This window comes from Arthrobacter sp. JZ12, from assembly GCF_035189165.1.
Lineage (GTDB): Bacteria > Actinomycetota > Actinomycetes > Actinomycetales > Micrococcaceae > Arthrobacter_D.
In genome coordinates this window covers 113,067-225,688 of the sequence record NZ_CP045246.1, presented here as the reverse complement: position 1 = coordinate 225,688, position 112,622 = coordinate 113,067, and the positions used below count along the sequence as shown (strand labels likewise).

Sequence of the window (112,622 nt, the reverse complement as noted above, 5' to 3'; positions counted from 1 at the left end):
CAGCGGCCTCCATCCCGGACTTCTGGCTCGCCATCGTCGGCATCTGGATCTTCGCGATCTCCCTCGGCTGGCTGCCGACCTCCGGCGTCGTCGGAGCCGAGGCATGGATACTGCCCATAGCCACCCTGGTGATGCGGCCCTTCGGGGCGCTGGTCCAGGTGGTGCGCGGGGCAATGGTGTCCGCACTGTCCGAGCCCTACATCAAGCTCGCCCGCAGCAAGGGCGCGTCGCAGAAGCGGGTTGTCACCCGGCACGCGCTACGCAACGCGGCAGCTCCGGCCCTCACCGTTGCCGGTGACCTCATGGTGGGGCTCGTCAACGGCGCGGTCGTCGTCGAGACCATCTTCGGTTGGCCGGGAATCGGAAAGCTGATGATCGACTCCATCCTGCAGCGCGACTTCGCGGTTCTCCAGGCCGCCGTACTGCTGACCGCAATCGCCATCTTCGTGCTGAACATCCTGATCGACCTTGCCTACGCATTGCTTGACCCGCGGGTTCGGCCGGCAAGCGCCTCAGCCCGACGGAAGAAGGCACCCGCCCGGCCGGCTGCTCCCGCCGACCCCACGCCTACCGCGACAGCCCAGGCATAGGAGAAGACGATGACTCGAACCTCTAGCACCGCAGCCGGGGCCCACGGAAGTTCCAGGAGCAAGGGCACCGCCGCCAAGAACAACCACCCGAGCATGCTGCGCATGCTGCTCCGCGACAAGTTCGCCTCAGCGGGAGCGATCATCCTGCTCATTGTGCTGGCAACCGCTGTTTTCGGGCCGATGCTGATGGGGGAACTGGCAACGCGCCAGAACCTGCTGTTCGCAAACAAGGCCCCGTTCGACCCAGCCAACGGCTGGGAGTATCTCCTCGGTTCGGATTCACTGGGCCGGTCGGTTCTGGCGCGGCTCGTTGTCGCCACCCAAACCACGCTCCTGGTTGCCATCCCCGCTGTGGCGATTGCCCTTCTGATCGGTTCCCTGTGGGGAATCTGGGCCGGCTACCACCGCGGCTGGCGCGAGAACGTCTCGATGCGCATCGCCGACGTGATCATGAGCTTCCCCTCCCTGCTGCTCGCCGTCGTCGTGCTGTATGTCTTCAACCCCTCGATCGCGAACATCGTGCTCATTCTCGCCCTGACCCGTATCCCGATCTACCTCAGGACGGCACGGGCCGAGTCAGCCGAGCTGCAAAGCCGCACCTTCGTGGACGCGGCCCGCACCTTCGGCGCCAAGCCCAACGCGATCATCCGTCGCCACGTGGTCCCGGTGGTTACGCCCACCCTGCTCACGCTGGCCACCCTCGAGTTCTGCTATGTGATGCTCGCCGAGTCCTCGCTGTCCTTCCTCGGGATCGGTATCCAGCCGCCGGATGTCTCCTGGGGCCTCATGGTGGCCCAGGGACGGCAGTACCTGCAGACCGCCTGGTGGCTGTCCATCTTCCCGGGCCTCGCCATCGTGATCACGGCGATCGCAGCGAACATGCTCGCCGCCTGGCTGCGCATCGCGACCGATCCCGGACAGCGCTGGCGCCTCGCCCTCCCGGGCCGCAAAAAATTTGTGACCCGCCTTGCTGCCAAGGAGTCAAAGTGACCATGACGGAAACAACTGCACCCACCCGCCACTCCGAGGGCACCCATCCCGTGGTCCTCAAGGTCGACGGACTCAACGTGGACATCCGCACTCCGTTCGGAACGGTACGGGCGGTCAGCTCGGCAGGCTTCGAGGCCCGCGCAGGCGAAACACTCGCCCTTCTGGGTGAATCCGGCTGCGGCAAGTCCATGACGGCCAAGGCGATCGCCGGAGTCCTGGACCCGGTAGCCCACGTCGCTGGCGGCTCCATGGAGCTCGAGGGCAAGGACCTCGCCCCCATGAACGCTAAACAGCGGCGGAAGATCGCCGGCTCTGAGCTGGGAATCGTGTTCCAGGACGCGCTGACCGCGCTGAACCCCGTCTACCCCGTAGGCGTGCAGATCGGCGAAGCGTTCCGGATCCACCGCGGCCTTTCCGCCTCCGAAGCCCGGCAGGAGGCCATCAAGCTGATGGCTCGCGTGGGTATCCCCCAGCCTGAGTCGCGCGTGGATTCCTATCCGCACCAGTTCTCCGGAGGCATGCGCCAGCGCATCCTCATCGCAATAGCGGTGGCCCTCAGCCCGCGGCTGCTCATCGCCGATGAGCCGACCACCGCGCTGGACGTTACCGTGCAGGCACAGATCATGGATCTGCTGCGCCGCCTACGCGAAGAAGAGGACATGGCGGTTGTGCTCATCACGCACGACCTCGCCGTCGTCGCCGAAGAGGCCGACACCGTGTGCGTGATGTATGCCGGGAACGTCGTCGAATCGGGCCCGGTTGACGAGGTCTTTGCCGACCCCAAGCACCCGTACACCAAGGGACTGCTTGAGTCGGTGCCGACGGACGCCGAGCGCGGCTCAACGCTCTCGTCGATTCCCGGCAGCCCACCGGAGCTGAAGAACATCCCGCCCGGCTGCGTCTACCAGGACCGCTGCCCGCTGGTGCAGGAACTGTGCCGCGCAAAACGCCCGGCCCTGCGGGAAACCGCTCCTGGGCGCTCCGCCGCCTGCCATTTTTCCGAACTTCTCAATCCCGAGACGTCACTGAAGGAAGTCCGAGCATGACCGCTCAGCTAGAGCGTGACCAGAAGGCCGAAACTGCCGCCCTCGAGGTCCGCGACGTCACCAAGATCTTCCACGTTGCCCGCAGCGGCTCCGGCAGCAACGAGCTGCGTGCGCTGGACGGCATCAACCTGTCCGTGGGCCGCGGGGAGACCCTCGGCCTGGTGGGCGAGTCCGGCTGTGGAAAGTCCACTCTTGCCCGCACCCTGATGCTGCTGGAAAAGCCCGACGCCGGCACGGTCACCTTCGACGGCGCCGACCCCTTCAGTCTGCGGGGCAAGGAGCTGCTTGCCTGGCGGCGCAGGGTACAGATGGTGTTCCAGGACCCGTTTGCGTCACTGAACGCCCGCATGACCGCCGGTGAAATCATCTCCGAGCCGTGGGCCACGCACCGCGACCTGTTCCGCTCGTCTTCCGAACGCCAGGCCCGCCTCCACGAGTTGCTGGAACTGGTGGGCCTGAGGGCATCCGATGCCAAGAAGTCGCCGCAGGAATTCTCCGGCGGCCAGCGCCAGCGCATCGGTATCGCGCGGGCGCTTGCGCTCAATCCCGAGCTGATCATCCTGGACGAGCCCGTGTCCGCACTGGACCTGTCCGTACAGGCCCAGGTGCTGAACCTGCTGAACGAGCTGCAGCAGAAACTGGGAGTGAGCTACATCTTCATCTCGCACGATCTGTCCGTGGTCCGCCACGTCACTGACCGCGTGGCTGTGATGTACCTTGGCCGGATCATCGAAACCGGCATCACCGAGGACGTGTTCGAGCGCCCGCTGCACCCCTACACCGCAGCGCTCATGTCGGCCTCGCCCAAGCTGAACGCTGCAGATCGCCCGACCGAGCGGATTGTGCTGCGCGGCGAGCTGCCCTCTCCCCTGGATCCGCCGTCGGGGTGCAGGTTCCGGACCCGATGCTGGAAGGCGCAGGACATCTGCGCACGTGTTGCACCGCCCGCGCAGACCGCCGAGCAGGCGGGAAGGGTGCACCTGGGCGTTCCTTCCATCCGGACCGGACAGGTTCCTTCGATTCACGCAGCCGAATGCCACTTCCCACTCGCGGATGCCGCAGAGGCCGGGCTCGCGCCTGTCCCTGCCGGTTCGTGAGCCCGGGAGAACTAACCATCCTGGCGGTGGCGGTCTGTGCCGCCACCGCCCTTCAGGGTTCCATCGGCTTCGGGGCCGGACTGGTTGCCGCACCCGTGATCGCCCTCATCGCGCCTGAACTGTTACCCGCACTGGTAGTGATGCTTGCGTGCCTGGTGACCATGCTTGTGACCTTCCGCGAGCGCGCACACCTGGACCTTCGCGGCGCTGCATGGGCGCTGGCGGGCAGGATTCCGGGCAGCGTGGTCGGTGCCTGGCTGGCGGTGGCTATGTCTTCCGCCGCGCTCTCCTGGCTGGTCGCGGTCAGCGTGCTGGTCGGAGTCGGTTCCGCGTTCCTCGGATGGCGCCCCGCTCCTACCCGACCCGCACTGATTGCTGCGGGCGGGCTGTCGGGCATTATGGGAACGGCAACCTCAATCGGAGGCGCCCCGATGGCGATCGTCTGGCAAGGCCAACCGCCGGCACGGCTTCGCGGCACGATGAGTGCTTTCTTCCTCGTCGGTTCGCTTGTCTCGGTCGGCCTGCTGGCCCTTGCCGGCACCGTCACCGCGGAGATCCTCAGCGCGTTCCTCTGGTTGGCTCCCGTGGTACTTCTCGGTTTCGGCATCTCGCGCTGGCTCAACAGGTTCCTCGACGCCGGGCGGCTGCGGTTGGTTGCCCTGCTTGCTGCAGGAGGTGGAGCGGGGCTGCTGATCATCCGGCTGCTCGCCGGCGGCTAGCAACCCCGCTGCATCCTCACCTCACCCGGTTGATCAGTTGCCCACCGGCGGCCAGTCGGTTCACGTTCTCTGCGATGTCCCGGGCCCGCTGTTCGAAGGTCGACCGGGCATGGCCCGAATAGTGTGGTGTCAGCACCACGTTGGGCAGCTCACCGAACGCGAAATCGGCGGGCGGTGTCCGTCCCGCGGCCGGTGCACCCCACCAGACGTCTATGGCTGCACCTCCGATCCGACGTTCCAGCAGCGCCCCATACAGAGCGGCCTGGTCAACCACAGGCCCACGGGCAACATTGACCAGCAGGGCGTCCGGCCGCATGGCCGCGAATTCCGGCACTCCGATCATTCCCTCGGTCGCTGCGGTCAGCGGAACAGTGACAACGACGACGTCGGACTCCGCCAGCAGGCGGGGCAGCTCACCGATGCCGCCCACCCAGCGGGGGCGGGCGCCGTCGTCGGGCAGGGGCGCCTCCGGGCGGCTACGGACGGCCACTATGTCCATCCCGAGCGCGGCGGCGAGGCGGGCTGTCTCACTGCCGATACCGCCGTAGCCCACAACCCCAAGCGTCATCGTGTCCAGGGTGCGGTGCAGCGGGACGTCGGGGTCGGTGGCGATCGTACGCCACACTCCGGCGCGCAGCTCCTCATCGGCTACGGGCAGCCTCCTGCTGAGCATCAAGATGGACATCAGCACATGCTCGGCGATGGAGCGTTCATGGTGGAAGGTGTTGGCTACGGCCACGGTCTCCGGAAGCGAGGCCACGGCAACCCGGTCCAAACCTGCTCCCGTCACCTGCACCAGGCGAGCGGTACAAGCTGCGGCCTCTTCGGCTTCCATGCGGGAACAGACAACGACGTCGGCGCCTGCCAGGATGGCTGTCCGCTCGGCCTTCGCCGTGCCATCCGTAAAGATCCACTCGTGATCGGGGGCGCCCGCCGTCAGGTGGTCGGCGAAGCGGGTGATGATCGGGTCAGTAACCGCTACTTTCAGCGTGCTTGTCTCCGCGGGCGCAGGTTCTGCTGCGGAGCTGGGGGCGCTCACCACCGCGGGCTCTTGAGCTCATAGTTCGGCTGCACACGCTGCATGTAGCCGGTGTCATCGCGTTCCGTGATGCCGCTGGCAACGTACTGGCGGTGCAGGCGCTCGAGCGCCTCCGGGTCGAGTTCAACGCCGAGACCCGGCGATGTGGGAACCGCAACGCTACCGTCCTTGAAGGTCAGGGCTCCCGGAAGGACAACGTCCTCGTCTTCCCGCTTCCAGGGCCAGTGGGTGTCACAGGCGTAGTCGAGGTTGGGCGTGGCCGCTGCCAGGTGCACCATGGCGGCCAGGCTGATGCCCAGGTGGGAGTTGGAGTGCATGGACAGCCCCAGTGCAAAGGTCTCTGCGATGCCGGCCAGCGTCTGGGACCGGCGTAGCCCTCCCCAGAAATGGTGGTCCGAGAGAACGACGTCCACCGAACCTGCCGACACGGCCGGCGGCACGTCGGCGAAGCTCACCACGCACATGTTCGTAGCCAGCGGCATCGGCACGTTCCGGCGGACTTCGGCCATGCCTTCGATGCCGGGCGTGGGGTCCTCGAGGTACTCAAGCACTCCCTCCAGGCGGCGCCCGATCGAGATTGAGGTATCCACGGTCCAGGCGGCGTTGGGATCGATCCGCAGGGCAAGTTCGGGGAACTCTGCACGCAGCGCCTCAATAGCCGCGGCCTCCTGGTCCGGTGCAAACACGCCGCCCTTGAGCTTGAGCGCAGAAAAGCCGTAGCCCGAGACCATGCGCTGAGCCTGCGCCACGATTCCTTCGGGATCGAGCGCCGCCCCCCAGCTGTCGTCGTCCTGTCCGGGGTGCCCCGCCCACTTGTAGAAGAGGTAACCGCTGAAGGGAACCGCATCCCGGACCGCGCCCCCGAGCAAAGTGCTGACAGGCACCCCAAGCAGCTTTCCCTGGATATCGAAGGCGGCGACGTCAAACGGTGACAGCACGCGGTCCGCCGTGGAGGATCCCGTAACCATGCCGCTCATGCCATGGCCGCCCTTGCTGGTGTCCGCAGCAAGCGCCCGGGTGATCCTGGCTCGGAGGTCGTTGACATTGAAGGGGTCGGCGCCGGCGAGGGCGTGGGCGGCAAGCTGCAGGCGCGCCAGATGGCCCGTATCGCCGTAGGTCTCGCCAAGTCCGGTCACTCCGGCATCGGTATGGATCTGCAGGATTGCCCGCAATGCGAACGGCTCGTGGACCCCGACCGTATTGAGCAGGGGCGGGTCTACGAACGCTACCGGGGTAATGGTGACCCCGGTGATGGCGGCCTGGCCATAGTGCGGGGAGCTTTCCTCAGTGCGGGCTCCTGCAGAAGTCAGCATCGGCTTCCTCTCTCGTAAAGTGTGATCCCGTTCACGCTAAACGCCGCTAATTCATGCTGTCCAAGCTAAAATCAGCACGAAATCATGCAAGGAGTGGATTCATGTTCTCCCTCATTCAGCTGGAGTCCTTCGTCGCCGTCGCCGAGGAACTGCATTTCGGAGCCGCAGCAGCGCGCCTCAATATGACACAGCCCCCGCTCAGCCGGCAGATCCAACTACTTGAGCGGGAACTGGACGCACAGCTCTTTGAACGCAACAGCCGGAAGGTTGAACTGACGGCGGCGGGCAAGGTGCTGCTGCCGGCCGCGCGCAGGGTACTGGACCTTTGCAGCAAGACCTCCCTCGACGTGCGGCGCGTGGCAACCGGCGAGGCAGGGTCCATAGTCATCGGATACACAGCAATCGCCGGGCAGGTTGCGCTGCCCGCGATCCTCCGTAAGGCAGGTGCCCAGATGCCGGGCGTCTCGCTGGTCCTGCGTGAAGCCGTATCCGTGGATCAATTGGACGCCCTGTCCCGCGGTTCGATCGACATCGGCCTCCTGCGCCCGATCGTTGCACGGCCGGGCGTTATCACCCGCCCCTTCATGGAGGACCGCCTCGTTGCGGCACTACCCGAGGGACACGAACTGGCAAGCGGGAACGGCGTATCCCTCCGGCAGTTGGATGGGCTGCCGCTCATGATGTACTCGACGGCCGAGGCCCGCTACTTCTACGACCTGGTCATGCGGCTCTACGAAAGTGCCGGCGTCCATCCGAGGATCACCCAGTTCGCCAGTCAGGCGCCCGCCCTGCTGGCGTTCGTAGCCGCCGGGCTCGGGGTCACCCTGGTTCCGGCATCGTCCAGGGATTTCGCTCCTCCGGGAGTGTGCTTCGAGGAACTGGTGGGCCAACCGGGGCTCGCCGACCTCAATCGCGCCGACCTGGACGTTGCATGGAGCGAATCAACAACCAACCCGGCAGTCATACGGCTGCTGGACATCATTCTCGAGGAAGGGTCCGGCCTAGCCGACGCAGGGCCTTCCCACTCCTTTTAGGCTCTTCCGCCAGAGACCGCATCGTGATACTGCGAGTGCATCACTCCATGCATATGTGGGCTTGGACACGCATCATTACCTCTTCGTAGAGTTTTCATCGGGCCATCGTGAGTGCCATCACATCAAGCGGTCCGAGAAGTAGAACAACGCCGTTCCTTACCGAGGAGTAACCAAGTCGTGAAAGAATCATTCACCCGCCGCACCATGCTGGCGACCACCGCAGCTGCCGGCGTACTGGCGCTGTCCGCCTGTGGAGGAAACGTCGGTGGGGGCGGCGACGCCGCCGAAGCTGAATTCCCCAGCGGCCCCGTCACCATCACCGTAGGACAGGATGCCGGCGGTTCGACCGACCGCATCGCCCGCCAGGTAGCCGAAGGCATGGCTGAAGACCTCGGCGTCGCAGTACCCGTGGTCAACAAGGCCGGCGCCAACGGAGCACTCGCCACCAAGGAAGTAGCGGCAATGGAGCCCAACGGGGAAAACCTCGTTCTCCTCAACGCCACCCTGATCACCATCACCTCCCTCACCGTTCCTGAGGGCGAGGCGGTCAGCCTTGACGATCTCGACGTCATCGCCGGCCTGTCGCAGGACGATTACGTCCTGGTTGCCAGCAAGGAATCCGGCATCGAGAACCTCGAGGATGTCAAGGCTGCAAGCGGCGACCTCAACTTCGGCACCACCGGTGTCGGCACCGGTTCCCAGCTGGCGCAGGCAGTCCTGTTCGCCCAGGCCGAGATTGAAGGCACCGCCGTTCCCTTCGACTCCGGCTCCCCCGCCCTGACCGCCGTCATGGGCGACCAGGTGGACGTAGCCACGATCCAGCTCGGTGAAGCCCTTCCGCAGATCGAGGCAGGCACCGTAACGCCGATCGTCACCTTCGCAGAAGAGCGCAGCGAGTTCCTCCAGGACGTACCCACCGCAGTCGAAGAGGGCTTCGACGTTCCTGTTTCCCAGTACCGTGCACTCGCAGCTCCCAAGGGCCTGCCTGAAGACGTGAAGGCACGCCTCGTCGAGTCCGTCGAAGCCACCCAGGCCACCGACGCCTACAAGGAGTTCAACGAGTCCAACATCCTCGCTCCGTGGGAAGTCTCCGGCGAAGAAGTAGTCGAGGAATGGAACGCCCTGGCAGAGCAGTACAAGGCTCTGATCGAGGAATACGACATCTCGCTCACCGAGTAGTCCCTCGCCCTGGTCCCAGCCGAACCATCAGCTGAAATGAGCATTGCCATGGAGCCCAAGCGCACCAACGACGCGGAAAACAGGATGACCGACGAGGTCACCGAAGTAACCGAAGCGGTAGACGCAAACACCGCGGACCGAACCGGTGGATCCCACCGGATCGGGGGTACTGAAGACAACCGCCAGTACACCGACTTCGAAGGCCCGGCGCCGATCCTCACTCCCGAGGAACTCGCTGCCGAATGGGCAGCGGAATCACCGCCGCCGTCCGGCCCGATCGCCAACCTCGCCGCGTCGTTGGTTGCCGTTGCCGTGGGCGTTGGAGGCATGGTTCTAGCTGTTGGACTCGGCCTCGGGAGCCCGGCACAGCCGGGCTCCGGGACCTGGCCGTTCATCATCTGCCTCATCATCACCGTCCTTGCCCTCGCGCAGCTGGTTGTCGGCCGGCGCGGGGGCCTGGACGGGGAGAAGTTCTCTCCCCTGTCGCGGATGGCCCTGTTCGGCTTCCTAAGCCTGCTGGGTCTGGTGTGGCTGATGCCGGTAATAGGCTTCGAGGTCCCCGCCCTGCTGCTGTGCTTCATCTGGATGAAGTTCCTCGGTGGTGAGACGTGGCGCGCCGCGACGCTGTATTCAGTGCTGATCGTCGCTGCCTTCTACGCAATCTTCATCCTGGGTCTGGGGACCAACATCCCCCACCTGCTCTAAAGACCCGAAGACCTAAGGACCTGCCATGGAATTCCTGAACCCGGTCATTAACGGCTTCGGCGTCGTTCTTGACCCCCAAAACCTGTTGTACTGCCTGCTGGGCGTCGTCATCGGCATGCTCATCGGCGTACTCCCGGGCCTCGGCCCGGCGGCGACCATCGCCATCCTCCTGCCCCTGACCTACGGCATCGAGCCGGTCACCGCAATCATCATGCTCGCCGGCATTTTCTACGGCGCGCAGTACGGCGGCACCATCACGTCCGTCCTACTGCGGCTGCCCGGCGAGGCAAGCTCGGTCGTCACGGTCTTCGATGGCTACGTCCTCGCCCGCCAGGGCAAGGCGGGAACCGCGCTCGGCATCGCAGCCATCGGTTCATTCATCGGCGGCACGGTCGCCATCATCGGCCTGACCCTGCTCGCTCCACTCGTGGCCAGCTTCGCCCTGGACTTCGGCCCGCCCGAATACACCGCACTGGCGCTGCTCGGCATCCTCCTGGTCGCCACCATCAGCGGCGGCAGCAAGATCAAGGCCCTGATCGCCGCAGCGGTCGGCCTGCTGCTGGCCACCGTGGGCCGGGACTTCATCACCGGCGCCGAGCGCTACACCTTCGGCAACCTCAACCTTGCTGACGGCCTGGACTTCGTTCCGATCGCCATGGGCCTCTTCGGAGTTGGTGAGATCCTCTACAACCTGGAGGAACGGCACCGTGCCGCCAGCGCTCCCGCCAAGGTCGCCAACGTCTGGCCCTCCCGCGCGGACCTCCGCAAGTCCTCGGGCGCAATCGGCCGCGGCTCCGTGCTCGGCTTCTTCCTGGGCATCCTTCCCGGTGGCGGCGCGACGATCTCCTCGATGGCTGCCTACGCCGTCGAAAAGAAGCGCTCCAAGAACCCCGAGCGGTTCGGCAAGGGCGCCGTCGAAGGCGTCGCCGGTCCGGAAACCGCCAACAATGCCGCGGCAACCAGCTCCTTCATCCCGCTGCTGACCCTCGGCATCCCCGCGAACGCCACGATGGCCATCATCTTCGGTGCCCTCCTGATCCAGGGCGTCACCCCCGGTCCCCAGCTGGTATCCGAGGACCCGGAACTGTTCTGGGGCGTCGTCAACTCGATGTACATCGGCAACATCCTGCTGCTGATCATGTCCATCCCTCTGGTTGGCCTCTTCGTCCGTATCCTGCGGGTGCGCGGCGCCATCCTGGCCCCGATCACCGCGCTGATCACCATTCTCGGCGCCTACACCATCCGCAACTCGATGTTCGACGTCCTGCTCGTGGTCCTCTTCGGCGCGCTGGGTTACCTCATGAAGAAGTTCGGCTTCGAACCCGGCCCACTCGTGCTGGCCTTCGTGCTGGGCGAACTGCTCGAGTCCAACCTCCGCCGTTCGCTGCTGATCCTCGATGGTGACGTCACCGGCTTCGCCACCCGACCGATCACCGCGGTGCTTCTGGTCATCTTCGTCTTCGTGGCACTCAGCCCGATGGTCCAGTCCGCTCTGAACAAGCGCAAGCACCGCGCCACAGCCCGCGTTACCGCAGATTCCTAGGAGATAAACATGAGCATCATGGTTGGCTACGTACCCACCCCGGTCGGCGAGGCCGCGGTCGCCTCGGCGATCTCCGAAGCCAAGCTTCGCGACCAGGAACTCCTGATCGTGAACTCGGTCCGCGAAGGCTCGCGCGTCGACAAGTCGGTTGCGAGCGACGAGGACCTGCAGCGCCTGAAGGATGCGGCAGACAGTGCCGGTGTCTCAGCGCGCGTCCTGCGGCCGTCACACCGCGACGACCTTGCCGACGAGATCCTGGAATTGGCGAGCGAGCACGATGTCTCCCTGATCGTCATCGGACTGCGCCAGCGCTCCCAGGTTGGGAAGTTCATCATGGGCTCGCACGCACAGCGGATCCTCCTTCAGGCCGACCGTCCGGTACTCGCGGTGAAGCCGTCCGAGAACCACTGAGGCGCCTGTTAGCAAGATGGCCCGGCGATAGCGGTATTCCGCTATCACCGGGCCTTTCTGCTATCCGGAAGGGTCTCAGCGCTGTCGGGCTGCCTGTCTGCCCGCGGTCAGGACGCTCCGGACTCCACGTCCAGTCGCTCCCGGGAGTTAGCGAGGTGCAGCCGCATGGCTGCAGCGGCGGTGAGCGGGTCACCTGCGGCGATGGCGCTGCGCACGGCCGCGTGCTCGGCGGCGACGCGCTGCAGCCTGGCCGACTGTCCGCCGTCGTCTGCAGGATCCAGCCGCTGGGGAGGCATGGCGATCATCGCGGGACCCAGCGCCTCAAGAGCGTCGACGAAGTAGAAGTTGCCGCTGGCCTCGGCAACAGCGCGGTGAAAAGCGAAGTCGCAGGACACAGCCGTGGCCGCGTGGTTGCCGGCAGCGCGGAACGCGGCCAGGGCGGCGTCGAGCGCCTCCAGATGCTCCGGCCTGCGGAGGGATGCGGCCAGCGCCGCCGCCTCGCTCTCGACGCCCGCGCGGAATGCCAGGAGCGACCGACGCTCGGTGAGGGTCCGGGGGCGGCGCATTCCGCCGCCCCCGGACTCCTCTTCAGATGCCGGCGGTGTCAGGGCGAAGCTGCCGCTCCCCCGCCGAGTGTGCACCAGCCCTTCGGCCTGCAGCCGGGAGATCGCCTCGCGGACAACGGTGCGGCTCACGCCGAACTCGGCGATCAGCGCGCTCTCGCTCGGCAGCTTCTCTCCGGAGGGGATTGTGCCGTCGATGATGCGGCGGCGCAGGCTGTCCACCAGCGATACGGCCAGCGTTTGTTTCATGCCGTTAATGCTGGCACGTCCGGAACCGTGCACGGGTTCGACGCCGGTGCAGGCTCAGCGTGTGCCAAACTCCACCGTGTCGGTGGTCCAGGCGCGCGCCTGGTCGCTGAAGGTGACGCCGAGGCCCGGACGCTGCGGGACGAGCATGCGGCCTTCCTTGGTTTCCAACCGCTCGTTGAAGAGCGGGTTGAGCCAGTCGAAGTGCTCCACCCAGGGCTCGCGCGGGTAGGCAGCAGCGAGGTGCAGGTGGATCTCCATGGCGAAGTGCGGGGCAAGGTCCAGCCCTGCCTGGTCTGCGAGGGCCGCAAGCCGCATGAACTGGGTGATGCCGCCGACACGCGGGGCGTCCGGCTGGATGATGTCACACGCGCGGGTGGCGATGAGCCGCTCGTGCTCAGCCACCGAGGCCAGCATCTCGCCGGTGGCGATCGGGGTATCAAGTGCGGCTGCGAGCGCGGCGTGGCCTTCGGCGTCGTAGGCGTCGAGGGGTTCTTCGATCCAGACCAGGTCGAACTGCTCCATCCTGCGACCCATCCGCAGTGCGGTGGCGCGGTCCCACTGCTGGTTGGCATCGACCATGAGCGGCACGTCGGGGCCGATGTGTTCACGCACTGCGGTCAGGCGGCGCAGGTCTTCGGCGTTGTCGGGCAGGCCGACCTTGATCTTGATGCCGCCGATGCCCTCCTCGATCGACTGGGTGGCGCGTGCCTTCACCTCGTCGATGGAGGCGTTGAGGAATCCGCCCGAGGTGTTGTAGGTGCGGACCGAGTCGCGGTAGGCGCCGAGGAGCTTGGCCAGGGGAAGACCGGCCCGCTTTGCCTTGAGGTCGTAGAGCGCGATGTCCAGCGCCGCGAGGGCCTGCGTGGCTACACCCGAACGTCCAACGGAGGCACCGGCCCAGAGCAGCTTGTTGTACAGCTTGGCGATGTCATTGGGGTCCTCGCCGATCATGGCGTCCGCCACCTCACGCGCATGGGCGTACTGCGCCGGCCCGCCCGCGCGCTTGGAGTAGGAGAAGCCGAGGCCGGATGCGCCCTGTTCGGTCTCGATCTCGGCGAAGAGGAACACAACCTCCGTCATCGGCTTCTGCCGGCCGGTGAACACCTTGGCATCGGAGATGGGGGTGCTCAGCGGGAGGGTTGCGGTCGATAGCTTGACGTAGCGGATGGCATCAGGCGTGTAGGACATGACAGGGCCTTCGGGAGGAGGAACGGGAGGATCGGGAGAACCGATGCGACTTATCCTATAACTCACAAACCTGTCATACAAGCGGGTCGGCCGAGAACGGCCCGTGCGCTAGTGCGACTCGACGATCTCCTCGTTGGGCGCGAACCGCCGGTTCCGCAGCACGGGCAGGAACTCACGGACCTCCTCGATCCGCTTCCGGTTCACCTCCGCAGTGACCAGTCCCTGCTCCTCATCATTGAGGAACGCGTGCGGCACACCCATGGGGTCCAGGATCACCGAGTGCCCGATGGTGTGGCTCGACGACGTACCTGCCGCCGCGATCCATACGGTGTTCTCGATCGCCCGTGCACGCAGCAGTGTCTCCCAGTGCTCAATCTTGTGGTCGCCCTTGAACCAGGCCGACGGCACCAGCACGACGTCGGCTCCGTGATCTGCCAGCGCCCGCGCCAGTTCCGGGAAACGGAGGTCGTAGCAGGTCATCAGCCCAACGGTCAGGTCACCTACGGGAACAACTGTGATGCCGCCGTTGCCCGGCTTGATCTGCCCGGACTCCTGGTAGCTGAAGGCGTCATACAGGTGGAGTTTGCGGTAGGTATCCACGATCCGGCCCGTCGCGTCGATCAGCACCAACGTGTTGTAGGGCCGGTCCTCTCCGCTGGACTCATAGCCTCCCGCAACCACAGCGATGTCCAGTTCCGCGGCAAGGAAGGACAGTTGCTGGACAAAGGTGGACCAGCCGGCGTCGACCGCTGCCGCTAGCGGACCCTCCACCTTGCCGATCGAAAACATCGACTCCTCGGGAAAGACCACCAACCCGGCTCCGTCAGCTTTTGCCTGCCGTGCCAACTCCCGCATGGTCGCGATGTTGGCGGCTACGTCGCCGCCCGGCCGGAATTGTCCCACACTGATCTTCATCGCGGGCCCTTTCGGATAGGAACTCTGGGGCTCCTTCAAGCGTACCGAAGAGCCGCCTGACAGGGGCCCCGTCTCAGAACTGCGGGTGCCAGACCTCGGTGCGGTTGCCGCTGACCGCAAGCGCTGTCCGCCAGCGGTCGAAGACCGAACAGGGGTGCGAAATGCCCAGATCAACGAGGTCACCAACCCGCAGCGCGTTGTCTCCCTCCACCACGGTGTGATGGTCAAACAGACGCACGACGACGCCGGCCGGCCCGGCCAGCGTCGTTCCATCGCGGTGGTGTGCCACCAGGGTGGGCAGGCCGGCGTCGTACGCCAGCTCCCGCTTGCCGGCGCCTAGGACGGCCCGCCCCTCTTCCGGCACGGAGACGACGACGGCGCGCACCACCGCGGCAGGCCGGAGGCCGGGCAGCGGGGAGACATCGGCGTAGGTGCCGTGGTCGTGGATGACATAGCATCCGGAACGGAGGACGTTGATCGCGCCATCGGGCAAGCGGAGCGCGGCGCGATCCTGGAACGCGGAGCCGCCGACGGAGAAGAGTGGCTCATCGGTCCCGAACGTTCCGCGTAGCAGTTCGAAGACGTCACGGGCGGTGCTGCAGTGGGCATCGATTGCTTCGAGGTTCTCCGGCGTGCGGCTGTTCGGGGCGATGCCCTCGTAGGCGCTCACTCCGACCAGGCGGAGGCTCCCCGCCGCTCGAATCTCACGAGCCAAGGTTCCCGCTTGGTCTGCATCCCGCACCCCGGTCCGACCACCGGCCACCCCGATGTCCACGAGGACATTCAACGCCCTGTCGGCACCCTCGAACCCCTCAGCGAGCACTTTAACCCCGGCGGCAGAATCAACCAGGCAGAAGAGCTCGAGTCCGGGGTGGCCCTCCAACAGGGCACGCAGCTGCGCAACCGACGGCGGAAACACAATCTCGTTGGCCACGAGGACCCGCCGCGCGCCCCAGCCGACGGCGAGCGAAGCCTGCGCCGCCGTCGCAACGGTAACGCCCCATGCCCCCGGCAGTTGCCGCTGGACGATCTCCCGCGTCATCGTTGTCTTGATGTGGGGTGCAAGGACCATGGAGTGTTCGGCCGCCCAGGCCTCCTTCAACGCAATGTTCGCCTCGATGGCTTCGACATCCAGCAACAGCTGGGGCAGGCTGGACAGGCGAAGGTCCGCACTGAGTGCGGGCGCCGTCGTCGTCATTGCTCTCCTTCTCCCGCACCCAGCGTCCACCCAGCCGGCGGAAAGGGCGCTCTCATGTGGCACTGCTACAGTCTCAGGCGGAAATCTACAGTAGGAGAGACTGTGAACAAGAAGTGGCTGCTGACCGCCGCCCTGGCCGCGTCGCTCGCCTTTGCGACCGGATGCGCAACCGATAACCAGGATGGAAGCGGCGGTGCCGAAGCCAGCAGCAGTGCGAGCGCTGCCGCAGAAGCCCCAACGCCGGACCTCGAGGGTATCCCCGACGTGGTCGCCGTGGTGAACGGCCAGGAGATCGCCAAGGATGAGTTCGTCACCTCCTATGAGGCGACCTTCAGCCAGATGTCCATGCAGGCGCAGGTCACCGGGCAGGAAGTGGACCAGGAGCAGCTGAAGACGCAGACGCTCGACAACCTGATCGGCAACAAGCTCCTCCTGCAGGAAGCTGACAAACGGGGCATCGAAGCCGGCGAGGAAGCCATTGCTGCCGCGAAGGATCAGCTTATCCAGGCCAACCAGTTTTCCACCGAGGAGGAGCTGTTTGCGGCCCTTGAGGAGCGCGGCATCCCGAAGGAGGAGGCTGACGAGCAGATCCGTCAGCAGGTACGCCTCGATGCCCTGCTCGCCGAAGAGGGCGCCGATGAAGCACCCGCCGAGGAGCAGCTCAAGGCCGCCTACGAACAGGCCAAGACGCAGGGCGGCTCAGCGGAGGGCGCGGAAGTTCCCACCTATGAAGAGATGAAGCCGCAGCTGGAACAGCAGGCAAAGCAGCAGAAGAAGTCGGAGGTCGCGGTCGCCCTGGTTGAGAAGCTGAGGGAAGCCGGCGACGTCGAAAGCAAGCTCTAGGCCTCGACACACCGACCGTAAACCGCACCGCTCGGAACAAATCGACCGGGCGGAAATAACCTTCGCAATCGCGACTTCTGGTTATTTCCGCCCGGTCGATTCTTGTTTCGAAACCGGGTCAGGCGCCGATCAGGTCGTTCACCACGATGGTCTGGTCCCGATCGGGTCCCACGCCGATGGCGGAGAACCGCGTACCGGACATCTTCTCGAGGGCGCGCACGTAGGTCTGGGCATTCTCGGGCAGGTCCTCGATGGTGCGTGCTCCGGTGATGTCCTCGGTCCAGCCGTCGAAGTACTCGAAGATCGGCTTGGCGTGGTGGAACTCGGTCTGCGTCATGGGCATCTCGTCGTGACGGACGCCGTCGACGTCGTACGCGACGCAGACCGGGATCCGCTCGATGCCCGTCAGCACGTCCAGCTTGGTCACGAAGTAGTCGGTGAAGCCGTTCACACGGGCAGCGTGGCGCGCCAGCACGGCGTCGTACCAGCCGCAGCGGCGGGGGCGGCCGGTGTTCACGCCGAACTCACCGCCGGTCTTCTGCAGGTAGATGCCCATCTCGTCGAAGAGCTCCGTGGGGAACGGGCCTGCGCCTACGCGGGTGGTGTAGGCCTTGATGATGCCGACGGCGCGGCTGATGCGGGTGGGTCCGATGCCGGAGCCCACTGAAGCGCCTCCCGCGGTGGGGTTCGACGACGTCACGAACGGATAGGTGCCGTGGTCAACGTCGAGGAACGTGGCCTGGCCGCCCTCCATGAGGACCACCTTGCCGGCGTCGAGCGCCTCGTTGAGCACGTAGGTGGAGTCGATGACCAGCGGACGCAGCCGCTCGGCGTAGGAGAGGAAGTACTGAACGATCTCGTCCACCTCGATGGCGCGGCGGTTGTACACCTTCACCAGCAGTTCATTCTTCTGCTTCAGGGACCCCTCGACCTTCTGGCGGAGGATCGATTCGTCGAAGACGTCCTGCACGCGGATGCCCACGCGGGCAACCTTGTCCATGTAGGAGGGGCCGATGCCGCGGCCGGTGGTTCCGATCGCACGCTTGCCGAGGAAGCGCTCGGTCACCTTGTCCAGGACCTGGTGGTAGGGGGCCACCAGGTGTGCGTTGGCGGAGACGCGCAGCTTAGAGGTGTCGGCGCCGCGGGCTTCCAGCCCGTCGATCTCCTGGAACAGGGCCTCCAGGTTGATGACGCACCCGTTGCCGATGATGGGAATGGCGTTGGGGCTCAGGATGCCGGCGGGAAGGAGCTTGAGCTCGTACTTCTCACCGCCGACGACGACGGTGTGCCCGGCGTTGTTGCCGCCGTTCGGCTTCACGACATAGTCCACGCGACCACCAAGCAGGTCGGTGGCCTTGCCTTTGCCTTCATCGCCCCACTGGGCTCCGACAATCACAATTGCTGGCATGGGATCCTCCCCCATCATCTGACGGCACTGAAGCGCAATGTTTGAGCGCAGCTATACCGCCGTGCACGAGAACGCCCCAAGACTAGCCATGTTTCAGCACCTTATATCAGCACCATGTTTGAGCAGGAAGTCCGGGGCTCTTACCACCCAAGTTTAGCGGACATCACACCCGTGGCCGCAGGCATGTCCACATAGCCGTTGATCCGGTGGTGTTGGGGGAACGGTCCGCGATAGCGTTCGGGCATGTCGGATTCCTCGCCGCGGGCACGCATCGGCATCTCCGGATGGCGGTATGCGCCCTGGCGCAAGTCCTTCTACCCCGCCGGACTTCCGCAGCGGCTTGAGCTCGAATATGCAGCTTCCCGCCTCGATACGATCGAGATCAACGGCACCTTCTACTCCCTCCAGCACCGCGACAGCTTCGTCCGCTGGCGCGAAACCGTGCCTGCGGACTTCCGGTTCTCCGTGAAGGGCCCCCGCTACATCACGCACATGCTTGGATTGCGCAACGCTGAAACTGCTCTCGCCAACTTTTTCGCGTCGGGTGTCCTCGCGTTGGGTCCCACCCTCGGTCCCGTCCTCTGGCAGCTTCCTGCCACCCGCCGCTTCGACGCGGATCTCGTGGACGCCTTCTGCGCGCAACTGCCGCGAACGACGACTGCGGCCGCCTCCATCGCTACCGGCCACGACGAGCGGCTCAAGGACCGCGACTGGGTGACGACGGACGCAGACCGCCCCCTCCGCCATGTCCTCGAGCCCCGGCACGAGAGTTTTGGCAGCCCGGAGTGCCTCGACGTTCTCCGACGGCACGGCGTGGGACTGGTGGTGGCCGATTCGGCAGGAAAGTGGCCGCAGTTCCGCGAGGTGACCGGCGACGTCGTCTATGTGAGGCTTCACGGCAGCACGGAGCTGTACACCAGTGGTTACACCGAAGCGGAACTGGATGAGTGGGCGGAGCTGTGCCGCGGCTGGCTGTCAGGCTCCTCCTGCCCAGACGTCCGAGGTCGGGACGTGTACGTGTACTTCGACAATGATGTGAAGGTGCATGCGCCGTTCAATGCGATCGGCCTGGCTGAGAGGCTTCGGTGAGCACCGCCGGATCATATCGTTGCCTTTGTGAATCAGCTAGAGGGTCCACGGAATTTCAGCTCAATTAGTCCGATCGCGCACCCGTGGAGCGGTCTCGTTGGAACGATTCTGTGTACCAATCACTTCCACCCTGGAGTCGACCATGAGCCTCACTCGCAAACGCAACAAAATATTAGGGACGCTCGGAGCGGGCGCCATGCTCTGCACCCTGCTTGTCGCAGCGCCGGTCAGCGCTGCTCCCAATCAGGCGACAACTCCTGGACAGGGAACCTGCAAACTCTCCGATGACCCGCAATTCACCGGCTGGACCAGCTACTCAGAGCTGGGATCAGCACTGCAGCGAATAGAAGACAACAGCAACGGGCGGGTGCAGGTTGATGTGGCCGGCCAAACGGAGCTCGGCCGGAATCTCTACACCGCACGGGTCGGCACCGGCGATCGTGTGCTGCTGGTTCAAAGCGCTGTCCACGGGAACGAAAAAACGGGGACGGAGGCCCTGCTGGGGATCCTGAAGAAGCTCGGATCGAGTAACGACCCGGCCGTCAAGCAGACACTCGAGAACGTCACGCTGGTTGCCATGCCGATGGCGAACCCTGACGGCGGTGAGCTGAACCGACGGACGAACGTCATCTCCTGGGAAGAGGTTGAACGACGACACCCACAGTTGGAGGGCTCGCAACGTGCGTGGTACCACCGTCTGAGCAGCGAAGGGATCGACCTGCCGGGCTTCGATCTTAACCGCGACTTCAATGCCGACCTGGATTACGTCCCCCAGCCGGGCGATCTGCCGGGAGATCCGAAGGATGCCGGCTTCTACCTTTCCCCGGAATCACAGGCCATCAGGGATCTGTACGTGAAGCTCCGAGACGAATTCGGTCAGGTCGACGCCGTTGTGGACCTGCACCACATGGGCCCGTGCGATCAGCAAACCGGCGGTGAGCAGGACGGCAAACACATATCTGTGGCACTGGACTACCCGCCTCTCGGCATTAATGACGGAGCTTCCTACAAGGAAGATTGGCCGCTACTGGATCAGGACAAGTCCCGACGTTACGCGCTGGCAGTCGCGAACGGCATCAAGGACAGCTATGGCTCGCAGTCCCCTCTGGCCGCCGTTGGCCGCTACTTCCACCCGGAGGAACGCGAGTACGCGGGCCAGGGCCGTTCAGCGTTCGCTCTCAACGGCTCGGCAACCGTGCTGTTCGAAGTCCGGGGGCAATCAGATGACTTCGGCCAGAAGATGAAGGGCATGCTTGTACAGACCGTGCAAACCGGCATCGAATCCCTCATCGATTCCATGGCAACCGGCGAGGTGGACACACTGGAAGGAGACGACTTCTTCGACTACCCGGACTACGGCTGGGATGAGACCCGGGACTGATCGGCACTGATGCGGGTTGCCCCCGTCGGTATGGCGCTCTGGCGATCGCGGGCGAGATGGTTAAGGATGAGGTTATGGACATCAACGACAACGGACCGAACCCGAACGCGTTCGACATCGAGAGCGCCACAACCGAAAACTCCGCCTACCGCCGTGTGGCCTGGACGGGCAAGCACCTGCAGGTGACGCTGATGTCGATCGAGCCGGGTGGGGCGATCGGCCTCGAAGTGCACCACGGCACGGACCAGTTCCTGCGCATTGACGCCGGTAAGGGCCGCGTGAAGATGGGCCCCTCGAAGGACGACCTCTCCTACCAGCAGGACGTCGAGGACGGCTGGAGCATCCAGGTACCGGCCGGCACCTGGCACGACGTCGAGAACACCGGCGACGAGCCGCTCCGCCTCTACACCATCTACGCGCCCACGCATCATGCCCAGGGCATCGTGCAGCAGACGCCGGAAGATGCGGAGCGGGACGAGGAGCAGGGCAAGGACGAGCCGCCGTCGTGGGTTGAGGAAGTGGACACCAAGGGCGAAGAGAGCGCCTAGCCGGCTATCCGTTCCGCAAATCCGTCAACAAACATCCATAACGACGACGGCGCCGCACCCGGGTGGGTGCGGCGCCGTCGCGCTGTGGTCAGGCTCAAGCCCGTACGCTCGCCTGGCGTTCCTCCACGAGCCCGCGGACGGACTCGAAGAGCGGGTGGCCGGCGGCAAGCCCGGTGACCCGCTCCGTCAGCTCCGCGGCGCCAGTAGACTCCAGGAGCTGTTGAAGCTCCACCGCTTCCCCGTCCGCCGGATCATCGAACCGAAGGGTAGCGGCCATCGCTTTCAGCAACGCCTCCGGCGTCCTGCCGCGCTCGGCAAGCTCGGCAGCGGGGCCGATGAACCGTTCGTTTCGGCTGAGCTTGCGCAACGGAGCGCGTCCCACCCGGTTCACGGTGTCCGGCAGGTGCGGGTTGGTGAACCGTCCGAGGATCTTCTGCACGTAGGCGTCCTGCTCAGCGACGTCGAAGCCATGCTTCTCGACCAGCAGGTCCCGCGTTTCCCGCAGCACCGCGCGAACGTCGGCGGCGACCTCGGGGTTGCCCATGGCATCGGAGATCTTTTCCAACCCCGCCTGGTAGCCGAAGTAGGCAGCGGAGGCATGTCCGGTGTTCACGGTGAACAGCTTCCGCTCGATGTACGGCCCCAACCGGTCCACGAACATGGCTCCGGGAATCTCCGGTGCCGCGGCACCGAAGGGCGTGCGGTCGATGACCCACTCGTGGAAAGTCTCAACCGTCACATCCAGCCCCTGGCCGGGTTCCTGGTTGGGGACAATCCGGTCCACCGCGGTATTGGCGAAGACCGCGCGGTTCCCCAGTTGCCCCGCGGACCCGTCCCAGAACGCCTCCACCGATTCCCGAAGAATATCGGTTGCATTGATGGCGTTCTCGCATGCCATGACCTGCAGGGGTTCCAGATCATCGGAGCGGGCTGCAAGACCCCTGGCGATGACCGGCGCAACGAACTTCAGGATGTGCGGGCCGACAGCGGTGGTGACGATCTGCGCCGTAGCGATCTCACCGACCAGCTGTTCCTCGTCCGTCTTCGAGTTGATTGCCCGGAAGTTGTCGACCGTATGGACGGCAGGCTCCTCCCCTACCTCGTGGACCCGGTAGCTGTCCGCGGCCGCAAGCTGAGAAATCAGCTCATCGGCGACGTCCGCGAACACCACCTCGTAACCCGCCTGGTGGAGGAGCAGCCCAACAAAGCCGCGTCCGATGTTCCCTGCCCCGAAGTGGACCGCCTTCACTATGCGTTGACCTTCCTGAAGATTGCGAGGACTTCATCGACCGAGGTTGCCGCCTCAAGCTCGGCCACCTTCGACTTGTCGGTGAACACCTTGGCAATGGAGGACAGGATGTGCAGGTGCTCGTTGTTCACGCCGGCTACGCCCACCACGAACTTGACCTGCTTGCCGTTCCAGTCGATTCCCTGCGGGTAACGGATGAAGGACACTGCCGACTTGCGGATGTGATCCTTTGCCGCATTGGTTCCGTGCGGAATGGCCAGGAAGCTGCCCATGTAGGTGGACACCGACTGCTCGCGCTCGTGCATGGCCCGGATGTACTCGTCGTCGACGGCGCCGCGCGCCTTCAGGAGCCGGCCCGCTTCGTCGATGGCTGCGTCACGCGAACCTGCACTTCCGTCCAGCACTACGCTCTCAGCCACCAGCACGTCCGACGTCGATGCCTCGCCCTCCGCGGCCCCCGTAGTCTGTGGGCCGGAAGCTGAAGCGGCGGCTTCGGTACCTGCAGCACCTGCAGCGTGGGCCGTGGAAGCGTGGGCACCCCCGAAGGATCCGGCGTCGGCGTCAGGGCCGGTGCCGGCGTCTGCACCAGCTGCACCAGCTACACCAGCTACACCGGACGAGCCGCTGTTACTCTCGCGCACCAGCTCCACGATCTCGTCGTACCGGGGGCTGTTCATGAAGTTGTCCACCGAAACATGTGTAGCACTGGCTGTGGCGGGCCGCGCCCGCTCGGTCAGGTCCTGGTGCGTGACCACAATGTCGTAGTCGTCGCGGAGGTTGGCAATCGAAGCGTTCGTAACCTTCACTTCAGGGAAGCCGGCGTCCTTGATCTTGTTGCGCAGTACCGAGGCTCCCATGGCGCTTGAGCCCATGCCGGCATCACAGGCGAACACGATGTTCTTGACCGGGCCGGCCAGCACAGCAACGTTGCCGGATCCTGCCAGAGCCGAGGACACGGAGCTCTTCTTCCCCTTCATGGACTCCATGCGGGAGGTGGCAGCGGCGAGGTCGTCGCCGTCGTCGTCCTTTCGCTTTGCTGTCTTGAGGATCACCGAGGCGACCAGGAAGGAGACCGCCGCCGCGAGGAGGACCGACAGGACCACGCCGAAGTAGCTGTCACGGGCGGTCTGGGCCAGTACGGCGATGATCGAGCCGGGCGCTGCGGGAGCAACCAGGCCGGAGCCGGTGATGGCCAGCGTGGCGATGCCGGTCATGCCGCCGGCGATCGCCGCGAGGATGAGGAGCGGACGCATCAGCACGTAGGGGAAGTAGATCTCGTGGATACCGCCGAGGAAGTGGATGATCGCGGCACCCGGAGCAGATGCCTTGGCCGCGCCGCGTCCGAAGAACATGTAGGCCAGCAGGATGCCGAGGCCCGGACCGGGGTTGGCCTCGAGCAGGAACAGGATGGACTTGCCCTCCTCCAGCGACTGCTGGACGCCCAGCGGCGTCAGGACGCCATGGTTGATGGCGTTATTGAGGAAGAGCACCTTGGCCGGCTCAATGAAGATGCTGGTCAGCGGCAGGAGGCCGTTGTTGACCAGGAACTGCACCACGTTGCCGGCGGCCGTGCTGAAGGCTTCGACCAGGGGCGAGATGCCGTAGAAACCAATCAGCGCGAGCGCTGCACCCCAGATGCCGGCGGAGAAGTTGTTGACGAGCATCTCGAAGCCGGGCTTGATCTTGCCGTCCCAGATCGAGTCGATCTTCTTCATGGTCCAGCCGCCGAGGGGGCCCATGATCATGGCGCCGATGAACATCGGAATGCCTGCGCCCACAATGACGCCCATGGTGCCGATGGCGCCCACCACGCCACCGCGAACGTCGTAGACCATCCGTCCACCGGTGTAGGCGATCAGGAGCGGCAGGAGGTAAGTGATCATTGGCCCGACCAGGCCGGTGTTCGGATTGCCTTCCGCGTCCGTGCCGAAACCGCCCAGTTCGGGGACGGGCAGCCAGCCCGCCTCGATGAACAGGGCGGTGATGAGGCCCCAGGCAATGAACGCGCCGATGTTCGGCATGATCATTCCGGAGAGGAATGTACCGAATCTCTGGACACCGACCCTCATGCTGCCTCGGGGTTTTGCAGCTGTCTCAGTTGCCATGTGATTTCCTAACCGTGGATCCCGCCTCTATGCAGGATGGTCCGATGTTGTGGAGTTCTTACCCGGTGGGACTGGTTGAGATCCGGTGAAGCCATTCGAGGAACAGCTTGAGCTCGGAGCTGGAGAGCTGGTCGGAATGGGACGCCTGGAGCGCTGCGTTCAACGCAATGGCGGCCACTACAACCGATGACTTGCCGGCGGATTGCTGCTCATTCGGCTCCGCCTTCTCAGAGGACACCGCAAAAATCATGGCGTCCCTGGTCATCGTGGATAGCTCGAGGTTCCGGTCTGCTGCAGCTTCCGCGATCAGCATGAGCGTGACGCCGACGTTCGCCGCCAGGATGCTCCTGGCAGCCTCGCGCGGTTGAACACTCAGCTGCCCGGCGGCAGCGGCCTTGTTCAGCATCTCCTCCATGAGCGCCTCGGCATCGGCAACAATGCTGGGGCGGCTTTCCGGGCGGATATTGCCGAACATCACCAGATAGAGCTCCGGTTGGTTAAGCCCGAATCGGACGTGGTTGTCCCACATCCGCCGAATATCCTCCAGCGGCTGCCCGGAAGGAGCGAAATCCCGCTCTCCCGCCACGTACTCCTCGAAACCTGCTGAAACCACCGCGTCAAACAGGCCCTCCTTGTCACCGAAGTGGTGATAAAGGGTAGGGGCGCTAACACCTGCCAGCTGGGTAATCTGGCGGGTGGAGACCGGTGCTCCGGCAGAGTTGGCCAGCAATTCAGCGGCTGCTCGAAGCAACCTCATCTTTGCCGGTGGCTGGCCATCGAAACTCACAGGCGCTAGCCTAGCACCTATAGCAACGCTATATGAACTGAATCACACCGGCATTCAAGCGGATCCAACCACCTGCAGAAAAACGAGGACCTTCAGTGCAGAACTTCCCAGGAGTAGGGGTTAGCCCCGGACGAGTGATTGCGACCATCCGCCAGATGCCCAAGCCGGTGAGTGAACCGCCGCTGGGCGAACAATTGCCGGCGGGAGTCACGCCTGAAGATGCAACAGCCGCCCTCAAGAAGGCGGCGGACGCGGTTCACGACGAGCTCAAGGCGCGCGCCGATCGGGCGAGCGGTGACGGCAAGGCAGTCCTTGAAGCGACGGCGCTGATGGCGAAGGACACCATGCTCATCAAGGGCGCAGCGAAGCTCATCGCGAAGGGCTCCTCCGCCGAGCGCGCCATCTGGGAGTCCGGGGCTTCCGTCTCCGAGATGCTGCACAACCTCGGCGGCTACATGGCCGAACGCGCCACGGACATCCTCGACGTTCGCGCCCGCATCGTCGCCGAACTCCGCGGGCAGGCCGCACCCGGAATTCCCGCTTCTGCCACCCCGTTCATCCTCGTGGCGGAGGATCTTGCGCCCGCAGATACCGCCACCCTAAACCCGGACATCGTGCTCGCACTCGTCACCTCCGGCGGCGGGCCGCAGTCCCACACGGCCATCATTGCCCGGTCCCTTGGCCTGCCCGCGGTGGTGGCCGCGCGCGGTGTGGACGAGCTGGCGGACGGCACCGAGGTGTACGTGGACGGAGCGGCGGGGTCCGTTGTCGTCGAGCCCGGTGATACCGAGCGCGCGGCAGCCGAAGGATGGGCCACAACCGCCTCCCTGCTGTCGGCGTTCACCGGCAAGGGTGAAACTGCAGACGGCCACCATGTCCCCCTGCTGGCCAACGTCGGCGGCGGAAAGGACGCAGCGGCAGCTGCGGAGCTGGGGGCGGAGGGCGTGGGCCTGTTCCGCACCGAGTTCTGCTTCCTTGAGCGCGACACGGAGCCATCCGTGGAAGAGCAGGCGGCAGCCTATAAGGGCGTCTTCGATGCCTTCCCCGGGAAGAAGGTGGTACTGCGCACGCTCGACGCCGGTGCGGACAAGCCGCTCCCATTCCTCACCGACGCCACCGAGCCAAACCCCGCCCTGGGTGTGCGGGGCTACCGCACCGATATGACCTCTCCCGGTGTGCTGCAGCGGCAACTGCAAGCTATCGCGCAGGCAGCCGCAGGGTCCGAGGCCGACGTCTGGGTGATGGCTCCGATGATCTCCACCGCGGCAGAGGCCGCCGACTTCGCCGGAATGTGCGCCGAAGCGGGGCTGAAGACGCCGGGCGTGATGGTGGAGGTTCCCTCAGCCGCAGTCACTGCCGATTCGATCCTCCGGGAAGTGCAGTTCGCCAGCCTCGGCACCAATGACCTCACCCAGTACGCCATGGCAGCGGATCGCCAGCTCGGCCCCTTGGCCGGTCTGAACACGCCCTGGCAGCCGGCAGTGCTGCGCCTGGTGAAGCTGTCCGTCGAGGGTGCTGCAGCGGAAGGAAGCGGCAAGCCGGTCGGAGTGTGCGGTGAGGCGGCCGCCGACCCGGCCCTCGCCGTCGTACTGGTGGGCCTGGGCGTCAACACGCTCTCCATGACCGCACGCTCCCTCGCCGCTGTGGCCGCCGTCCTAAAGACGGTGACGCTGGACGAAGCCCGGGACCTGGCGCAGCTGGCCCTCTCGGCTTCCGATGCAACCGAGGCAAGGCTTCGCGTCCGGGAGAAGCTGCCCGTGCTCGAGGAACTGGGCATCTGACCTGCTCCGGGCTGCCCGCTCCGTATGAGCGGGCGCCCGGCTGGCACGCACGCCTCAGCCGTACATAATGGGAACCATGAGCGCCGAGACCGAACAGTTCACCGGACATATCGCAAGCCTTGGAACCACCTCAGGGGTACGCATCGTAATCGGCATGTGGACCACCTCGCCGTTCGGCGCATTCACCGACGTGATGGTGGAGAGCCTTGAGGGCACACGGACGTTGCTCGCGCCGTCCGCTGCTGTGGCCGATTGGGTGTCAGGCGCGTACTCGTTCGACATCGTGCGCACGGTGCCGCTGACCGTGAGCATGGACGAGGAACGGCTGTCCCTCCAGGCCGGTCCCCTCACCGTTCGTGCAGAATTTGGTGAGACCACCGGCGTCGGGAAGGTGCTCGGCGCCATTCCGCGCGCCGTCGGCACCCACCCGCGGTGGCTGTCGCTGCTTAATCCGGTTGCCAAGTTCCTCATGCCCGGTGTCCGTACGGCCGGAACGCTCAGGGACGGGCGCCGACAGTACTACGGCGTCACCGGCGCCCGTCTGATCACGGCCGCAGAGGCGACCTGGGCGGGAGAACCCCTGGGATCGTTGAGCAACGTACGTCCGCGGGTGCACTTCGGCTTCAGTTCGGCACCGAAGAAGCCGCAGCTCGTCGACGTGACCACTACTATCCTCCCACCTGCTGAAGCGGACGTCGCAGCGACGGCGTCCGAGGGTCTTTGAAGTCCTGAGAACGTGTGCACCCCAGGTGACCTTGCGGTCGCCTGGGGTGCACGATTTTTCGCAGGTGAGGGTCAGGACCCGGCGAGCTTCTCGCTTGCCTCCGGGTCTGACTCACGCAGGAACTTGGCAACCCGCTCCGCCTCATCGAGCTCGCCGATGGACGCAGCCGCCCGCCCAAGCGCGTTGAGCGCGCGCAGGAATCCGCGGTTGGGTTCGTGCGAGTATGGCACCGGGCCGGCGCCCCGCCAGCCGTTGCGGCGCAGCGCATCCAGCCCGCGGTGGTAGCCCGTGCGCGCGTAGGCGTAGGACTCGATCGTGCGACCCTCGCGATATGCCTCGTCGGCAAGGATGGCCCACACCAACGACGACGACGGGTGCCTGGCTGCCAGGTCGACCGCCGCTTCTCCAGCCTCCAGTCGCGAGGTCACCTCAGGTTCCGCGGGGAGCAGGGTGGGCTCAGGGCCGAGGAGATTCTTGCGGAATTCGTCCGACATCAGAGCTTGTTGCCGGCGGATCCGAGGGACTTTGCGGCCTCGACCACGCGGGCGGCCAGACCGGCCTCTGCAGCGGCACCCCAGACGCGCGGGTCGTAGGTCTTCTTGTTGCCGACCTCGCCGTCGACCTTCAGGACGCCGTCGTAGTTGCGGAACATGTGGTCGGCGACCGGGCGGGTGTAGGCGTACTGGGTGTCGGTGTCGATGTTCATCTTGATGACACCGTAGGAAACGGCATCCGCGATTTCCTGCTCGGAGGAGCCGGAGCCGCCGTGGAAGACAAGGTCGAACGGATTGTCCTTGCCGATGCGGGACCCGACCTCCTGCTGGATGTCCTTCAGGATCTCCGGACGCAGCTTGACGTTGCCCGGCTTGTAGACGCCGTGGACGTTGCCGAAAGTGAGGGCGGTCAGGTAGCGACCGTTCTCACCGGCACCCAGTGCCTCAACGGTTGCAAGAGCGTCCTCAACCGTGGTGTAGAGCTTGTCGTTGATGGCGTTCTCGACGCCGTCTTCCTCACCGCCGACGGTGCCGATTTCCACTTCGAGGATGATCTTGGCAGCCGCAGCACGGGGCAGCAGGTCCTTCGCGATGCGGAGGTTTTCCTCAAGCGTCTCGGCTGAGCCGTCCCACATGTGTGACTGGAACAGGGGATCCTCGCCGCGCTTGACGGCTTCCTCGGAGGCTGCGAGCAGCGGAAGGACAAAGCCGTCCAGCTTGTCCTTCGGGCAGTGGTCGGTGTGCAGGGCGATGTTCACGTCGTAGTTCTTGGCCACCTCGCGAGCGAAGGCGGCGAAACCGAGGGAACCTGCAACCATGTCCTTCACGGATGCACCGGACCAGTAGGCCGCACCGCCGGTGGAGACCTGCACGATTCCATCCGAGCCCGCGTCAGCGAAGCCGCGGATTGCAGCGTTGAGCGTCTGGGAGGACGTCACGTTGACTGCAGGATAGGCGAAGCCTCCTGCCTTCGCGCGGTCGATCATTTCGGCGTAAATGTCCGGTGTGGCGATGGGCATGGCAACTCCTCATTGAAGGTTTGGGCGGAAGAGGCTCATCAGGGATAAGGCTCGCTTCCGTCCCATCCTAACGATGGCGCTATTTGGGCGGAAACCTTACGTCACCATTGAAGAACCCGGCTCCAGGGCGTCCTTCAGCCTGCCCAGCCCCTGGCGTATCCGCGTCTTCACTGTGCCGTCCGGAGCTCCCAAGACCTGCGCAACCTGGGCATAGGTAAGGCCGCCGTAATAGGCCAGTTCGATGACCTGCCGCTGCTTTTCGGTGAGAGCGCCGACCGCAATCTTCAGGGCCGCTGCCTCATGGTTGTCGAGGACGGCCTCGGCAACCTGGTCGAACGGTGTCTGGACCTCGGCGGTTGTCCAGCGATTCAGTCGTGCCCTGGACGCCTGTTCCGAACGGACGCGGTCCACGGCCCTGCGATGGGCAAGCGTCAGAAGCCAGGTCAGCGGGGTGCCGAGATCCGGGCGGTATTCAGCCGCCTTGCGCCAGACCTGGAGGAAGACCTCCTGGGTCACTTCCTCGCTCAGCGCCCTGTCCAGCACAATCCGATACACCAGGCCGTAGATCCTCGCGCTCGTGGAGTGGTACAACGCGTTGAAGGGGGCCTCTTCACCTTGCGCCACGCCGGCCAAAAGGGTCCGAAGGTCCGCAGCCAGGTCCGGAGTGCCGGCGAGCGGTGGGGCCTCCTCCGCCAGAGTCATGGAGAGACCAACAACGGCACTCCAGCGGGACTTCCACCGATTGCGGCAGCAATCTCACTAAGCGAAGCACCCCACGGCGTGTCCATGCGGAACCCGCAGAGGCAGCGCCTGGTGGAGTAGCCCTCCGGAGCATGCATTCCAGCAGAACTAGGAAGAAGCGTCATCGCGTCTCCGCAGTGAATGGGCGCGGCCTGCTGGTCGCTTTGGCCCGGCAGAGTGATTTCGATAGTCATGACGCCCTTCCTAGCTTTTGCTAGATAACCTAGTAATACGTTCACAAGTTTCACTAGGAAAACTATCTATTAGCCATCCATCCTGCAAGGTTTCCTAGCAAACTGCTACCATGAGGTTTCATGACCACCCCTCCGCGAACGACTGCCCGATCCTCGGGCTACTGGTATGGGCCAGTCGCGGCGGGCATCGATGTATTGACTGCCCTTCGTGATTACCGCGCCGCTGAAACCGCCATGCGCCGTCGCACCCGTTCCTCCATGGGAATGGGCGAGACTGACCTGTTGGCCCTTCGCTACCTGTTGGAAGCCCAAAGAGCAGGGCGCGAAGTGAGTCCCAAGGAACTGTCGCTGAAGCTGGGCATCTCATCCGCGTCCACCACAACGCTCATTGACCGCCTCTCCCGCAGCGGCCATGTGACACGCAAACCGCACCCGCACGACCGACGTGCGCTGGTGCTGGAAGCGACGCTGGAGTCCGACGGCGAAGTACGGCAGACCCTCACCCAGACCCACGCGCGCATGATGGATGTGGCGCTGTCCCTGTCACCGGAGAACGCCGCCGTCGTCGTGGATTTCCTCACCCGGATGCGGGAAGCAGTGGAGACTATCGACGCGAAGTCGCTTGCGGAAGCTTGACTAGCCCGTAACCGCCTGGCCGAACACGTGCCGGCGGACCCAGCCGTGCATGGCTATGGCCGCGGCTGCCGACGCGTTGATGGAACGGGTGGAGCCGAACTGGGCGATGGACAGTGTGGCATCGGCAGCAGCATGAACTTCCGGGGTCAACCCCGGGCCCTCCTGGCCGAAGACCAGGACACAGTTTCGCGGCAGGTCGTAGGTCTCAAGCGGTACTGAGTCGGGGAAGTTGTCGATCCCGATGACGCGGAGTCCCTCGGACTCGGCCCAGGCAACAAATTCCTCCACTGTGGGATGGTGCCTTACATGCTGATACCGGTCGGTGACCATCGCGCCCCGGCGGTTCCACCGGCGTCGTCCGATGATGTGAACCTCACGCGCAAGGAAAGCGTTGGCAGTGCGGACAACGGAGCCGATGTTCAGGTCGTGCTGCCAGTTCTCGATGGCCACATGGAACTCGTGCCGCCGGGAGTCGAGGTCGGCAACGATTGCGTCGTGCTTCCAATACCGGTACTGGTCCACCACGTTGCGGGCGTCGCCTTTGGCGAGCAGCTCCGGATCCCACTGGGGGCCGGTGGGCCATACGCCTTCCCACGGGCCGACGCCGACACTTCCCGGAGCGTTCTCCGCCGTTTCTTCCACCCCCCAAGCCTAAGGTGAAAGACTGGCGACGGTTTATTCGACGTTGTATCCCCGCTACCTGCCCGACGAGAGAAGCGAATGCGCGAAAACGAACACATCGAGTGCTGGCTGACCGACATGGACGGCGTGCTGGTGCACGAGAACCAGGCCATTCCCGGAGCCGCTGAACTGATCGATCGCTGGGTTGCCACCTCGCGGAGGTTCCTGGTCCTCACCAACAACTCGATCTTCACCCCGCGCGACCTGGCCGCCCGGCTGAAGGCATCCGGACTGGAGGTGCCCGAGGAGAACCTCTGGACCTCAGCCCTTGCCACGGCGCAGTTCCTCCGGGACCAGATGCCGGGAGGCCGGGCCTACGTCATTGGGGAGGCCGGACTTACCACGGCGCTCCACGAGGCTGGCTTTGTGCTCACCGACCAGAACCCGGACTATGTGGTGCTGGGTGAAACGCGCACCTACTCCTTCGAGGCGATCACCAAGGCCATCCGTCTGATCATCGACGGCGCACGGTTCATCGCCACCAACCCGGACACCACTGGGCCGTCGAAGGAGGGGCCGCTTCCAGCCACGGGATCGATAGCTGCCCTCATCACCGCGGCCACCAACCGCGAACCCTACGTCGTGGGCAAGCCGAACCCCATGATGTTCCGCTCCGCCATGAACCAGATCGACGCCCACTCGGAGACTACCGCCATGGTGGGCGACAGGATGGACACGGACATCATCGCCGGGATGGAGGCCGGCCTGCACACAGTGCTGGTGCTTACCGGCATCACCCAGCGGAACGACATCGAGGCCTATCCCTTCCGGCCTGCCCAGATCGTGGACTCCGTCAAGGACCTTATCGACCAGATTTAGGACCTAGGCCGGTTTCGCAGCGTCCCGCGCCACCGCAAGATCCGCGACCAGCTGTCCGAAGGCAGGCTCCCGGTCCGCCGGGTCCCGCAGCCGGAGCAGCGCGGACGGGTGCGTGGTAAGCAGCACCTGCGCCGGCGCCAGGCGCTCTGGTCCGGGCATGAGCGCGCCGCGTTCGGCGCCGATCCTGACGGGCCGCCCTAACACTGCACGGCCGGCGGTCGCGCCCAGGCAGACGACGACGGCGGGACGCACCGCCTGCAGCTCGGCCTCCAGCCAGGGCAGGCAGGCGGTGATGTTGCCGACGTCGGGCGTTTTGTGGATGCGGGCTTTGCCCCGGCGCTCGAACCGGAAGTGCTTCACGGCATTGGTGAGGTACACCGTCTTCGTGTCGATGGCGGCGGCAGTGAGCGCCTCGGCGAGAAGCCGCCCGGCTGGTCCGACGAAGGGACGGCCGCGCTGGTCCTCCTGGTCCCCCGGCTGCTCCCCCACCAGCATGAGCGGCGACTCCTGCGGTCCGGCGGAAAAGACCACCTGCGTTGCATCCCGATACAGCTCGCAGCCGTGGCAGGAAGCGGCGGCCTCCGCCAGGGCGCTTACCGCCGTCGTATCCGGCACCCAGCGCTGCGCGCCGGGCCGTTCCTCGTCAACCAATTGAGACCTCCTGCGAACGACGACGCTGTGCAGCCGACTATAGGACGCTGATCCCTCGAGCGCCTAGCGCAGGCTCTTGGTCTTCCCTCCCCTGGGCAGAGGGAGGAAGTCCATCTGCAGTTCGCGGACCACCGCCTGGTAGATCAGCGGATTCCACTGGGGGCTGGCATGGGCGGGCAGTGCTCCCTCGGTGACCAGGTCCGCGGAGACCATGTTGTTGGGGAACGCCGCAGCCCAACCGGGCCGGGCGGTGGCGTAATCCACGGTGCCGTCTCCGGGATTGCCGATGAAGGCTACGGGAGTGTCCCCCAACGAGAAGCGGGTGACGTTGTAGTGGAAGATGTAGGACGCCTGGGACTGGATGAGAATGCTCGAGGGCGCCAGCGGCGAAAGCTGCTCAAGGGTCTGGTCAATGATCTGCGACCAGGTCCGCTCGTTCTTGTGCACGATCCGCTCAGCAAGTTCGTAACTGCCCCGCAGCACCGAGGGCACCCGGTAGCCAGCCTCGTAAAGGTAGACCACGCCGTCGAACATCGCCTGGTCCACGACGTCGAACCGGTCATGCGGACTGGAATCGAGCAGGATGAACTGGACGTTGACGCCGAACTCCCGGAGCCGGGAGGCGACTTCCACTGCCACCATTCCCCCGAAGCTGTGGCCGTAGAAGTACAGCTTGTCGATCTGCTGGGTCCGGATGTAACGGCGGAGCGAAGCAACGATCGTGGCGACGTCCAGTCCCCGGTTTGAGTAGCCCATCACGGCCATGCGTGCCCGGCGGCTGAGCACCGGCCGAAGCGAATTCATGATCCAGACGCCCTCCTCCCAGCTGGTCTTGTAACCGGGAAAGAGGACCCAGCGGGCATTGGGGTAGGTGCGGTCAGCAAACTCGTCGGCGACCGGGATGATCGCCAGCTCTTCGCGGGCCTCCTGGATCCGCCGGGTCACGAAGAGGTCCGTGGCCAGAGTGAGGCCAAGCGCCGAACCGGTCAGGAAGCGCCTACGGGACATTCCCTTCAGCCCGTGGGCATACCTCAGGAGCTGCTCCGGATCGTTGGTCATTACTCCAGGCCGAGTTCGTCCTTGCCGAACGCGAAGAGGTAGGGGACGCCGGCTTCAGCTTCGATGCGCTCCCGGGAACCGGTATCCCTGTCGACAATGACGGCCACCGCGCGCACGTTGCCGCCTGCTTTCCGCACGCCCTCCACAGCAGTGAGGGCCGAGCCGCCGGTTGTTGAGGTGTCTTCAAGTACGACGACGTCGCGGCCGGCAATCTCCGGCCCTTCCACCTGGCGGCCCATCCCATAGGTCTTCTGTGCCTTGCGGACGACGAACGCGTCGATTGCCCGCCCCTCGGCGGCGGCCACGTGCATGATCGCCGTACCCACCGGGTCGGCACCCATCGTCAGTCCGCCCGCGCTCGAGAAGGGGATGCCGGCGTCGTCGAGCATTGCGAGCATGACTCGGCCCACCAGGGCCGATGCCTCATGATGCAGGGTGACCCGCCGCAAGTCGATGTAGTAGTCAGCTTCCTTGCCGCTGGAAAGGGTCACACGCCCCCGCACCACCGCCAGTTCGAGGATGAGTTCACGAAGTCGGGCACGGGCAGCGGCAATGTCGGTCATGCGCTTCAGTTTAGTAGGGCGCCAAGCCGCGCCGGATCAACTTCGTGTTAACGCGGAAGCCGGGCGGACGGCCTCCCGTACGGGGGCAGTCGGCCCGGCTTCTGCTCAGACTGGACTAGAAGCGGAGGCTCCGGAGGTAGTTGTATCCGACTTCCGCGGTCTGCAGCGGGGTGACATCGGGCTGATCGTTCTCGACGATGTACTCCTTCGGAGTATGTGCGCGGAAGATGCGGGCGAAGTCGATGATCCCCGTACCGAGGTCAGCGAAGTTGCGGTCGCCGGTTAGGTTCTCCTTGTCCTTCACGTGGTACTGCAGGACCTTCTGCGGGGCCTCCAGGATCGTGTCGATGGCGAACTGAATCGGATCGGATGCGCCGACGCCAACACCGCCGGTCACCGCCCAGTAGAGGTCGACTTCCAGGTGGACCAGCTTGGGATCGAGCCTGCTGGTGAAGATGTCCCACGGGGTAAGTCCGTTGCCGAGGTCGGTCGTGAACTCGTGGGCATGGTTGTGGTAGCCGTACTTCAGGCCGGCATCCCGGGCCACGGCGGCCTCAGCGTTCATCTGGTCCGCCCACCGGCGCCAGTCATCAGCATTCGTCGAGTCCAGGTAGGGAACGTTGATATGGGTCTGTCCCAGTGTTACTGCGTTCGCGATCTTGGTTTCGAGGGCCGCAGCATCACTGCTGATGCCGTCGTGGCTGGAGGACGGTGTGATCCCGAGCGAGTCCAGGGTTGCGCGCATTGCCTCGGCCGTGCGGCCGTAGAGCCCGGCGAGCTCAACCTTCGTGTATCCGTAGTCGGCCAGGCTCGCCAGGGTCGCGTCGACCCCCTCGCCCCGCATGATGGAGCGGAGCGTGTAGAGCTGGATGCTGATCAGCCCAGGAGGAACGGGCCTACCTGCCCTCGCGGCGCTGGAAGCCGGGGCCGCGATTGCCGCACTGCCTCCAAGACCGGCAAGTCCAACTCCAACGCCCGCCGCAACCGCTCCGCGAAGGAAGCTGCGTCGGTCCACTCCCTTCTCTTCCAGTGAACGACGAAGGGCACCGGGGGCATTGAATCCGAAGCACATGTGTTTGCCTTTCTGGCAGATAAACCTTCCGCACCGGCATTGGCAGCGGAAAGCTCAAGGATGCTGCAGAGCGCAGCGGGACAGTGGGGATGGCGTGAGCCTTTGGAGCTGCCACAGCAACCAGGAGCACAAGTTAGTTGCGTCAGCCTCCGGCTTCTTCGCCACAGCTTGCCGCTTCTACTTCCTGACCTTGGATCCGAGCCAGCTTTGTGGACTCGAGCCTAGGTCCGGGTTTTGTTGCCTGTCAAGCAAAAGTCGCCGATCAGTTGCCGATCAATTTCGGCACTCGACGTCGGCTACCCTACGGACCCGGCCAGGCCCAACATTGCGTCGATCCTCTGTGGAGACATGGCGTGGTGGATTGCCAGCATGCTGGCTCCGAGCACACCAGCATCCAGGCCCGAGCTGGACTGCACGATCTGCAGATGCTGGGTGGCCAGGGGAATGGTACGCGAGTACACGACCTCCCGGATTCCTGCGATGAAGTGCTCACCAGTCAGCGCCATGGAACCGCCGATGACAATCACCGACGGATTGATCAGACTTACACATGCGGACAGGACCTCGCCGACATCCCTGCCGGCCTGCCGGACTGCATGCACCGCCTCGGTAGTGCCCGCCCCCACCAGGCGGACCACATCCTCGCTGCTTTTGGCCTCCAGGCCCTGGGCCCGAAGTTTGGCCGCCACTGCGGGACCGGATGCCACTGCTTCAAGGCAGTCAAGGTTTCCGCAGTGGCACGGCACGCCCGCACCGTTGTGAACCCGAATATGGCCGATATCCCCTGCAACACCATCGGCGCCGCGCTGGAGCATTCCACTGGAGACAATCCCCGACCCGATACCGGTGGCGACCTTGACGAAGATGAGGTTGTCGACATGCGGCCACGCCACATTGCGCTCGCCCAGCGCCATGATGTTCACGTCATTGTCCACAAGCACTGGGACGTGAAAGTGGTTCTGAAGGTAACCGGGAACGTCGAAGCCGTTCCAGCCGGGCATGATCGGCGGGTTGATGGGCCTGCCTGTGCGGTGTTCCACCGGTCCCGGCACTCCGATCCCGACGGCCAGGAGGTCCTCGGCCGCGCGGCCGGATTCCTTGAGCAGGTTGCTGCCCATCTCGACTACGGCCTCCAGGACAACGTCCGGTCCCCGGGTGACCTCGAGCGTCCGGGAGTCCTCGCGAAGGCGGTGTCCGGTCAGATCCGTCACGGCCACGTGCACATGCGAAGCTCCAATGTCCACACCCAGGACCACCTTGCTGCCCGCCTTGAGCGCAATGCGGGAGGATGGGCGCCCACCGGTGGAGACGGCGTCGTCCACGAAACCGACGAGCCCCAGTTCCATCAGGGCTTCAATCCGCAGCGTGACCGTGGAGCGCGCCAGACCCATCTGTTCCGCCAGCTCGGTCCTGGTGCGGGGGCGCCCGTCCCGCAGGATCTGGAACAGCTCACTGGCCCCCGACGAACCAAGCCCGTTGAAGCTACTTATGTCACTCATCGACCAATTACAGCACACCTATCGACGAAACGTCTTTCCTCTCGTGACCGGCCCCATTGCTAGGTACGACCGGGTATTTCGACCGAAGTTTGCCCGAAAGTCGCGCTGATACATCGAACGCGGCTCAACATTCGTTGTTAGCCGTCATTAGTCGTGTTAGGTTCGTGTGTGATCAGCGTCTCTTTCAGCGTCCAGCGCTGGAACCGGAACGGCGTTGACCACGGTGGCATCACTTCAAGGAGGAAGCTTTGATCAAGGACAACACCATCGTCTCGGGCACTGCCCGCAAGCTCGCCGCAGCGGCGTCGCTCGCTGTCGCAGCCACGGCGGTCCTGGCCGGACCTGCTGTCGCAGCCCCCGCGTCCGGCAACGCCAATGCCGCTGCCGAATGCGCCGGCCGGAGCGTGCCTGCCAGCAAGATCTCCTTCCAGCTCTACAGCTACGCCGGCTGGCAGCAGGAGGTCGGCACGGAGGGGATCCTCGCAGAACTGGCGGAGATCGGGTACAAGAACGTGGAGCCGTTCGGTGCGTCGTACGAGGGACGGTCGGCCGAGGAGTTCCGGGACCTGCTCAAGGAATACGGACTCAAAGCACCGTCGGCGCACGGTAGTACTGCTGAGACCACATTCGACGAGACGCTTGCGTACGCCAAGACGATCGGGCAGAAGTACACCGGTTCCGGAGGCTGGGCATCGCCCGGCATCAACCGGGACGGTACAAGCACTTACGCGGATGTGCTGGCCACCGCCGAGGCGATGAACCGCCTCGGACAGCTTTCCACGGAGGCGGGAACGGGGAAGCACTTCGGGCACAACCACTGGTGGGAGTTCACAACGCTCGTTACCAACCCGGAAACGGGAGAACGGACCACGGCATATGAAGTGCTCCTGGCCAACACAGACCCCCGCTACGTCGCATTCCAGCTGGACGTCTTCTGGGCATCCGACGCCGGGGTCGACGTTGTTGACCTGCTTGAGCGCTACGGCGACCGGATCGAACTGCTCCACATCAAGGACGGCGCCCTGCCCGACAACACCCTCGGATTCCAGAGCTTCCCGCTGCTGACCGATGTCGGTGAAGGGGACATCGAATGGGGTCCGATCCTCGACGCCGCCCAGGGCCACGTCAAGTACTACGTGATTGAGCGCGATGGCGCTCCGGCAACCCGTGAGTTCGCTGAGGACAGCTTCAACTTCCTCACCTGCTACTCCTACTGATCACGCCGCATCCCGTCGCTCTCCGGGTACCGTCCAGTCGGCACCCGGAGAGCGGCCCATACTCTTCTCCACCTGCATCTGCGTGTTGCGCCTGGCCGCTGCCCGCCTGCTTTGCTCCACCTGTGAAAGGACACCGAATTGGGAACATCAGCCGAGAGGATCCCGGATGAACCGCTGCAAGCGGACAACCGAGTCCATTCGTTCGGAAGGACCGGCATCTGGCTGATTGGAGCGCGTGGATCTGTGGCAACAACCGCTGCTGCCGGCCTTGCCGCAATCTCCGCCGGCTACGCGGATCCCACGGGGTGCGTCACGGAGCAGAAGCAGTTCGACGGCGTAGCCCTCCCCTCTTACCGGGAACTCCTGATCGGCGGCCATGACATCAGCGAGGTGTGCATGGCCAAACGGGCAGAAGGACTCGTAGAGTCCGGGATGCTGCCGCCACACCTCATCGAATCGGTGCGCGCGCATCTGGTGGACACCGACCAACGGGTCCGTCCCGGCTACGACCCCGGGCAGGGTTCGGAATCCCAGGCACAGGTCGCCCGGCGCCTGGCCCAGGACATCCTCGAGTTCAGGGAGACCCACAGCCTCGCCCGCGTGATCGTGCTTGATGTCGCGTCCACTGAACCGCCCGCAGCACCTGCCCCCGAGTTCGAAGATCCGGACCTGCTTTTGGCCGCGCTCGAGGACCCGGCAAGGGCTGTACTGCCTCCAAGCTCGGTAAGTGCCTACGCCGCGGTCCTCGCCGGCGCCCCCTATGTGTGCTTCACGCCGTCGACTGCCCTGAATGTGCCGGCGTTGCGCATACTGGCGGATCGCCAGGGAATCGCCACAGCCGGACAGGACGGCAAAACCGGACAGACTTGGCTGCGCTCCGTCCTTGCTCCCGCGCTGGCGTCGCGGGGCCTGCGGGTACTGTCCTGGGCCGGGACCAACCTGCTCGGCGGTGGTGACGGAGCCACGCTCGCGGACCCCCAGGCTGTTTCCGGGAAGCTGCAGTCCAAGAACCGCGGCCTGCAGGAGCTTACCGGGGGCGCCGTTACCCCACTCCACATCGACAACGTGCAGGACCTCGGAGAAACCAAGGTCGCCTGGGACCACATCAACATCGAGGGATTCCTTGGATCCCGCCTGACCCTGCAGACAACCTGGAGTGCGTTCGACTCCATGCTCGCCGCACCCATGGTGCTGGACCTCGCGAGGCTCATGGCACTCGCGGACGCGGCCGGAGAGACGGGCAACATCCCGGCCCTAGGTTTCTTCTTCAAGGATCCCTGGGGCAGCGACGAACATTCCTTCGCCAACCAGACCAGGAACCTTGTGGAGTGGGCTGCGGCCGCCACTGCCCGGCTCTCAAGCGACGCGGAGAACCACCTCCCGTGAGCATCCTCGGCGATTATCTCGAACTGGTACGGGCACCGGCGGTGCTCACAGTCCTGGGCGACACACTCGCTGGCGGCTCGGCCGCAGGACACCGGATGGGTGGACGGCGCCTTGCCCTGCCCCTTGCGAGCGCCTGCCTCTACGCGGGCGGCATGGCACTCAATGACTACGCAGACCGGGAGACCGACGCACGGGAGCGTCCGCGGCGCCCGATTCCTTCCGGGCGCATCAGCGCCCGCGACGCGCTGGCAACAGCGACGGGTCTGACCGTCGTCGGCCTTGCCCTGAGCGCAGTCGGTGGCGGGCGGCGGGCGCTCGCCATCGGGCTTCCGCTTGCCGCCACGATCTGGACCTACGACCTCGCGGCAAAGAAGTACGCGGTTCCCGGCGCCCTCACCATGGGTGCCTGCCGCGCGCTGGACGTCCTGATGGGCGCTGGACGTGGTCATCTGCGGCCGGCCCTGTCGGCGGCCGGCATCATGGGCGGCCATACCGTTGCCGTCACGCTACTCTCCCGCGGGGAGGTCGACGGCACAACTACGACGACGGCGTCCGGCGTCGCTGCCGGCACCGGACTTCTCGCCGGGGCGGTCGCAGCCGGTTCCGCCGGCACACGGCGGCAGGTTGCCGCCGTCGTCGCCGCGTCCGCCCTGTACGCGGCGAGGTGCGCTCCCGCGCAGGTGCGGGCCGCCCGGAATCCGGAGGCCATCAACGCGCTCGAAGCCACCAAGGCCGGCATTCGCGCGATGATTCCGCTGCAGGCCGCCCTCAGCCTGCGGTCCGGAAACGCTTCGGCTGCCGCAGCACTCGCCTTGGTGGACCTGACGGGCAAGGTACTGCGTTCCCGCCCCAGGAGCAGGAGGATCAGCGAATCATGACCACGCCAGCAGAAGGCATGCGCTTCAGCCTTGGCTACGGAACAAACGGCTTTGCGGACCATCCGCTCCCGGTAGCGCTCGACCTCCTGTCGGAACAGGGGTACACGGCTGTCGCCCTCACCCTCGGCTTCCCCCACCTGGACCCGTTCGCGGAGGACTGCGGACAGCAGGTGCAGGAGCTTCGGCGGCTCCTGTCCGAACGCGGAATGCGCAGCGTCATCGAAACGGGTACCCGTTTCCTGCTGGATCCGCGGCAGAAGCACCGGCCTGCACTCGTCGATGAGGTTGCCGACAGCCGTGTCGACTTCCTGCGTCGTGCCGTGGACGTTGCCGCTGCCCTGGAGTCGGAGTGCGTTTCCTTCTTTTCCGGCGTCCTGCCCGCGGATACGGACCCCCAGACAGGCTGGCAGCGGCTGACATCGCGCGTCGGTGACCTTATTAACCACGCGCGGTCCCGAAACGTGCTCCTGTCGATCGAACCTGAGCCCGGGATGCTGGTTGAGACCGTTGCGGATGCCCTGCGGCTAAGGACTGAATTAGGCGACCCGGAACACCTGCGAATCACCGTTGACATCGGGCACTGCGTGGTCGTTGAGCCCGACGGCGTGCGGGGAGCACTGCTTCGGGCCGGCGCGCTGCTCGCCAACGTCCAGCTGGACGATATGCGCCCCGAAGCGCACGAGCACCTACCCTTCGGTCAGGGCGCCGTCGATGTTGCCGAGGCGCTTGCCACCCTCGACGAACTGGACTTCCAGGGGATCGCTGCGGTTGAGCTTCCCCGGCATTCGCATGATGCGCCGGGCCTCGCGGCGCGCAGCATGGCGGCACTCCGAGATGCCTGGGACGCCTCTTCCGGCTCAAGGAACACCGCACGCTGGGTGCAGGAAAGCGCCGCGGCTATTACCTCCGACGCGATGCTCCTGCCCAGGATCTTCGCCACGGCCGGCCGCAGCGTCGGTCGGACGCCGGCCTTCCCGGCTACCGACCCTACCGGGGTCCTGTGCGGCACCACGGACGACGTCGCTCGCGCCCGCCTGATCGGCCGGCTGGGTGGACATTTCCGTCCCGACGAGCTCGCGGCAACCCTCACCGACCTCTACAACCGCGGCGACTCCGGGGAACGGCGGGGCGTACTGAGGGGGCTCGGAGTGCTGGCCGACAGCCATCCGGCGCTTCCCGACGTCGTCGTCAGTGCTGGACTGGCACTGACAACGGATGCGCTGCGAACCAACGAGAGCGCACTGGTCGCCTCGGCCGTAGGGCCGTTCGCCGCCCAATACCTGGACCAGCACAGCTGGCGCCACGCCGTCCTCAAACTCATCTTCACGGGCATCAGCCTGCAGGCCGTCGCGGACCTTCGCACGAGGGCCGATGACGAGCTGGCGCGGATGGCTGAGGCATTCGCCGCGGAACGGCGGGCCGCCGGCCGTCCCGTCCCAGATGATGCGGAACTGCTTCTGCAGCTTCCCGCAGGCGAACTGAAGCAGAACTGACAGCAACCGGAGGAAGCAGCACCCATGCGCATCTTTGATCCGCACATCCACATGACCAGCCGCACCACCAACGACTACGAAGCCCTCTACGCGAGCGGAGTCCGCGCGCTGGTGGAGCCGGCATTCTGGCTCGGGCAGCCCCGCACCAACGTCGGATCGTTCATCGACTACTTCGATTCCTTGCTGGGATGGGAGCGGTTCCGTGCAGCTCAGTTCGGCATCCGGCACCACGCCACGATTGCGTTGAACCCCAAGGAAGCCAACGACCCGCGCTGCGTGCCCGTCCTCGACGAACTGCCGCGCTACCTCGTCAAGGAAGGCGTGGTTGCCGTCGGGGAGATCGGTTATGACTCAATGACCCCCGCCGAGGACCAGGCTTTCAGCCGCCAGCTCGAGCTTGCCATCGAGTATTCACTGCCGGTGCTCGTCCATACCCCGCACCGCGAGAAGCTGTCGGGCACCCACCGGACGCTCGACGTCGTCCGCGAATCGGGAATCGGGCCGGAACGGGTGGTCGTGGACCACCTCAACGAAACCAACGTGGAGATCGTCAAGAACGCCGGAGCCTGGATGGGGTTCTCGATCTACCCGGACACCAAGATGGACGAGCATCGCATGGTCGCCATCCTGCAGCGCTACGGCACCGAGAAGATGCTGGTAAATTCCGCCGCCGACTGGGGCCGCTCAGATCCGCTGAAGACGCTCAGCACCGCGAACGCCATGCTTGCAGCGGGCTTCACGCCCGACGACGTGGACCAGGTCCTGTGGCGCAACCCCGTCGAGTTCTACGGACAGAGCGGCCAGCTCATCCTCGATCCCATACCCGGCTTCGTGGCAGACGAGCTTCCCGCCGCCGGGGTCGGCTTCGAGGGCAATTCGGTCCTGCGCGGAGCCCGCGCCTGATGCTGCTCTCCTATTGCACCAATGTCCATCCGGCTGAGGATCTCGACGGCGTCATCCGCCAATTGCGGGACTATGCGGGTCCGATCCGCCGCAAGACAGGTCTTCCTGTGCTGGGGGTAGGGCTCTGGCTCCCGGCAACGCTTGCCCGGCAGCTGGCGGCGAATCCGCAAGACCGGGAGGCGCTCCGGAACGTACTCACTTCAGAGGGACTGCAACTCCACACCATCAACGCCTTCCCGTACGGCGGTTTCCACAATGACGTCGTAAAGCTGGAGGTGTACAAACCCACCTGGGCCGAAGGGGAACGCCTGGAATACACGCTGGACTGCGCCGAGGTTCTCGCAGCATTGCTGCCTGAAGGCACAGCGGGGTCGATTTCCACCGTGCCGCTCGCCTGGCGCGAGCCCTGGACGCAGGACGACGACGACGCCGCCACAGCCGCCTTCGGCCGGCTCAGCCGGGCGCTCGCTGAGCTTCGGGAACGCACGGGCAGGACCGTGCGGATTGCCGTTGAACCCGAACCCGGATGCGTGCTGGATACCGTGTCCGACGTCGTCAGTTGGCTCGGCGCCCGCCTCGACCGGGGGATCGACCCGCAATATGTGGGCGTATGCGTGGACGCCTGCCACCTCGCAGTCTCCTTCGCTGATCCGGAGGAAGCTATCCGCGGAATAGCTGCCGCTGGAATCCGCGTCGTCAAAGTGCAGGCGTCGATGGCGCTTCACGTGCCCGACCCCTCTGCTCCTGCGGCCCGGACAGCTTTGGAGGGCTTCGCCGAGCCCAGGTATCTCCACCAGGTGAGGGAGGTCACGGAGGGCGGCGTGCTTGCGGCCGACGATCTCGCCGAGGCCCTCGATAGCCTGCCTGCGCAAAATCCCTGGCGCGTGCACTTCCATATTCCCCTGCATCATGAACCGGCTGCACCACTCGAGAGCACGGATGAGGTGCTGCGCCGGACAGTGGCAGCGGTCCGAAGGGCTTCCTACGGTGCGGAAGTGCACCTCGACGTCGAAACCTACACCTGGAGCGTCCTGCCGGATTCAACGGTCGGCATCATCGAAGGAATCGCCGCCGAAATCGACTGGGCGGGCTCCAACCTGCTCGCAACCTCCAATTAGCCGACTGCCTGATCCGGCAGGTTGGATCCGGCAATCGGCAAGTTCGATCCGGCAAGGAAGAAATCCATGAAACCCGTACTGCTCCTGAACGTTGTCGGCCTGACTCCGAAGGCCCTGGCTTCGATGCCGCGATTGTCACGGCTCGGCGAACAAGGCTGGTCTTCGCAGCTGGCGACCGTGTTGCCCGCCGTGACCTGCACAGTGCAGTCCACTATGCTGACGGGCCTGTCACCGGCCGAGCACGGCATCGTGGGGAACGGCTGGTATTTCCGGGAACTCGGGGATGTCTTTCTGTGGCGGCAACACAACCGCCTCGTCGACGGCGAGAACATCTGGGAAACCGCCCGCCACCGGGATCCGGGTTATCAGGCAGCCAACATCTGCTGGTGGTATGCCATGGGCATGTCCACAGACGTCACTGTGACACCTCGCCCGATCTATCACGCTGACGGCCGCAAATCACCGGACGCCTATGTGCGCCCGGCCGACCTGCACGACGAGCTCACTTCCTCATACGGCGAGTTCCCCCTGTTCCAGTACTGGGGTCCGACCGCTGCCATCCGGTCCACGGCCTGGATCGTCGACTCGACAAGACATGTGATGCGCACACGGCGTCCGCACCTGCTGATGGCTTATCTGCCTCACCTCGACTACGACCTCCAGCGGTTCGGCCCGGACTCCCCGCAGGCCCACTCGGCTGCAAGGGAACTCGACGCTGCCCTGGCACCGCTTCTGGACGAAGCGCAATCCTCGGGCTATGACGTTCTCGCCGTGTCTGAGTACGGCATCGAACCGGCCGACAGGCCCGTGGACATCAACCGGGTGTTGCGCCGCGAGGGGCTGCTTGAGGTGTATGTGCAGGACGGACGCGAACAGCTCGATCCATGGACCTCGCGCGCTTTCGCCGTTGCCGACCACCAGGTTGCGCATGTCTACGTTTCCGATCCCGCCGACGTTGAGCGGGTGGCGGCCTTACTGCGCGGCCTCGACGGTGTCGACGAGGTGCTGTCGCGCGAAGCCCAGGGAAGGTACGGGCTCGACCACGAGAGGTCCGGGGAACTGGTGGTGGTTGCCGAGCCGGGAGCCTGGTTCACGTACTACTTCTGGCTCGACGACGAGCGCGCACCTGAGTACGCCCGCGGCGTCGATATCCATCGAAAGCCCGGCTACGACCCCGCCGAGCTGTTCTTCAATCCCGCCGACCGCCTTGCCAAAGCCAAGGCCGGGCTGAATCTCGTGAAGAAGAAGCTGGGTATGCGCTACGCCATGAGCACAGTGCCCCTGGATCCTTCGCATGTGCGGGGAACCCACGGCCGGCTGCCGGATTCGGCGGAAGGCACGCCGCTGATCCTCAGTTCGTCCTCCAGGATCCCTGCCTCATTCGAACCCCTGGTGGGATCAGACCGCCAGGTTCCCGCAGCCAGGGTCAAGGACCTCGTGCTGGAGATGCAATCGATACGGAGCTGACGGGCAGAGGCCTGCGACAGCAGCGGAGAAACGAGTTCGAGGTTTCAAACAACAATTTGTACAAGTGCCTTTTTGGCTTCAGCGCGCCCTTTCCCGACCTTATCCTCAAGGTGCACTCAAGAAAATCTCAAGTTTGTTTGATGAAACTACTAGGCAACACGCAGCTTCTCCACTAGCGTCAAAGGTGACCTGACTCCGGCTGGTCCGGGTCCTCAAAGGCGAGAAGAAAGTGAACGATGACAGTCAATCGACAAGCGAAAGCGAAAGCTTCCGGGCATCGGGGCGATGCCGCCAATTCCAAGGCCAAGTTCAGGGCACGCACGGGCGCGGGCCTTGCTCTGGCTGCCCTGATGGCAACGTCCTTCGCCGTAGCGCCAGTCCAGGCGCAGTCCGGCGCAGCCCCGCAGGTTGCTCCCCCGGATGCCAACTTCCAGAAGGTCACGCTGAATGATGGCCCGGGAGAACCCGTGGACCTGGCCGTTCTGCCGAACAACAATGTCCTGCACACCACCCGGGGTGGCGAGGTCTGGCTCCATGAAGCGAAGACCGGTCTCAACACGCTGGCGGCAACCCTCGACGTCTACCAGCACGATGAGGAGGGCCTGCAGAGCATCGCCCTCGATCCGAAGTTCGGCACCAAGGGCAACAACTGGGTCTACCTCTACTACTCGCCACCGCAGGATACTCCCGTGGACGATCCGGCAACCCCCACGGTCAATGAGGGCGATGCACCCTTCACAGGCACAGCCGCAGATTTCGAGAAGTTCCACGGCACCCTGAAGTTGTCGCGCTTCCAGTTCGATGGATCCACCATCGACCTCGCCTCCGAGCAGGAGATCATCGAGGTACCCGGGGACCGTGGAATCTGCTGCCATGTCGGCGGCGACATCGTCTTCGACGCAGAGGGTAACCTGTACCTCTCGACAGGCGATGACACCAACCCGTTCCAGTCCGGCGGTTTCACGCCCATCGATGAGCGTCCGACGAGCAATCCTGCGCTCGACGCGCAGCGCACTTCCGCCAACACCAATGACCTCCGCGGCAAGGTTCTTCGTATCACCCCCAGGACGGCGGCGGCTACACCATTCCCGAAGGAAACCTCTTCGCCCCGGGAACGCCCCAGACCCGACCGGAAATCTACGTGATGGGACTGCGTAATCCGTTCCGTATCGAACTCAACCAGAGCAGCGGTGAACTCTACATCGGCGACTACTCCCCTGACGCCCGCACTGCGAACCCCCTTCGCGGTCCTGCAGGCACCGGTAAGTGGGCTGTTGTCACCGAACCTTCCAACTACGGCTGGCCCTACTGCGCCACCGCAGAACTGCCGTATGTCGATTACGACTTCGCCACGGGCACTTCCGGCGAAGCCTTCGACTGCGCAGCTCCCGTCAACGAATCGCCGAACAACACGGGTCTTCGCGAGCTTCCTCCCGTAGCCCAGCCGGAAGTCTGGTACAGCTACGGTCTTTCCCCGGAGTTCCCGGAGCTTGAGACCGGTGGCATCGGCCCCATGGCCGGCCCGGCCTACCAGTTTGATGAGAAGGCAACAAAGGGCCGCGCCCCGGTTGCCTGGCCTTCCTACTACGACGGCAAGTCCTTCTTCTACGAATGGACCCGCGATTACATCAAGGGCATGACCATGGAGAACGGCGAGCTGGCCTCGATCGAGAACGTTGTGGACTCCCTCGTCGTCGACAACCCGATCGACATGGAATTCGGTCCCAACGGAGCGCTCTACGTCCTGGAGTACGGAGACGGCTACTTCGGCGAGAACCCCGATGCCCAGCTGTCCCGCATCGACTACATCGGGCCCAATGGCAACCACAGTCCCGTAGCCGTCGCCTCCGGATCCCCCGTCGCGGGTTCCGCACCCCTGACGGTCCAGTTCTCGAGTGAGGGAACCAACGACGCCGACGGCGACAAGCTCCGCTACAAGTGGGACTTCAACTCGGATGGAGTTGTGGACTCGGAGGAGCCGAACCCCTCCTTCACCTATGAGGAGACCGGAACCTACACGGCAACCCTGCAGGTGACGGACCTTGGGGGCAAGCACCGCGGTCGCTCCTCCTCGGCAGAGGTAGCCATTGAGGTCGGCAACCAGGCGCCGGTGATCGAGTTCATCAGCCCCGTGGCAGGGCAGGACTTCAAGTTCGGTGACACCGTGACCTATGAAGTGCGTGTCACCGATGACCAGCCGGTGGACTGCTCCTTGGTCGAGGTGACCTACATCCTTGGGCACCACACCCATGGTCACCCGCAGACCACCACATCGGGTTGCACCGGAACCCTGACCACCACGGTTCCGGAAGGTCATGATCCTGCTGTCGACGATCTGTCCGCCGTGTTCAGCGCAAGCTACACGGATGCCGGCGACGCGTCCTCCGCACCGCTCACCGGCACCGCGGAGATTGTCCTCTTCGAGACCCGCTGAGTACACGGACCCCTCGGTCTACACGAAACGGGCGCCCTTCCAGCACAGCTGGGAGGGCGCCCGTTTCGTGTCCGATCAGGTGGCGACGGAAGGGCGGAGGAACCCAGCGGGATCGCGAATGAGCGGTTCGAAGGCCAACTCGGCGGCACCGACGAGGATGGAATCTTCTCCCAGGGGCGCCAGCTCGATAGCCACCTTCTCGCGTTCGCCGCGGATGCCTTGAGCGCGTAGCGCTTTGTGCAGCCTCTCGGGAGATGCCAGAAACAGGATTCTCAGAAAGCCGCCGAGCACGATCATGGATGGGTTCAGCAGGTTGATGATGCTGCGCAGACCCACCGCCAGCAAATCGGCCTGTCGCCCGATGAGTTCGGCCAGCGACTGCGATGCCGCTCCTTCGCGCAGCTTCTCCAGCACTGCCTCTTCGAGATTCTCGATGTCGCCCTGCGGCAGACCGACAGCTTTAACCAGGGCTTCCCTGGTTACTTCCGCTTCAAGGCAGCCAGCAGCACCGCAGGTGCATTCGGCACCGCCGGAGAGTACATGCATGTGCCCCAATTGGCCCGCAAATCCTGTCGCGCCCCGGATGAGGCGCCCACCGCTGATGACGCCGCCCCCGATTCCGCTGGCACCCCCGTAGAGGTAGACGAGGTCGGCAATATCGCGGCCTGCCCCGAAGGTGGCTTGGGCCCGGGCGCCCACCACGGCGTCATTGGCCGCGGTCACGGGGAGCTTCAGCGAATCGCTGAGCAGTGCACCCAGTGGTTCTTCCCGCCAGCTGAGGTGGGGCGCTTCAATCACGCTGCCGTCGTTGGAGTCGACCAATCCTGGGATCGCGAGGCCCAGGCCGACGATGCGGTGCTGGGCAGGGAGGGACGTGCGCATCCCGGTGTATACGGCGGAGACGATATTCACGACTTCAGTCACTGACGGCGCACGTACCGTGTGGAAGCGGACCGGGTTCACAACCCGGCCGCCCAGGGAGACCAGCGCTACATTCACGACGTCGATGTCGGGGTTCACTGCGAGCGCCAGCGTGGTGGGACTCGGCTCAATCATGATGCTCGGCCGGCCGTGCTGCTGCTCCTGGTCAAGGTCGCTTTCCAGCACGAGGCCATGCTGGACAAGCTCTCCCACGAGTGCGGCTATGGTGGAGCGGTTCAGGCCGGTAGCACGGGTGAGTTGAGCACGCGAGATGCCGCCCATCGAATGGACAAGCCCCAGAACGGTCGAAAGGTTGTGCTGGCGCGTCGAATCGCGATTGGTACCGAGGTTGGTGGCGATGACCGGTCTGCGGATACGGTCATCGCGGGACACCGGGATCATCGCCTGGGAAGAACGTGCCTCGAACTGCCTTCCACCCCGATTCAGGTCCTTCCTGGCAACCGCCTGGGTCTCGCTCTCGTTCTCTCATCCTAACGTCACGCCCACCGGACATCACGGATGAGTCAGCATTGCGACGACCTGGAGTTTGAACCGGAACCTAGTCGGAGGTCAGGCCTGCGATCACCGAGAACAGCATGTGCTCAAGACTGTTGCGTAGCCCGAACGGCACCAGTTGCTCCTCAAGGTGGACCAATGCGCAGTGGGCATGTTCCGTAGCGAGGTTCACGGCGTAATCCTTTGCACCGCAGGCTACCAGGACCGCCCGCACGTACTCGGCGTCGGCTGCAGATAGGTCCGCCGACCCGATCAGGGAAGCAATGGATGACCACTCAGGCCGGGTGGCAGCGTAGGACAGCATCGCCGTCCGCTTGCCCTCGCGCAGGTCGCCCCAGGTTGTTTTTCCGGTTCTCGTGGTGTTGCCGAATACGCCAAGGACATCATCAGCCACCTGATAGGCAATCCCGGCGTAGTGCCCAAAGGACTTCAGGGCTGCAACAGTGGCCTGTCCCACCCCGGCAAGGACCGCTCCTGCCTGCAGCGGCGCTTCGAAGGAATAGACGGACGTTTTCTGGTGGGCAGTCTTTGTGATGTCCTCGAGGGACGGCATGGTGGACGATCTGCTGAATTCCACGTCGAAGACCTCCCCGCCCACAGAAGAGAAGATGGCGTCGTCAAGGATCTCGTGGAGACGGAGCATGACTGCCGACGGCGCGTCGACCGTGCGCAGAAGACGGTAGGCCCCCGCGAGCGCGAGATCACCGGCAAGGATTCCTGCGGAAACGCCTACGTGCTCGGCGGCTTCCTGCCCGGCGCCCGCGCGAAGTGCTCTCGCCCGGTAGTGCCCTGACACGTTCGGTGCTCCGCGTCGAACGAAGTCCCGGTCGATGACGTCGTCATGAATTATCAGTGCGCTGTGCAGGAGTTCGAAGGATGCCGCAATACGCGCCGCAGCGGCCGGATCGGTGCCGCCGAGCTCCCGATAAGCGAGCATGACCAGCCGCGGGCGGGAGCGCTTCCCGCCCGCGGCTGCCCTTTCAAAGGCTTCCCAGAGCCCGAGGTAGGTAGCGCCCACCGACACCGCGCGCAGCTTTGCTTCCTCGAAGAAGTTGCGCAGGACGTCCTCGACGAGTTCACGGTCCGCGTCCTCGTGCACGGCGGTATCAATGTTCAGCTGGTTCACTGCATTTCCTCCGATTCCGTCCATCCGTCCGGCGGCATCGCTGTGCCGGTGTGGGCCACGCGTGCCTATCTCTTGCCGGCTCGGGTTCCTCGTGCGGCGAAGCGTTGCTGCAGCAGAACCGCGATTACAAGAATCAGGCCCCTGGCGAGCGCCTGGACCGAGGTGTCCAGGTTGTTCTGCGTGAAGACGTTGGTCAACGTGCTGAAAATCAGAACGCCGAGAACGGTTCCCATGATGGTTCCGCGTCCGCCGATGAGCAGAGTGCCGCCCACCACGACAGCGGCGATCACATCGAGTTCCAGGAGCAGTCCGTGCGTCGAAGTTCCAGCGGTGGTGCGGCCTAGGAACATCACACCGCCGATGCCCGCCGTCACGCCGGCGAGGACGTAAAGGGAAACCAGATGGCGCTTGACCTTGATACCCGCCAGGCGGGAAGCCTCGAGATTTCCACCGATTGCAATGGTGCGGCGTCCGAACGTGGTTCGGTTCAGCAGGAACCACCCGGCCGCTGCGACAACCACGAAGATCCAAATGAGGATGGGAATGCCCAGCATGTCAGCGCGCATGAACTGCAGGAAGTCGCGGTTGTTCACGATCTGTGTGCTTCGGCCGGAAATCAGCTCGGCGAGTCCGCGGGCGCCGACGAGCATGGCGAGGGTGGCGATGAAGGAGACGACATTGCCGTAAGCGACCACCAAGCCGTTGATAAGGCCTGCAAGGGCTCCTACTCCAAGAGCCACGACCACCATAAGGAGCCAGGATGATTGCGTCGCAGCAAGTTGCACGCTGGTCAGGCTCGCCACCACCGTCGTAAGCCCCAGCACCGAGCCCACAGAGAGGTCGATACCTCCAGCGGTGATCACGAAGGTGACACCGATGCTCACAACGCCGATGATCGAGGCGTACCGAAGGATCGTCAGCATGTTTTCAAGGTTGAGGAACCGGTCGCCGCTGGTAACTGCACCCACCACGAGGAGCAGCGCGAGCGCGATAACCAGTCCAAGATTCCGTCCAGCGGATCCCCTCAGGAAGTTCTGTACCGGATTGGTCCTGGGGGCACTGTGATCGACCGGCGCATCCGTGCGCGGTTCAATCACCTTGGTATTCTGCTCGCTCACGCGGCACTTCCCTTCATGACGAGATCGAGCACACCGTGCTCGTCCAGATCGCTTGCTTTGGTTTGAGTGAGGACCTTGCCGTCGTCAATGACGAGTACGTTGTCGGCAAGGCCGAGCACTTCCTCGATTTCGCTCGAGACGACGATGATTGCGGTGCCGGCTGCCGCCAGCCGGCGGATGAGTGCGTAGATCTCAGCGCGTGCACCGACGTCGACGCCGCGGGTGGGTTCATCCAGCAGCAGCACCGGAGTCCCGTGCACCAGCCAACGGGCAAGGAGGATCTTCTGTTGGTTACCTCCGGAAAGTGTGCGGGCCGGACGATCCGGGTCTGCGGGCCGGAGCTCAAGCGCCGCAATCTGCTCGCGGGCTGCGTTCCGCTCGGAACGTTCGTCAAGGTGTCCCCCGCGGGCGAACCGTTCGAAGGTGGAGAGCGTTACGTTCTTGAAGATCGGCTCGTCGAGGATCAGGCCCTGGCTCTTCCGCTCCTCAGGTGAAAGCCCGATCCCCGATTCCACGGCAGCGGGAACTGACCCGGCCCGCAGCACCTTGCCGTTCACCGAAACCTTGCCTGACGACGACTTGCGTGCCCCGTAGATCGTTTCGAGAATCTCGGAGCGTTTGGAGCCGACGAGTCCCGCGAATCCAAGAATCTCTCCCGCGCGTACCGAGAAGCTGACCTTTTCGAAGTGGCCGGCGAGCTCCAGGTTCTCGACTTCCAGAACCACGGGCGCCTCTGGGGAGATGGGCTTCCGCTCGGGGAAGACATTCTCGACGTCGCGGCCGGTCATCAGCCTGATGAGTTCTGACTTTTGAGTATCTGTAACGCTCAGTCCGTTTGCGGTGCTGCGCCCGTCCTTGATGACCGAGATCCGGTCGCCGATCTGGCGGATCTCCTCAAGCCGATGGGAGATGTAGACAACCGCAATGCCCTGGGCGGTCAGCTCCCTCACTACCCGGAAGAGGTTGGACACCTCACCCGAGTCGAGGATGGCGCTGGGCTCGTCCATAATGATCAACTTCGTGTCCCGCGAGAGGGCGCGCGCCATGCTCACGATCTGCTTGTTCGCCGCAGACAACGTGCCGACTTCGGTAGACGGCGACAGATTGCCGTGGCCCAGTCGCTTCAGCAGCGAACGCGCGATCGCATTGGTCTTCTTCACGTGAAGAACGCCTCCACTTGCGCGTTCATGACCGAGGAAGATGTTCTCCGCCACGGACAGACCGTCCACGACGTCGAGCTCCTGGTACATGGTTGCGATGCCGAGGTCGAGCGCGGCTGTGGGACTGGGGAGGGAAATCGGCTCACCCTCCCAGCGGATTTCTCCGCTGTCGGGCTGATGCACGCCGGACAGGGTCTTGATGAGGGTGGACTTGCCGGCTCCGTTCTGGCCCATGACACAGTGCACTTCTCCCGGAAGTACCTGCAGGTCGACACCTTTGAGCGCCTGCACACCAGCGAATTGCTTGGTGATTCCGCGAACTTCTAGCAACGGCTGGAGCTGATCTTCTTCGAACATGAGACGAAGCTAACACATTATGTCGGCAATCGGTATAAAGCCGTCGATTTCCTCCAAACTTCTGTTACTGTGATAGCAGTCACGCAAAGATGCGGGCATTGAGGCATCCGCACTGTTGCGAAGACGCACCTAACTCATTGAGGAGATACACATGCTTGCTGTTCGTACGGGCCGGAAGATGCTCGTCACCACCGGCGCCTTCCTTGCAGTCGGTGCCCTTGTCACGGGGTGTACTGCGGGGGCAGAGGGAACCAACACCCAGCCCACCAACGCATCCGTCGAAGGCAACGCGGCTGAAGGCGACACCGTAGTCATCGGCTTCTCGGGGCCTGCGGCTGACCACGGCTGGCTTGGTGCAATCAACTCCGCCGCAACCGCCGAGGCGGAGAAGTACGGCGACATCGATCTTCGCGTCGCTGAGGGAACCAACGACGCAAACCTCCAGATCAGCCAGGTTGAGCAGTTCATCAACGACGGCGTCGACGCCATTGTGCTGCTGCCCACCGACGGCGCTGCCCTGACGGAGGTCGCCACCCAGGCAATGGAAGCCGGCATCCCGGTGATCAACGTTGACCGTGAATTCTCCAGCCCGTTTGCTGCTCGCACCACCATCCTGGGCGACAACTACGGCATGGGCGTCAGCGCTGGAACGTACATCTGCGAAAAGCTTGAAGGCAACCCGGACGCCGTTGTTGCCGAAGTTGCCGGCATCGACTCCCTGCCGCTGACCCAGGACCGCAGCCGCGGCTTCGCGGACGCCCTGGAGTCCTGCGGACTGGACGTGGACAACCGCGTTGCTGCCGACTTCACCGTCCAGGGCGGCGAGGCAGCAACTTCGCAGCTCCTGTCCGCTGCCCCGCAGATCGACGCGCTCTGGAACCATGACGATGACCAGGGCATCGGCGTCCTGGCTGCAATCGATGCCGCGGGCCGCGACGAATTCTTCATGGTCGGCGGTGCAGGTTCCGCCAACGCCATGCGTGAGATCCAGGCGGGCGAGAGCGTCCTTGAAGCCACGGTTATCTACCCCTCCACCCAGGCAGCCGACGGCATCCGTCTGGCACGCCTGATCGCACAGAACAAGGCAATGAGCGACCTGGTGGAAGTGGAAGTACCGAAGCGCATCGTCCTGAACGCACCTGTGGTCACCGGCGAGAACGTCGAGCAGTACCTGCCGACTGCCTTCGAGTCCTAGAACGACGACGGATTGGGCGCCTTCCGTCGATGAAGGCGCCCAATCCGGTTACCAACTGACATATTCAACTGCCGGACGAAGAGGAATCATGCAGAACGACGTACCAGCCCTGAGGGTTGCCCTGATAGGTCACGGATTCATGGGGGCCGCACATTCCCAGGGGTGGCGGGTTGCACCGCGGTTCTACGACCTGCCAGCCCAACCCGAGATGTCACTTCTCGTGGGACGGAATGCTGCAGGCGTGGAGGCTGCCGCCGCCAAGTGGGGCTGGAAGGAAACAGCAACCGATTGGCGCGCAGCCATCGACCGGGATGACATCGACGTCGTTGACATTGTGACTCCGGGCGGATCTCACGCAGAGATCGCCATTGCAGCGCTGGAGGCAGGCAAGCACGTGTTGTGCGAGAAGCCGCTTGCCAACACCCTGGAGGAAGCGGAGGCAATGGCCGCCGCCGCCGACAACGCGGGTAAGGGCGTGTTCGCCATGGTCGGCTTCACTTACCGGCGGGTTCCGGCAGCAGCATTTGCGCGCAACCTTGTCAGGTCCGGTGCGATCGGTGAGGTGCGTCAAGTCCGTGCCGCCTATCTGCAGGACTGGCTGGTCGACCCCGAGGCTCCCCTCACCTGGCGGCTTAAGAAGGAGCACGCCGGCTCCGGTGCCCTCGGCGATCTTGGCGCACACGCAGTCGATCTTGCCCAGTACATCACCGGCCAGAGGATCATCGGAGTCAGCGGACTGCTCAACACCTTCGTCCATGAGCGGCCACTACTCGATCAGGCGTCCGGCCTAACCGGCACCGGCGGCACGGAGCGGGGATGCGTCACCGTGGATGACCTCGCCCTGTTCAACGGACGGTTCGACGGCGGCGCCGTCGGGTCCTTTGAAGCAACCCGCATGTCGACGGGCCGGAAGAACGCCCTACGCATCGAAGTAGCCGGCTCCACCGGCGCGATTTCCTTCGATCTGGAAAACCTGAACTACCTTGGCTACTACGACGCAACAGCACCGGCTACCAGCCAGGGTTTCACCAACATCATGGTCACTGAGCCGGAACATCCGTACCTCTCCGCCTGGTGGCCCACGGGGCATTCCCTGGGGTACGAGCACGGTTTCGTCCACCAGGCCAAGGACTTCGTGGAGGCGATCGTCTCCGGAATCCAGCCGGAACCTTCCTTCGCCGAGGGCCTGCAGGTACAAAAGGTACTCAATGGCGTTGAGCGGAGCGTGGAAGCGAACAGCGTCTGGACCAAAACCATCTGACTTCGACCCGGCTCCCGCCGGCCGTTCCGGAAGGAGCGTGCGTGCCTACTCCACCGTTATCGGTTCAGTTGTATACCGTCCGTGAAGCACTCGACGCTGACCTCGATGGCACCATTGACCGGCTTGCGGCAATCGGTTTCACCAGGGTCGAACCATACAACTTCACAGCCGACCCGAATGCTCTCGCCAGAGCCCTGGAACGCAACGGCCTGAGTGCCCCCTCCGGGCACGCTCCGCTGCTGGATGGCGACCGCGACGCGATTTTCGAAGCGGCACGCAGGGTCGGGATCGGGACGGTCATCGAGCCGATGGTTGACCCGGTCCGCTGGACCACCGAGGAAGCGGTCAAGCAGACCGCAGAGGCCCTGAACGAAGTGTCGGTACGCGCCGCTGAGTATGGCCTTCGCGTGGGCTACCACAATCACTGGTGGGAACTGGAGGCGGTCTTCGGCGAACGCACCGGACTGGAGGTTCTGCACGAGAACCTGGATCCCGCCGTCGTCCTGGAGGTGGACACCTACTGGGCCGCCGTGGGCGGGCAGGATCCAGCAAAGCTTCTGCGCAAGCTCGGCGAGCGCGTGCGGTTCATTCACCTCAAGGACGGGGCGGTCGACAGGGACAACAAGTCCCAGGTTGCCGTCGGCTCCGGGCGGATGGACATCCCCGCGGTTTTGGCGGCTGCCGGGTCGGTGGAAGTCGGCGTGGTGGAACTCGATGACAGTTCCGGTGACCTCTTCGAGGCGTTGGAGCAGAGCCTGCGCTACCTGGGCGGAGAGGCACGATGAGGAGCGGCCCTGTAGGCGTCGGAGTCATCGGAGCCGGCGTCATCAGCGAGCAGTACCTCACCAACCTCACGGCTTTCCCCGATGTCCGGGTACATGTTGTCGCTGATCTCTTCCCCGAGGCAGCCAAATCCCGCGCGGAGGAGTTCGGTGTTCCCGCCTGGGGTACCCCGGAGGATGCGCTGAACCATCCCGACGTCGAAATCATCGTCAACCTGACCACGCCGGCATCCCACGTGCCTGTCGCCCTCGATGCAGTCGCGGCAGGCAAGCACGTCTGGAGCGAAAAACCCTTCTCTCTGGACCGGGAGTCCGGCCAACTGCTGCTGAAGGCCGCGTCCGACGCCGGCGTGAGGCTTGGATGCGCTCCGGACACTTTCCTCGGCGCCGGCCTGCAGACGGGCCTGCGCATGATCCAGCGCGGCGACATCGGGCAGCCGCTCACAGCCCTGACCCTGATGCAGTCGCCAGGCCCCGAAGCCTGGCACCCGAATCCCGCGTTCCTGTTCCAGGAGGGCGCAGGGCCGCTGTTCGACATGGGCCCGTACTACCTGACCACTTTGGTGCAGGCGTTCGGCACCGTGAAAACCGTCGCAGCGCTCGGATCCCGTTCGCGCAAGACGCGCGTGATCGGATCGGGACCGCGTGCCGGCGAGGAGTTCGCGGTGACCGTGCCAACCCATGTGAGCGCCCTGGTGGAGTTCGAGAGCGGCGCGTCGTCCACCAGCAATTTGAGTTTCGATTCTCCCCTGCCGCGGCACGGTTTCGTGGAGATCACCGGGTCGGAAGCGACAATCGCCTTCCCGGATCCCAACAGGTTCGACGGCGAGGTCCGCCTCCACCGTCACGGAGCCGACACCTGGGAAACGTTCCCTTCGATCGGCTCCACGTTCGGCCGCGGCATCGGAGTGCTCGACATGGCCCGGGCCACCCGCGCCGGACTCCCCCACCGGGCGCAGGGTGCCACGGCTTTCCACGTCCTCGATGTGATGGCCTCCATCACCGAATCAGTGGACAGCCGGGCTTTCGTGAACGTCTCCAGCAACGCCGTCGCGGCCGAACCGCTGCCCGAGGGCTGGGACCCCACCGTCCCCACGCTTACCTGACCTTCAACCCAAGGAGAAACACATGGCACGCAACTACACCCTGTTCACTGGCCAGTGGGCCGACCTTCCGTTCGAGAAGGTGGCCGAACTCGCCGGCCAGTGGGGCTACGACGGCCTGGAAATCGCTGTCTCGGGCGACCACCTCGACGCCTGGCGCTGGGACGACGACGATTACATCCAGGACCGGCTCGACATCCTGAAGCGGAACGGCCTGAAGGTGTGGACCATCTCGAACCACCTGAAGGGCCAGGCGGTCTGCGACGATCCGATCGACTTCCGCCATGAGGCCATCGTCGGTCCGCGGGTGTGGGGCGACGGTGATCCCGAAGGCGTACGTCAGCGTGCTGCGGAGGAGATGAAACTCACGGCGCGCCTGGCCCAGAAGCTGGGAGTCAACACCGTCGTCGGGTTCACCGGATCTTCCATCTGGCAATACGTGGCAATGTTCCCCCCGGTCGGCCAGGACGTCATCGAGGCCGGGTTCCAGGACTTCGCGAACCGCTGGAACCCGATCCTGGACGTGTTCGACGAGTGCGGCGTCCGCTTCGCCCACGAGGTACACCCGTCTGAAATCGCCTATGACTACTGGTCGACCAAGCGGGCGCTCGACGCCGTCGGCAACCGTCCAGCCTTCGGCCTCAACTGGGATCCCAGCCACTTCATGTGGCAGCAAATTGACCCGGTCGCCTTCATCTCCGACTTCGCCGACCGTATCTACCACGTGGACTGCAAGGACACGAAGATGCGCATGGGTGGCGGCCGCAACGGAATCCTCTCCTCCCACCTTCCCTGGGGCGATCCGCGGCGCGGCTGGGACTTCGTCTCCACGGGCCGCGGTGACGTTCCCTGGGAAGACAGCTTCCGGGCGCTGAACGCCATCGGCTACGACGGTCCCGTCTCCGTCGAATGGGAAGACGCAGGAATGGACCGTTTGGAAGGCGCCCCCGAGGCGCTGGCCTTCCTCAAGAAGTTCGACTTCGCGCCGTCGTCGACGTCCTTCGACGCGGCGTTCTCGGCTTAGCCACTTCAAGCAGCAGCCGGACCGGGTGCACGGGAATCCCCTTCGGTTTTCCGCGCGCCCGGTGTGGCCCGCGCCTCAGGGGTGCGTATACGCTGTCTCGCATGCGCGAACTCCAGGCACAGATCATTGAGGAAATGGGCGTACGCCCCACCATCGACCCTGCGGAGGAGATCCGGCGCCGCGTCGACTTCCTGAAGGACTATGTCCGGGCCACCGGCACCAAGGGGTTCGTCCTGGGTATCAGCGGCGGACTGGACTCCACACTGGCCGGGAAACTGGCCCAGCTCGCGGCGGAAGAGCTGAGCGCGGAGGGCATCGACGCAACGTTCGTCGCCGCGCGCCTGCCCTACAAGGTCCAGCACGACGAGGAAGACGCCCAGGCAGCACTTGAGTTCATCGCGCCTGGCCGCTCGGTGGTCTACAACGTGGCACCCGCCGTCGACGGTTTTCAGAGTGAGTTCATTGCTGCCGACGGCAGGGAGATGTCCGACTTCAATAAGGGGAACGTGAAGGCGCGCGTCCGCATGGTTGCGCAGTATGCGCTGGCAGGCGAGGAGAACCTTTTGGTTATCGGCACGGATCACGGCGCCGAGTCCGTCACCGGCTTCTTCACCAAGTACGGCGACGGCGGCGCCGACATCCTGCCCCTCTTCGGCCTGAACAAGCGCCAGAACCGGCTGCTCTTGAAGGAGCTCGGCGCCTCCGAGCGCCTGTACAACAAGATCCCCACCGCAGATCTCCTGGACGAGAACCCCGGCCAGACCGACGAGCACGAGCTCGGCCTCACCTACGAGCAGATCGACGACTACCTTGAGGGACGCGACATACCCGAGGAAGCGGCCCGGTCCATTGAGCGCCGTTACATCATGACCCGCCACAAGCGCACCGTGCCGGTGACCATCTCCGACTCCTGGTGGCGCAGCAAGCCGGGCACCTGACCGGACCTGAGAAGAACAGCGGACGACGCCGGCAGGACGGTCACGTGCCGGGCACCGCCTGCCGAATTGGGTAACGTAGCATCTGTGAAAATCGCGACCTGGAACGTCAACTCCCTCCGAGCCCGTGCCGACCGCGTGGAGGCGTGGCTCGATCGCTCCGACGTCGATGTCCTTGCCATCCAGGAAACCAAGTGCAAGGACGACAACTTCCCCTGGGACCTTTTCGAGAAGGCCGGCTACGAGGTGGCGCATTTCGGCGTGAGCCAGTGGAACGGCGTCGCCATCGCCTCACGTGTGGGTCTTGAGGACGTGGAGCGCACCTTCCCGGGACAGCCCGTCTTCGGCAAGGAAGAGGACCCGGTGCAGGAGGCCCGCGCTATCGCCGCCACCTGTGGAGGAGTGCGGGTCTGGAGCCTGTACGTGCCCAACGGCCGCGCCCTCGGCGATCCCCACATGTCCTACAAGATCGAGTGGCTCGAGTTGCTGCGCAAGCACGCCGTCGGGCTCCTCGAAACCGACCCGAACGCCCAGGTGGCCCTCACCGGTGACTGGAACATCGCGCCCCGCGATGAGGACGTCTGGGATATCGACCTGTTTCTCAATAACGGATACACCCACGTGAGCCCACCGGAACGAGCGGCCTTCCACGCGTTCGAGGATTCGGGCTTCACCGACGTCGTTCGCCCGCATGCGCCCGGCCCCGGTGTCTACACCTACTGGGACTACAAGCAGCTCAGCTTCCCGAAGCGCATGGGTATGCGCATCGACTTCGTCCTCGCATCGCCGGCGCTTGCCGCGCGCGTCAACGGGGCGATGATCGACCGGGAGGAACGCAAGGGCAAGGGCGCATCGGATCACGCACCCGTCATTGTAGAGCTGGCCTGAGCCATGGCTGACGCGCCGAGGCCGGGCCGCAGCTTCCCCTATGTCTCCTTCCTCCGGATCTACGAACCGCTGGACGCCTTCAGCGACGCACAGCAGCTGGTGATCCTGGAGCAGCGCACCCGTGAGCGCCGCGTCACCGAGGAACTTGAGCGCACCGACGCTCTGAGGCGGATCACCCGCGCGGTATCTGATCCGTTCCCGCATCATGCCCAGGATCTGGTCCGGGTCCTGCACTATCCGCGGAGCAACGGCACAACCGCGCCGTACTACTGCCCCAACCAGCTCGCCGTACGCACTTTCCTGGCTGCCGAGTCGCTGGAGCACACCATCCGCGGCCCGCTCATGGACGTGCTGCTCCCGGAGGTCGCCCGGGAGGCGCACCAGGCACGGCTGGACCCCGAAACCCTGGCTCAGTCCACCGCCAAGCTGCACACCCGCTCGGCCACCTGGGGCGTCCCCTTCGCCTGGTTTGTCCTCATCCACGAGGACGACCTCACGGAGGTGGTTGACGACGACGGCGCGGTGCACACGGTGCGCATCTCCGTCACCATCAGCGAGGGCATCGACCGCGCCCGCCGCGCGGTGGCAAACCTCGCGATCGCAGCTCCCGAGCTTGACCTGCTCGAGGAGTTGACGGAGATTACCGAATGGCTCGAGAGTTTCCGCCGCGACGCCGTCGTCGAACTGGACTACGGGCCGGTGGCTGACCTGGTCTTCCCGGATGAGTCCCCCATGGATGTCCGCATGGGCATCGAGTGCCTCGCAGAGGCGGATATGACAGGGGCGGCCGCCGCCTACCGGCGCCTGGCGTCCCGGTGGGTGCCAATCCGGCAGCTCGCCCGTGCCTCCTGAAGCGCCTAGTTGATGCCTTCCACAGCGTAGGAGACCTTCACGACGCCCTTCCGAGCCTTGATCTTGGGGATGCTCAGCGCGCCGACCTCACGTACATCCCGCACGTGCGTCCCTCCGCAGGGCACCCCGAAGGCCTCGTTGTAGAGAACGATCCGCGCCGGCTTGTTGGGCGGGATGTTGTCGGGAACGTGGCGGCAGTACGCGCCCATCTCGGCAACCGGCAGGAAGCGGACCTCGTTATGGCTGCCCGCCTGGATGATTGAAGCTACTTCCTCCTCGATACGGCGCCTCACATCGTCTACGTCTTCGGGCGCCCCGCCGCTGTACTCCACGAACGACATGTGCGGATAGTGCGCCCCCTTGCCGGGAACCCAGGGCAATCCCAGCCGCTCCACCGCCAGATCTACGATGTGCCCGGCCGAGTGCAGCCGCGTGTTCAGCGACCGTCGGTCGGCATCGACCTCCAGTACGACGTCGGCTCCCTCCGAAACCGCCGGTCCGCCTTCCGTCGGCCCGCCCGGTTGTCCCAGATGGTGGACAGTCCCGTTCTCGTCCAGCCGAACCTCATCGATCTCCACCGTGACGTCGCCGGAACGGATCGTTCCGGTGTCCCAGTCCTGCCCGCCACCGCGAGGATAGAAGCAGGTGCGGTCCAGTTCGATGTCCAGCCGGCCGTCGTCGAGCACTGTCACGGAGGTGACTTTCGCTGAAGCATTCAGGACATCGAAATCGTCAAGGTAGAGCAGCTCGGTTGCCATGGGTGCAAGCCTAGCGAGCTGGGAAGAGGTTGAAGGATCTAGGCCGGAACCGGCCCCGTTGAGGAGCGCAGGATCAGCTCGTGCGGCTGGGCGGGCGGCGTGAGCAGCGGTGTCTGTCCCGCAAGCTCCCCGAGCAACAGGTCAACCGCGAAAGCTCCCTGCTCCTCCGGCATCTGCCGTACGGTCGTGAGCCCCATGGGCTCCGAGAACTCGTGGTCGTCGATGCCGATGATGGACAGTTCCTCGGGCACCCTGATCCCCAGCTCCGCGGCCGCCGTCAAGGCGCCGAAGGCCATCTCATCGGACGAGCAGAACAGGGCCGTGGGACGTTCATCCACGGTCGAGAGCATCTGCTTGACGGCCAGCTTCGCCTCGCCGAAGCGGAAGTCCCCGAAAACGGACCATTCCTCGCGGACCGGCAGGCCGTGCTCGGCCATGGTCTGCAGCCAGGACTCCTCCCGGATGCGGGGAACCTCGAAGTAGAGACCGTAGGACCCGCCGCCGCGCACATGGCCGATTTTCCGGTGACCGAGGGAGATAAGGTGCCGTACCGCGTCACGGACGGCGGCGGCGTCGTCAATGCTCACGTGCCGCACGCCCTGGACAGAACCGCCCACCACAATGGTGGGCGACTCAAGCTCGCGGAGGGACCGGTGCTCATCCTCGGTGAGCTCCATGCACATCACCAGCAGGGCATCGATGCGCTTGCGGAGGATGGAACGGTGAAATACCCGTTCACGGTTGGTTCCCGTGCCGCCGAGGCTGAACACGATCAGGTCGTAGCCCGCAGCGCGCAGCTGCCGGTCCACGCCCTCAAGCACCGCCGAGAAGTACCAGCGCTCGATCAACGGAAGCAGGACGCCCATCGCCATCGTCCGCCCTGAAGCCAACCCGGACGCGGCGGACGACGGCACATACCCCAGGTCCTGGGCGGCCCTCAGTACGCGGTCACGCGTGCCCGCCGAAACGCCGTTGAGCCCACGCAGCGCCCGTGAGACGGTGGCGGTGGAGACCCCGGTGGCAGCAGCGACATCCTCGATGATGACCACGGGACTGCAACCTCTTTCTCCGACTGACCGCTTGATTCCTACTGGTTATCCCGCTGCCTGACCTTGATAAGGCCCCAGATGCCCAGCACAATCGCCAGCAGCAACACGGACCACATGGCGGCGTTGTCGCCGCGCACCTGGATAGCGATGATGACCACTACGAGGACGGCGGCGAAGAACCCCAGAAACCCAATAAGGATATCGAGGTTCTCCGCCAACCGTTCCTTGCGCCTGTTTGCCATTCAGGCGAACCTCACTTCACCGCGCCGGCGGTGAGGCCGGCAACAATGCGCTTTTGCAGCACCAGTACCAGCAGCACCAGGGGAATGGTGACGATGGTGCCTGCGGCCATCACCGCGGTGTAGGGCTCCTGTTGCGGCTGGCTGCCGGCAAACGACGCGATCGCAACCGTCACCGGCGCGGTCGAGTCACTGGACAGCTGGCTCGCGATCAGGAACTCGTTCCAGGCGGAGATGAAGGCGAGGATCGCCGTCGTGAACACTGCCGGAGCGGCGAGCGGCATGATGACCTTCCGGAACGCCTGTCCGGGCGTGCACCCGTCGATGCGTGCGGCTTCCTCCAGTTCCCACGGCATCTCCCGGAAGAACGCTGTCAGTGTGTAGACGGTGAGCGGCAGGACAAACGAGATGTTCGGGATGATCAGCGCCTGGTAGGAGCCGATCCAGCCGATGTCGGTGAAGAGCTGGAACAGCGGGGTAATCAGCGCCACGCCCGGGAACATCGACGCCCCGAGGATGACGCCGAGGATCACGAATTTGAACCGGAAGTCGATTCGCGCCAGTGCGTACGCTGCGAACACTCCCACCACGAGGGCGATGAGGGTTGTGGTCGCTCCGATGAAGAAGCTGTTGAACAGCGCGAGCGTGAAGTTGTTCCCGGCGTCAGTGGCGAAAGCGGTGCGGAAGTTGTCCAGCGTGACGTGCGTCGGATAGAACGCGGTGTCGTAGGTGAACGCCACATCGCGGAATGCCGTGATGATCATCCAGTAGAAGGGCAGCAGGCACCAGATGACAATGATGGCGGCGCTCACGTAGGTGCGGATCGTGGCCCACCTTTCCCGTGAAGCCGCTGCGCGCCGGCCGGCGCCTGGCTGCGCGGGCGCGCCTGAGCGGTTTGCAACTGCCTGTGTCATTTGATGACCTTCGCCTTCTTGATGACTCCCGACCCCTCAGAGACGTTCGCTCCGAGGAATCGGACAAAGATGAACGCGACGATGAAGATGATGATGAACGTCAACGTCGAGAGCGCGGCCGCGCTGTTGAAGCCCTGGCGGATCTGGTTCACCACGAGGATGGAGAGCGTCGTCGTACCGTTTGCGCCGCCCGTCAGGATGGCAGGAAGGTCGTACATGCGGAGGGCGTCCAGCACGCGGAACAGGACCGCTACCATGAGTGCTGGCTTGACCAGCGGAAGCGTGATGTACCGGAAGCGCTGCCAGGTGGTGGCGCCGTCGACCTTTGCAGCCTCGTAGACATCCCCGGGGATCATCTGCAGGCCGGCCAGGATAAGCAGGGCCATGAACGGGGTCGTCTTCCACACATCCGCGATGATGATCGCCCACTTGGCCGGCCACTCGGAGCCGGTCCAGAGGATCGAGGTGTTGAAGAGCTCGTTCGCGATGCCCTGGAAGGCGAAAATGAAGAACCAGAGCTTTGCGGTGACCGCTGTGGGGATGGCCCAGGGGACCAGCACGGCTGCGCGGACCAGTCCGCGTCCCTTGAAGGAGCGGGCCATGATCAGCGCCATCCAGAAACCGATAACTGTCTCAAGCAGCACGGTCACAGCTGCGAAGAAGAACGTGGTCCCGGTTGCGGACCAGAACTGGGATTCGAGGGTTCCGGGCGGACAGGCAACGGAACCGCCGCCGGGTGCGGGGCACTGCTGGAGAATCCAGGCTGTGTAGTTGGAGAACCCGGCGAATCCCCCATCGGTGAAGAGGCCCGTTGCCGGATCCAGTCCCGAGTCGTTCTGGAACGACATGACGATGCCGCTGATGATCGGGTAGACAATGACGATTCCGAGCAGGATCAGCGTCGGAGCAATGAGTATGGTGGCCCACTTGTTCTTCGAAGCCGCCCGGCGGTCCGCGCTCTCGGCCGCCTGGTGGTGCATCTTCGAATTGGGGTCCTTCTTTTTGGGTGGCACTGCCAGACGTGTGGCCATGACCCGTCCTTTCGGTCCCGGCCAGGAAGCCGGTGATTACAAGCAGGAGCCGATGGCGGGAGCGCTGGAGGCGTTCCCGCCATCGGAGGATGAATTAGGACCCGGCCTGACTGATTGAGGCAGCCATGTCCGTCAACGCCTGATCAACCGATTTCTCACCCTGGAGTGCGGCGTAGGCGTTCTCCTGGATCGCCGTTGTCACCGCAGGGTAGAAGGGAGTGACGGGTCGTGGAACAGCGTTTTCGATCGAGTCACGCAGCACCGGAAGGTACGGCAGTTCCGCAACAAGTTCCTCATCCTCGTAGAGGTCACCGAGCACGGGTGCGAGGGATCCCTGCGTTACGTAGAAGCGCTGCTGCTCTTCCGCTGTGACGAACTCGAGGAAGTCACGGGCGGTTGCCTTGTTGTCGGAGTACACGCTGATCGCGAGGCTGTGCCCGCCCAGTGAGGAGGCACCCGGGCCGTCAGCGCCCGGCAGCGGGGCCATGCCCAGGACGTCCTTCACCTGCGAGGATTCCTCCGTGGTTGCCAGGTTGTAGACGTAGGGCCAGTTGCGGTGGAAGAGCAGGTTGCCTTCCTGGAAGGCAATGCGTCCTTCCTCTTCGGTGTAGGTGATCGCTTCCGCCGGGATGTGTCCTTCTTCGAAGGCGGAGACGAGGTTCCCAAGCCCGGTCCGGGCCTCCTCAGTGTCGAGAGTCGGCTGCCCTGACTCATCGATAACCGTGCCACCGGCACCGTTGATGGCCTCGGAGGCGTTCACGGTCAGGCCCTCATACTGTGCAAACTGGCCTGCGTAGCACCCCATGTCGTTCTCTTCGGCGATCGAGCACATCTCGATCATCTCGTCCCAGGTGGTGGGAGGCTCCTCGATGAGGTCCGAGCGGTAGTACAGGATGCCGCCGTCGGAGTGCTGCGGTGCCGCGTACAGGGTGTCCTGGTAGGTCGCCGATGCCACCGTGGCTGGGAGCATGCCGGAGGTGTCGATTTCCATTTCGCCTTCCAGCGGCTGGATCCAGCCCTGGGCGGCGAATTCGGCAGTCCAGACGACGTCTACCGAGACGACGTCGTAATCGGCGTTCTGCGCCTGGAAGTTTTGCACCAGGTCATCATGCTGCTGGTCTGCTTCGTCGGTCTGTTCCTTGAAGGTGACCTGCTCGTCGGGGTGTTCTGCGTTCCACTTCGCGATGATCGGGCGTACAACACCGCTGTTGTCCTTGCCCTGTACATAGGTGATGGGCCCGCGGTCCTCAAGTCCTTCTTCCGCCGGACCACCGCCGCCGCCCTCATTCGATCCCCCGCCGCCACAGGCGGAGAGCAGGAGCGTGAGAGTCGCCGCCGATGCTGCCGCGGCCAGGGATTTCTTGTTCTTCATGTGCGTCTTCTCTCCAGTGAGAAAAAGGCGGATTCATCCCGCCCCGTTGAGTGATGCACGTCACTCTAGTAAGCTCTTTCGTGTTTACGCAAGCGCTTACATAGTCCAAGCCAACTGTTTACCGAAAGGTTATACGTGTCTCTCCAAGCCGCCCCTGCGCCGGGCAAACAAGCAACAACCTGGTGGGAAGATGCCGTCATTTACCAGATTTATCCGCGATCGTTCGCCGACGGGAACGGCGACGGCATGGGAGACCTCCACGGCATCAAGAGCAAGCTCCCCTACCTGCAGAACCTTGGTGTGAACGCCGTCTGGCTCTCGCCGTTCTACGTCTCCCCGCAGGCCGACGCCGGGTACGACGTCGCCGACTACCGCGACGTGGACCCTCGCTTCGGAACGCTGCAGGACTTCGACGCCATGCTCGCGGAAGCGCACGAACGAGGGCTGAAGGTGATCGTGGACCTTGTGCCCAATCACACCTCTGATGAGCACGAATGGTTCCAGGCAGCCCTTCGCTCCCCCAAGGGGTCACGCGAACGGGATCGCTACATGTTCCGCGACGGCCGCGGAGAAAACGGTGAGCTGCCCCCGAACAACTGGGAATCGATCTTCGGTGGGAAAGCGTGGACGCGGGTTGACGACGGCCAGTGGTACCTCCACCTCTTCGACACCAAGCAGCCGGATCTCAACTGGGAGAACCCCGAGGTCCGGGAGGAGATGATCTCCGTTCTGCGCTTCTGGCTGGACCGCGGGGTTGACGGCTTCCGCATCGACGTTGCCCATGGACTGGTCAAGGCCGAGGGCCTGCCGGACTGGGCAGGCCGGGAGAGCATGGTGGGCGATGTGAAGAATCCGGACGCGCTCGAGGAGGCCGCATCAACCGAGCCCACGCCGCCCTACTTCGACCAGCCCGGCGTCCACGCCATCTACCGCGAATGGAACAAGGTGCTGGCCGAGTACCCGGGCGACCGCATGCTCGTCGCCGAGGCCTGGGTGGAACCCGCCGAGCGGCTGTTCCACTACGTACGCCAGGACGAGATGCAGCAGGCGTTCAACTTCGACTTCCTGCGGGCCGGTTGGGATGCGGAGCGCCTCAGCGCCAGCATCACCGAGTCGCTCGTTCAGGCCGGCAAGGTGGGCGCCCCGAGCACTTGGGTCCTGTCCAACCATGACACCGTCCGGCACACCACCCGCTTCGGCCTGCAGGACCCCACCCAGCTGCCCAAGGGTGTAGGCGCGCGGGACGAGCAGCCCGACGAAGCCCTCGGCCTCAGCCGGGGACGGGCAGCCATTCTCACCATGCTCGCCCTGCCCGGATCCGCCTACCTCTACCAGGGCGACGAGCTTGGGCTGCCGGAACACACCCTGCTCGACGACGCCGTCCGCCAGGATCCGGCCTTCTTCCGCACGCAGGGTGTAGAACGTGGCCGCGACGGGTGCCGTGTGCCTATTCCCTGGAAGTCGGATGCGCCTGGGTTCGGCTTCAGCACCAACGACGACGGCGCCTCCCCCTGGCTGCCGCAGCCGGACTCGTTCGCACGCTACGCGGCTGACACCCAAGTCGGGAAGCCGGGATCGGTGTACGAGCTTGTGCGGGCAGCGCTCCGCGAGCGCGCCGCCCGGCATCTGGGCAGTGGCACCATCGAGTGGGCACCGGCCCACAATCCTTCAGGAGGAGTGGTCTCCTTCGTCAACGGCTCCGTGCAACTGATTGCGAACATGGGCGGGTCGCCGATTGAACTGCCTGACGGCGTGGTGCTTGTTGCCAGCGCCGCGGAGGCGGTTGAGGACGGGTTGCTCCAGCCGAACAATGCGGTCTGGATCGAGGCCTGACCCTACCAGCACCCGCGTGCTTCCGGCGCCGGAGAGCGGCGCCGGAAGCTCAGCGGGTCAGCGTACGCGCTCGGCGCGCGTGAACCGGGAGCGTGCTCCCGCGCTGATGCTGATCAGGACCGGCGTCTGCACGCCCAGCACCTCGTCCAGTGCCCGAACGAGGGTTGAGACTTCCTCAGCAACTACGTATGGGGCCACGCCCTGCCGGGGGAATACCCGGACTCTAAGGGCGGGTTTGCCGCGAAAATCATAGGTTGCAACGGACGAATTGACCAGGTCTACACGCTCGCTCAGAGCTGCTTTGAGGGCCTGTTCGGCGACCGCCGCGTTCAGGGTGACGCTGCCGGGAACGGGATCGTCGCCGTCGTGATAGGCCAGCGTACCCGACCTGCCCTTGCCCTGGTTCGCGATCCAGGAGACCAGCAGCAGCACCACCAGCGCCATGACCAGCGTCAGCACAATCCACAACCAGCTGTCGCGCTGGCCCGGCAGGGTGGTCGCGTCCAGAAGGTTTCCGATCGCGGCTCCGGCTCTCTCCGCGACTGTCCTCCACCACCGGGCCACGGCCGGTACCCCGAGCGCCATCGCCAGGGCGCCGGCGCTCATGAGCAGCAGCCCGACAGCGGCGAGGAGAATCCGGTTCAGGGTGCGTGGTGTCTGGTTCACTGCCCAATCACCCCGGATTCAGCGATGGCAACGCGGACCTCCGGGATCGGGTCCACGGAGGTCCGGACCAACTCGTCCTCCACAGCCTCCCGCACGGAACGCTCGCTGACCGGCGTGCCCGATGTCGGGCGCACCTGCACGTCCACCAGCCTGCGCCCGATGGTGACCAGCACCTGTTCGGGCGCCACTCCGGCAGCAAGCCGCGCGCGGCGGGCCAGGGAAGAGGCCAGCACCTCTGCATCGACCACGACGGCGGCGCGGTCGTTCGGAATGGTCAGCCGGGCCCGCCTGCCCGGCAGCAGCGCTGCAAGCAAGAAGATCAGACCCACAATGAAAATCAGCGCACCGGCAGCGGCGAGAACTGCCGGGGAGGCACTCCCGGGCAGGGACCCCACCCAGGCGGCAGCGTCTTCCGGACTGGTGAGCCAGGGATCCTGGCCCAACGCCTTCAAAGCGGCTTCGAGCATCACATAGAGGCAGGCAACGATCAGCAAACCGGCGAGAATCACCGAGGGAACGGCCCGCGAGGAATGGGTCTCGCGATGGATGGCGTCAGCTGTCAGCCGTGAGGTCTCGTCGGTCACCGGGCCCTCCCGGTCTCAGACACCCTGGCACCGGTGACCCGGATGTCGACGCGGCTCAGGCGAGACCCGCTGAGCTGCATCACCCGTTCGAGAATGGCTCCCTTGGCGCGGTGTACCCGCTCACTCACGGTGCCGCCGAAGTTGGCCACCGCTGCAGGATCCGCGGCCACGCGGTGGAGCGAGGGAATGGAAACCGGAAGGGCGAGGCTAAGCGCGAGGAGGCCGCCGTCGTCGAACCAGCTGGCGCGGATTTCGCGAACCGGGACATGCAGGACGTCAGCCGCCACCGCGCAGGCAGTACTGGTGAGCGCCTGTGTGCTGATCCGGTTGTGCCCGGCGAGCCGCTGCGGCGCGGCCGGAGTGGCGGTCACGAGGAGGAGCGACGTCCGGCGAGGGCGTCGCGCACGCTGCGCAGATCGAGCTTCCCCTCCGCGACCCGGCCCACGAATGCACCGATGGCCATGAACAACGCCACCAGCAGGAAACCCCAGAAATGAAAGATCAGTGCTGCGAAGGCAAGGATTGTGCCTATCAGAATCCCGACAACTGTGAGGTTCATGATTCTCCCTAGCTCGCCGCCGGCCGCGGCTTCTCAGCACTCTTCGGGTCATTCAGGCCCGGCACGTGGACGTCGTTGATCTCGACGTTCACCTCGATGACTTCGAGACCAACCAGTGCGTTGACGGAGGCGAAGACCGCTGCGCGCACCTGGTCGGCAAGGGCGGTGAGCGGATAGCCGTACTCCGCCACCAGGTTCACGTCCACAGCCACCTGAATCTCGCCGACCTCAACGTGCACTCCCTGCGCAAGGTCGCTCGCTCCGACCACATCCCGCAGGGCGCCGAGGGCACGTCCCGTTCCGCTGCCAAGGGCGTAGACGCCCGGAACCTTACGCGCCGCGATGGCGGCGACCTTAGCGACTGCGGTCTCGGAGATGGTGGTGCGCCCGGTGGCCATCATGGGAACGGATGCCGCTCCGGCAGGCTGAATGGCCTGATCGTTATCCATCTGCTGCCGCCCTTTCTCTTTCGCCCCAGCCTAACCCTTTCGCTGAAGGTTGACACGGATGCGGGCGGTCAGGGGTACGGCTTACCGCAGTGTTCCTGAAGCCAGCCCTCCACCGGCTGCAGCGCCGCCCGGAACGCCGGCTCGTCGAATGTCCTGGAGCCGGAGGAGCCGGATTCCGCAGTCTCGGCTGCCCGGGCGAAGTGGTGCGCCACCTCCGCGGGTACCTTTTCCTGCAGGTGGTGCAATTGTTCCTCGAGCTTGTCCAGGGTTTCCTGGTCGTCTTCACCCATGAGGCCGAGCGGTGCCAGCAACACCGAGGAGACACCGGCTGCGACGATCAGGCAATCATCCATCGCAGCTTTCCCCGACGGGGAGCTTGCACGCCCGGAACTCGACGCACTGTTGTCCGGGCGGCCCTCGATCGGCTCCTGCGCCGTAGTCCGGTAAGGCAGGTCGGCCGGAAGGCTGACAGAGCTTGTAGCTTCAGGTTGAGCGCTCCCGCAGGCCGAAAGGGTCATCGCCAAGGCGCCAGTGTACGCAGCTGCAAGCAACACTTTCACGTCTGGCTGTCCCTTCTGTTCGTCATGAATAAGCGGCCGGTCCGCCCCGCTCCATACGTGCAACGGTTGACCGGACGAGTCTTCTCCCGGCATCGGCGCTTCGAACCGGCTTCCGCGGGTGCTACCGGGGCCACCCGCTAGAATGCCTCCAAGGCACTAACGTCCGGCACCCGGGAACGGTGCCGGCGAACGCGCTCGGGGGTGGGGCGCATAGTCAGAGGGGACGGATCTTGCAGTGACAGCGGGGGTAACTGACCTCACCGAGACTCAGCGGCTGGTTGAACTCGAACGGTACAACCTTCCGGGCACCCTGGAGGACCGGAAGAGCACCTACTACGAAGACCTCGACAACCTGGTCACGCTCGCGGCCCAGGTGTGCGGCGTGCCTTTCAGCGTCATCAACGTGATCACCGCGGACGAACAGCATCAGATCGCGGCGCAGGGGATTGACCCCGATGTATGTTCCCGTGAAGATTCGATGTGCGCACAAGTCTTCCGCCATGGCCGCACAGTGATCGTTGAGGATTGCCGCGACGATCCCCGGTTCCGGAACAACCCGTTCGTCACCGGTGAAATAGCGGACGTCCGCTTCTACGCGTCCACGCCCCTGATCACCCGGGACGGGCACTCCCTTGGCACTCTTTGTGTGTTTGACCAGATCCCCGGCACGCTCACCGAACAGCAAAGACGCAGCCTCGAGATCCTCGCGGACCAGATCATGGATATCCTCGATCTACAGCTGCGGACCCGACAGCTGAGCCGAGCCCTGGCGGAACTGGGCCGGAGCAATCAACTGCTGGGAGAGTTTGCGGGTCGCGTAAGCCACGACCTCCAGGGGCCGTTGACCAGCATCCGCGGCTTCGCGGAAATGGTGCAGAGCGACCTGCAGGATGATCCGGATTCCCGGCAATACCTTGACCGCATTGTTGGAAGCGCAGCGCGGATGGCGTCGATGATTGACGACCTGCTGGACTTCGCACGGGCCGGCGGCATCCTCCGCGTCCAGCCCGTGAGCCTGGCGCGCGTAACCGCCGCAGTACAGGAAGACCTCAGCTCCGCCCTGACCGGCAGCAACGCGCAGGTGTACGTCGATGACTTCGTGGCCGAGGCTGATCCCTCCCAGCTCCACGTCATGCTTCAGAACCTGCTGCAGAACTCGCTCAACTACCGACATCCCGAACGGGAACCCCGTATCCGGATCACTGCCTCCGGCGAATTTGAGCACTGGCTGCTGGAATTTGCAGACAACGGCGTCGGAATTGCACCACAAGACCGCCAGCGGGCCCTGGAGCCGCTTGTCCGGTTGGAGGGCAGCGCCGTCGAAGGAACAGGGCTGGGACTGGCCACCTGCAGCCGGATCGCCCAGGCACACGGCGGGCGGCTTGAACTCGATGAAACCGAGGGCGGCGGGCTGACTGTCAGGGTCTGGTTCGGCAGCGAGCCCTCTTCGGATCCGGGTCATCTGCCCTAAGGGCCTTCACCACCCGAACGTCACCGAGCGAGGACTTCAGTGACTCTGGCTGCAAGCGCGCGGGGGCTGAAGGGCTTGACGATGTAGTCCGTGATTCCGGCCGCGAAACCGGTCTGGATGTCCCGTTCCTGGTTCTTTGCTGTAAGGAGAATCACCGGCACGGTTACCGCCGGTTCCGCTGACCGCAGCCTATGGACCATTTCCACGCCGGACATCCCCGGCATCATGATGTCCGAAATGATCAGGCTGTAGGAGTTACCGAGGGCAAGTTCCAGCCCCGCTGCCCCGTCCCCCGCGGTTTCCACTTCATAACCGCTTGACTCCAGCTTGGTTGATACGAGGTCGCGTATGTCTGCGTCGTCGTCAACCACCAGAATCTTCTGCGGCATTACGGTTCTCCCTGGCGGCTTGTACGGACCATTCGTTGTGCGAGTCCTAGCCTAAACGACAAAGCAAAAGCCCCCGGTTTCCCAGGGGCTTTCAGTGGTGGCTCCGACCGGCGTCGATCCGGTGACCTTTCGATTTTCAGTCGAACGCTCTACCAACTGAGCTACAGAGCCTTGCAACCATCTCGCGATGATCACCGTTGACACCCGGATTGCTCCGGCCGTCTGAGCGACCCTGACGGGACTTGAACCCGCGACCTCCGCCGTGACAGGGCGGCGCGCTAACCAACTGCGCTACAGGGCCTTGCGTTTTTTGCAAGAGCTTCATCCTATCAGCACCTGGCTGGTGCTTTGGACCACTCCTGCGTACCCCCAACGGGATTCGAACCCGTGCCGCCGCCGTGAAAGGGCGGTGTCCTAGGCCGCTAGACGATGGGGGCCTGGACCACACAAGTGCTTTGCTCCTCGTTGTGGACCTCTAAAACTATAGGGCCTCGATCTCGAATACACAAAACGGCATGGAAACCGGCCGGTCCGCCGCGCTACTAGAGTTCTTCTCGTGCCAATTGAGATGAGCCTCGAAGACTTCGAATCGGCCGTGGATGACGCTATCGACCAGATTCCCGACAGGCTGGCACGCGCCATGAATAACGTCGCGATCTTCGTCAAAGAGGAGTTTGAACCCGGCCCGGGTGAGGAACCCGACCCGGAGTTGCTCGGCCTGTACGAGGGAACGCCGCTTACTGAACGGGATTCCTGGTGGGATGCCGGGTCGCTGCCGGACCGGATCAGCATCTTCCGGCAACCACTGTTACGCCTCTGCGAAACTCGGGAAGAACTGGTGGAAGAGATCTTGGTCACGGTCATCCACGAAGTGGCGCACCATTTCGGGATAGATGACGAGCGCCTGCACGAGCTTGGTTGGGGATAACCTACTGAGAATCCGGGCCGGACCCATACTGGTTACATGAGCGCGCACTCCCACGCACCACACGGAGTAACGGCCACCGGAAAGCATCGCCAGGCCCTGATGCTGGTCGTCATCATCACGCTGAGTGTCGTCGTCGTGCAGGTGATCGGGGCTGTCCTTTCCGGGTCGCTATCCCTGCTCGCCGATGCCGGACACATGCTTTCCGACGCCGCCGGTGTCTTCATCGCACTGCTCGCGTCATGGATCGCTGCGCGTCCGGCTACCGTCAGAAGCACTTACGGTTACCAGCGGGCAGAAGTGCTGGCCGCCCTGGCCAATGCCATCCTCCTGGCGGTGATCGCCGTCGTCATCACGATTGAAGCGGTTCGGAGGCTGGGTGAACCGGCTGCCGTCCGCACCGACGTCATGTTGATAGCCGCCGCCCTGGGCGGCGCCGCCAACCTGGTCTGCCTGTTCATCCTTCACGGCGGGCATCGGGAGAGCCTGAACCTTCGGGGCGCTTACCTCGAGGTGCTTGGCGACCTCCTGGGTTCGATCGCCGTGATCGCGGCGGCGTTGGTGATCGCCGTGACCGGCTTTACCCAGGCGGATGCGATCGCGTCGATTCTCATTGCCTTGATGATCGTGCCGCGGGCTTGGAGCCTGCTGCGGGATGTCATCAATGTGCTGCTTGAGTCCGCACCGAAAGGTGTGGACCCGGACATGATCCGCGAGCACATCCTCAAGGTCCGCGGTGTTGTCGAGGTCCATGACATTCACGCCTGGACCATCACCTCCGGCGTTCCCGTGTTCTCCGCTCACGTGGTGGTCGACTCCGAGAGCCTGAATGCGGAGGGCGTGGACCGGATGCTTGACCGCCTGACCCATTGCCTGAGCAACCACTTCGACACCGAACACTGCACATTTCAGATCGAGCCGCTGGAGCACGCTGCACACGAAAGCCGCCAGCACGCCTAACGACGCCCCTTCCGACGCCGGCGAATTCCTAGCTGGCCATTGGCCCGAACCGGGCGCGATCAAGCAACCTCGGGTCTTCCCGGTCCGGCACAACGAGCACCGGACCCCTGGCATGATGCAGCACGCCCTGGCTGGTGGAGCCCAGGAGCATCCCCGCAAATCCGCCACGGCCGCGCGTGCCCAGGACCACCAGCTCGGCCTTCCGGGACGCCTCGATCAGGATTTCCACCGGCGGTCCGTCAAGCAGCTCAACGGAGATTTGGAGATCCGGAAAATGGCTCTGTAGCCAAGCCTTTCCGGCATTCAGCTGGACCATGATCTCCGAATGCAGTGCGTCGCGGTCTACCGGCGTCGGCATCCATGCCAGCGAACCCGTGAAGGGCGGGAGGGAGCAGACCACCCGGAGCGGCAGCCCGCGGGCCTGTGCCTGCTCGGCCGCCACGAGGGAAGCCATCCGGGCCTGCTCTGAGCCGTCGACGCCAACAACGACCACCTTCTCCACCTCGTCCGCACGAGGGCTTGGCTGTCCTTTGGATGTCGGGGCCGTGACCCCCGCCTCCTCGAGGCGGGACGCGCAGGACAAGGGTACGACGACGGTGGGGCACTTTGAGTGCGCCGGCAGCGCTGAGCTGACGGAGCCAAGCAGCCGGCCCACAAAGCCCCCCCGGCCGCGGGAGCCCACCACCATGAGTTCAGCTTCGGCGGACAGTTCCAACAGCACGCCGGCTGCGTCCCCGTTCTCCACCCGCGGTACGAGCTCGACGTTGTGCCGTCCGGCCACGCGCTGAACGGCCTGGTCCAGAACTGCCTGTGCTCCCTCACGAACGACGGAATCATCGACGGTGGCATATCCCGCGTCCATGCTTGAGGCGGCGAACACCGGAACGGTGTAGGCAGTGACAACCTGTACGGGTGTACGGCGCCGTTCGGCCTCCTGCACCGCCCAGGCAAGGGCGCACATACTTTGATCCGAGCCGTCGACTCCGACAACAATTCCACGCCCCTGAGGGAACCGCGGCGCGTCCGGGTTTCCCGCCTCACTCATGTCCGCCTCCTTGCGATTACGCCTGTTTATACCATCCCGCAGGCGCTCAAAAATTTGTAGCTACTCTTCAGTAGGAGGACTATTCAGAGACCAAAAAGTTATATAGGCTTCGAGCATCTTAACGGGCGGATGGTCTCCCAGAGGGGTTCCCGCCCGCTTCAAGTGCGCTTGGTTGACCCGTTCGCAGCCAAGTGTCCGCACAGCCCGGAAGAGGCGCCGGGCTGTGCGGAATTCTCCTTCCCTCAGGAGGTTTTGCTGCATGTTGCCAACGACCACGGAGGTGGCCGCCGACTCACCGCTGCCTGCCAAGGCAGAGATGACAACAACGGTGGTGATCGGCTCCGGCCTCTCCGGCCTGGCGGTCGCCAGTGAGCTGAGTCGACGTGGTGTGCAGTCGATCGTTGTCGAGGGAATGGAGTGCATGAGTACTGGCCCCAACCGCACCATCATGACCGACTCCGTGTCGCTGTCCGAGCGCACCGAACTCCTTCGGCTCCTGCGCTGCTACGCCTCCAGCCATGCGCTCGACATACGGCAGGAAACAGTCGCCGAGGGCCTGTGCATGGTTGGCCATCCCCAGGTTCTGCCCGGCCCCGTCCTGGCAACGAAGAAGTGGGCAGTCCAGACTCGCCACGGCGTCCTACTCGCTGACAATGTGGTTGTCACCAAGTACCCCCATAATCAGCTGCGCCGGTTCATCCAGTCCCTCGGGCTGGCCGTCGGAAGCGATCTCAAGACCGCCCTGCGGGCGATCGGGCTGTACCTGATCGGAGTCGGTGAAATGCTCACGCCCACCACGCGCGAGATCGTCCGGCAGGCCAAGGTGATCAGTGACGCGATCGTCGCCCATGGCGCACACGCTGCCCAGCTGGTTCAGCCGGTGCGAGCATCGGTAATGGCTGTCGGTTCCTCCCGGACTGCACCGGCAGCAGCCGCTATCAGCGCCTGACGCAGGCAGGTTAGACGGCGTCCTGGTTGCCCTGCTTGAGCCTCCGCCTGGCACCGAGGGCCAGAACAACGGCCAGCGCGATCAACACCGCAATCATGAGGATTACTGCCCAGGAGACTCCGGCATCCGCTGCCGCTTCCTCCGGGTCGGAGGCTTCCGCATCTGCTGTCTCGATGGGCCCAGCCGTCCCGGCCGATGCCGCAGGGGTTTCAGATGCTACTGAGCCGCCGGAAGCGGAGAACTCGAATGTTCCCTCGATCGGATGCGAGTCTGAGGAAACCACGCGCCAGTTGACCGTATAGGTTCCGGCGGGTGCGCCCGCCCGGATTGGCTGACTGGCCACGGTGTCCGTAATGGAAACCTCCCCCTCGGCCCAGTCCTCGCCCGACTCGTCAAGGATTTGCACCTGGGACCCGATGGTGGCGGGAACATTGTTGAAAGTCAGCTCGATCGCCTCCGGAACCGTTTCGAGGCTTTCGCCCGCTTCCGGGTTGGAGGACGTCAGTTCGTCATGTGCCGACGCCGGGGAGGCGAAGCCAAGAAGCAGGCAGAGGGCTGCGAGCATTGCTCCCACTACCGACACGAACGCCTGCCGGAACTGTTGCGCTACCGGCAACGCTGAAGTCAAGGGGTATCGGGAAGTCGACATGGGCTCAGCCTACGGGAGCACACTGGCAAAAACCTGAAGTGCCGATTGGATAGACTTTGTGCGCAACTCCCCCACCAGCAGAGGATTTCCTGTGCCCGCACTGCGTACCGCGATGGACCGTTACTTCGAAGTCACTTCCCGCGGCTCAACCTACTCGCGAGAGATCAGGGGCGGCATCGCCACTTTCTTCGCGATGAGCTACATCGTGGTGCTCAATCCCCTCATCCTCGCAGGGGCCGATTCCTCCGGTGCGGAGCTCGGTTTCGCCAGGGTCGCCGCAGTGACCGCCCTGGTTGCCGGCGTGCTGACCATCCTCATGGGCGCCTGGGCCCGCTATCCCTTTGCTCTCGCAACCGGCCTCGGCGTGAATGCCTTCGTCGCGATCACCGTGGCCACCAATCCGGAACTGACCTGGCCGGACATGATGGGCCTGGTGGTCCTGGCCGGCCTCACCATGCTGGTGCTCGTCCTTACCGGGTTCCGCACGGCGGTCTTCAACGCGGTGCCCGAAAGCCTGAAGACGGCGATCGTAGTGGGCATCGGACTGTTCATTGCGCTGATCGGCCTCGTCAACGCCGGCTTCGTCCGCCGGATCCCCGACGTCGCCCAGACCACCGTTCCGGTGGGCCTCGGCTTCGAAGGCGCGCTGCTTGGATGGCCCACCCTTGTGTTCGTCTTCGGCCTCATCCTCACCATCGCCCTGGTTGTCCGCAAAGTGCGCGGTGGCATCCTGATCGGCGTAATTGCTTCCACCATCCTCGCCGTCATTATCGAGGCCGTCGCCAACGTAGGGCCGAGCGTCGGCCCGGAGGGCGCCAACCCCCAGGGTTGGTCACTCGTGGTACCGGAACTGCCTGAAGGTTCCTGGATCGGCCTGCCGGACCTCAGCCTTATCGGAAACGTCAGTGTCTTCGGGGCATTCGGCAGCCTGGGCGCCACGGCGGCACTGCTGCTGACCTTCACCATCCTGCTCAGCATCTTCTTCGACGCGATGGGCACCATGGTGGGCCTGGCCAACGAGGCAAAGCTGGTGGACAGGCACGGGAACATCCCGGGCGTGAACAGGGTCCTCATTGTGGACGCAGTGGGAGCGGTAGCCGGGGGCGCAGGGTCAGTCTCGTCCAACCAGATCTACGTCGAATCGGGCGCAGGAATCGGTGAGGGCGCGCGCACGGGCATTGCCAACATCGTCACCGGCCTGCTGTTCCTGATCGCGATGTTCTTCACCCCGCTCATCACCCTGGTGCCCTTCGAGGCAGTGGCGCCCGCGCTCGTCGTCGTAGGTTTCATGATGGTGTCCCAGGTGGGCCGCATTGACTGGCAGGACTGGGGAATCGCCATTCCGGCGTTCCTCACCTTCACCCTGATGCCGTTCACCTACTCCATAGCCAACGGACTCGGTGCCGGCTTCATCGCCTACGTGCTGGTACGCACCTTCCAGGGCCGCGCGCGGGAAATCCACCCGTTGATGTGGGCAGTGGCCGGCGCGTTCGTCCTGTTCTTCGGGATCGGCCCCATCGAGCAGCTGCTCGGCGTCTAGCTTTCCACCAGCCCGGCGTTACCTGGCGGACCAGCCGCCGTCCATCGAGTAGGACGCGCCGGTCACCATGCCCGCATCTTCAGAGGCCAGCCAGGCAACCAGTGAGGCAACCTCCGAAGGTTCCACCAACCGCTTGACCGCACTTTCGGTGAGCATGATGCGTTCGAGCACCTCATCCTCGCTGATGTTGTGCAGGCGCGCCTGGTCGGCAATCTGGTTTTCCACCAGCGGTGTCCGCACGTAACCCGGGTTGACGCAGTTGCTCGTCACCCCGTGCGGGCCGCCTTCCAGCGCGGCAACCTTCGATAGCCCCTCCAGGCCATGCTTCGCCGAGACGTAGGCGGATTTGAAAGGCGAAGCCCGCAGTCCGTGCACGGAGGAGACGTTGATGATGCGCCCGAACTTCTTCCGATACATAGAGGGGATTACCGCCCGCATCAGCAGGAACGGCACTTCCAGCATGAGCGTGTGGATCCGCCGGAAGTCGGCCGGGTCGAATTCCTCGATCGGACGCACCACCTGGATGCCGGCGTTGTTCACCAGGATGTCGGCGTCGAGGGTCAGGTCCTCCAGTGCGGCGGTATCCAGCAGGTCAACGGACCAAACCTCGCCCCGCATCTCTTTGGCAACGACGCCGGCCCCCTCGGCGTCACGGTCGGCCACCACTACGTGCGCACCCTGGGCGGCCAGCTCTCGCGCGCAGGCCGCACCGATTCCGCTGGCTCCACCGGTGACGACGGCGCGTCGCCCCGCAAGGGGGCCGGTACCTGCCGACGACGACGGCTGTGCGGTGGGGCGCGTGCCGCCGTCGTCGGGAGTTTGTGTATCAGCCATGGTCAGCTGTCCCAGCCACCGGGATGCCATGCCGCTGCGCGTCCTGCGCGTCGACCTCGCGCAGCGAGATGCCGCGGGTCTCGCGGAGGGTGAGGACGGCGATCGCCGTCAGCACGCATGCAGCCAGGACGTACAGGGCGACGCCGAACCAAGAGCCCGTCTCCTGAAGGATCGCGGTCGCGATGATCGGCGCCAGGGAACCGGCGAGGATTGACGTGACCTGGTAGCCGAGGGAAACCCCGGAGTAGCGCATACGGGTCGGAAACATTTCAGCCATGATCGCGGGCTGGCCCGAGTACATCAGGGCGTGGAAGCACAGGCCGATGGTGACGGCCAGGATGATGATGACCGGGTTCAGTGTGTCGAACATGGGGAAGGCGAAGAACGCCCAGCTCGCACCGAGAACGGCACCGGCGAGGTAGACCGGCTTCCGCCCGAACCGATCCGAGATCCGTCCTACCTGCGGAATGACGAGGAAGTGCACCACGTGTGCAATCAGCAGCGCCAGCAGGAGGGAGCTCGTGTTGTACTCGTGGACCTGCGAGAGGTACACGATGGAGAAGCTGACGATGATGTAGTAGAGGATGTTCTCGGCGAAGCGGAGGCCCATCGCGCCGAGGATGCCGCGGGGGTACTTCTTCACCACCTCGAAGACGCCGTAGCTGATCGCCTGTTCGCGCTCGACCTGTTCGCGGGCTTCGAGGAAAATAGGCGCCTCACTGACGTGGGTCCGGATGTAGTAGCCGATCACCACGATGATCGCGGACAGCCAGAACGCTACCCGCCAGCCCCAGGCGAGGAATTCGTCCTCCGGCAGGATGGAGGACATGGTCAGAAGCACCACCGTGGCCAGCAGGTTGCCTACAGGCACCGCTGATTGCGGCCAGCTGGACCAGAAGCCCCGCGAATGGTTGGGGCTGTGCTCGGCCACGAGGAGGACGGCGCCGCCCCACTCGCCGCCAACCGCAAAGCCCTGGATGAATCTGAGGACCACCAGGAGCGCGGGCGCCCAGTAGCCGATCGTTTCGAAGCCGGGCAGGCAGCCCATGAGGAAGGTGGCGACACCCACGAGGATGATGGTCACCTGCAAGGTGTGCTTGCGGCCGAGCTTGTCGCCCACCTGGCCGAAGAAGATCCCGCCGAGCGGTCGGGCCACGAAGCCGACGGCGTATGTCAGGAACGCTGCAATGATTGCGTCGAGCGGGGTGTCCGCATTCGGGAAGAAGACGATGCCGAACACCAGGGAGGCCGCCGTCGCGTAGAGGAAGAACTCGTACCACTCAACGACCGTTCCGATCATCGAGGCGGCAACGATCTTCTTCAGACCGGCGGGGGTCTTGCTGCCGCCCTGGTCCCTGCCCGGACGGGCGGGACGTGAACTGACGCTCATGGACTGCTCCTTCTGTGTCGGCGCTGACACGTTCTTCGCTCTTCAGCCCGTGGGTTTGGGCCGATACAACATCGTCGTTATCGCCGCATGTGGCGGGGATCACCCTTCTGGGGCCTTCCTGAGTATTGCTGCGCATCAGGATGCAGTTCAATGACCAGATCTGCACCCTATCTCTGCAAAAATGCAGACATGGCCATTCAGCCGGACGATCTCCTCATCCTCCTCGCCGTGTCCCATACCGGTCGCTTCACCTCCGCCGCCGAGAGCCTGGGACTGAACCACACCACCGTCTCCCGGCGTATCTCCGCGCTCGAGCGCTCACTAGGCGGTCACGTCCTCGTTCGCTCCAGCGGCGGGTGGGAACTGACGGACCTCGGCACGCGCGCGGTCAACGCCGCTGAGGAAGTTCAGCGCGCACTGCAGGCGCTGGAAGGAACCGACGACGGCGGAAGCCGGCTCTCCGGCGTCGTGCGGATGAGTGCCACTGATGGGTTCAGCGCCTACATCGCGGCGCCGGCCTTCGCGCGGCTGAGGCGCGAGCACCCGCAACTCAGCGTCGAAATTGTCGCGGCGACCCGCCGGGCATCCCAGACCCGCTCGGGCCTTGACCTGGAAGTGGTGGTCGGGAGACCGCAGGTTCACCGGGCGGAGGCAATCCGGCTGGGCGAATACATGCTGGGCCTCTATGCCTCGCGGGAATACCTTGAGGAGTACGGCACTCCGGCCGGCATTGAAGAGGTGCTGAAACACCCGCTCGTCTACTTCATCGACTCGATGCTGCAGGTGGACAGTCTTGATGCGCCGCGCAGGCTCCTGCCGACGATGAGGGATTCGCTGAGCTCAACCAACGTCTTTGTACACGTGGAAGCGACGCGGGCCGGGGCAGGCATCGGACTGCTGCCCTGCTTCATGGCGAATCCGCATAGTGACCTGGTGCGCCTGCTTCCTGACCAGGTAGCTGAACGGCTTGGGTACTGGCTGGTGGCAAGGCCGGACTCCTTGCGCCAGCCGGCGGTCGCCGCCGTCGTCGCCGCCTTGCGGGCGGCCACGGACGCCTTCGAGGACCGCCTGCTGGGCCGTTCCTGATTCGTTGATTCAATCGGTCAGAATTTGGGCACCCCGACCGAACCGCGCCACTTGCTCGCCGCTCCACAACTGTGCCGGAACGCCGCCACCCAATAATTCCCGCGCCAGGGCGGGGTCCTCCCCCAGGGGTGCGTCGCTGCCGGCAATGATCACGTTGCCGTAGCGGCGGCCCTTCAGCATGGGAGGATCGGCGATGATCACGGTGTGGGCAAAGGCTTCGGAAATGGTGGCAGCTTCCCGTTTGGCCATCGAGAGGTCAGGTGAGTCTCCGCAGTTGACCACATAGACACCGCCTGCATCCAGGACGCGGTGTGCGTGCCCCAGGAACTCGCGCGTCGTCAGGGGCAGCGGGGTCCGGCTGCCGGCGAACACATCCCGGATGATGAGGTCGCGGCTGTTCTCCGACAACGTCTCTGTGACGGCACGCGCCTCCCCCACCCGAATTCGCAGCAGCGGTGCCCTCGGCAGGTCGAACCACTCACGCACCAGCCGTGCCAGCTCTCCGTCGAGTTCGACGACGACCTGCCGCGCTTCCGGGAAGGACACTGCGAAACTCCTCGCAAGGGAGCAGGCGCCGCCGCCCAGGTGAAGGACCCTCAACCGCTGCGATGACGGCCACTGGGATGTGACAAGCGAATTGATCCAGCGCATGTACTCGAAGTCCAGCCGCGCCGGATCCGCCGTGTCTATATGTGAGCTGGGGACCCCGTTAATATGGAGCACCCAGCCGTTGGGGTTGAACCTGTCCGGCACCAGTTCGCAGGTGCCCGTGTCGATCGGATGGATCCCCGGTGCCAGGCCGCCCTCAGCTGCCGGTGCACCTTTTCGTTCACGTTGACGTCCCACTGTTGGCTACGCTTTCCCGTTCGAGACGCCGGGGCGCACCATGCGCATCACCTTCAGCCCGTACCAGCGCTCGGAGAGGGTTTCCCGTACTCCGTCCTCGGTGAAGCCGAGCTTCCGATAGAAGGCGATTGCACGGTCATTTCCCTCCAGCACCCACAACAGGGCGCCGGCCTGTCCGATCACGGCTTCGGCGAGCTCCCTGCCCAGACCGGTGCCGTAGTACTCCTCGAGCACGTAGAGAAGGAAGAGTTCGATGTCGGCCGGTGGGCTGTCTCCCCGCGGCTCACCGGCAGCGGCGATGCCCACGATGCCGCCGTCGTCGTCGATTGCCACGAGAGGCGCGTCTCGCCCATCGCCGAAGCCACACCGCCAGGCCTCCGCCTGTGCTTCGAGGTCATCGTCCAGGCCGTCCAGCACTTCCTGGCTGATCCTGCCCCGGTAGGCCTGGCGCCACCCTTGGTTCTTCATCCGCAGGGCGGCTTCGATTTCGTCGATGCGCAGCGGACGGATGGTGACCATGGCGTTCATGCTATCCCGGTGGGCCTTTGGGTCAGCGATCCGATCACACACCCTGCTGCTTCGGCCTTACGGCGCCGCTAACCCGTGCGGTGCATCCGGAACATAGGGCGGTGGTGCCACACAGGGCCGCAGAGTGCGGTGGTGCCGTCGGATTGAAAGCCGTTGCGGCGGTAGAACCGCTCCGCGCGCGGATTCTCATTGAGGATCCACAGGTAGGCCGGAGAGGAGCCCACGGCGAGATCCAGCAGCCGCTGCCCCAGGCCCGTACCGTGCGTTGAGGAAAGCGTGTAGAGATGGTGGAGTTCGAAGTCGGGTCGATCCTCGTCCCTGCCGGGGCCCGACGAAACCACTCCCACCGGCTGGCCCGCGGGATCCAGCGCCAGCCAGTAGCCGACGTCGTTATTTGCCAGCGCAGCGCGCCTGCGCTCGGTCAGCAGCGGAAGCTCGGCGTCGTAATGCTCGTGGAACGCCCGCGGCATGAGGTGCGCGTAGGTCTCGTGCAGCGCGGCGACGTGCGCGCGCGAGTAGAGTTCGGCGTCGTCTGCCGTGGCGCGGCGGATCGTGAAACGGTAATCAATTGACGAGGGCGAGCGCAAACCCATCCCAGTCCTTAGTGCCGACCGTCTGTAGCGCGGTGGCAGTCAGCCTCGGGTGGCTGCCCAGCATCTCGATCGCCGCACGGATCCCGCGGATGTCGTCGTCGCCGCCCTCGCCAAGGATGGCGCCGCCGCGCACCACGTTGTCGAGCACAATGACCGACCCGGGCCGCGAGAGGCGAACTGCCCAATCGAGGTAATAAGGGTTGTTGGCCTTATCGGCGTCGATGAAGAACAGGTCGTAGGGCCCGGTCAGGGTGGGCAGGGTATCCAGCGCGGCCCCCACATGCACAGTCACCAGATGCCCGACGCCGGCAGCCTCCAGATTGCGACGGGCCACTTCCGCGTGCTTGGGCTCATACTCGCAGGTATCCACCCTGCCTCCGGGCGCGATGCCGCGTGCCAGCCAGATAGTGCTGAAACCGCCCAGTGTGCCGATTTCCAGCACCCTCTCGGCACGGTGGATCTGAGCGAGCAGCATCAGGAACTTGCCCTGCCCGGCCGTCACTTCGATGGCCGGCATGCCGGCCTGCCGGGTGTTCTCCACTGCGCGCAGGAGACTGTCATCAGGCTGGACCAGCGTGCGGTTGAGGTAGGAATCCACCTCCGCCCAGCTCATGAGTGGCCCTGGTACTCGTCCATCTCTTCGATGGCGCGTTCCAGCCGCTCCACTTTTCCCGTTAGCTCCCCCGTGCGGCCGGGACGGATGTCCGCCTTGAGCACCAAGGAAACACGGCTGCCGTACTTCCCCACCGCCTCAGTGGCCCTTTTGACCACGTCCATGACCTCGTCCCACTCTCCCTCTATCTCCGTGAACATGGAGCTGGTCGAGTTGGGCAGGCCCGAATCCCGCACTATCTTCACGGCCGCGGCAACGGCGTCGTGCACCGAGCCGGCCGGGTTCTCGGAGGCATCGGCGCCTTCGCCGCCGGGGCGGCCGGAGGGCGCAACTGAGAAGGCTACAAGCATGCGATCAGTCTGTCAGGTTTGGCGGTCTGGGTCACCAGTTCCCCGTCCTAACCGGGTCAGCCGTTCATCGACGCGGGTCCGGTGATCGTGCAGGATGAGGTCATGACCACTCGCGGAATCTACGTCAGCGCCATGGCTTCAGGGTCCGGCAAGTCGCTCATTGCCCTGGGCCTTGCGAGCATCCTTCAGGGACACGCGGACAGGATCGGTTTCTTCCGGCCCATCTCGGAGGCTGAGGACGGCGCTGTCGATCCGATGGTCCTCCTGATGAGGCGCACTTTCGGCCTGACCGATGCGACCGCACGCATCGGAATGACGCGGGCTGAGGCCCGCGCGCTGCTGGTCTCCGGCGAGCGGGAGGAGATCGACGCAAGGTGCGTCGCCGTTTACAGCGAGATGGCGCAGTCCTGCGACGTCATCATCGTCGAGGGGACAGACCTCAGCAGCCAGGACGCCGCCGTCGAATTCGACCTCAACGCCAGGCTCGCCAACAACCTAGGCACCATGGTCCTGGCAGTGGTCAGCGCCAAGGACATGACTGCCGCGGAAGCGGCCGACGCCGTCGACGTTGCCCGCCGGGAGCTGGACTCCGAGGAAGTCTCGCTGCTGGCGATGATGGTGAACCGGGCCGATGAGAGTGCGGTTGACGCAATCCGCGAGCAGATTCGACCGGGGAAGTCCGGCCGTCCGGTGTACGTGCTCCCGGAACTGAGCGAGATCTCTCAGCCCACCATGGCCGATGTTGCTGATGCACTAAATGCCCGGCATATCGCCGGCAGTGCAACGCTTGAGCGGGACGTCTCCTCCATCCGCGTGGCGGCCATGAACGTGGGACATTTCCTGGAGCTGCTGAGCGACGGCGCCCTGGTGATCGTCCCTGGAGACCGAGCCGACGTGTTGGTCGCCACGGTAGCTTCCTCGTTCTCGCCTGAGTTTCCAGTTCCCTCGGGCATGATCCTCACCGGCGGGCTGACTCCGGACCCCAATATCCTCGCGCTGCTGGCGCACGCCACCTTCCCCGTTCTCGCGGTCGACGACGACACCTACACTGCCGCCAAGCATGTCAGTGAGGTGCGTGGCGAGATCGCGACAGGACTGCGGCGCAAGTCCGCAGCCGCCCTTGGCGTGTGGGCCCGGCAGGTGGATTCCGCCGAGCTCCTCGAACGGCTGGAGCTGCCGCGTCCGGTAAAGATGACGCCGCTGCGGTTCCTGCACGAGCTCATCGAACGGGCACGCGCGGAGCGGAAGCACATCGTTCTCCCCGAGGGGCTGGATGAACGGATCCTGAGGGCGGCGGAGATTCTCCACCGGCGGGATGTTTGCGACCTCACGGTCCTTGGCCCGGAAGCACAGATTCGAGAGCTTGCTGCCGGCCTGGGCATCGACCTCACCGGGCTCAACCTCCTTGATCCCGAGACATCAGAGCTCCGGGAACAGTTCGCCGCCGAGTATGCGCGACTGCGTGCGCACAAGAACGTGACTCTGGAGGACGCGCGCGAGCGCATGCTCGACGGCGCATATTTCGGCACCATGATGGTCCAGCTCGGCCATGTGGACGGGATGGTCTCGGGAGCAGCGCACACCACAGCCAACACAATCCGCCCTGCACTGGAGTTCGTGCGAACGAAGGAGGGGGTAAAGATTGTGTCCTCGGTTTTCCTGATGCTGCTGAAGGACCGCGTCCTGGTCTACGGCGACTGCGCTGTGAACCCCGACCCCACGGAAGATCAACTCGCTGACATCGCTGTGGCATCCGCCGAGACCGCTGCCCAGTTCGGTGTCGAACCGCGAGTGGCAATGCTTTCCTATTCAACCGGCGAGTCCGGCCATGGCGGGGCGGTCGACCAGGTGCGCCGGGCCACTGAGCTGGTTCGCTCCCAGAGACCCGACCTGCTCGTTGAGGGACCCATTCAGTACGACGCCGCCGTCGACGCCTCCATCGCACAGTCGAAGCTTCCGGGGTCATCAGTTGCGGGCCAGGCAACCGTGTTCATATTCCCCGATCTGAATACAGGTAACAACACCTACAAGGCGGTCCAGCAGTCCGCCGGCGCAGTCGCCGTCGGGCCGGTCCTTCAGGGGCTGCGCAAGCCCGTGAATGACCTCTCGCGCGGCTGCACGGTGGAGGACATCGTCAACACGGTGGCCATCACCGCCGTTCAAGCTCAGGGCACAACCACTCAGGAGGCGTCATGATCATCCTCGTCATCAACTCGGGATCATCCTCACTCAAGTACCAGGTGCGGGACCCCGATACCGGGGAGCGTCTGGCTAGCGGGCTGATCGAACGCATAGGCGACAGTTCCCATGGCGGCCCCAGCAACCATGCTGAGGCTCTCGACCGAGTAACGGAAGAACTGGAGGCGACCCTGCAGGGGAAGCCGATCGACGCTGTCGGGCACCGCGTGGTCCACGGCGGCGAGCGCTTCAGCGAACCGGTGCTGATCAACAACGAGATCATCCGCGCAATCGATCGGCTCAATCCGCTGGCCCCGCTGCACAACCCGGCCAACGTGCAGGGCATCCGCGCAATCGCCGAGCGGTGGCCGGACATGCCGCAGGTTGCCGTGTTCGACACCGCCTTCCACCGGACGCTGCCCGAACACGCCTGGCGGTACGCAGTGCCGGACGAGCTGTACAAGAAATACGGGATACGGCGGTACGGCTTCCACGGCACATCCTTCGAGTATGTAACCCGGCACGCGGCCCAGATGCTCGGGCTGCAGGCGGCGGACTTCACGGGAATCGTCGCGCACCTGGGCAACGGAGCGTCCGTTACGGCTGTGCAGGGCGGACGCAGCATCGACACCTCGATGGGCTTCACGCCGCTCGAAGGACTCGTGATGGGCACACGGTCCGGTGACATCGACCCATCGATCCTGCTGTTCCTGCTGCGTGAGGGCTACACCGAGCAGGACCTTGACCAGCTGCTGAACCGGGAGTCCGGGCTGAAGGGCCTGACCGGCCACAACGACATGCGCTCGATCGAAGAGGAAGGCAGTCCGGCCGGGATGCTGGCGCTGGACATCGCGTCCTACCGGCTGGCGAAGTACATCGGCGGGTACCACGTGGCGGTCGGCGGAGCCCAGGCCCTGGTCTTCACGGCCGGAATTGGAGAGAACGCATGGCGGTTCCGGGAACGCGTGGTGAAGCGGCTTGGTGCTCTCGGCGTGTTCATCGACGACGCGGAGAACCAGAAGCCGGGCGGTGCCGCTCGTGAGATCAGCACCGAAGAGTCGGCCTTCCCGGTGCTGGTGGTTCCCACCGACGAGGAGGCCGCGATCGCGGAGGCAACTGCCGCCGTCGTACTCAAGAAATAGGGATCAGGGCGCTCCCAGCAGCCGGGCAACCGCCGCTGCCCCTGCACCGGCCAGCACGACGACGAGGAACGGCGCGCGCAGCCACAGCGCCACCCCAGCGGCCACCAGTGCTGCCAGCCGCGCGTCAATCACCAACGCCTGTCCGGTCGAGAACGTGTTGACCGCGGTGAGAGAGGCGAGGAGGCCGATGGTCAGAGTTCCCGCAACCCGCGTCATCTGCGGGTTCTCCATGAGACGTGCGGGAACCAGATAGCCGGCCAGCTTGGTGAGGTAGCTGATCACGCACGCGGCAAGGATCCAGAGCCAGAGGTTCATGCGCGTTCCTCCGAGGAGTAGGGATCGACGTCGGGCTCCAGGCCTTCCCGCGAGGGGCCACGGCTGAACCAGCCGAGCAGCCCCGCCACGGCAGCCGCGATCAGGATCGGCACGCCGGACGGAACAAACGGGACGGCCAGCAGGGTCACCAGCGCGCAGACGACGGCGATGGCTGCAGGCTCCCGCGCCTTCAACCGCGGCCACAGCAGTCCGAGGAAGGCCGCCACCGCAGCACCGTCCAGTCCCCACCGGGCCGGGTCGCCAAGGGCATTGCCCACGAGGGCGCCCACCAGCGTGAACGCGTTCCACAGGATGTAGATCCCGACGCCGGCGGTCCAGAACCCCCGTGCCTGTTCAAGCGGGTCGCTCTGGCCGGTGGCGGTTGCGGTGGACTCGTCGATGGTCACCTGGGCGGCAGCGAGCCTGCGCCAACGGCGGGGACGCAACAGCGCATTCATCTGCATGCCGTACACGGCGTTCCGGATGCCGAGCAGCGCCGAAGCGGACATCGCAGCCACGCCGCTTCCCCCTCCGCCCACCACTCCGATGAACGCGAACTGCGAGCCGCCGCTGAAGAGCAGCAGGCTGAGCGCCATGGTCTGCCACAAGTCGAGCCCCGACGCCACCGAAAGCGCCCCGAAGGACACGCCATACAGTCCTGTTGCCACCGCGATTGATACCCCGACGCGAACCGCCGGGGACCTTGAAAACTTCACCGGCCAAGCCTAATGCCGAACGGGACGCCCTTCACTTTGCGGTGCAAGACCGGAATACTGAAAAGCTCAGTATGCTTACCAATCCGAGGAGGAGTATCCATGAAGGCACTTACCTGGCAGGGCAAGCGGTCAGTCAGCGTGGAGGACGTTCCCGATCCGAGCATCCAGGAGCCCACGGACGCCATCGTCCGGATCACCTCAACTGCCATCTGCGGTTCGGACCTGCACCTGTACGAGGTGCTGGGCCCCTACATGAATAAGGGGGACGTCCTGGGGCACGAGCCCATGGGCATCGTCGAGGAAGTAGGCAGCAGCGTCACCAACCTGCAGCCCGGCGACCGGGTTGTCATTCCCTTCAACATCGCCTGCGGCCATTGCTGGATGTGCGCGCAGGGCCTGCAGTCACAGTGCGAAACCACCCAGGTGCGCGCGCAGGGCAGTGGCGCCAGCATCTTCGGCTACTCCGAACTCTATGGTTCGGTCCCCGGCGGACAGGCGGAGTACCTCCGCGTTCCACACGCCGACTACGGCCCCGTCAAGGTGGGCGCGGAACTCCCCGACGAGCGTTACCTCTACCTTTCCGACATTCTTCCCACCGCCTGGCAGGCGGTGCAGTACGCGGACGTGCCCGACGGCGGCACCCTCGCCGTTTTCGGACTGGGTCCGGTTGGGCAGTTCACGGCCAGGATCGGCCGCCACCTCGGCTATCGCGTGATTGCCGTGGAACCGGTGCCCGAACGCCGTGCGATGGCTCAGCGTCACGGGATCGAGCACATCGACTTCTCAGAGAACGTCGGGGACGAACTGCGGGAGATGACCGACGGACGTGGACCGGACTCGGTGGTCGACGCCGTCGGAATGGAAGCGCACAACTCGCCCATGGGTGCGTTCGCCCAGAATGCTGCCGGCCTGCTCCCGGATCCGCTGGCCAAGAAGGCGATTGAGACCGCTGGCGTCGACCGCCTGACCGTGCTGCACGCCTCTATCGACGCCGTGCGGCGCGGCGGGACCGTTTCCCTGAGCGGGGTTTACGGTGGAACGGCCAGCCCGATGCCGTTGCTCACCATGTTCGACAAGCAGATCCAGACGCGGATGGGCCAGTGCAATGTGCGCCACTGGACGGACGAACTGCTCCCCATCGTGGAGGACCCGTCCGACCCGCTGGGAGTCATGGACCTGAAGACCCACGAAGTGCCGCTGACGGACGCGCCCGAGGCCTACAAGATCTTCCAAAAGAAGCAGGACGGGTGCATCAAGGTTGTGCTGAAGCCCTAGCCATCGGTTGATTCGGCAGGACACTCCCCTTTTGGCACATCGAAAGGGGAGTGTCCTGCCAACTCACGGGCGGCAGGAACCTCGTTCACGCAGGGACGCGGATCTTGCGGGCCGCATGAATCGCATCAGCGGCCCGCACCAGCGCCAGGTGCGAGAAGGCCTGCGGAAAGTTGCCCGCCATCCTGTTGCGGTCGGCGTCGTACTCCTCCGATAGCAGGCCAAGCGCATTCGCATAACCCACCAGCTGGTCCATCAGGGCCTTGGCCTCATCGAGGCGCCCGGTATGGGCGTACTGCTCAACCAGCCAGAACGAACACGCCAGGAAGGGGTGCTCGCCGGGAGCCAGGCCGTCAATCGAGGCCTCCGTGCGGTACCTCAGGAGCAGGCCGTGCGGATCGAGGAGCTCGTGCTCGAGCCGCGCGACCGTGCCGAGCATCATCGGGTCGTCATAGGCGAGGAAACCGACCTGCGGCAGCTGCAGCAGTGATGCGTCCACGGTCACGCTGCCGTAGTACTGAGTGAAGGAGTTGATGTCGCGGTTGAATCCCTGCTCCAGGATCTCATCCCGCAATTCGTCGCGGAGCTTCTCCCAGCGCTCGGCCTCGCCCTTCAAGCCGTGTTCACGTACCGCGCGGGCACCGCGGTCGAAGGCGGCCCACATCATCACCCGTGAGTGGGTGAAGTACGCCGGGTCGCCACGCATCTCCCAGATCCCATGGTCCTTCGCCGTAAGGTGCTTCTCCATGAAACCGAGCAGGGCGTGCTGCAGAGGCCAGGAAAACTCGTCCTCCTGAACCCCGAGATCGCGCAGCTTCTCCAGCGCCACCATGACCTCACCGACGACGTCGGCCTGGTACTGGCTGACGGCCCCGTTGCCTATGCGGACGGGAGCCGAATCAGCGTAGCCGGGAAGGTGGCCGAGGACCCGCTCGGGAAGCTCACGCTCGCCCGAGACGCTGTACATGATCTGCAGGTCCTCCGGATCTCCGGCGACCGCGCGGAGCAGCCAGTTGCGCCACCCGGAAGCCTCGTCCTCGTACCCGTGGGTCATCATCGCCTCAAGCGTGAGCGCCGCGTCGCGCAACCAGCAGAACCGGTAATCCCAGTTGCGCTCTCCGCCGAACGCTTCCGGGAGGGAGGTAGTGGGGGCTGCCACGATGCCGCCCGTGTCCTCGTGCGTCAACGCCCGCAGGACCAGAAGCGAACGCTTCACAATCTCGTCGTACTCACCCTGCTTCGAACAGCTTTCTGCCCAGTTCTGCCAGTAGTCGATGGTCAGTCGCAGGCTGGCATCGAAGTCCAGGGGCGCCGGCTGTGGTCGGTGCGACGGGTACCAGACCAGTTCAAGATCAACCTTCTCGCCGGCGCTCACGGTGAACTCACCGTAGTGGCGGTGGTCGGCAGCGCGCGGGAGGTGGGTTCCACGCAACAGCAGCGCGTCGGGACCGGCCATTGCAAGTATTCCCGGGCCGCCGTCGTCGTGCGTCCGGCGAACCCACGGGAGCACGTCACCGTAGCCGAAGCGCACTACCAGCTCCTGCTGCATCGGAACCGACCCGCTGATGCCCTCGACGCGCCGTGCCAGAGAAGCACGCCGGTCAAGCATCGGCATGAAGTCGGTGACAAGCACCTCCCCGGCTTCTGTCCGCCAACGGGACTGCACCACGAAGGTCGACTCGATGTACTTCCACTCCACCAGGTCAGCCACTCCGGCGTCATGCGTGGGAGCCACCAGCCACCTGCCGTGGTTCTCATTCCCCAGCAGCGCGGCGAACACCGAAGCCGAGTCGAACCGGGGATAGCAGAGCCAGTCCACGCTGCCGCCCCGCGAGACCAGCGCTCCGGTGTGAAGGTCGGAAATCAGTGCATAGTCCTCGATCGGCATCGCCATGGATTAACTCAATCACACACGTCCCGGGGTCGGCTCCCCCCTGAGGCGCCGCAGAACCTGCGCGGGACGGTTGGTAGTGATTTCCTGGACGCCGAGCGCGCGGAGGAGGTCGACGTCGTCGTCGTGGTCCACTGTCCAGACACGCAACCGAAGGCCCGCATCCAGCCAGCGCTTCACCCTGTCGGGGTGCGCGCGGACGTACTCGATGCCCGGCCCGGCGATGCCCACAGCCCCGCTGCCGATGATCCGCTCCCCCTCATGCAACGCGCGCTTCAGCAGGTTCATCACTGCCGCCGCGGTCAACGGGCCCAGGGTTTCGCGCAGGTCATTCGGCTTGACGTCGGCCACCAGTTGGCAGACTACGTCGGCAGGCACCCGCTCCAGGAGGTGCCGCACCGAGTCGGGGTTGAAGCTCATGAAAGAGACGTGGAGGTTGGCCAGCCGCGAGGTTTCCGGATCGTAGCCCTCCTTCATGAGGAACGCGATGAGCCGCTCCTCCAGCCTCAGGCCGAAGGGGCTCGGGTGCTTCAGCTCGATGGCGAGATCCAGCTCGCGCCCATCGGCACGAAGGAGGTCGATCAGGTCCTCGAGGGTGAGCAGCTGATCGGCCACCCCTCCGAACTGCGGCGGAATAGCTGCGCCCTTCCACGAGGAGAAGTCCAATTCACGCAGCTGCCCGAGCGTGTGGTCTCCGACGTCGCCGGTACCACTCGAGGTGCGGTCGAGGGTCGGATCATGGATGCAGACCAGCTCCAGGTCCTCGGTGAGGTGGACGTCGCACTCCACGCCGTCGGCGCCCTCGGCGAGCGCCTGTTGATACGCCGCACGCGTGTGCTCGGCATAGCGCTCGCTTGCCCCGCGGTGGGCGAATACGCGCTGCTTCACCCCTCTGTCTCCTGCCACAGCCCTTACGCTAGCGAATCGACGACGTGACTGCGGTCCGGAACGGCTGGTTGAATTGAAATCGATCATCGATGCGGAGGCAAGAGTGGGCATTCTGTTGACCGACGTGGAGCGCGCGGCCGGACTGAAACGGATGAAGGCGGTGGCCACGGGTTTGCTCGTGGTGATGGCTGCAATCTTCCTGACGGCCTTCGCCCTCCAGGACCAGTACCCCTGGCTGCAGTACGTCCGGGCGGCCGCCGAGGGCGGCATGGTGGGCGCACTTGCCGACTGGTTCGCCGTCACGGCGCTTTTCAAATACCCGATGGGGATCAAGATTCCCCATACCGCGATCATCCCGCGCAAGAAGGACCAGATCGGCACCTCGCTCGGCCAGTTCGTAGAGGAAAACTTCCTGTCCGAGGCACTGGTCCAGCAGAAGCTGTCCTCACTCGGCCTGGCCCAGCGCGCCGGATCGTGGCTGGCGAAGCCTGAGGGCGCCGACCGGGTTGCCGTCGAGGGCGCCGCCCTGATCCGCGGTGCCTTCCGGGTTCTTGACGACGACGCCGTCCAGTCAGTCATCGAATCCCTGGTCCGCAAGCACGTGGTCGATCCCCCGTGGGGACCCCCAGTTGGCAAGATGGCGGCGCGAATCTTCGAGGAGGGACACCACCACCGCCTCGTCGACCTCCTGGTCGACCGGGCAGCGGAGTGGGTGGATGCCAATCACGACGTCGTTTCCCAGCTGGTCTCGGAACGCTCCCCTACGTGGGTTCCCCACTTCGTGGACGGACTGGTGGGCGACAAGGTCTACGTGGAGATGGCCAAATTCGTGCGTGCAGTGCAGTCGGATCCGGACCACGAGGTACGGCGGTCCATTGACAAGTACCTGAAGGATCTGGCGCAGGACCTGCAATACGACCCGTCGGTGATCGCCAAGGCGGAGGAAATCAAGAGGGGGCTCCTTGATGACCCTCGCGTTCACGATGTGGCAGTGCGGACCTGGAAGACGGTGAAGACCGCACTGCTGGATGCAGTCAGCGATCCGGACAGCGAGCTGACCCATAAGTTCAAGGCTGCGGTCCGCGATTTCGGCCGACGGCTGACTTCCGACGAGGCCCTCGCCGGAAGAATCAACCAGTGGATTTCCGACGGCGCGGGCTACCTGGTGCGGACCTACCGCAGCGACATCGCGGGAATCATCTCCGAAACCGTCGGCCGCTGGGACGCCGAGGAGACCTCCCGAAAGATTGAACTGCAGGTCGGGAAGGACCTGCAGTTCATCCGGATCAACGGCACCGTGGTGGGCTCTCTCGCCGGGCTGGCGATTTTCGCCGTCGCCCACGCACTGTTCGGCTGAGCTTAGACGGAGCGCTCCCCGTTCGAGGACGCCAGCCTCTCCAGGTCCGTCAGCAACTCACCGGGAATAACAGTGGGAGCAGGCCCGAACGCCTCCCTGGTGGAATCGATGACGGTCCGGCCCATCTTGTGGTTTGCCGCCCCTCCGACCGCCGCGCCGACACCGAAAGGCAGCGCGCGCCCAAGGAGGGCGCTGCCCTGGCGAGCGAGCATGCGCTTGAGGAACCTCTTGCGGATACTTGCTCCGACGCTGCGGACCGCCGATGAGGACATTGACCCGCCGACCATATTGCCCCAGTGACGGGTCACTCCTCCGGCAGATGAGCCGAGCGTTGCCTGGATCAGGGCCGACCCCTCCTCTCCCATGAGGATCCCCATGACCAGGGTCCGCGCGCGCTCGGGATCCTCAGTGGAGATGCCGTGCAGTTCAGCGACCGACTGGGCGTACAGCGCAGTTGCTTCAAGGAATCCGACGGTAGCCGCCGCTGACAATCCCAGCGAGACGACCGTCCCGATAGCGGGTACAACAGCAGTCCCGCCGACCGCGGCGCCACCGGCCGTAATTGCAACGAGATAGTCCCGCTCAAGTTTTGCATTCAGTTCCGCGGGCGTCGCGTTCGGGTTCTTCTTTCGAAGCCTCCGCAAATTCGCGAGCACCAGCGGACGCTGCACTTCTATTGCCCGTTCTATAGCGCGCTGCACTCCCGGCTTGGGACGACCTTCACGGTCGAACACGGCTCCACTGGCTACTTTTCCTGCAGGGTTGAATCTCGCCACTGGCTCATCCTTTCGACGACTGGACCACATTCTGGTTAAGGGCTCGAATCTCATGCAAAACGCCCCGTCGGAGGAAGCCGACGGGGCGTTTTAGCTGTTGGCGCCCTGTTTAGGCGTGCGAACGGTTCCGCGTGATGGCGCCGTAGATCAGGAGGACGATGATCGCGCCGCCGATCGCCAGCAGCCACGAGGAAATCGAGAAGAATTCGTTAACACCGACACCGAACAGGAGGTTTCCAAGGAAGCCACCGAGAAGGGCGCCGATCACGCCGAGGACAAGCGTCATGAGCCATCCGCCGCCCTGCCGGCCCGGCAGGATCATCTTGGCGATGGCACCTGCAATAAGGCCGAGAAGAAGAAATGCTAGGAAATTCATGAAGTACTCCTTAAATCGAACTTCTATCCACGCAACTTGATTGTCGAAAACGACGGTGCACCGAAGTGCAACTACTCACTACCCTACTTCATCAGTGTGCTTAGTAATACACCCAGTGCAACCATTAAACTCCTGCTCGGGCAGTTTGCAACCCTTCGTGATCAAATATTCACTCGCCCGCAACCCCACCGACGAACCCGCGCTATTCGGCCTTTTCCGCGGCTTGTCCCGGGCTTCGCGAAGCAATTACAAGTATGCTTAGTACATCCATCGCGCGAATCGGTCCTTCCATCGCCCTCATTGCAATCGGCGCAATCCTTGCCTTCGCCGTCGCAGGCAACCTGGTCAACTTCATCGACCTAACGCTTGTCGGATACATCCTGATAGGCATCGGCATTCTCGGCCTCGTTGTTTCCCTGCTGATGAGCGCGCCGCGCAACCAGCGCCGGATCAGCGAATCGCGGACGGTCCAGGACCCGCACACCGGCGAGCGAATCACGCGCAATGAAACAAGGGATGGTGGCCTCTAACCCGCACGCTTCCCAGTGCCGCCTCCGCGGCAAGTACACCGAAGGCCACCTGCGCGATGCGCAGGTGGCTTTTCTTTGCCCTCATCGCGCTGGAGAAGCGATTACACCGAAGTCAATCTGGTTTTGCTTCTGCTTTGGTTGACATCCAAAAGCAAACACAGATAGAGTCACTCAAACGGAAATAGCTGTGATGACCGTCACTACCTAAGGGAGGCCGCGTGTTCGCCGAGGAACGTTACAACCGGATCGCCGAACTGGTCGCGTCCGAAGGCCGGGTGACCGTTGCGCAGCTGGCCGCGCGTTTTGACATCACCAAGGAGACCGTTCGACGGGATCTGGACCTGCTCGAAAAGGATGGTCTCCTGCGGCGGGTGCACGGCGGGGCTGTCCCCCTCGCGAGTGCCAGCACCCGGGAGCTGAGCCTGACCACACGGGAAGAACGGAACCAGGCGGAGAAGGCCCGGATCGCCAAGGCTGCGCTCACCATGCTTCCGGCCGAAGGATCGATTGTGCTCGACGGCGGGACAACCACCGGCAACCTTGCGGCGCTGGTGGCGCAGGAGCCAGTTGAACAACGACTCATCATTACCCACTCCATTCCGGTGGCTCACGCTCTCATTGGCTCCGGACAGCAGATTGAGTTCATTGGTGGACGGGTCAGGGGCCTCACCAGCGCCTGCGTGGGCAGCGGCACAGCGGCACGCTACCGAAGCTTCCGTCCGGACATAGGTTTCATCGGAACCAACGGCGTGCACGCACACTTCGGACTCAGCACCCCAGATCCCGAGGAGGCATCGGTGAAAGCAGCTATTGTCCAGTCCGCGCGGCGGGTGGTCGTGCTCGCGGACAGCTCCAAGCTGGATGAGGAAGCTCTTGTAGGGTTCGCCGCCCTCGGCGACATCGATGCCCTGATCACCGATGTACAGCCCGGTCCAGAACTCACCAGCGCCCTCGCGGATGCTGACGTCGATCTGGTGATCGCATGATCATCACGCTCACCGCCAACCCCAGCCTCGACCGCACCATCGAGCTTGCGGCTCCCCTGGCCCGCGGAGCCGTACAGCGCGCCACCGCTAACCGCCAGGAGTCGGGCGGCAAGGGCGTGAATGTCTGCCGGGCACTTTCAGCCGGCGGCGCCGACGCCCGCGCGATCCTCCCCGGGCGCGGGGACGATCCGGTTCTCACAGGACTGGACGCAGCCTCAGTTCCCTACCGCAACCTTCCGATCTCCTCGGCGCTGCGAAGCAACGTGACCATCACCGAACCGGACGGCACCACCACAAAGATCAACGAGCCCGGACCCGCGCTCACGCCGCAGGAGGCCGAAGAACTCGTCGACCTTGTGGTCGAGGCGTCCGACGGCGCCAGTTGGCTTGTGCTCGCCGGTTCGCTTCCGCCGGGCCTGGCAAGCGACTTCTATGCTTCCGTGGTGCGAGCCGTTCGTACCCGTTACGCCGAACGCGCACCGATGATTGCAATCGACGCATCCGAAGCGGCGCTCATTGCGGCTATCGAGGGCGACGCTGCCCCGGACCTGCTGAAACCAAATGCCGAGGAGCTCTCGCAACTGACCGGCATCGGCCACGGTGATGAACTCGAAAATCAACAGGACCTTGCAGTGGAGGCGGCCACCCGGCTGTTGGCCCACGGCGTCCGGGCCGTATTGGCAACACTCGGCTCGAAAGGTGCGCTGCTGGTAAGCCGGGAGGGCGCCTGGCACGCGCAGCACCCTCCCATTACCGCCATCTCGACCGTCGGTGCCGGAGACTCCGCGCTCGCCGGCTACCTCCTGGCTCATACGAGCGGCAGAAGTGCACCCGACTGTCTCCGGCAGGCGGTGGCCCACGGCTCCGCCGCGGCCTCCCTCCCCGGGTCCACCGTGCCTGCACTGAATCAGACAACGCCGGAAGCCGTCGTCGTCCGCGCCCTCACCCCAACCAACCCCGCCCCTACCCGTCCATAAACCCCCTAAGGAAGTCCCATGTCCGCTCTGATTACGCCGAGCCTTGTCGCCCTGGACAAGTCGCTGGGCAATGACCGTGCCGACGTCATACGCCGGCTCGCCGAACTTGTGGTGGCGCAGGGTCGCGCCGACCAGGTGGAAGGGCTGTTCGCTGATGCACTGGCCCGGGAGGAGAAGACCGCCACGGGCATTCCGGGTGGCATCGCCATTCCGCACTGCCGGTCCACTTCTGTTCTTGAGCCCACCCTCGCCATGGCGCGGCTGGATCCGAAGGTGGACTTCGGCGCCAAGGACGGGCCGGCCGACCTTGTCTTTTTCATCGCAGCACCCGAAGGCGCCGACCAGGCCCACCTGAAGCTCCTGTCGAAGCTTGCACGCTCCCTGATCAAGAAGGACTTCACCGCTGCCCTCCGCTCGGCCAGGAATGAGCAGGAGATTGTTGACCTGGTCGAGGAAGCCCTTGAGGCCGCTCCGGCCAAGCGCGAAGGCGCTGCACCTGCACGGTCGGATGCACCGGCAGCATCGACAACCTCGGCAGCCTCAGCTGTCTCACCAGATCCGGCTGCGCGGGAAGCTTCGACTCCGGAATCCGCCACCCGGGCGAAGCGCCTCGTAGCCGTGACAGCGTGTCCCACCGGCATCGCGCACACCTACATGGCTGCCGACTCACTCGTTGCCGCCGCCAAGGAGCGCGGCATCGACCTCCAGGTCGAGACCCAGGGCTCCTCGGCGTCCACGCCGCTTGACCCCTCAATCATCGAGGCGGCCGATGCGGTTATCTTCGCCGTGGACGTCGACGTTAGGGACAAGCACCGGTTCGCCGGCAAGCCGGTCATCAACGCTCCTGTGAAGCGCGGCATCGACGAGCCGGGCGTCATGGTGGATGAAGCCATCGCCGCAGCAGACAACCCGAACGCCCGCCGGGTCGCCGACTCTTCAGTGCCAAGGGCCGACGACGATCGTGCCGGCGAAAGTGTCGGTGGGCAACTCAAGCGTGCCCTGCTGACCGGCGTCAGCTACATGATCCCGTTCGTTGCCGGCGGCGGTCTGCTGATTGCGCTCGGATTCCTGCTCGGCGGATATGACATCACGGACTTCGCCGATGACATGGTGCTAAACAACAGCCTCTGGAATCTGCCGACCGAATTCCCCGAGACAGCGCAGGGCGCCGTCGGTGCCTACCTGGGTGCAGTGTTTTTCAAGATTGGCGCCCTTTCCATGGGCTTCCTGGTGCCGGCCCTTGCCGGCTACATCGCGTACGCCCTCGCTGACCGGCCCGGCATCGCTCCCGGCTTCGTCGTCGGTGCTGTCGCCGCGTTCATGAACGCCGGCTTCCTCGGCGCGATCGTGGGCGGCCTCCTCGCCGGTTACGTTGCCATGAAGATCGGCAAGCTCTCGGTTCCCCGGTGGTTGCGAGGCCTGATGCCGGTAGTCATCATTCCGCTGCTTGCATCCATCGTCGCATCGGGACTCATGCTGCTCGTCCTCGGCGGCCCCATCGCCGCTCTCACCGTCGCACTGAACGGCTGGCTCTCGGGCCTAACCGGAACGGGTGCTGTCCTGCTGGGCGTCATCCTCGGCCTCATGATGGCCGTCGACCTGGGTGGCCCCATCAACAAGGTCGCCTACGCCTTTGCGGTGGCGGGCCTCGGCACCGGCGCCGTCGACAACCAGGCTCCCTGGCAGATTATGGCCGCCGTCATGGCAGCGGGCATGGTTCCGCCGTTGGCAATGGCCCTCGCAACCGTGCTGGACCGTCGTCGCTTCTCTCTGGCGGAGCGCGAAAACGGGAAGGCTGCCTGGCTGCTCGGTTCGGCATTCATCAGCGAGGGTGCCATTCCGTTCGCGGCGGCAGACCCGCTGCGCGTGATCCCCGCAGGCATGCTGGGAGCCGCAGTCACCGGTGCTTTGGTGATGGGCACGGGGGTCACCTCTCAGGCCCCTCACGGTGGGATCTTCGTGTTCTTCGCAATCGGCAACGTGGTTATGTTCGTCGTGTCGATCCTGGTTGGCATGGTGATCTCGGCCCTTGCGGTGGTGGCCCTCAAGCGGCTTGCCGTCCGCAGGCATACCGAGAAAGCAGCAGCCGAATCGGTTGCGGCCTAACCCTCAACCGAAATTCGCTGCCACGGCCGGCATAGATCGCCTGTAGGCTCAGCAACGGAAACTTCAACCGGAAGGAAGATCATGATCGAACGCAAAGCAACAGTAGCCAGCAGGGTCGGCCTGCACGCGCGTCCGGCAGCCATCTTTGCCGAAGCGGCCGGAGAACTTCCGGTTGAGGTCACAATTGCCCACGAGGACAGTCCCGCAGACGAGGCCATGGATGCCTCGAGCATCCTTTCCCTGATGAGCCTGGGTGCCGAGCACGGCGATGTGGTGGTTCTTCGTTCGGAGGACGACGGCGCGGGGGACCATTTGGACTCGCTGGTGCGGATCCTCGAAACTGACCACGACGCCTGACGGCAGCAGACCCGGGGAGGCCCATGCCGGCCTCCCCGCAGAATCCGCAACAAGCACAAGCACAAGCAACAAAAACAATAGGTGCGTCCACCCGTTCTAATGGACGCACCTATTGCTGCGTGTAACCCGCTGACCCCCCACGGTCAGCGGGAGTTACATAATCATAATTTTGACACAGCATGATGAAATCGTGAACTGTGTTTCGCGATTTGGTCGAAAAAATCCTCCGAAAGCATTAAAGGGGTCGCTGCTCGTCCGCCAGGCGGTTGACGGGGTTTGCTCTGCTGGCCCATTTTGCTGACGCCCAGAACAGAACCAAACCGATAACCACCAACACGATCGCGCCGAAGGGCAACAGCACATCTGCGTCCCCGATGGCGATGGGCAGCAGCTTCAGGGCGGCAAACACAATAATCATTGAGAACCCCGCCGCCATCAGTCCCGCCCCCAGTCGGTGGGCGGGACGAGCTGGGCGGTAACGGGCACGGGCAATCGCAGGACCCACCAGACAGGCAGCTACATAAGCGGGGTAGATCCGACCCATCTCGGCATACCACTGAACTGTGGACTGATCATCGTGGTACGCCCGAAGTCCTGTTGAAGATTCGGGCAGGTCGCTCAGGCCGAACAGAACTGCGGTAACACCCGCGGTGAGCCCGAGCATTATCAGTCCCGCAGCACCTCCAACCAGTTTCCGCGCGCGCTCAGACCCGAAGGCCGCGGCACACCGGATGCCCAGTAGCATCATGACCCCGTACAGGCTGAACCGGATGACAAGGTTCGCCAGATTGACGCCGCCCATCAAAGCATCCACGGACAGGTAAATCGGTTCGAGACTGAGTGCGACCGCGAGAGAGAGCAGCACGCCCGCGAAAAACATGATGCGACCCTTGCCCCGCAGGGCATCCGGTAGGCGTATGAGGGTAAGAAGAACACTGAGTACCAACGCCACCAACTGGATCAGTATTGCCGGGCTCATCCGAGGTTCTCCCATACTGCCTGGTCGCGGGAATCGTCCTGTTCCTGCTTGCGCAACCGCTTCCCGAGTCCGTCCAGCCGGTCCCGGGCAAGAAGGATGATCTCGGAATCGGGCAGCGAGCTCAACACCTCTTCGCGCCCGTTCTCAGCCCAGCCACCCTCTTCGGGCGTAAGCAGTCCGGTGACCACCAGTCCGTTGGCGAGGGACACGTCGGCTATCCGCGCGACTTCTACGCATAACTGGTTGCTCAGCCGGCCTGCGCTGAGCTGCGCGGACAGGTTCTGGGGGGCGATGCCCGTCCTGAACGTGAGAGTCGAGCGGAGCTCGCCGTGATCAACGGCGTCAAACCAGGTCCTCACCGAATAGCGGTGGGGCAGGGGTGCCAGTTGAAAGCTCAGGGGGCGGCCGACGGCGTCGGAATCCTCACTGCGTCCGAGGATAAGCCGCAGCAGGTCCATTGGTGAGACCTGGCTCAGATACTCGTCCGCGGTCGGCGGTTTCATTCCCGCTGCCAGATCCCGGTAGCCGTCGAACTCACTCAGCGCCTCGATGGGAGATACCCCGTAGGCTCGGGCCACGCTGACCACGGTTTCAATCGAGACTTTTCCGCGCACCAGCTGCTGCGCCAGCGTGGAGCGCTTGATGCCGGCCCTGCGGCACAGGTCCGAAACAGTCACATCAGGTGCGATGCGGGTGCGCCACAGCTGAAACTCTTTAGCTGTGACTGTCATCATCACCTTTCAGCTGGACTTCGGACCCCAACTGTGAAGTATAGTTGGAGAGCTGGCTCCCCATTCTGCGATCCCCCCATACGCAGAACGCGGAGCCAGTCCCAATTTAACCGGTTTTACCAGCGAACCTTCTTTTCGCGCTTTCCCTGTCGTGAGCTGGCGTGGTCGGCCTTGTGCCTGCGGCCCGTACTGTGTGCACTGTCCAGATCCCCGAACGGAGAATTCTTCCGGGCCAGTGCCTGCTGGGCACGCGGATCGTCCGACAGCTTTCGGGCAGCGGTGTCCGACATGTACACGGTAAGGGGCTGAGTGTTCTCTTGCTGGGTCATTGCTCTCCTTGGATCTTCGAACCGGTTGAGCCACCTTCAGGAGACAGCGCAGCGCACGCGGAAGCGCGCCTACGCTGTGGTTGCCGGAGAAAGAGGTGGAAACATACCTGGAGGCGAAGCCTCAACACGGTTGATTTCGATGGTTGAAGTGGTGCTCGGCTGACTCGGCAGCCGGACGTCTACTCGAAAATCAATGTCTCCATAAGTCAAAGCTAACCCATTGGGATTTCTCAATCAACCGTCATTTTAGGGCTCCTACCGCTTGGGCACCTCTACGTCGACGTACACGAGCCGATGATCACTGGTGGGGAACGGGAAAATGCCCGTCAACTCAGATCCGGGTGTTCCGGCCCGCGGCCAAAAGATCGCCGAATCCCGCACCTTCAGACCCCTGGACGGGAGGACGTAGTCGACACGGATATTGCCCGCGGCCACATCCTCGAAGTCCGCGGTATCCATTGCCGGATCGCTCCGGTGCTCAAGGTTGACTCTTCCCTGCAGGGTAGACGCCTCCGCGGCACCCTCGGCTGACGGTTGCGGGTCCCGCAGCTCCTTCAGCTCCAATAATTGGGCGATCGATCCCGGGCGCGAGTCGCCATCAAGGGGATCGCTGTTGAGGTCGCCCATCACCACGAATTCAGCACGTCGCTCGAGACCGCCCCGGCCGCCGTCGTCGTCGTAGATATAGGACGCATGCTTGCCACCGCGGATGTAGTCCGCCCAGAACCGGATTTCGTCGCTGTTCCGCCGGCCGTTCCGATCTTCCTCGCCATCGAAAACGGGCGGAGTGGGATGGCTGGCCAACACGTGGACGGTGGAGTTCCCGATAGTCACCGGTACATCCCAGTGGGACTTGCTGGACAGGCGGACAGCGGCGAGCTCTTCGTCGGAGAACCAGTCGTCGCCGTCCGGCGTGGCCGGGTCATCGGGCAGGAGCGCACCCGGCATGTCCTTCCACAGGAAGGTCTGGAACGTACGGACTTTCTCGGTGTCAATGGGGTATTTGGAGTAGAGCACCATGCCGTACTGGCCTTCAAACTCTCCGAATCCGAACGCGTCGTCGGGGCCGCCCACGGTGCCGTCATTGTTCAGGTCCATCCCGCTGTCCACGCCCGTATTGGAGGGCGCGGTGTAGACGTAGGGGTAGGAAACCGGAGCCTTTCCGTTCTGGCTGACCTCCAGGTAATTGGCGCGGAAGAGGTTCGCAGCGCGGAATTCGGCGTCGTAGTCGAATTCGTTGAGGAGAACGACGTCCGGGTTGTTGATCTGGATGACCTCGGCGATGTTCCGCGCCTGCTCATTGGTGCCCGTGCTGAGGTCGGCCACCAGCGCGCCCTCAACCGAGCGGTTAAGGCTCGCGTTATAGGTGGCGAATCGAACGTTCATCTTCCCGTTGCGCCGCTCCGCCGAGTCAGCCTTGCTGCTGCCTGCTCCTGCGACTGCTGAGGATGCCGATACCGTGACCCCGGTAGTTGCGATAACACCGGCCGTAAGAACGGCCACGGCGCGACGGCGGAGGATGCGTGCTGAACCCATGGATTGTCCCCTTCGATCCTGGATGACAAATCCAGCCTATCGGCCCTCCCTCCGCTCGGTCGAATGAGCTCCAGCCGCCCGCTCGGCGGCCTCGAAGGCCGATTCGAGCTCACCCACCGCGAGGCCGTAGTCCGCGGCAGCACCGTCGTCGTCGCCGTCTACCTGCTCACGCAGCACCGCTGCGGTACGCATCGCCCGCACAAGGCGGGCAGTCTCCGGACGCCGCACGTCGGTCATGTCGGGATAGTCGATTGCGACCGCCGGATCCAGTTCATAACTCACCCAGCGCTGCAGGATGGACTCGTGCCGGGCACGCACGGCAGATCGGGCAGCCTCAAGCTGCAACCGACGACGGCGGGACACGCGCTCCTGCTCACCGCGCCAGACCCAGCCGCTTGCCATTCCAATGCCCAGAACGCCCGCCAGCCCAACGACGGCTGTCGCCTCGGGGATGAGAACCATGGCGCCCGCTATAGCGCAGAGGCAACCAAAACCACCGGTGAAGCCGTACCAGAAAACGCCGTCTCCGTCCTGGGCGGGAGTGGTGGACAGGGTCCGGGATACGGCTGCGGCTGTGAGCGCGGTCAGCATCCAGATAACGGCGACGGCGAGCGCCGCCTGAACTGGTGTTGCCAACGGGACCGGCATCGGTCTTCCTCCCGGCGCTGGGCACGAATAGACGGAAAGGACTCCTTCCAGTACAGGCTCACGGCATGCGATGAGTCAATGGATGTTGCCGGATAGCAACGCGGAGATTCCCGCGTGGAATAGCAGGAGGAATGTCACGTGGTGGGCCCTGTGGGGCTCGAACCCACGACCCACGGATTAAAAGTCCGATGCTCTACCAACTGAGCTAAAGGCCCTCGCCGTCCGGGCATGCCGAATCGACGGTTCTACTTTATCGCACGCTATTGCAGCGAGGGCAACCCGCGCTGTGTGGCGCCCGTCGGGACGCTCCGTTTGCCTAGCCCGCTCATAGGCTCAGGAGTATTCTCGACACATGGACGGCGAGTACATCAACAACAGTCCCCGGCATCACAAACCGAAGCCGTTCGCCCCGACGGATTTCGAGATCTTCGCCGGCGGCGCCGACCCCTCGCGCGTGTCCGAAGCCGCCCACCTCTCCGCGCATGCTCTGGTGCACCACGGCCGGGAGGCGGATGATCCTGCAGTGACCGAGCGGCTCGTCAAGCTCGCTGACCAGCAGGGCCTTGAAGCCATCGCCGAGCTGTGGGCGGAAAGTCCCGCGCGATCCCTCCCCGGTGCCCTCTGGCGGCTGTACGCGCTGCGGGCCGCAACCCAGCAGAATCCCGAACGCATTGCGGCCTACTTCAAAGCGGGCAAGGAAGTGGCGCAGGTTTCGAAAGTGGTGGCTGGAGTCGCGGAACCGCCGGGTGCGGACGAAGTGCGCCAGATGGCGGACACCATCCTTTCGGGCGCCTTCGACGGTGAATTCGACGTCGCACTGGAGCGCTTCGCCGCGTTCTGTCGCGTTGTCGCGCTCGGCCAGACCAACCACGCCGACGACGCCGAAGCCTCCAACGGCTCACATGCCAGCAAGCTCACCCGGAGTTCCCATCAGCTGGTGAAGACAGCCGAAGATCTCGAACACGCTGCTGCTTCGTGGCGCCGCGGAGAACTGGACTAGCAGCCGACGACGACGGGCCGGACATTCTTCCGGTGAATCTCGTCACCGATCACGGGACCGTGATTTTTCAAACCCGCGCCGGCTCTAAGCTGAAGGCCCTCTTCGGCAGCGCGAGGGTCGCGCTTGAAGCGGACGGGGTGAACCCCGACTCCGGCATCGCCTGGAGCGTGGTTATCCGGGGCACCGCATAGCTGATGAATCGACCCGACGACGTCGTGGCCTCCTTTTCGCTCCCGCTGTTTCCTTGGGGAAGCCGGAGAGAAGGACCACTTCGTGAGGGTTCTCCCGGACGTCCTTTCCGGCCGCAGGTTCCCGATCGCAGAGCCTGGCCGCTGGTGGACGTTCGGTTCAGGTGCCGGCACCTCGGGCGTGGAGTAACCCGCCGTCGTCGTTTGCGTTGACATGCACGCGGGTGAGTAGCAGACTGAAACTGGTGTCGGACCGTGGAACCCCCGGGCTTCAACATTCAGCCGCTTCGAGCGGCCTTCCGCCGAGAGGCGCTCCCGGTTCGGCGCCACTTTTATGTCCTCCGACGGCGCGCACATAGTAAGCGGGCGTATAATCGGGCCGCTCTTCACCGCGGGTATCCTTAGGAAGCAACCGTTCATGCAACCCTAGGTGACCTTTGTGAAGCTCCGCCTCTTCCCCCAGGAGAACGCAGGACTCGAACTCCTCTCCGGTATGGCTCAGCAACTGGTGCTCGGCGTCGGCAGCATGTCCGCCATTCTCGGCGCCTCGCCCGACTCCTACGGCGAACTCTCTGAAGAGCTGCACCAGCACGAAGGCAAGGCCACCGACCTGCACTACGCGCTGCTCACCTCGATGCGCACCAGCTTCATCAATCCCCTTCCGCGGGAAGACCTCTATGCGCTTTCCCGCCTGTTGAGCGAGGCAATGGAGGAGCTTGACGGTGCCGGCGAACTCCTCGCCCTCTACAAACTCAGCAAGATCAGCCGCCGTGCCACAGAGCAGCTTGAGGTAATTACACGACAGGCCGAGCTCACCGCGGAGGCGATGCGCCAGCTCACCTCGCTGGACGATCTGGAGGATTATTGGATCGAAATAGTGCGCCTGTCCAAGCGAGCCGAACGCACCCACAGGACCTGGTGCGCCGAACTCCTCAATGACCACAAACCGCTGGTCTACGTTCGACACCGGGATCTCGCGAACCAGCTGATCGCGGTCTCCCAAGCCATCCGGAAGGTCGCCACGCACGTCGGAACAATCATCGTCAAGGAGTCGTAGGTGGAGGTTTTCCTCCTCGGCGCGGTGATCCTGCTTGCCGGAGGCTTTGCCTTCATCAACGGCTTCCACGACGTCTCCAATTCAATCGCGACCTCCATCCGCACCCGTGCTCTTACGCCGACCGTCGCCGTTCTGTTGGCTGCACTGTTCAACTTCGTCGGCGCGCTGATGAGCGTGGCACTGGCGAGGCTCTTCACGGGCGACAGCATCGACCTGCCTGCGGGTCAGGGCGGTCTCGGCATCCTCATCTCTGCTCTGCTTGCAGCCTGCCTCTGGGGGCTCTTCACCTGGTACCGCGGTATGCCGTCGTCGTCCACGCATGCGCTGATCGGAGCCCTCATCGGCGCGGGTGGGGCCGCCACAATCCTAGGAAGCGAGTCCATAGCCGGACCCGGGGGCGTGCTGTTTCCCGAAATTGTCCTGCCGCTGCTGGTCTCACCCGTCGTAGCGTTCCTCCTGGCGTATCTCGCCGTCTTTCCCGCCACGTGGTTCCTCCGGCACAGTTCACCGCGCAAGGTCAACAACGGCAACCGGATGGCGCAGGCTGTACTGGCCGGCTCCTTCGCCTTCAGCCATGGTTTGCAGGACGGGCAACGCACGACGGCGGTCATCCTGCTGGCCCTCGCCGGGTCCGGAGTTTATGCGGGGAACGTGGTGCCCGTATGGGTTCAGCTCTTCGCTGCAGTGCTCCTGGCCGGCGGGTCACTGCTGGGAGGCTGGAGGATCACGCATACGCTCGCTCACCGGCTGGTCCGTATTGATCCACTGCACGGCATGACTGCGCAGGGAGTCAGCGCCGTCATGCTTTTCGTGGGCGCAATGGTGCTTCATATGCCGCTCTCGAGCACGCACACCATGACGTCAGCGATCGTCGGGGCAGGTGCCAACCACCGGTATGCAACGGTACGGAAGTCCCAGGTGAGGTCGGTCCTGCTGGTCTGGATTACGACGGCGCCGGTCACGTCGGTTCTCGCCGCCGTCCTCTATCTGGCCATCAGCCCGCTGCTGTAGCAGAAAGGCACCCAGCCCGCGGGGCGGTGCTGGGTGCCTTCCTGTACGTGGATGGGTTTATCCGAAGCGGCCCGAAACGTAATCCTCGGTGGCCTTCTGCGAGGGCGTGCTGAAGATGTGCGCGGTTTCGCCGTACTCGATCAACTTGCCCGGCTTGCCTGTCCCGGCGATGTTGAAGAACGCCGTCTTGTCGGACACACGAGCCGCCTGCTGCATGTTATGCGTAACGATCACCACGGTGTACTCGCTCTTGAGTTCATTGATGAGGTCCTCGATTGCGAGCGTGGAGATCGGGTCAAGCGCGGAGCAGGGCTCGTCCATGAGGATAACCTCGGGCGAGACCGCAATCGCGCGGGCGATGCAGAGACGCTGCTGCTGGCCGCCCGAGAGGCCGGAACCGGGACGCCCAAGGCGGTCCTTGACTTCGTTCCACAGGTTGGCGCCGCGCAGGGACTTCTCGACCAGGTCGTCCGCGTCCCCCTTGGAGATCCGCTTGTTGTTGAGCTTCACTCCGGCGAGGACGTTGTCGCGGATGGACATGGTGGGAAACGGGTTGGGCCGCTGGAAGACCATACCCACCTGGCTGCGGACGGTTACGGGGTCAACGGCCGTGTCATACAGGTTGTCGCCGTCGAGCAGCACTTCACCTTCAACGCGTGCTCCGGGGATAACCTCGTGCATACGGTTGAGGGTGCGCAGGAACGTGGACTTGCCGCAGCCGGACGGCCCGATGAACGCCGTAACGGAACGTGCCTCAATATTGATGTTGACGTCCTCTACAGCAAGGAACTTGCTGTAGTAGACATTGAGGTCCTTGACGTCGATTCGCTTGGACAATGGTGATCCTTCTGGTTGTGCCGGCGGGTCAGCGGCTGGTCTTGGGAGCGAAGAGGCGTGCGATCAGACGCGCCACGAGGTTAAGGAGCATGACCATGATGATCAGCAACAGCGCAGCGGCCCAGGCGCGCTGCGTGCTGGGATCGGTGGCCGTGGGCGATGTGGGCGTCAGGATCTGGTAGTAGATGAATGTTGGAAGAGTGCTCATCCAGTCACCGAACACGCTCCAGTTGATGGAACTGGCGAAGCCGGCGGTCACGAGGATCGGAGCCGTCTCGCCGATTACGCGGGCGATTGCCAGCGTGACACCGGACGCGATACCGGAGATGGCCGTGGGAATGACCACCTTGGTGATTGTGCGCCACTTGCGCACACCCAGCGCGTAGGACGCCTCACGCAACTCGTTGGGCACGATCTTGAGCATTTCTTCGGTGGATCGAACCACAACGGGAATCATGAGCACGGAGAGCGCAACTGCCGCGACGAAACCGGTACGGGTTCCCGGCCCGAACAGCTGCCCGAACAGTGCTGCAGCAAAGAGCCCGGCAACGATTGACGGGATACCGGTCATCACGTCCACGAAGAAGGTGATGGCGCGGGCAAGCCGTCCGCCGGTGGAGTATTCCACCAGGTAAATGGCCGCGAGGAGTCCCACGGGTACGGAGATCAGCGTTGCCCAGAGGGTGATCTGCAGGGTGCCGATCACTGCGTGGTAGGCACCGCCGAGGACAGGAGAACCCTCCTCTACAGTCTGGTTGTCAATCGCACCGGTTACGCCGTTCATCGAAGTGAACAGGAAGTTGTAGGTGAGGCCGGGCACGCCGCGCTCAAGCACCGTCCAGATGACCGAGAGCAGCGGAAGTAGCGCGATGATGAACGAGCCATACACAAGGAACAGGGCAAGCCGGTTGCGCGCCTTGCGTCCTCCCTCGATCGCTGCGGTGACCGCCGTGCCCGCGATGACGAAGATGATCGCGCTGAAGATTGTCCAAGGCACGAGGCTGAAGCCAACGAGTGCGGCCAGGGCCGCACCCAACACGATGGAACCCGCCAGCACCAACCAAAGGGTGTAGGAGGGCATCATGCCCCTGGTCAGCTGAGAACGACGCGGAGTCAATGTTGCGTTGGCCATTAGTTAGCCCCTGAGAATTCTTTGTGCCGGGCGATGATCCACCGGGCGACGATGTTGACGGCGAGCGTGATGAGGAACAGGACCAGGCCGGCGGCGATGAGCTCACCGAGCCTCAGCCCGAAGGCTTCAGGGAAGTTCAAGGCGATCTCGGCCGCAATCGTCTGGTTGCCGGAAGTGATGAGGCTGGCGGTCAGGCCGCCACCGGAGAGCACGAGTGCTACTGCCATGGTCTCACCGAGCGCGCGTCCCAGACCGAGCATCGCGGCGCTGATGATGCCGGGGCGGGCGAAGGGCAGCACTGCCATCGTGATCATTTCCCAGCGGGTGGCTCCCATTGCCAGTGCTGCTTCCTCATGCAGCTTCGGCGTTTGAAGGAAGATCTCTCGGCTGAGCGAGGTGATGATGGGAAGAACCATGACAGAAAGGACTATGCCGGCGGTGAGCATGGTGCGCCCGGTCTGGCTGGCTGGTCCCTGGAAGATGGGAATCCAGCCCGCGTTCGTGGCCAGCCAGTCGTAGGCGATGGCAAGCTGCGGGGCAAGAACGGCATAGCCCCATGCGCCGTACACGACGGACGGAATCGCCGCGAGCAGATCGATCAGGTAGCCCAGGCCCTGCGCAAAGCGCCGCGGAGCGTAGTGGGAGATGAACAGGGCGACGCCGATGCCTAATGGCGTTGCGATGAGCAGCGCGATAGCGGCCGCTATCACCGTACCGATCACGATCGGCAGGATGTAGGAGAAGAAGCCTTCGCCGCCGGTGATATCGGCCGAGTCGGCACGGAAGACCGGTGAAGCCTCAACAATCAGGAAGACGGCGACGCTGAAAAGCGCTGCCAGGATCAGGCATCCGGCCAACAGGCTGGCTCCGGAGAATATTCTGTCTCCGGATTGACCTGCACCACCTGTTCGTTTGAGTGCGTTCGTAGACACGTGGGGACCTTTCGGCGCTGCGTGGGATCATCCGGGACAGTGCTGACGCAGTGATGAGGCAATGTCCCGCTAGTACAAGCTACCTGCAACCTACGGTGCGCAGACAGCCAACAGCCCCGCCACACCCGAATCGGGTCTGGCGGGGCATGTTTGATTGGTTAGGAAGCAACCTTGATCGAATCAATGGCTTCCTGAGCCTGCTCACGCAGGGTCTCGGACAGCAGGGCGTTGCCCGCGGAGTCAGCGGCGGCCTGCTGGCCTTCCTCGCTGATGACGTAGGAACCGAATGCCTTGACCAGGTCAACAGTCTCCTGGTCGTCGTACTCGGTGCAGTACAGGTGGTAGGAAACCAGGACGATCGGGTATGCGCCCGACTCGGTGGTGTCGCGCTCGAGGTCCAGGGACATATCCAGCTCGCCGCGGCCCTCAACCGGAGTTGCAACCTCAACAGCCTTGGCAGCTGCCTCGGAGCTGAGTGCTACGTACTCTTCGCCGACCTTCACGCTGACCTGGCCCAGGTCGCCGACGGCGGAGGCGTCCGCGTAGGTGATGGCGCCTTCGGTGGAGGAGGTGGTGGAGACAACGCCGTTGGTGCCCTGAGCGTTCTCGGCAACGATGTCTGCCGGCCAGTCACCGGAAACTTCGTAGGTCCACTCATCGGGTGCTGCAGCAGCCAGGTACTCAACAAAGTTCTCGGTGGTACCGGACTCGTCAGCACGGTGCACAACGGTGATGGGCAGGTCGGGCAGCTCGGCGCCGTCGTTCTGCGAGACGATTGCCTCGTCGTTCCAGTTGGTGATGTCGCCCTTGAAGATTGCGGCGATGGTGGGAGCATCCAGGTTGAGCGTATCTACACCCGGGATGTTGAAGGCAACAGCGATCGGGGAAACGTAGCCGGGGATGTTGATGGCACCCTCAGGTCCGCACACCTCCATGG

115 protein-coding genes and 4 tRNA genes (2 of these 119 cut by a window edge) are annotated in these 112,622 nt (G+C 64.4%); 55 read left to right on the top strand and 64 right to left on the bottom strand.

Annotated elements, in window-relative coordinates; all coding sequences use genetic code 11:
• The 5 genes in view from GC088_RS01170 to GC088_RS01150 are tightly spaced (at most 9 nt apart) and all read left to right on the top strand, a layout consistent with a single transcriptional unit that may run on beyond the window.
• Window positions 1–590, top strand: the 3' portion of a protein-coding gene (locus tag GC088_RS01170) for an ABC transporter permease (protein WP_323960095.1). It extends 409 nt beyond the left edge of the window; the window shows 590 of its 999 coding nt (coding positions 410–999); the start codon falls outside the window, past its left edge; the stop codon is at window positions 588–590.
• A gap of 9 nt (window positions 591–599) precedes the next feature.
• Complete coding sequence (locus GC088_RS01165) at window positions 600–1,580, top strand: ABC transporter permease (protein WP_323960094.1); 981 nt, start codon at window positions 600–602, stop codon at window positions 1,578–1,580.
• A gap of 2 nt (window positions 1,581–1,582) precedes the next feature.
• Window positions 1,583–2,626, top strand: a complete 1,044-nt coding sequence (locus tag GC088_RS01160) for an ABC transporter ATP-binding protein (RefSeq protein WP_323960093.1) — start codon at window positions 1,583–1,585, stop codon at window positions 2,624–2,626.
• Window positions 2,623–3,723 (top strand): ABC transporter ATP-binding protein, encoded by a 1,101-nt coding sequence (locus GC088_RS01155; protein WP_323960092.1) that lies wholly within the window; start codon window positions 2,623–2,625, stop codon window positions 3,721–3,723. The genes GC088_RS01160 and GC088_RS01155 overlap by 4 nt, the downstream gene beginning before the upstream one ends.
• Entirely contained in the window at window positions 3,720–4,442 is a 723-nt protein-coding gene (locus GC088_RS01150) for a sulfite exporter TauE/SafE family protein (RefSeq protein WP_323960091.1), read from the top strand. The genes GC088_RS01155 and GC088_RS01150 overlap by 4 nt, the downstream gene beginning before the upstream one ends.
• Window positions 4,443–4,458: 16 nt before the next feature.
• Here the strand turns inward: GC088_RS01150 and GC088_RS01145 are convergent, their stop codons facing one another.
• Entirely contained in the window at window positions 4,459–5,481 is a 1,023-nt protein-coding gene (locus GC088_RS01145) for a 2-hydroxyacid dehydrogenase (RefSeq protein ID WP_323960090.1), read from the bottom strand.
• Window positions 5,478–6,794 (bottom strand): glucarate dehydratase family protein, encoded by a 1,317-nt coding sequence (locus GC088_RS01140; protein ID WP_323960089.1) that lies wholly within the window; start codon window positions 6,792–6,794, stop codon window positions 5,478–5,480. Before GC088_RS01140 ends, GC088_RS01145 begins: the two co-directional genes overlap by 4 nt.
• Before the next feature lie 101 nt (window positions 6,795–6,895).
• Here GC088_RS01140 and GC088_RS01135 point away from each other — a divergent pair, with 101 nt between their 5' ends.
• The 5 genes from GC088_RS01135 (at window position 6,896) to GC088_RS01115 (ending at window position 11,666) form a co-directional block, all read left to right on the top strand.
• The gene (locus GC088_RS01135) at window positions 6,896–7,828 is read left to right on the top strand and encodes a LysR substrate-binding domain-containing protein (protein ID WP_323960088.1); all 933 of its coding nucleotides are present in this window, start codon (window positions 6,896–6,898) and stop codon (window positions 7,826–7,828) included.
• Between the two features lie 177 nt (window positions 7,829–8,005).
• Window positions 8,006–9,007, top strand: coding sequence for a Bug family tripartite tricarboxylate transporter substrate binding protein (locus GC088_RS01130; RefSeq protein WP_323960086.1), 1,002 nt, complete (start codon window positions 8,006–8,008; stop codon window positions 9,005–9,007).
• Between the two features lie 36 nt (window positions 9,008–9,043).
• Window positions 9,044–9,712, top strand: a complete 669-nt coding sequence (locus tag GC088_RS01125; protein WP_323960085.1) for a tripartite tricarboxylate transporter TctB family protein — start codon at window positions 9,044–9,046, stop codon at window positions 9,710–9,712.
• A 25-nt stretch (window positions 9,713–9,737) separates the two neighbouring features.
• Complete coding sequence (locus GC088_RS01120; protein ID WP_323960084.1) at window positions 9,738–11,255, top strand: tripartite tricarboxylate transporter permease; 1,518 nt, start codon at window positions 9,738–9,740, stop codon at window positions 11,253–11,255.
• 9 nt (window positions 11,256–11,264) lie between these two features.
• Complete coding sequence (locus GC088_RS01115) at window positions 11,265–11,666, top strand: universal stress protein (protein WP_323960083.1); 402 nt, start codon at window positions 11,265–11,267, stop codon at window positions 11,664–11,666.
• A 107-nt stretch (window positions 11,667–11,773) separates the two neighbouring features.
• Here GC088_RS01115 and GC088_RS01110 read toward each other — a convergent pair whose 3' ends face one another.
• From GC088_RS01110 to GC088_RS01095, 4 genes are all read right to left on the bottom strand, one after another.
• A complete protein-coding gene (locus GC088_RS01110; RefSeq protein ID WP_323960082.1) occupies window positions 11,774–12,478 on the bottom strand; it encodes a FadR/GntR family transcriptional regulator in 705 nt (234 codons plus the stop codon).
• Between the two features lie 54 nt (window positions 12,479–12,532).
• Window positions 12,533–13,666: an L-talarate/galactarate dehydratase gene (locus tag GC088_RS01105; protein WP_323960081.1), complete on the bottom strand. Its 1,134-nt coding sequence runs from the start codon at window positions 13,664–13,666 to the stop codon at window positions 12,533–12,535.
• 108 nt (window positions 13,667–13,774) lie between these two features.
• Window positions 13,775–14,581, bottom strand: a complete 807-nt coding sequence (locus GC088_RS01100; protein ID WP_323960080.1) for a carbon-nitrogen hydrolase family protein — start codon at window positions 14,579–14,581, stop codon at window positions 13,775–13,777.
• Between the two features lie 73 nt (window positions 14,582–14,654).
• Window positions 14,655–15,779: an alanine racemase gene (locus tag GC088_RS01095; protein WP_323960079.1), complete on the bottom strand. Its 1,125-nt coding sequence runs from the start codon at window positions 15,777–15,779 to the stop codon at window positions 14,655–14,657.
• A gap of 102 nt (window positions 15,780–15,881) precedes the next feature.
• Here GC088_RS01095 and GC088_RS01090 point away from each other — a divergent pair, with 102 nt between their 5' ends.
• Window positions 15,882–16,622, top strand: a complete 741-nt coding sequence (locus GC088_RS01090) for a SurA N-terminal domain-containing protein (protein WP_323960078.1) — start codon at window positions 15,882–15,884, stop codon at window positions 16,620–16,622.
• Window positions 16,623–16,740: 118 nt separating this feature from the next.
• On the opposite strand, the gene GC088_RS01085 is transcribed toward GC088_RS01090, so the two are convergent.
• The gene (locus tag GC088_RS01085) at window positions 16,741–18,030 is read right to left on the bottom strand and encodes an adenylosuccinate synthase (protein ID WP_323960077.1); all 1,290 of its coding nucleotides are present in this window, start codon (window positions 18,028–18,030) and stop codon (window positions 16,741–16,743) included.
• 243 nt (window positions 18,031–18,273) lie between these two features.
• Here GC088_RS01085 and GC088_RS01080 point away from each other — a divergent pair, with 243 nt between their 5' ends.
• The 3 genes from GC088_RS01080 to GC088_RS01070 all read left to right on the top strand — a co-directional run bounded on the left by GC088_RS01080 (window position 18,274) and on the right by GC088_RS01070 (window position 21,048).
• The gene (locus GC088_RS01080) at window positions 18,274–19,119 is read left to right on the top strand and encodes a DUF72 domain-containing protein (RefSeq protein ID WP_323960076.1); all 846 of its coding nucleotides are present in this window, start codon (window positions 18,274–18,276) and stop codon (window positions 19,117–19,119) included.
• Window positions 19,120–19,261: 142 nt separating this feature from the next.
• Window positions 19,262–20,500 carry a M14 family zinc carboxypeptidase gene (locus tag GC088_RS01075; protein WP_323960075.1) on the top strand — a complete coding sequence of 413 codons (1,239 nt, stop codon included), beginning with the start codon at window positions 19,262–19,264 and terminating at the stop codon, window positions 20,498–20,500.
• Between the two features lie 74 nt (window positions 20,501–20,574).
• Window positions 20,575–21,048 carry a cupin domain-containing protein gene (locus tag GC088_RS01070; RefSeq protein ID WP_323960074.1) on the top strand — a complete coding sequence of 158 codons (474 nt, stop codon included), beginning with the start codon at window positions 20,575–20,577 and terminating at the stop codon, window positions 21,046–21,048.
• A 94-nt stretch (window positions 21,049–21,142) separates the two neighbouring features.
• Here the strand turns inward: GC088_RS01070 and GC088_RS01065 are convergent, their stop codons facing one another.
• From GC088_RS01065 to GC088_RS01055, 3 genes are read right to left on the bottom strand one after another with little or no spacing between them, the layout of a single operon-like run.
• Window positions 21,143–22,297 carry a mannitol-1-phosphate 5-dehydrogenase gene (locus GC088_RS01065; RefSeq protein WP_323960073.1) on the bottom strand — a complete coding sequence of 385 codons (1,155 nt, stop codon included), beginning with the start codon at window positions 22,295–22,297 and terminating at the stop codon, window positions 21,143–21,145.
• Window positions 22,297–24,402 carry a PTS mannitol transporter subunit IICBA gene (locus GC088_RS01060; RefSeq protein WP_323960072.1) on the bottom strand — a complete coding sequence of 702 codons (2,106 nt, stop codon included), beginning with the start codon at window positions 24,400–24,402 and terminating at the stop codon, window positions 22,297–22,299. Before GC088_RS01060 ends, GC088_RS01065 begins: the two co-directional genes overlap by 1 nt.
• Window positions 24,403–24,460: 58 nt before the next feature.
• Window positions 24,461–25,189 carry a TetR/AcrR family transcriptional regulator gene (locus GC088_RS01055; RefSeq protein WP_323960071.1) on the bottom strand — a complete coding sequence of 243 codons (729 nt, stop codon included), beginning with the start codon at window positions 25,187–25,189 and terminating at the stop codon, window positions 24,461–24,463.
• A gap of 95 nt (window positions 25,190–25,284) precedes the next feature.
• Between GC088_RS01055 and ptsP the strand changes: the two genes are divergently transcribed.
• Window positions 25,285–26,970, top strand: a complete 1,686-nt coding sequence (gene ptsP / locus GC088_RS01050; protein WP_323960070.1) for a phosphoenolpyruvate--protein phosphotransferase — start codon at window positions 25,285–25,287, stop codon at window positions 26,968–26,970.
• Between the two features lie 76 nt (window positions 26,971–27,046).
• Window positions 27,047–27,694: a hypothetical protein gene (locus GC088_RS01045; RefSeq protein WP_323960069.1), complete on the top strand. Its 648-nt coding sequence runs from the start codon at window positions 27,047–27,049 to the stop codon at window positions 27,692–27,694.
• A 71-nt stretch (window positions 27,695–27,765) separates the two neighbouring features.
• On the opposite strand, the gene GC088_RS01040 is transcribed toward GC088_RS01045, so the two are convergent.
• The 3 genes from GC088_RS01040 to sigK form a co-directional block, all read right to left on the bottom strand.
• Window positions 27,766–28,188, bottom strand: a complete 423-nt coding sequence (locus GC088_RS01040; RefSeq protein WP_323960067.1) for a DUF3151 domain-containing protein — start codon at window positions 28,186–28,188, stop codon at window positions 27,766–27,768.
• A complete protein-coding gene (gene fbaA / locus GC088_RS01035; protein WP_323960066.1) occupies window positions 28,188–29,207 on the bottom strand; it encodes a class II fructose-bisphosphate aldolase in 1,020 nt (339 codons plus the stop codon). Before fbaA ends, GC088_RS01040 begins: the two co-directional genes overlap by 1 nt.
• A 96-nt stretch (window positions 29,208–29,303) precedes the next feature.
• Complete coding sequence (sigK, locus tag GC088_RS01030) at window positions 29,304–29,909, bottom strand: ECF RNA polymerase sigma factor SigK (protein WP_323960064.1); 606 nt, start codon at window positions 29,907–29,909, stop codon at window positions 29,304–29,306.
• Between the two features lie 353 nt (window positions 29,910–30,262).
• Here sigK and GC088_RS01025 point away from each other — a divergent pair, with 353 nt between their 5' ends.
• Entirely contained in the window at window positions 30,263–30,778 is a 516-nt protein-coding gene (locus GC088_RS01025) for a MarR family winged helix-turn-helix transcriptional regulator (RefSeq protein WP_323960063.1), read from the top strand.
• Here the strand turns inward: GC088_RS01025 and GC088_RS01020 are convergent, their stop codons facing one another.
• On the bottom strand, window positions 30,779–31,420 hold the full coding sequence (locus GC088_RS01020; RefSeq protein WP_323960062.1) for a TrmH family RNA methyltransferase: 642 nt from the start codon (window positions 31,418–31,420) through the stop codon (window positions 30,779–30,781).
• A 78-nt stretch (window positions 31,421–31,498) separates the two neighbouring features.
• Here GC088_RS01020 and GC088_RS01015 point away from each other — a divergent pair, with 78 nt between their 5' ends.
• Window positions 31,499–32,278 (top strand): HAD-IIA family hydrolase, encoded by a 780-nt coding sequence (locus tag GC088_RS01015; protein ID WP_323960061.1) that lies wholly within the window; start codon window positions 31,499–31,501, stop codon window positions 32,276–32,278.
• 3 nt (window positions 32,279–32,281) lie between these two features.
• Here the strand turns inward: GC088_RS01015 and GC088_RS01010 are convergent, their stop codons facing one another.
• The 5 genes from GC088_RS01010 to GC088_RS00990 all read right to left on the bottom strand — a co-directional run bounded on the left by GC088_RS01010 (window position 32,282) and on the right by GC088_RS00990 (window position 37,122).
• Window positions 32,282–32,929 (bottom strand): UdgX family uracil-DNA binding protein, encoded by a 648-nt coding sequence (locus GC088_RS01010; RefSeq protein WP_323960060.1) that lies wholly within the window; start codon window positions 32,927–32,929, stop codon window positions 32,282–32,284.
• A gap of 63 nt (window positions 32,930–32,992) precedes the next feature.
• Window positions 32,993–33,988, bottom strand: coding sequence for an alpha/beta fold hydrolase (locus GC088_RS01005; RefSeq protein ID WP_323960059.1), 996 nt, complete (start codon window positions 33,986–33,988; stop codon window positions 32,993–32,995).
• Complete coding sequence (gene pyrE / locus GC088_RS01000) at window positions 33,988–34,551, bottom strand: orotate phosphoribosyltransferase (RefSeq protein WP_323960058.1); 564 nt, start codon at window positions 34,549–34,551, stop codon at window positions 33,988–33,990. The genes GC088_RS01005 and pyrE overlap by 1 nt, the downstream gene beginning before the upstream one ends.
• 115 nt (window positions 34,552–34,666) lie before the next feature.
• Window positions 34,667–35,623: a sugar phosphate isomerase/epimerase family protein gene (locus tag GC088_RS00995; RefSeq protein ID WP_323960057.1), complete on the bottom strand. Its 957-nt coding sequence runs from the start codon at window positions 35,621–35,623 to the stop codon at window positions 34,667–34,669.
• 296 nt (window positions 35,624–35,919) lie between these two features.
• Window positions 35,920–37,122 (bottom strand): ROK family transcriptional regulator, encoded by a 1,203-nt coding sequence (locus GC088_RS00990; RefSeq protein ID WP_323960056.1) that lies wholly within the window; start codon window positions 37,120–37,122, stop codon window positions 35,920–35,922.
• A gap of 248 nt (window positions 37,123–37,370) precedes the next feature.
• Here GC088_RS00990 and GC088_RS00985 point away from each other — a divergent pair, with 248 nt between their 5' ends.
• The 9 genes from GC088_RS00985 to GC088_RS00945 all read left to right on the top strand — a co-directional run bounded on the left by GC088_RS00985 (window position 37,371) and on the right by GC088_RS00945 (window position 48,018).
• On the top strand, window positions 37,371–38,339 hold the full coding sequence (locus tag GC088_RS00985; protein ID WP_323960055.1) for a sugar phosphate isomerase/epimerase family protein: 969 nt from the start codon (window positions 37,371–37,373) through the stop codon (window positions 38,337–38,339).
• Window positions 38,340–38,582: 243 nt separating this feature from the next.
• A complete protein-coding gene (locus tag GC088_RS00980; RefSeq protein WP_416377483.1) occupies window positions 38,583–39,725 on the top strand; it encodes an inositol-3-phosphate synthase in 1,143 nt (380 codons plus the stop codon).
• Complete coding sequence (locus tag GC088_RS00975) at window positions 39,722–40,603, top strand: SCO3242 family prenyltransferase (protein ID WP_323960053.1); 882 nt, start codon at window positions 39,722–39,724, stop codon at window positions 40,601–40,603. The genes GC088_RS00980 and GC088_RS00975 overlap by 4 nt, the downstream gene beginning before the upstream one ends.
• Entirely contained in the window at window positions 40,600–42,096 is a 1,497-nt protein-coding gene (locus GC088_RS00970; protein WP_323960052.1) for an EboA domain-containing protein, read from the top strand. The genes GC088_RS00975 and GC088_RS00970 overlap by 4 nt, the downstream gene beginning before the upstream one ends.
• A gap of 24 nt (window positions 42,097–42,120) precedes the next feature.
• Window positions 42,121–42,999, top strand: coding sequence for a TatD family hydrolase (locus GC088_RS00965; RefSeq protein ID WP_323960051.1), 879 nt, complete (start codon window positions 42,121–42,123; stop codon window positions 42,997–42,999).
• Window positions 42,999–44,117 (top strand): metabolite traffic protein EboE, encoded by a 1,119-nt coding sequence (gene eboE, locus GC088_RS00960; RefSeq protein ID WP_323960050.1) that lies wholly within the window; start codon window positions 42,999–43,001, stop codon window positions 44,115–44,117. Before GC088_RS00965 ends, eboE begins: the two co-directional genes overlap by 1 nt.
• A gap of 66 nt (window positions 44,118–44,183) precedes the next feature.
• Window positions 44,184–45,584, top strand: a complete 1,401-nt coding sequence (locus GC088_RS00955; RefSeq protein WP_323960049.1) for an alkaline phosphatase family protein — start codon at window positions 44,184–44,186, stop codon at window positions 45,582–45,584.
• A 236-nt stretch (window positions 45,585–45,820) separates the two neighbouring features.
• Window positions 45,821–46,729: a PQQ-dependent sugar dehydrogenase gene (locus tag GC088_RS00950; protein ID WP_323960048.1), complete on the top strand. Its 909-nt coding sequence runs from the start codon at window positions 45,821–45,823 to the stop codon at window positions 46,727–46,729.
• Window positions 46,729–48,018 (top strand): PKD domain-containing protein, encoded by a 1,290-nt coding sequence (locus GC088_RS00945; protein WP_323960047.1) that lies wholly within the window; start codon window positions 46,729–46,731, stop codon window positions 48,016–48,018. Before GC088_RS00950 ends, GC088_RS00945 begins: the two co-directional genes overlap by 1 nt.
• A gap of 75 nt (window positions 48,019–48,093) precedes the next feature.
• Here the strand turns inward: GC088_RS00945 and GC088_RS00940 are convergent, their stop codons facing one another.
• The 4 genes from GC088_RS00940 to GC088_RS00925 form a co-directional block, all read right to left on the bottom strand.
• A complete protein-coding gene (locus tag GC088_RS00940) occupies window positions 48,094–49,332 on the bottom strand; it encodes an ROK family transcriptional regulator (protein WP_323960046.1) in 1,239 nt (412 codons plus the stop codon).
• Window positions 49,333–49,498: 166 nt separating this feature from the next.
• A complete protein-coding gene (locus tag GC088_RS00935) occupies window positions 49,499–50,581 on the bottom strand; it encodes a polyprenyl synthetase family protein (protein ID WP_323960045.1) in 1,083 nt (360 codons plus the stop codon).
• Between the two features lie 65 nt (window positions 50,582–50,646).
• Window positions 50,647–51,699, bottom strand: a complete 1,053-nt coding sequence (locus GC088_RS00930; protein WP_416377482.1) for an ABC transporter permease — start codon at window positions 51,697–51,699, stop codon at window positions 50,647–50,649.
• A complete protein-coding gene (locus GC088_RS00925) occupies window positions 51,696–53,216 on the bottom strand; it encodes a sugar ABC transporter ATP-binding protein (protein WP_323960044.1) in 1,521 nt (506 codons plus the stop codon). Before GC088_RS00925 ends, GC088_RS00930 begins: the two co-directional genes overlap by 4 nt.
• 151 nt (window positions 53,217–53,367) lie before the next feature.
• Here GC088_RS00925 and GC088_RS00920 point away from each other — a divergent pair, with 151 nt between their 5' ends.
• From GC088_RS00920 to GC088_RS00885, 8 genes are all read left to right on the top strand, one after another.
• Window positions 53,368–54,411 carry a substrate-binding domain-containing protein gene (locus GC088_RS00920; protein WP_323960043.1) on the top strand — a complete coding sequence of 348 codons (1,044 nt, stop codon included), beginning with the start codon at window positions 53,368–53,370 and terminating at the stop codon, window positions 54,409–54,411.
• An 88-nt stretch (window positions 54,412–54,499) separates the two neighbouring features.
• Window positions 54,500–55,672 (top strand): Gfo/Idh/MocA family protein, encoded by a 1,173-nt coding sequence (locus GC088_RS00915; RefSeq protein ID WP_323960042.1) that lies wholly within the window; start codon window positions 54,500–54,502, stop codon window positions 55,670–55,672.
• Between the two features lie 41 nt (window positions 55,673–55,713).
• The gene (locus tag GC088_RS00910; RefSeq protein ID WP_323960041.1) at window positions 55,714–56,457 is read left to right on the top strand and encodes a sugar phosphate isomerase/epimerase family protein; all 744 of its coding nucleotides are present in this window, start codon (window positions 55,714–55,716) and stop codon (window positions 56,455–56,457) included.
• Window positions 56,454–57,560: a Gfo/Idh/MocA family protein gene (locus GC088_RS00905; RefSeq protein ID WP_323960040.1), complete on the top strand. Its 1,107-nt coding sequence runs from the start codon at window positions 56,454–56,456 to the stop codon at window positions 57,558–57,560. Before GC088_RS00910 ends, GC088_RS00905 begins: the two co-directional genes overlap by 4 nt.
• Before the next feature lie 22 nt (window positions 57,561–57,582).
• Window positions 57,583–58,581 carry a sugar phosphate isomerase/epimerase family protein gene (locus GC088_RS00900; protein WP_323960039.1) on the top strand — a complete coding sequence of 333 codons (999 nt, stop codon included), beginning with the start codon at window positions 57,583–57,585 and terminating at the stop codon, window positions 58,579–58,581.
• A gap of 101 nt (window positions 58,582–58,682) precedes the next feature.
• Window positions 58,683–59,519 (top strand): NAD(+) synthase, encoded by an 837-nt coding sequence (nadE, locus tag GC088_RS00895; RefSeq protein WP_323960038.1) that lies wholly within the window; start codon window positions 58,683–58,685, stop codon window positions 59,517–59,519.
• Window positions 59,520–59,603: 84 nt separating this feature from the next.
• Window positions 59,604–60,404, top strand: coding sequence for an exodeoxyribonuclease III (locus tag GC088_RS00890; protein WP_323960037.1), 801 nt, complete (start codon window positions 59,604–59,606; stop codon window positions 60,402–60,404).
• A 3-nt stretch (window positions 60,405–60,407) separates the two neighbouring features.
• The gene (locus tag GC088_RS00885) at window positions 60,408–61,256 is read left to right on the top strand and encodes a DUF8083 family protein (RefSeq protein WP_323960036.1); all 849 of its coding nucleotides are present in this window, start codon (window positions 60,408–60,410) and stop codon (window positions 61,254–61,256) included.
• A gap of 5 nt (window positions 61,257–61,261) precedes the next feature.
• Here the strand turns inward: GC088_RS00885 and GC088_RS00880 are convergent, their stop codons facing one another.
• The 6 genes from GC088_RS00880 to GC088_RS00855 all read right to left on the bottom strand — a co-directional run bounded on the left by GC088_RS00880 (window position 61,262) and on the right by GC088_RS00855 (window position 66,619).
• Window positions 61,262–62,014 carry an alanine--tRNA ligase-related protein gene (locus GC088_RS00880; RefSeq protein ID WP_323960035.1) on the bottom strand — a complete coding sequence of 251 codons (753 nt, stop codon included), beginning with the start codon at window positions 62,012–62,014 and terminating at the stop codon, window positions 61,262–61,264.
• Between the two features lie 38 nt (window positions 62,015–62,052).
• Window positions 62,053–63,063 (bottom strand): LacI family DNA-binding transcriptional regulator, encoded by a 1,011-nt coding sequence (locus tag GC088_RS00875; protein ID WP_323960034.1) that lies wholly within the window; start codon window positions 63,061–63,063, stop codon window positions 62,053–62,055.
• Window positions 63,064–63,101: 38 nt separating this feature from the next.
• Complete coding sequence (locus GC088_RS00870; RefSeq protein WP_323960033.1) at window positions 63,102–63,305, bottom strand: hypothetical protein; 204 nt, start codon at window positions 63,303–63,305, stop codon at window positions 63,102–63,104.
• Window positions 63,306–63,316: 11 nt separating this feature from the next.
• On the bottom strand, window positions 63,317–64,216 hold the full coding sequence (locus tag GC088_RS00865) for a carbohydrate ABC transporter permease (protein WP_323960032.1): 900 nt from the start codon (window positions 64,214–64,216) through the stop codon (window positions 63,317–63,319).
• Complete coding sequence (locus tag GC088_RS00860) at window positions 64,213–65,196, bottom strand: carbohydrate ABC transporter permease (protein WP_323962137.1); 984 nt, start codon at window positions 65,194–65,196, stop codon at window positions 64,213–64,215. The genes GC088_RS00865 and GC088_RS00860 overlap by 4 nt, the downstream gene beginning before the upstream one ends.
• 145 nt (window positions 65,197–65,341) lie before the next feature.
• Window positions 65,342–66,619 (bottom strand): ABC transporter substrate-binding protein, encoded by a 1,278-nt coding sequence (locus GC088_RS00855; RefSeq protein WP_323960031.1) that lies wholly within the window; start codon window positions 66,617–66,619, stop codon window positions 65,342–65,344.
• 135 nt (window positions 66,620–66,754) lie between these two features.
• Here GC088_RS00855 and GC088_RS00850 point away from each other — a divergent pair, with 135 nt between their 5' ends.
• The gene (locus GC088_RS00850) at window positions 66,755–68,452 is read left to right on the top strand and encodes a glycoside hydrolase family 13 protein (RefSeq protein ID WP_416377481.1); all 1,698 of its coding nucleotides are present in this window, start codon (window positions 66,755–66,757) and stop codon (window positions 68,450–68,452) included.
• Window positions 68,453–68,509: 57 nt separating this feature from the next.
• On the opposite strand, the gene GC088_RS00845 is transcribed toward GC088_RS00850, so the two are convergent.
• The 6 genes from GC088_RS00845 to GC088_RS00820 form a co-directional block, all read right to left on the bottom strand.
• A complete protein-coding gene (locus tag GC088_RS00845; RefSeq protein WP_323960030.1) occupies window positions 68,510–69,118 on the bottom strand; it encodes a hypothetical protein in 609 nt (202 codons plus the stop codon).
• Complete coding sequence (locus GC088_RS00840; protein ID WP_323960029.1) at window positions 69,115–69,702, bottom strand: DUF6286 domain-containing protein; 588 nt, start codon at window positions 69,700–69,702, stop codon at window positions 69,115–69,117. Before GC088_RS00840 ends, GC088_RS00845 begins: the two co-directional genes overlap by 4 nt.
• On the bottom strand, window positions 69,699–70,073 hold the full coding sequence (locus tag GC088_RS00835; protein ID WP_323960028.1) for a hypothetical protein: 375 nt from the start codon (window positions 70,071–70,073) through the stop codon (window positions 69,699–69,701). The genes GC088_RS00840 and GC088_RS00835 overlap by 4 nt, the downstream gene beginning before the upstream one ends.
• Complete coding sequence (locus tag GC088_RS00830; protein WP_323960027.1) at window positions 70,070–70,261, bottom strand: DUF2273 domain-containing protein; 192 nt, start codon at window positions 70,259–70,261, stop codon at window positions 70,070–70,072. The genes GC088_RS00835 and GC088_RS00830 overlap by 4 nt, the downstream gene beginning before the upstream one ends.
• An 8-nt stretch (window positions 70,262–70,269) precedes the next feature.
• The gene (locus GC088_RS00825) at window positions 70,270–70,710 is read right to left on the bottom strand and encodes an Asp23/Gls24 family envelope stress response protein (RefSeq protein WP_323960026.1); all 441 of its coding nucleotides are present in this window, start codon (window positions 70,708–70,710) and stop codon (window positions 70,270–70,272) included.
• Between the two features lie 68 nt (window positions 70,711–70,778).
• Entirely contained in the window at window positions 70,779–71,063 is a 285-nt protein-coding gene (locus GC088_RS00820) for a hypothetical protein (protein WP_323960025.1), read from the bottom strand.
• 442 nt (window positions 71,064–71,505) lie between these two features.
• Between GC088_RS00820 and GC088_RS00815 the strand changes: the two genes are divergently transcribed.
• On the top strand, window positions 71,506–72,741 hold the full coding sequence (locus GC088_RS00815; RefSeq protein WP_323960024.1) for a sensor histidine kinase: 1,236 nt from the start codon (window positions 71,506–71,508) through the stop codon (window positions 72,739–72,741).
• A gap of 20 nt (window positions 72,742–72,761) precedes the next feature.
• Here the strand turns inward: GC088_RS00815 and GC088_RS00810 are convergent, their stop codons facing one another.
• From GC088_RS00810 to GC088_RS00795, 4 genes are all read right to left on the bottom strand, one after another.
• Entirely contained in the window at window positions 72,762–73,130 is a 369-nt protein-coding gene (locus GC088_RS00810; protein ID WP_323960023.1) for a response regulator transcription factor, read from the bottom strand.
• A 95-nt stretch (window positions 73,131–73,225) separates the two neighbouring features.
• Window positions 73,226–73,301 (bottom strand) — tRNA-Phe (locus GC088_RS00805).
• A gap of 56 nt (window positions 73,302–73,357) precedes the next feature.
• Window positions 73,358–73,431, bottom strand: a tRNA-Asp gene (locus GC088_RS00800).
• Window positions 73,432–73,494: 63 nt separating this feature from the next.
• Window positions 73,495–73,567: transfer RNA gene (locus GC088_RS00795), tRNA-Glu, on the bottom strand.
• Window positions 73,568–73,698: 131 nt separating this feature from the next.
• Here GC088_RS00795 and GC088_RS00790 point away from each other — a divergent pair.
• Complete coding sequence (locus tag GC088_RS00790; RefSeq protein WP_323962132.1) at window positions 73,699–74,058, top strand: metallopeptidase family protein; 360 nt, start codon at window positions 73,699–73,701, stop codon at window positions 74,056–74,058.
• 36 nt (window positions 74,059–74,094) lie between these two features.
• Window positions 74,095–75,015: a cation diffusion facilitator family transporter gene (locus GC088_RS00785; protein ID WP_323960022.1), complete on the top strand. Its 921-nt coding sequence runs from the start codon at window positions 74,095–74,097 to the stop codon at window positions 75,013–75,015.
• Between the two features lie 28 nt (window positions 75,016–75,043).
• On the opposite strand, the gene GC088_RS00780 is transcribed toward GC088_RS00785, so the two are convergent.
• Entirely contained in the window at window positions 75,044–76,060 is a 1,017-nt protein-coding gene (locus GC088_RS00780) for a universal stress protein (protein ID WP_323960021.1), read from the bottom strand.
• 259 nt (window positions 76,061–76,319) lie between these two features.
• Here GC088_RS00780 and GC088_RS00775 point away from each other — a divergent pair, with 259 nt between their 5' ends.
• A complete protein-coding gene (locus GC088_RS00775; protein ID WP_323960020.1) occupies window positions 76,320–77,009 on the top strand; it encodes an FAD-dependent monooxygenase in 690 nt (229 codons plus the stop codon).
• A gap of 10 nt (window positions 77,010–77,019) precedes the next feature.
• On the opposite strand, the gene GC088_RS00770 is transcribed toward GC088_RS00775, so the two are convergent.
• Window positions 77,020–77,658, bottom strand: a complete 639-nt coding sequence (locus GC088_RS00770) for a copper resistance protein CopC (RefSeq protein ID WP_323960019.1) — start codon at window positions 77,656–77,658, stop codon at window positions 77,020–77,022.
• A 112-nt stretch (window positions 77,659–77,770) separates the two neighbouring features.
• Here GC088_RS00770 and GC088_RS00765 point away from each other — a divergent pair, with 112 nt between their 5' ends.
• Window positions 77,771–79,198: an NCS2 family permease gene (locus tag GC088_RS00765; RefSeq protein WP_323962130.1), complete on the top strand. Its 1,428-nt coding sequence runs from the start codon at window positions 77,771–77,773 to the stop codon at window positions 79,196–79,198.
• A gap of 18 nt (window positions 79,199–79,216) precedes the next feature.
• Here GC088_RS00765 and GC088_RS00760 read toward each other — a convergent pair whose 3' ends face one another.
• Both GC088_RS00760 and GC088_RS00755 read right to left on the bottom strand, forming a co-directional pair.
• Window positions 79,217–80,032 carry a 3-hydroxybutyrate dehydrogenase gene (locus tag GC088_RS00760; protein ID WP_323960018.1) on the bottom strand — a complete coding sequence of 272 codons (816 nt, stop codon included), beginning with the start codon at window positions 80,030–80,032 and terminating at the stop codon, window positions 79,217–79,219.
• Entirely contained in the window at window positions 80,025–81,422 is a 1,398-nt protein-coding gene (locus tag GC088_RS00755; RefSeq protein WP_323960017.1) for an MFS transporter, read from the bottom strand. The genes GC088_RS00760 and GC088_RS00755 overlap by 8 nt, the downstream gene beginning before the upstream one ends.
• 189 nt (window positions 81,423–81,611) lie before the next feature.
• On the opposite strand from GC088_RS00755, the gene GC088_RS00750 reads away from it, so the two are divergent.
• Window positions 81,612–82,508, top strand: a complete 897-nt coding sequence (locus GC088_RS00750; RefSeq protein WP_323960016.1) for a LysR family transcriptional regulator — start codon at window positions 81,612–81,614, stop codon at window positions 82,506–82,508.
• A gap of 9 nt (window positions 82,509–82,517) precedes the next feature.
• On the opposite strand, the gene GC088_RS00745 is transcribed toward GC088_RS00750, so the two are convergent.
• The 5 genes from GC088_RS00745 to GC088_RS00725 all read right to left on the bottom strand — a co-directional run bounded on the left by GC088_RS00745 (window position 82,518) and on the right by GC088_RS00725 (window position 85,438).
• A complete protein-coding gene (locus tag GC088_RS00745; protein WP_323960015.1) occupies window positions 82,518–83,354 on the bottom strand; it encodes a spermidine synthase in 837 nt (278 codons plus the stop codon).
• 6 nt (window positions 83,355–83,360) lie between these two features.
• Window positions 83,361–83,873: a GNAT family N-acetyltransferase gene (locus GC088_RS00740; RefSeq protein ID WP_323960014.1), complete on the bottom strand. Its 513-nt coding sequence runs from the start codon at window positions 83,871–83,873 to the stop codon at window positions 83,361–83,363.
• A gap of 77 nt (window positions 83,874–83,950) precedes the next feature.
• Window positions 83,951–84,475: a GNAT family N-acetyltransferase gene (locus GC088_RS00735; protein ID WP_323960013.1), complete on the bottom strand. Its 525-nt coding sequence runs from the start codon at window positions 84,473–84,475 to the stop codon at window positions 83,951–83,953.
• Complete coding sequence (locus GC088_RS00730; RefSeq protein ID WP_323960012.1) at window positions 84,447–85,088, bottom strand: O-methyltransferase; 642 nt, start codon at window positions 85,086–85,088, stop codon at window positions 84,447–84,449. The genes GC088_RS00735 and GC088_RS00730 overlap by 29 nt, the downstream gene beginning before the upstream one ends.
• The gene (locus GC088_RS00725; protein WP_323960011.1) at window positions 85,085–85,438 is read right to left on the bottom strand and encodes a thiamine-binding protein; all 354 of its coding nucleotides are present in this window, start codon (window positions 85,436–85,438) and stop codon (window positions 85,085–85,087) included. Before GC088_RS00725 ends, GC088_RS00730 begins: the two co-directional genes overlap by 4 nt.
• 102 nt (window positions 85,439–85,540) lie before the next feature.
• Here GC088_RS00725 and pta point away from each other — a divergent pair, with 102 nt between their 5' ends.
• The gene (gene pta / locus GC088_RS00720) at window positions 85,541–87,634 is read left to right on the top strand and encodes a phosphate acetyltransferase (RefSeq protein ID WP_323960010.1); all 2,094 of its coding nucleotides are present in this window, start codon (window positions 85,541–85,543) and stop codon (window positions 87,632–87,634) included.
• Window positions 87,631–88,758: an acetate/propionate family kinase gene (locus GC088_RS00715; RefSeq protein WP_323960009.1), complete on the top strand. Its 1,128-nt coding sequence runs from the start codon at window positions 87,631–87,633 to the stop codon at window positions 88,756–88,758. The genes pta and GC088_RS00715 overlap by 4 nt, the downstream gene beginning before the upstream one ends.
• Before the next feature lie 3 nt (window positions 88,759–88,761).
• Here the strand turns inward: GC088_RS00715 and GC088_RS00710 are convergent, their stop codons facing one another.
• Complete coding sequence (locus GC088_RS00710) at window positions 88,762–89,073, bottom strand: AzlD domain-containing protein (RefSeq protein ID WP_323960008.1); 312 nt, start codon at window positions 89,071–89,073, stop codon at window positions 88,762–88,764.
• Window positions 89,070–89,789: an AzlC family ABC transporter permease gene (locus GC088_RS00705; protein WP_323960007.1), complete on the bottom strand. Its 720-nt coding sequence runs from the start codon at window positions 89,787–89,789 to the stop codon at window positions 89,070–89,072. Before GC088_RS00705 ends, GC088_RS00710 begins: the two co-directional genes overlap by 4 nt.
• A gap of 99 nt (window positions 89,790–89,888) precedes the next feature.
• Here GC088_RS00705 and GC088_RS00700 point away from each other — a divergent pair, with 99 nt between their 5' ends.
• Complete coding sequence (locus tag GC088_RS00700; RefSeq protein ID WP_323960006.1) at window positions 89,889–91,064, top strand: zinc-dependent alcohol dehydrogenase; 1,176 nt, start codon at window positions 89,889–89,891, stop codon at window positions 91,062–91,064.
• An 85-nt stretch (window positions 91,065–91,149) separates the two neighbouring features.
• Here GC088_RS00700 and GC088_RS00695 read toward each other — a convergent pair whose 3' ends face one another.
• Complete coding sequence (locus GC088_RS00695; protein WP_323960005.1) at window positions 91,150–92,955, bottom strand: glycoside hydrolase family 15 protein; 1,806 nt, start codon at window positions 92,953–92,955, stop codon at window positions 91,150–91,152.
• Window positions 92,956–92,967: 12 nt separating this feature from the next.
• Window positions 92,968–93,840 (bottom strand): glycerophosphodiester phosphodiesterase family protein, encoded by an 873-nt coding sequence (locus tag GC088_RS00690; protein ID WP_323960004.1) that lies wholly within the window; start codon window positions 93,838–93,840, stop codon window positions 92,968–92,970.
• Window positions 93,841–93,991: 151 nt separating this feature from the next.
• On the opposite strand from GC088_RS00690, the gene GC088_RS00685 reads away from it, so the two are divergent.
• Window positions 93,992–95,197: a DUF445 domain-containing protein gene (locus GC088_RS00685; protein WP_323962128.1), complete on the top strand. Its 1,206-nt coding sequence runs from the start codon at window positions 93,992–93,994 to the stop codon at window positions 95,195–95,197.
• Between the two features lie 2 nt (window positions 95,198–95,199).
• Here GC088_RS00685 and GC088_RS00680 read toward each other — a convergent pair whose 3' ends face one another.
• Both GC088_RS00680 and GC088_RS00675 read right to left on the bottom strand, forming a co-directional pair.
• On the bottom strand, window positions 95,200–95,973 hold the full coding sequence (locus GC088_RS00680; RefSeq protein WP_323960003.1) for a hypothetical protein: 774 nt from the start codon (window positions 95,971–95,973) through the stop codon (window positions 95,200–95,202).
• A 109-nt stretch (window positions 95,974–96,082) separates the two neighbouring features.
• Window positions 96,083–96,349: a GlsB/YeaQ/YmgE family stress response membrane protein gene (locus tag GC088_RS00675; RefSeq protein WP_323960002.1), complete on the bottom strand. Its 267-nt coding sequence runs from the start codon at window positions 96,347–96,349 to the stop codon at window positions 96,083–96,085.
• Between the two features lie 254 nt (window positions 96,350–96,603).
• On the opposite strand from GC088_RS00675, the gene GC088_RS00670 reads away from it, so the two are divergent.
• The 5 genes from GC088_RS00670 to GC088_RS00650 all read left to right on the top strand — a co-directional run bounded on the left by GC088_RS00670 (window position 96,604) and on the right by GC088_RS00650 (window position 101,305).
• The gene (locus GC088_RS00670; protein WP_323960001.1) at window positions 96,604–96,879 is read left to right on the top strand and encodes a DUF6458 family protein; all 276 of its coding nucleotides are present in this window, start codon (window positions 96,604–96,606) and stop codon (window positions 96,877–96,879) included.
• 218 nt (window positions 96,880–97,097) lie between these two features.
• Complete coding sequence (locus GC088_RS00665; RefSeq protein WP_323960000.1) at window positions 97,098–97,865, top strand: DeoR/GlpR family DNA-binding transcription regulator; 768 nt, start codon at window positions 97,098–97,100, stop codon at window positions 97,863–97,865.
• The gene (locus tag GC088_RS00660) at window positions 97,862–98,842 is read left to right on the top strand and encodes a 1-phosphofructokinase family hexose kinase (protein ID WP_323959999.1); all 981 of its coding nucleotides are present in this window, start codon (window positions 97,862–97,864) and stop codon (window positions 98,840–98,842) included. The genes GC088_RS00665 and GC088_RS00660 overlap by 4 nt, the downstream gene beginning before the upstream one ends.
• 18 nt (window positions 98,843–98,860) lie before the next feature.
• Window positions 98,861–100,948: a PTS fructose transporter subunit IIABC gene (locus GC088_RS00655; RefSeq protein WP_323959998.1), complete on the top strand. Its 2,088-nt coding sequence runs from the start codon at window positions 98,861–98,863 to the stop codon at window positions 100,946–100,948.
• Window positions 100,949–101,029: 81 nt separating this feature from the next.
• Entirely contained in the window at window positions 101,030–101,305 is a 276-nt protein-coding gene (locus tag GC088_RS00650; protein ID WP_323959997.1) for an HPr family phosphocarrier protein, read from the top strand.
• A 235-nt stretch (window positions 101,306–101,540) separates the two neighbouring features.
• On the opposite strand, the gene GC088_RS00645 is transcribed toward GC088_RS00650, so the two are convergent.
• The 6 genes from GC088_RS00645 to GC088_RS00620 form a co-directional block, all read right to left on the bottom strand.
• Window positions 101,541–102,284 carry a hypothetical protein gene (locus GC088_RS00645; protein ID WP_323959996.1) on the bottom strand — a complete coding sequence of 248 codons (744 nt, stop codon included), beginning with the start codon at window positions 102,282–102,284 and terminating at the stop codon, window positions 101,541–101,543.
• Window positions 102,281–103,015 (bottom strand): helix-turn-helix domain-containing protein, encoded by a 735-nt coding sequence (locus tag GC088_RS00640; protein ID WP_323959995.1) that lies wholly within the window; start codon window positions 103,013–103,015, stop codon window positions 102,281–102,283. Before GC088_RS00640 ends, GC088_RS00645 begins: the two co-directional genes overlap by 4 nt.
• 116 nt (window positions 103,016–103,131) lie before the next feature.
• Window positions 103,132–103,344, bottom strand: coding sequence for a hypothetical protein (locus tag GC088_RS00635; protein ID WP_323959994.1), 213 nt, complete (start codon window positions 103,342–103,344; stop codon window positions 103,132–103,134).
• Between the two features lie 255 nt (window positions 103,345–103,599).
• The gene (locus GC088_RS00630) at window positions 103,600–104,880 is read right to left on the bottom strand and encodes an endonuclease/exonuclease/phosphatase family protein (protein ID WP_416377480.1); all 1,281 of its coding nucleotides are present in this window, start codon (window positions 104,878–104,880) and stop codon (window positions 103,600–103,602) included.
• Window positions 104,881–104,916: 36 nt separating this feature from the next.
• Window positions 104,917–105,528 carry a hypothetical protein gene (locus tag GC088_RS00625; protein ID WP_323959993.1) on the bottom strand — a complete coding sequence of 204 codons (612 nt, stop codon included), beginning with the start codon at window positions 105,526–105,528 and terminating at the stop codon, window positions 104,917–104,919.
• Window positions 105,529–105,667: 139 nt separating this feature from the next.
• Window positions 105,668–105,743 (bottom strand) — tRNA-Lys (locus tag GC088_RS00620).
• 137 nt (window positions 105,744–105,880) lie between these two features.
• Here GC088_RS00620 and GC088_RS00615 point away from each other — a divergent pair.
• The 4 genes from GC088_RS00615 to GC088_RS00600 all read left to right on the top strand — a co-directional run bounded on the left by GC088_RS00615 (window position 105,881) and on the right by GC088_RS00600 (window position 108,784).
• Window positions 105,881–106,528 (top strand): hypothetical protein, encoded by a 648-nt coding sequence (locus GC088_RS00615; RefSeq protein WP_323959992.1) that lies wholly within the window; start codon window positions 105,881–105,883, stop codon window positions 106,526–106,528.
• A gap of 32 nt (window positions 106,529–106,560) precedes the next feature.
• Window positions 106,561–106,719 carry a pyridoxamine 5'-phosphate oxidase family protein gene (locus GC088_RS00610; RefSeq protein WP_323959991.1) on the top strand — a complete coding sequence of 53 codons (159 nt, stop codon included), beginning with the start codon at window positions 106,561–106,563 and terminating at the stop codon, window positions 106,717–106,719.
• 436 nt (window positions 106,720–107,155) lie between these two features.
• Window positions 107,156–107,773 carry a DUF47 domain-containing protein gene (locus GC088_RS00605; RefSeq protein WP_323962124.1) on the top strand — a complete coding sequence of 206 codons (618 nt, stop codon included), beginning with the start codon at window positions 107,156–107,158 and terminating at the stop codon, window positions 107,771–107,773.
• Complete coding sequence (locus GC088_RS00600; protein WP_323959990.1) at window positions 107,774–108,784, top strand: inorganic phosphate transporter; 1,011 nt, start codon at window positions 107,774–107,776, stop codon at window positions 108,782–108,784.
• 57 nt (window positions 108,785–108,841) lie between these two features.
• Here GC088_RS00600 and pstB read toward each other — a convergent pair whose 3' ends face one another.
• From pstB to pstS, 4 genes are all read right to left on the bottom strand, one after another.
• The gene (gene pstB, locus GC088_RS00595; protein WP_323959989.1) at window positions 108,842–109,621 is read right to left on the bottom strand and encodes a phosphate ABC transporter ATP-binding protein PstB; all 780 of its coding nucleotides are present in this window, start codon (window positions 109,619–109,621) and stop codon (window positions 108,842–108,844) included.
• 28 nt (window positions 109,622–109,649) lie between these two features.
• Window positions 109,650–110,753 carry a phosphate ABC transporter permease PstA gene (pstA, locus tag GC088_RS00590; RefSeq protein WP_323959988.1) on the bottom strand — a complete coding sequence of 368 codons (1,104 nt, stop codon included), beginning with the start codon at window positions 110,751–110,753 and terminating at the stop codon, window positions 109,650–109,652.
• Window positions 110,753–111,685, bottom strand: coding sequence for a phosphate ABC transporter permease subunit PstC (pstC, locus tag GC088_RS00585; protein WP_323959987.1), 933 nt, complete (start codon window positions 111,683–111,685; stop codon window positions 110,753–110,755). Before pstC ends, pstA begins: the two co-directional genes overlap by 1 nt.
• 158 nt (window positions 111,686–111,843) lie before the next feature.
• Window positions 111,844–112,622: the 3' portion of a phosphate ABC transporter substrate-binding protein PstS gene (gene pstS / locus GC088_RS00580; protein WP_323959986.1), read on the bottom strand. The gene runs 337 nt beyond the window's last position; only the last 779 of its 1,116 coding nucleotides appear in the window; its start codon lies beyond the right edge, outside the window — the gene reads right to left on this strand; the stop codon is at window positions 111,844–111,846.

Coding starts and splice junctions, on each gene's coding strand:
- GC088_RS01165 (WP_323960094.1), top strand. CDS start 600: ATGACTCGAACCTCTAGCACCGCAGCCGGGGCCCACGGAAGTTCCAGG.
- GC088_RS01160 (WP_323960093.1), top strand. CDS start 1,583: ATGACGGAAACAACTGCACCCACCCGCCACTCCGAGGGCACCCATCCC.
- GC088_RS01155 (WP_323960092.1), top strand. CDS start 2,623: ATGACCGCTCAGCTAGAGCGTGACCAGAAGGCCGAAACTGCCGCCCTC.
- GC088_RS01140 (WP_323960089.1), bottom strand. CDS start 6,794: ATGCTGACTTCTGCAGGAGCCCGCACTGAGGAAAGCTCCCCGCACTAT.
- GC088_RS01135 (WP_323960088.1), top strand. CDS start 6,896: ATGTTCTCCCTCATTCAGCTGGAGTCCTTCGTCGCCGTCGCCGAGGAA.
- GC088_RS01125 (WP_323960085.1), top strand. CDS start 9,044: ATGAGCATTGCCATGGAGCCCAAGCGCACCAACGACGCGGAAAACAGG.
- GC088_RS01120 (WP_323960084.1), top strand. CDS start 9,738: ATGGAATTCCTGAACCCGGTCATTAACGGCTTCGGCGTCGTTCTTGAC.
- GC088_RS01115 (WP_323960083.1), top strand. CDS start 11,265: ATGAGCATCATGGTTGGCTACGTACCCACCCCGGTCGGCGAGGCCGCG.
- GC088_RS01110 (WP_323960082.1), bottom strand. CDS start 12,478: ATGAAACAAACGCTGGCCGTATCGCTGGTGGACAGCCTGCGCCGCCGC.
- GC088_RS01105 (WP_323960081.1), bottom strand. CDS start 13,666: ATGTCCTACACGCCTGATGCCATCCGCTACGTCAAGCTATCGACCGCA.
- GC088_RS01100 (WP_323960080.1), bottom strand. CDS start 14,581: ATGAAGATCAGTGTGGGACAATTCCGGCCGGGCGGCGACGTAGCCGCC.
- GC088_RS01095 (WP_323960079.1), bottom strand. CDS start 15,779: ATGACGACGACGGCGCCCGCACTCAGTGCGGACCTTCGCCTGTCCAGC.
- GC088_RS01085 (WP_323960077.1), bottom strand. CDS start 18,030: ATGCCAGCAATTGTGATTGTCGGAGCCCAGTGGGGCGATGAAGGCAAA.
- GC088_RS01080 (WP_323960076.1), top strand. CDS start 18,274: ATGTCGGATTCCTCGCCGCGGGCACGCATCGGCATCTCCGGATGGCGG.
- GC088_RS01075 (WP_323960075.1), top strand. CDS start 19,262: ATGAGCCTCACTCGCAAACGCAACAAAATATTAGGGACGCTCGGAGCG.
- GC088_RS01070 (WP_323960074.1), top strand. CDS start 20,575: ATGGACATCAACGACAACGGACCGAACCCGAACGCGTTCGACATCGAG.
- GC088_RS01060 (WP_323960072.1), bottom strand. CDS start 24,402: ATGGCAACTGAGACAGCTGCAAAACCCCGAGGCAGCATGAGGGTCGGT.
- GC088_RS01045 (WP_323960069.1), top strand. CDS start 27,047: ATGAGCGCCGAGACCGAACAGTTCACCGGACATATCGCAAGCCTTGGA.
- GC088_RS01040 (WP_323960067.1), bottom strand. CDS start 28,188: ATGTCGGACGAATTCCGCAAGAATCTCCTCGGCCCTGAGCCCACCCTG.
- fbaA (WP_323960066.1), bottom strand. CDS start 29,207: ATGCCCATCGCCACACCGGACATTTACGCCGAAATGATCGACCGCGCG.
- sigK (WP_323960064.1), bottom strand. CDS start 29,909: ATGACTCTGGCGGAGGAGGCCCCACCGCTCGCCGGCACTCCGGACCTG.
- GC088_RS01025 (WP_323960063.1), top strand. CDS start 30,263: ATGACCACCCCTCCGCGAACGACTGCCCGATCCTCGGGCTACTGGTAT.
- GC088_RS01015 (WP_323960061.1), top strand. CDS start 31,499: ATGCGCGAAAACGAACACATCGAGTGCTGGCTGACCGACATGGACGGC.
- GC088_RS01005 (WP_323960059.1), bottom strand. CDS start 33,988: ATGACCAACGATCCGGAGCAGCTCCTGAGGTATGCCCACGGGCTGAAG.
- pyrE (WP_323960058.1), bottom strand. CDS start 34,551: ATGACCGACATTGCCGCTGCCCGTGCCCGACTTCGTGAACTCATCCTC.
- GC088_RS00995 (WP_323960057.1), bottom strand. CDS start 35,623: ATGTGCTTCGGATTCAATGCCCCCGGTGCCCTTCGTCGTTCACTGGAA.
- GC088_RS00990 (WP_323960056.1), bottom strand. CDS start 37,122: ATGAGTGACATAAGTAGCTTCAACGGGCTTGGTTCGTCGGGGGCCAGT.
- GC088_RS00970 (WP_323960052.1), top strand. CDS start 40,600: ATGACCACGCCAGCAGAAGGCATGCGCTTCAGCCTTGGCTACGGAACA.
- GC088_RS00965 (WP_323960051.1), top strand. CDS start 42,121: ATGCGCATCTTTGATCCGCACATCCACATGACCAGCCGCACCACCAAC.
- eboE (WP_323960050.1), top strand. CDS start 42,999: ATGCTGCTCTCCTATTGCACCAATGTCCATCCGGCTGAGGATCTCGAC.
- GC088_RS00955 (WP_323960049.1), top strand. CDS start 44,184: ATGAAACCCGTACTGCTCCTGAACGTTGTCGGCCTGACTCCGAAGGCC.
- GC088_RS00950 (WP_323960048.1), top strand. CDS start 45,821: ATGACAGTCAATCGACAAGCGAAAGCGAAAGCTTCCGGGCATCGGGGC.
- GC088_RS00945 (WP_323960047.1), top strand. CDS start 46,729: ATGGGACTGCGTAATCCGTTCCGTATCGAACTCAACCAGAGCAGCGGT.
- GC088_RS00925 (WP_323960044.1), bottom strand. CDS start 53,216: ATGTTCGAAGAAGATCAGCTCCAGCCGTTGCTAGAAGTTCGCGGAATC.
- GC088_RS00920 (WP_323960043.1), top strand. CDS start 53,368: ATGCTTGCTGTTCGTACGGGCCGGAAGATGCTCGTCACCACCGGCGCC.
- GC088_RS00915 (WP_323960042.1), top strand. CDS start 54,500: ATGCAGAACGACGTACCAGCCCTGAGGGTTGCCCTGATAGGTCACGGA.
- GC088_RS00905 (WP_323960040.1), top strand. CDS start 56,454: ATGAGGAGCGGCCCTGTAGGCGTCGGAGTCATCGGAGCCGGCGTCATC.
- GC088_RS00900 (WP_323960039.1), top strand. CDS start 57,583: ATGGCACGCAACTACACCCTGTTCACTGGCCAGTGGGCCGACCTTCCG.
- nadE (WP_323960038.1), top strand. CDS start 58,683: ATGCGCGAACTCCAGGCACAGATCATTGAGGAAATGGGCGTACGCCCC.
- GC088_RS00885 (WP_323960036.1), top strand. CDS start 60,408: ATGGCTGACGCGCCGAGGCCGGGCCGCAGCTTCCCCTATGTCTCCTTC.
- GC088_RS00880 (WP_323960035.1), bottom strand. CDS start 62,014: ATGGCAACCGAGCTGCTCTACCTTGACGATTTCGATGTCCTGAATGCT.
- GC088_RS00870 (WP_323960033.1), bottom strand. CDS start 63,305: ATGGCAAACAGGCGCAAGGAACGGTTGGCGGAGAACCTCGATATCCTT.
- GC088_RS00865 (WP_323960032.1), bottom strand. CDS start 64,216: ATGACACAGGCAGTTGCAAACCGCTCAGGCGCGCCCGCGCAGCCAGGC.
- GC088_RS00860 (WP_323962137.1), bottom strand. CDS start 65,196: ATGCACCACCAGGCGGCCGAGAGCGCGGACCGCCGGGCGGCTTCGAAG.
- GC088_RS00855 (WP_323960031.1), bottom strand. CDS start 66,619: ATGAAGAACAAGAAATCCCTGGCCGCGGCAGCATCGGCGGCGACTCTC.
- GC088_RS00830 (WP_323960027.1), bottom strand. CDS start 70,261: ATGAACCTCACAGTTGTCGGGATTCTGATAGGCACAATCCTTGCCTTC.
- GC088_RS00825 (WP_323960026.1), bottom strand. CDS start 70,710: ATGGATAACGATCAGGCCATTCAGCCTGCCGGAGCGGCATCCGTTCCC.
- GC088_RS00820 (WP_323960025.1), bottom strand. CDS start 71,063: ATGGATGATTGCCTGATCGTCGCAGCCGGTGTCTCCTCGGTGTTGCTG.
- GC088_RS00810 (WP_323960023.1), bottom strand. CDS start 73,130: ATGCCGCAGAAGATTCTGGTGGTTGACGACGACGCAGACATACGCGAC.
- GC088_RS00790 (WP_323962132.1), top strand. CDS start 73,699: ATGAGCCTCGAAGACTTCGAATCGGCCGTGGATGACGCTATCGACCAG.
- GC088_RS00785 (WP_323960022.1), top strand. CDS start 74,095: ATGAGCGCGCACTCCCACGCACCACACGGAGTAACGGCCACCGGAAAG.
- GC088_RS00780 (WP_323960021.1), bottom strand. CDS start 76,060: ATGAGTGAGGCGGGAAACCCGGACGCGCCGCGGTTCCCTCAGGGGCGT.
- GC088_RS00775 (WP_323960020.1), top strand. CDS start 76,320: ATGTTGCCAACGACCACGGAGGTGGCCGCCGACTCACCGCTGCCTGCC.
- GC088_RS00770 (WP_323960019.1), bottom strand. CDS start 77,658: ATGTCGACTTCCCGATACCCCTTGACTTCAGCGTTGCCGGTAGCGCAA.
- GC088_RS00765 (WP_323962130.1), top strand. CDS start 77,771: ATGGACCGTTACTTCGAAGTCACTTCCCGCGGCTCAACCTACTCGCGA.
- GC088_RS00760 (WP_323960018.1), bottom strand. CDS start 80,032: ATGGCTGATACACAAACTCCCGACGACGGCGGCACGCGCCCCACCGCA.
- GC088_RS00755 (WP_323960017.1), bottom strand. CDS start 81,422: ATGAGCGTCAGTTCACGTCCCGCCCGTCCGGGCAGGGACCAGGGCGGC.
- GC088_RS00750 (WP_323960016.1), top strand. CDS start 81,612: ATGGCCATTCAGCCGGACGATCTCCTCATCCTCCTCGCCGTGTCCCAT.
- GC088_RS00740 (WP_323960014.1), bottom strand. CDS start 83,873: ATGGTCACCATCCGTCCGCTGCGCATCGACGAAATCGAAGCCGCCCTG.
- GC088_RS00735 (WP_323960013.1), bottom strand. CDS start 84,475: ATGGGTTTGCGCTCGCCCTCGTCAATTGATTACCGTTTCACGATCCGC.
- GC088_RS00730 (WP_323960012.1), bottom strand. CDS start 85,088: ATGAGCTGGGCGGAGGTGGATTCCTACCTCAACCGCACGCTGGTCCAG.
- GC088_RS00725 (WP_323960011.1), bottom strand. CDS start 85,438: ATGCTTGTAGCCTTCTCAGTTGCGCCCTCCGGCCGCCCCGGCGGCGAA.
- pta (WP_323960010.1), top strand. CDS start 85,541: ATGACCACTCGCGGAATCTACGTCAGCGCCATGGCTTCAGGGTCCGGC.
- GC088_RS00715 (WP_323960009.1), top strand. CDS start 87,631: ATGATCATCCTCGTCATCAACTCGGGATCATCCTCACTCAAGTACCAG.
- GC088_RS00710 (WP_323960008.1), bottom strand. CDS start 89,073: ATGAACCTCTGGCTCTGGATCCTTGCCGCGTGCGTGATCAGCTACCTC.
- GC088_RS00700 (WP_323960006.1), top strand. CDS start 89,889: ATGAAGGCACTTACCTGGCAGGGCAAGCGGTCAGTCAGCGTGGAGGAC.
- GC088_RS00695 (WP_323960005.1), bottom strand. CDS start 92,955: ATGGCGATGCCGATCGAGGACTATGCACTGATTTCCGACCTTCACACC.
- GC088_RS00685 (WP_323962128.1), top strand. CDS start 93,992: ATGAAGGCGGTGGCCACGGGTTTGCTCGTGGTGATGGCTGCAATCTTC.
- GC088_RS00675 (WP_323960002.1), bottom strand. CDS start 96,349: ATGAATTTCCTAGCATTTCTTCTTCTCGGCCTTATTGCAGGTGCCATC.
- GC088_RS00670 (WP_323960001.1), top strand. CDS start 96,604: ATGCTTAGTACATCCATCGCGCGAATCGGTCCTTCCATCGCCCTCATT.
- GC088_RS00660 (WP_323959999.1), top strand. CDS start 97,862: ATGATCATCACGCTCACCGCCAACCCCAGCCTCGACCGCACCATCGAG.
- GC088_RS00655 (WP_323959998.1), top strand. CDS start 98,861: ATGTCCGCTCTGATTACGCCGAGCCTTGTCGCCCTGGACAAGTCGCTG.
- GC088_RS00650 (WP_323959997.1), top strand. CDS start 101,030: ATGATCGAACGCAAAGCAACAGTAGCCAGCAGGGTCGGCCTGCACGCG.
- GC088_RS00645 (WP_323959996.1), bottom strand. CDS start 102,284: ATGAGCCCGGCAATACTGATCCAGTTGGTGGCGTTGGTACTCAGTGTT.
- GC088_RS00640 (WP_323959995.1), bottom strand. CDS start 103,015: ATGACAGTCACAGCTAAAGAGTTTCAGCTGTGGCGCACCCGCATCGCA.
- GC088_RS00635 (WP_323959994.1), bottom strand. CDS start 103,344: ATGACCCAGCAAGAGAACACTCAGCCCCTTACCGTGTACATGTCGGAC.
- GC088_RS00630 (WP_416377480.1), bottom strand. CDS start 104,880: ATGGGTTCAGCACGCATCCTCCGCCGTCGCGCCGTGGCCGTTCTTACG.
- GC088_RS00625 (WP_323959993.1), bottom strand. CDS start 105,528: ATGCCGGTCCCGTTGGCAACACCAGTTCAGGCGGCGCTCGCCGTCGCC.
- GC088_RS00615 (WP_323959992.1), top strand. CDS start 105,881: ATGGACGGCGAGTACATCAACAACAGTCCCCGGCATCACAAACCGAAG.
- pstA (WP_323959988.1), bottom strand. CDS start 110,753: ATGGCCAACGCAACATTGACTCCGCGTCGTTCTCAGCTGACCAGGGGC.